This is a genomic window from Peribacillus frigoritolerans, from assembly GCF_001636405.1.
GTDB classification, from domain to species: domain Bacteria; phylum Bacillota; class Bacilli; order Bacillales; family DSM-1321; genus Peribacillus; species Peribacillus frigoritolerans.
Genome location: NZ_KV440950.1, coordinates 2,966,781 through 3,080,767, shown reverse-complemented (window position 1 = coordinate 3,080,767; position 113,987 = coordinate 2,966,781). Strand labels below are relative to the sequence as shown.

Here is a 113,987-nt window from a genome sequence, read left to right as displayed (position 1 = left end):
CCCTTTCCGCCGACTGTCTGCCAAGCCGCATCAAAGTAAGCGTCTGTGGGGTCTCGGCAAGCCAGTTATTCGGCAGGATTTTTGCAAATTTCTTCCATCCAATAAGGATTACAGTAAAAAACATGAAGGTTACTCTTGTCTTGTTTTTAGACATATACGAAGAAAACGCGTTTGCCTGGAGTTTTTTCTTTCGAATAAGTTCCAGTTGATTTCAGAAATCCGCTCCCTTTCCGCCAACTGTCTGCCAAGCCGCATCAAAGTAAGCGTCTGTGGGGTCTCGGCAAGCCAGTTATTCGGCAGGAGTGTCGCAAATTTCTTCCATCCATTAAGGATTACAGTAAAAAAACATGAAGGATAAACTAGTCTTAAACATGGTTCGGCATAAGATCAGCCTGCATTTTTTTCATTTAAAACACGTTAGTTGATTGGAACGGAAGGTACGAGACTCCTGCGGGAAAAGCGAGTCCAGGGGAGACCCCACAGGCGCAAGGCGCCGAGGAGGCTCCCGGACCGCCCGCGGAAAGCGAGTGCCTGGAGTGGAAATCTAATTTTTACACCGACTTTAAAAAAACTGCAGACAAGACGAGTTCTATATTCAAAAACAAAGTTGATTGGGGCGGGTGTTAGAGAACCCTGCGGGAAAAGCGTGCCCAAGAATACAAAGATTGCCCAATTTTCCAATCATGTTAACCATCAAATTGTTATCTTTTTTTCCATTTCAAGGGTTTTTATCATTTGTCTTAACGGTGCAAGATGATACGCGAAGTGGGCCATGGTCGTTAGCATTTTCCTGAATTGAAATATTCGAAAAAAGCCCAATTTCTCAGTAATAAAATTGAGAAATTAGGCTTTTTTTCTACTCCTTAAAAGTACCATATTTTATTAGTGGCATGTTGAAAGCATTACTTAAGATAAGCACCCGTTAGCTCAAAAAAAGTGACCTTTAAGCAAAAAAACAAGGTACACTTTGTTGTGCAGTTTTTTTCTTTCCTTAGCTGCAACAAGTAGGCTTTTTCACGGCAGATCGCTTACACTCATGGATCACTTTTTTGTTTTTTATCCATTTTTTATTATTCGGTTGAGTGGTTACTTGCGTTCCAAAAAGGAGTTCGAATGAACGCAAAGTGGGGTGAAATCTAAACCATGATTAATATATTTTCTCATCAAATATATTAATCTTTTAAACCCTTCCCATCGAGAATTTTCTGCATGCATTTTTCGATTCTTGACTCTCGGGTTTTGGATTGTTTGGCTTGTGAAAAATAAAGGATGTATGCTCTTTGCCTTCCTGGTGTCAATGCTTCAAAAGCAGTTTTTAAGGCAGGGATGTCATCGAATTTATTGTGAAGTTCTTCAGGAATTATGAATTCTTCGTTTTTTTTAAATTCCACTTCCAACCCGGCTTTTTCAACTTCAATGGCTTCATGAATATAGGCTTTCAGAATGGATTCCGTTGCAACTATTTCTTGAACATTAGTGAACCGAATCTGGCGCGCTCCCTGTACATTCTCCGTTTGTTGAATTAGAAGCCCGTGGGCATCCTGTAACAAGGCACCTTTGTGAAACAAAAGCGCACAATATTCTTTAAATCCATGTATTAAAACGATGTTTTTATTCTCAAACGTGTAACAGGGATGCATCCATTTAAATTCTTCGGTCAGTTCACAGTCAAGAACGATATTTCTTAACGTCTCATATTCTTCTTTCCAATTTTTAGCTTTACCTAAAAATTCATCAACCTTAGGATTCGTTCTACTTTTTGTCATCACGGAACACTCCTCTTTCCGAGCAGTTTGCTTTTTTCTTATACGTTAGCTAAATACTAAAAAACAAGGCAGAGGTTTGGTCTTACAATACCTCTAACACGTTATTAAGTTCTTCGCCCATTTTCGCCCAACCATATTTCGCACCATTGAACGCTTGATCTTCTTTTTCGAATCCTGTTTGTTCGAGATGTAAGTGGGTTGTTCCATCCTCGTGGTTTAAGGTCCATGTGACTGTAGTGTTTATACCGCCACCTACCCAGGTGTAAGATAACTTATAAGGCTCCTCGACTTCAAGAACTTCGGAATCAATAATTAAATTCCACTGTTCATTTCGAAACTGGAATTTATGTCCGACGACAGGTTTAATATCATTAGCCATTACCCATTTCCCAAGAGTATTTGCATCCGTTAAGGCAAGCCATACCTTCTCGATCGGGCTCTTAAAATTAAAATCTTGTGTTACTGTTAAACTCATTTTTATTCCTCCTCTAATATTTGATTTAAAAGTGATATTCTTTCACTCCAGAATCTTCTGTAAAACGATACCCAATCCTCAATTTCTCTCAACGGACCAGCATTCAGTCGATAACGGGTTTCCCTGCCGACTTTTCTGCTGATTACTAGACCTGCCTCTTTAAGGATTGCCAAATGCTTTGAAACCGCAGTACGGCCCATTTCAAAATGTACGGTCAACTCATTTAGTGGCAATTCCTCCACGTCCGCCAACAAACGTAGCAATTTACGTCTTGTTGGGTCAGCAATGGCTACATAAATATCACGTTCTTGATTTTTCTCGTTCAAAATCACCCACCCTTTTAACTGGACACCAATTGGTGTCTTTTATTATATGACACTGATTGGTGTCCTGTCAATTTTATTATTGACACACTTTATTTGTTTTATTCTAATATCATCAAGTATATTATTAAATCCTTTTACAACTAAATTGGCCCCGTTAGTTAAAGTGATTCATATATGATCAATTGCTATTTTTGAATATTGGATATGCTCGTGTTTCAGCAAAGGAGTATTTTGGAATTATATCTTCATTGATGAGCAAAGTGGATAAGAGTTTTACTGGTTTCCATATCTGGGATGCACTTAATCATTCGTGAAGGCGTTTACTATTCCTTGATTCACTAGACGGATTGGGTAGGGATTATGATGATTCATTCGGAGAATGGAAGTATATTACTAGAGATCTTAACTCAGATATTATGTATGGTACTTAAAAAAGAGACACTTTTGATTGCGGAAATTCAGAGATATGGGTGTTTACTTGGGATTTTATAAGGAGGCCCAATTTTCAACTCTGCTTTCATATGGACTGAGCAAGAAAGTAAAAAAGCAAATGACAGGCAAATGGAATTGAAGGAGAGGAATTACGGCACGAGATTCGGACGAAGTAAGTATAAATCAATAATGACTCATTCAAAAATATGAAAAAGGAAATAAACTATCTGATATTATAAACCCTCAACTTAGGGATGAGATCATTTGAACCCCTCTTATCGACTAAGACTAAAAGTATCTATCTGGGTTTTTCAAACAAAGTTGATTGGAACGCGTGTACCTGACTCCCGCGGAAAAAGCGTGTCGAAAGGAGAATCCAGGCGCAAGAGTGCCGAGGGCGGACTTCCTTCGGAAAGCGAGTGCCATACGTTCCAATCAGTTTAAAAACTCTCAATATATTATATTATTTTTCTATTTCAAGGCTTTTTATCATTTGCCGTAACGCTCCAAGATGATAAGCTGAGTGGGCAATGGTCGCATTTACATTTGTCAGCCATTTTCCTAAATCGATTGTTTCGATTTCTGCGAAAAGAGATACATATTCTTTATGTAATTCCTCTCTGATTTCAGCCCATTTCACCTCATCAACAGTAGCAATGGTCCAGCTTTCTTCCCAATCTTTTTCAAAGTCTGTGCCATTGATCATCGATCGGATCACCCATAAATAATACCGGGTGTGGTCTGAGTGTGCCGCAATTGTCGATCCGTTTATGGAACGTGAAGCATCTTCTGCGGTTAAGCCATCAAGTGTACCAAAAACCCCGGTATTCGGTTTTGAATCAGTATAATAGCTCCCTTCATTTCCCGGTCCTTCAAACGTTTCCTTCAAAAGCGTTTTTAGTGAACTTGCCAACGTCTCGCTCATCTCAATTCCCCCCAAATGTTTAGTCGACTTCATTACTCTATAATATACTAAGACAAACCAATAAACATTTATATTTTTGTTAAATTAATCCAAAAATAGCGCGAGTTTAAAGAGTTACTCGCTTTTTAGCTTGCATAAGATAAGGCTATCAATTACTTTCGAGTACAGTTAACATGTGGTATTGACGACTCTCTTAACGTGATGAAATAAAAAGGCCATTCCACAGGAACGGCCTTTTTATTTTTGAAAATTATGATTCAGTTTTAATAGCTTTTCAAACGCTCTTCCAGGGACACAATTCTAAACTTTAACTCTTGATTCGAGTCCAAGCCCCCTATTACAATTTGATTATCTTCCGTAATGGTGACATATCTGAAAATTTCTTCTCCATGAATCTTGATTTTAGTCTCCAATGTCGTTTCCATTTTTGCAAAAACTTGATCTGTGTATGTAAGCGGGAGAAGATCATCTAAACCTTCTTCGGGGCTGCCGAGCCACTTAAACATGAAATCTTTCAATGAATATTGCTCAATCATCGATAAATGATTTTTAAAAATTAATTTGTCAATTGTTATCTCTTTCAACTTAACCACTCCTCAATAGTATCTAAAGTTTATATGGATAAACTCCTAACATCAAGGGCATTCCAATGACAAACCATTACATTTTGATTACTTGCTTACTGAATTATCCCTTTCCTTCCGTAAAATGGAGTTCGCTAACCTTGAAAACCAATTTTAGATTGATATTTTCGAAAGAATACCCTTGGATTAACATGAGAGGGATTATTTTCCGTGGTTTGCACGTTTTGGTGAAATGAGGATGTTCATTTCAGTCAAAACAGCCCCATTTTCAAAAATGGGGCTGTTTTTATTATACGGATGTAAAACAACTTCCTGTTAAACAATAGTCCTTTAAATTACATATTATATGTCTTGTTTTCCTTTAACACCATTTATTGAATAGCTGATTTTAATGTTGGCATTTAATGAGTGATACACAGAACAGTACGTATTTTTGGATAATTGAATTGCACGGACGACTTTATCTTCAGGTAGATCTCCCTCTAATAAATAATGGATATGAAAATCGGTAAAACGTTTAGGATGATTTTCTGACCGTGCCCCCTCTATTTCTATTTGAAAGGCCTTTGTTTCAAATCGCATTTTCTTTAAAATCATTACAATATCAATTCCTGTACAGCCGGCAAGAGAGTGTAAAAGTAATTCTGTGGGTCTTGCTCCACTATTTTTACCTCCTGCTTCTTCGGCGGCATCCATCTTTATTTCATGTCCCGACGGAGTTGTGCCAGAAAAGGCCAGTTCCCCTGTCCATGTAATCATTGTCTTCATATATTTCGATTCCTCCCTTTCTTGTTGTTTTGTTCTAAAAATGGACCACATTTCAATTAATGTAAATTTATATCATTTAAGTATTAAAAAATATTGCCGTAATGGGGTCAGTATGCAAATATACATCACTTGGATTCTGAATTTTTTATACCCTAACTTGTGATGATTTTCCATACCTTATATTCTTCCCACAAGTCCTGCTTAGTTAGTCATACTGTAAAATTTGAACGTTGATTACCTCTTCAGGCTTTAAAACCTAAAAAAATATTCCAGATGATTTCAGAAATCCGCTCCCTTTCCGCCAACTGTCTGCCAAGCCGCATCAAAGCAAAGCGGCTTGGCAAACAGTTATTCGGCAGGATTGTCGCAAATTTCTTTAATCTATTCAGGGATTGATGTATACAAAGCAGTAAAAAAACAGAAGGGTATTAAGTTTACCAATCATGGTTGTGAGAGCGTTCCGAACCACCTTTTGTCGTCTGAATAGCCCTATTAACCCATCTACCATGAAGTTTTATAGTTTCCTTTTCCATTCAAAGGAGTTTTATACCTATTATTTTCGCCATCTTGCCAAGTAATAGTGCCATTTTCATCTTTTAAGACGAACTTGAATTCATAGAATCGATCTGCAGCTAAGCGAAATGTTCCACTCCAGCTACCTTTTGTGTTTTGAGTGAGTTTATATTCGTAATCTTCAGGATTCCATCGGCCGATTTCCCCTCTGTCCCCAATTAAGTAAACTCCCTGTGTGGCAGGTACATTTTCAACTGTGAATGTAACGGGAATCGACTTGCTTTCCAATTTATCAGCCATCATCCTGAACTCATTAGTTGGATTTCCTTCATCGTCGAATAAATAAGACATCCTAAGCAATGTAAATCCCTCAAAACCATGGTTAAAAAGCATTTCTGCCACATTGTCAAAGCCCCATTCATTATCGATGAGAGGGAGTGCGTTTTCCCCGTTTAAAGAAATTCCTTTTTCATTAGCTAAAGAGGCAATATGGGTCACCAAAGTCTTAGGGGCGCTATAGGACGGTGCAGTATGTGCGTCTTGATCTCCCATTTCCAGACAGGTGAATGTGAGGGCCATATTCGATTTCTTAAATTGATTCAATAATTTGGAGTAGTTATGGTACCCGGCACTATACTCTGCAGAATGCGGCATTACTGGATCATTCATTTTCCAATGGACTCCTGAGATTTTAGCTCCAATTGGCACGCCAAAGACTTCATCAAAATGTTTATGGGCAAACTTCGAAATTTTTGCAAGATGCTTTTCGAGTGCCCCTTGATACCACTGCATAAAATCGTATCCAAATCTAGTGTCAATTGCTCCGCCCCTGGTGAAAAATTCATCCCCATTTCCTGGCGGCTGAATCTCATTCCAGTTTTTATACGTTTTGCTCCAAGCAGCATTTAATTTTTTTATCGTGGAATATTTTTCTCTCATGGCAAGCCTGAAATCCCGTTTTGCTCCTTCTGTATAAACTTGTAGCTGTCCCCTCTCAGGATAATCCCAGCCATCTGCATTCTGGTAGGAGGGGTATCTTAATTCCCCTGCCGGTCCTGCACTTAGATATATTTTTGCTATTAAATCCTTCTTATCAGCAAAGTTCTCTGAAAAGGATTTGTACAATTCATTATACTGACCGGCTGTACCTTCCCACCAAGGAGCAAGTACTTCCTTATTCCAGAAACCACTTTCACTTTTGAAAGCCATGTTTTCGGCAGTGTCTTTATTCCAGAGCCAACTCGGGATGGGATAGTTGCAATCATCCCCCACATTACCGCCGCATTGGTGCGTAGATAAAATGGGCACCCATTTTAAACCGGAAGCTTTCACGGTTTCCGCATATTTTTTATAATAGGACCAATCAAACTGATTATCTTTTTTACTCTCGACCAATCCCCACCAGATATCTGTCGTAATTGCATATACTCCATTTTCCTTCAACTGGGTCAGCTCTGCTTTAAATGCCTCCCAATCTGTTATTTCACCCAATGGGGCCATCACATAAAGCTTGTAATCTGGTTGTACTTCTGCTAATCCAGGTGTATTTGATAAAGGAACAAAATACAGCATAAAGGTAAAAACGCCAACAGATAATTTGTTCATGAAACGCCAACCTTTCCCCTATAACTTTATTTGTTTAAATTTCGGTTCATCACCGAAAACGCTTACATCTTTTTGTTTTTTATTCATTCCTTTACTAGAATTATATTTGTTATGGAAATATTTATCAATTATTTCATCGGAGGAATTTAGTTTAAAAATCGACAAAGAAAAAATGGATAGTCTAAGAGACTATCCAGAGCAGCTGGTTATAAAACTATATAAACATTACCATCTTCTATTTCAACATGGAATGTCTTTACACAACCATTATCAGGTTTTTGGACTTCTCCATTTTTGACACTGATTTTCCAGTCATGCATCGGGCAAAATACGTAATCACCACTCACAATGCCTTCCACCAGAACACCACCTTTGTGTGGGCAACGATTTTCAATAGCCCGGAATTCACCATTTGCTAAATGAAAAAGAGCAATTTCATGAGATCCTATCGTTACTGTTTTCCCCAGGTTTTTTGGCATTTCATTTACGGTTGAGATCTTTATCTTTTGAAGTGTTTTCCCCATTTAGGCTGCCCCCATATTCATTTATTTGATATAGCCGGAATTTTCACTTTTTGAAATAAACCGGTTTGGATCGCATTGCTCTCAATGATTTCTTTCCACGGTTCTTGCAATACGGATAAGGCCTCATCCAAACGTTGGTTAAGCTCCATCCTTTTTTGCTTATCACCAATAATCGCCTTAATGGTATCGAACCCGACACGCTCAACCCAGACCGACGTTCTTTCTAAATAATTGGCAGTCTCTCGATAATGTTGGATGTACGCACCCGTAATTTCAATTACCTCATCACTTGTTTTCACTTTACATAATAATTCAGCAGCTCGTAAATGAGTACCGCCATTGCCGCCAATATAAATTTCCCATGCACCGTCAACACCGACAACACCAAGATCTTTGATACCGGATTCAGCACAATTACGAGGACATGCCGACACAGCCATCTTAACCTTATGCGGTGTGCCAACACGTTCGAATTTCTTCTCCATGGCAATACCCAGACCGATTGAATCTTGGGTGCCAAAACGGCAAAAGTTTTCACCGACACATGTTTTCACAGTTCGAAGCGTTTTTCCATACGCATATCCAGAAGGCATATCCAGGTCGGCCCATACGCTTGGAAGGTCCTCTTTTTCAACGCCGAACAAATCTATTCTTTGACCGCCTGTTACCTTAAGTAACTTAACATTATACTTATCGGCAACATTTGCTATTTTCCGTAATTGATCGGGATTTGTGACGCCGCCATACATTCTTGGCACAACGGAAAATGTACCATCCTTTTGAATATTTGCATGAAGCCTTTCATTGACATAGCGGGATTCTTTTTCATCTTCATAGTCAACAGGATGGATCATGCCTAAGTAATAGTTCAGTGCCGGTTTACATTTAGAGCACCCATCACTTGTATTCCAGCCGAGAACATTCATGACTTCACGAGTATGTGTCAGATTTTTTTCGCGTATTTCGGCAACAACCTCATCTCTTGATAAAGTGGTGCACGTACATATGGATTCCTTCTGGTTTGACTTACTGAAATCAGCGCCTAATGTCAGCTCGAGAATATCACCGACTAACGGCTTACAACCGCCGCATGATCTCGAAGCACTTGTGCAGCCTTTTACTTCCTCAATGCTTGTTAAACCGTTAGATTCGATAGCCGTCACAATATCACCCTTCGTTACACCATTACAACCACAGATGATTTCTTCATTTGACATCGAAGTGACAAGGCTGACACTGGGTTCACTTGTTCCAGCATTCAAGTATTCCGAAACGTCGGCATTTTTATTGATCATGCTCAATAGGATATTGCTTTCCTTTGTATCCCCGAATAATACCGCACCAGAAATTTTCCCATTTCGAATCATTACTTTTTTGTAAGTACCATTCCATTCATTAAATTCCTTGATTGATTTGGCTTGTTCATCTTCGAAAATTTCTCCAGCCGAAAATACATCAACACCAGATATTTTTAACTTTGTAGAAAGCACGGACCCCTCGTAAGCTTTGCTTTCCAGTCCGCAAATCCTTTTGGCTAATACTTTGCCCTGTTCATATAGGGGAGCGACCAAACCATACACCATTTCACGGTGTTCCGCACATTCACCAACCGCAAAAATATTCGGGATCTTTGTCTCCATATAATCATTCACGATAATTCCTCGATTGACAGGGATGCCGGAATTTTGGGCCATTGCAACATTTGGCTTAATCCCAACTGCCATGACCACTAAGTCGGCGCTGATTTCCTCGCCATCACTAAAGCGTAATCCCTTGACATCAATTTCACCTAAAACCTCCTGAGTCTGTTTCCCAAGATAAAAATTCATTCCCTGTCTTTCAAGTTCCCTTTGCAGCATTTTTCCTGCTGCTGGATCTAACTGCCTATCCATCAAATATTCCGAAAGGTGAATTACATCTACCTGCATTCCTAGATTCAAAAGCCCCCTTGCTGCTTCAAGACCCAGCAATCCTCCACCAATGACAGCTGCCTTTTTATTTTTTTTGGAATATTCAATCATATCTTCGCAGTCTTCAATATTTCTAAAGGCTGTCACTCCTTTTTTATCAGCCCCCTTTATCGGCAGAATGAATGGGATTGATCCGGTAGCTAAAATCAATCGATCATATGCGACTTCGCGATTAGCATCTGAATATATGATTTGCTTAGTGGTGTCGATGTTCGTGACTGTTTCACCTGAAAAAAGTGTAATATTGTTCTCTTTATACCAGTTCCAATCATTTATTGTAATATCATTTATCGTCGTAGCCCCTTGCAATACATTCGATAGTTGGATTCGATCATAATTCGGATGCGGCTCACTTCCAAAGACAGTCACCTCAAACATTTCCGATTGAATTTTCAAAATTTCCTCTATACATCTTACTCCAGCCATACCATTCCCAATTAGTGCCAATTTCTGCTTAGACATGTTTTGTCCTCCAATAAGATTTTTTTGAAAGGATGATATGATTGATTATAGGTGACGTCACTTTTCATTGCCACTAGTGTGTTATAAAATCTTACATAGTTTTTAAAAATTGATATTTAATGTTAGTTTTTATTACAAATATTCAGAAAATTAGGATATAATATCCTTATTGATTCAGCATAAATCCAAAATGAGGTGATTTTCATCGTCCAGCAAAAAGAATCTTATATAGATAGAAAGGTTATTTCCATAGGAGTCGTCAGAGAATTAACCGGACTATCCGATAGGCAAATCCGGTATTATGAAGAAAGAAAACTCGTTTTCCCCGAAAGGTCTAAGGGTGGTAACCGTAAATACTCTTTTTCCGACGTCAAGGCTTTAGTGGAAATCGCCGATAAAATAGAGGATGGAGTGCAAACCCATGAAATTAGACAGGAAAAATTAAAAGAGAAAAGAAAAATTGAACAGGAAAAAATGCGAAAAAAAATGCTGCAGGGCCAATTGAATGCACACTTTGGCCTGCGTAATTGATTTTCTAAGCAACCGTTATAATTAACCGATTCAATAAGTACTTTAACTGTCCATAAACCCTTGTCTTTTTTAAAATAGTAGTTAACATTGTTAAACTGGACATGATGACTTTCATGTCCAGTTAGTTTGCAGACAAAAGGGGTTCGGAATTAAAAAATCCCGAACCCCTTTTAAAATTCCCTTAGAATTTTGACCAAAGGTTAAGAGATTTGGTCTCATCGAGCCACTATGTTAAGCCATTTTTGTTTCAACTTCATAATTGTTTTACGCATTGATCGAATTCCGAAGGTATATTGAATGAAGTCAGTTTAACTACTATAACCGGGTCGATACTTGAGCATCCTACCTCTGAATACATATCTTTCACCAAATCATAAATGAAAGAAAAGTCAATGGCAGCCTCCATTTTACGAACCAAATGGTTCGCTGGCACCAGTTGATCTCATTAAATAGAATCATGTTAAGAAAGCATCCTGATCACTTCAAGTTTTATTAATGCTATTTTAAAACAATGAAGACTTTAGGCAAAAGGATACTATCTAAAAGTTAAAACAAGTTGAATGGAGCGGGTGTTCGAGACTCCTGCGGGAAAAGCGAGTCCAGGGGAGACCCCGCAGGCGCAAAGGCGCCGAGGAGGCTCCCGGACCGCCCGCGGAAAGCGAGTGCCTACGTTCCAATCAACGTCCAAATTTGTACAAGCAAAAAAACTGAAGACATGATGACTTTCCAGTTTTCCATTTTAATTACAGTAAAAGTTTTCTAGGTAATCATTCCTTTTCTAAGCGAACTCCTTATCTTTTGTCTTCTCGGAAAACCATGATAATTTCTCGGATAATTTCACCACTTCTCCTATTACGATCATGGCGGGATTGGCTACCTGCTCTCTTGTAACGATCGCCACTATTGAATCGATTGTTCCTGTAATAGTTCGTTGAAAACCTGTCGTTCCTTGTTCGATGACTGCAATGGCAGTTTCAGGCTTCATTCCGCAGGTGCGTAATTGTCTACAGATATATGGAAGGTTTTTTATACCCATATAAATAACAATGGTGTCAACACCATGTGTTAAATGATGCCAGTTGATGTTATCAGGTTTGCCGGTCACGCAATGTCCTGTGACAATTGCGAAGGAACTCCCCCATTCCCTGTGAGTCAGGGGAATTCCAGCATAAGCTGGCACAGCGATTCCAGATGTGATTCCAGGGACTATTTCAAATTGAATTCCGTGCTTTGCTAGCACTTCTGCTTCCTCACCGCCACGACCAAAAATGAAAGGATCTCCCCCTTTTAGACGAACAATCGTTTTTCCCTCCATTGATTTACTTATTAACAATTGATGAATGTCCTCTTGAGGGACACAATGTATACCAGGCGCTTTACCGCAATAAATGTATTCAGCTCCAGGTTTGCCGTATGAAAGCAATTCACGATTTACCAATCGATCATACAAGATGACATCCGCTTCCGCGATGCATTTGATTGCCTTGACAGTAATTAAGTCCGGATCACCAGGTCCGGCACCAACAATATAGACCTTACCTTTTACCATCCTTTATCCCCTTTTGTTGTTTAGTCATTGTGATTAGGCTCCATTTTTCGATTATGATTGAATCAAAAAAATATGGTGAAGGGGAAGATACCTTCCCCTTAATGAGACGTTAACTCTAATATAGGATGTACTTTTACAGCGCTGACTTTAAACCCAGGCATTTTGCATGTCGGGTCTAAATCCTGTGAAACGAGGCGATTGACATTTTGGGAGTCTGCCCAATGAAAAGGAACGAATATAGTATCATGGCGAATCGTTGCGGACCATTTGCTTCTTACAACAATACTTCCGCGCCTTGATTCAATTTTCACCAAAGTATTGTCTAAAATATGATATTTCTTGGCTGTTTCCGGATGGATTTGCATATATGATTCAAAATTTCTTGCGGCTAATGATGAGCTTTTTCTCGTTTGTACTCCTGTTAAATAGTGTGACATGATTCTTCCTGTTGTTAAATAAAGCGGAAATTCCGTACATGGCTTTTCTTTTGGAACATGAGGCACGTTATTAACCACAACCATGGCCGCCTTTCCGTCCGGGTGGGCAAAAGACGATTCGAATAACCTTTTTGTTCCTTTATGGTCAATGGATGGACATGGCCACAAAATACCTCCTTCTTTTCTTAAGCGATCATACGTTATACCATAATAATCGGCGGTTCCCCCGCGGCTTGCCATTCTTAGTTCTTCAAATATCTCATTTGCAGATTGAAAGGGAAAATGCTCCCCTTTCCCAAGTGCTTTAGCTATATCACAAATGATTTGCCAATCATGCTTCACTTCCCCTGGTGATGAAAAACTCGCTTCCCGCAACGTTACCCGTCCTTCTAAATTTGTCATCGTTCCTTCATCCTCTAAATAAGACGAAGCAGGTAAAATCAAATCAGCCAATCTAGCAGTTTCAGAAACGAACATGTCTACCGCGACAAGAAACTTTAATTTTTTCAATGCCTTTTTGACAAAGTTAGCATTTGGATTAGAAACAATCGGATTGGAACACATTAAAAACATGCCGGTAATTTCACCTTCATTTATCTTCTCTATCATCTCGTATGCCGAGACACCTTTACGTGGCAATTCAGCCTCATCAATTCCCCATATACTTGCAATATGTAATCTATGTTCCTCATTTTCAATCATGCGATACCCTGGCAGCTGGTCTGCCTTTTGGCCATGCTCCCTTGCTCCCTGCCCATTTCCCTGTCCGGTAATGGCCCCATAGCCCGAATTCACTTTTCCAATTTTCCCTGTAACAATAAGAATATTAAGAAAATTACGGACAGCGGCCGAACCATCTGTTTGCTGCTCAACTCCCCTTGCTGTAAAAATCATTCCTGATTTTTCTTTCCCGAACATGGCAGCCGCTTTTTGGATTTGGTCACTTGGAACCCCTGTCATTTCTGCAATTTCCTCCAACTCTAAAGATGTAACATACTCTTTAACTTCTTTATAGCCATTTGCACGTTCCCGGATAAACGCTTCATCAATAAGATCCTCTTCAATGATCACTTTCAATAATCCGTTTGCCAAGGCGGCATCCATCCCAGGTATCACCTTTAGATGTAAATCGGCCATTTTCGTTGTTGCTGTTTCCCGGGGATCTACAGCAATGATATATGCCCCATTTTGTTTCGCTTGCTCAAAGTACGGCATGATTGTCGGCTGGCATTCCGCGATATTCGTACCCGCCAAGATTATGCACTTTGTGAACGGAACCTCTGATAAGCTGTTGGTCAGGCCCCTATCCATACCAAATGTTTGGCTGGCTGCCGAAGCAGCTGCAGACATGCACAAACGGCCATTATAATCTATATACTTTGTTTTTAAAGCCACCCTTGCAAATTTCCCAAGCAAATAGGCTTCTTCATTTGAAATGGATGCACTCCCATAAACAGATAATGCATTTACACCATCTTCTGCTTGTATTTTAGTGAAATTCTCCTTAATGCGGCTTAATGCTTCCTCCCATGATATTCGAACAAATTCCCCATTTTTTTTCAATAATGGGTATTTAATTCGATCTTTATGCAAAGCATGTTGATGTGCATTCATTCCTTTAATGCATAAGCGCCCCTCTGAGGTTGGATTATCTTTTCCAATCGTCATATACTTTTTTCTTGTTACTATTGTTTGTTCCAGCAGCTGCATCTTACATTGCATGCTGCAAAATGGACATTGTGTATCATATCGTTTTTCTGATTGGACCTCTTGTTGCTTCGTGCGGAAATACTTTAATAATAATTCGGTCAAGGCTCCTCACCCTTTACTCATGGATTTCTATGATTTTTCATGGTACAAACATTTAACCGCTTACTAAGTCTTGCATCTAGTTGTCCCCTTTGTTCATTCCCTGATCTAGGCCAGTTCCAATCGTTGAGATAGTTGCTGATTAAGTTCATTATCAAACAATATTTCTCTAACATGAATTAATCCCAATCGTTCAATCCATTGCCAAGTCCGTTCTAAGTAGTTGGCTGTTTCCCGATAATATTGAATAAAGCCGATGATGATTTCAATGGCTTCTTCATTTGTGCCGGCTACACATAGCAGTTCACCTGCACGTGCATCACGCCCGCTGCTTCCGCCCACATATATTTCCCAGCCCCTGTCAATGCCCATAACACCTATATCTTTCGTTGTTGATCCTGCACCGTTATGCATACAAGCGGATATGCCCATCTTTATACGGTATGGTGTAGATACTTGCTCCAATCTTTTTTCTAAATCTACAGCAAGTAATAGGGATTGCTGTTTATTACAAGAGCAAACATGTTCACCGATACATGTTTTGACGTTTTGAACGGTGTTACCATATTTCGAACTTAACGGCATATCTAAATCAGCCCACACACCTGGGAGATCTTCTTTTTTCACCCCCATTAAATGAATCCTTTGTTCACTTGTTATCGCAACCTGGGATATTTTATATTTATCGGCAATATTAGCAATTTTTCGCAAGTCTTTTGCATTCGTCATCCCGCCGTACATTTGCGGGATAACTGAGTATCGGTTATCACTTTGAACTGTTGCATTCTTTTTTTCGTTTATGAAAAGAGTTTGCTGTCTGATCTCGTACTCTGGATGAATCATCCCTAAATAATAGCTCAATGCAGGCCTGCAAGTTGAACAACCTTTTGTATTTTCCCATTCAAGAGCATCCATCGCTTCTTGGACAGTCGATACGTCTTGGAGTTGCATTTTATACACAACTTCATCTTCCGTTAATTTCGTACATGAGCAAAACGCAGTTTGTTTCTCTTCCTGAGTAGTAAGATTACTTTGAATATAGGTCAAAAGCTCGGTCACTGCCGGCTTACATCCGCCGCAAGAACCGGAAGCCTTTGTGCATTGTTTAACTTGTTCCACTGTCGTTAATCCCTTATTTTGAACCACTTCAATGATTCCTCCCTTTGAAACAGCATTACAATGGCAAATGATTTCATGATTTGCCATCGAAGCGATTAATCCCTCAGCCGTTTTTGGTGACTGGAACATTGAACGCCTTTCCTCTGATGATACTTCTTGCCGCTTTACAATCATATCGAGTAATCGTGAGCTGTTGTTTGTATCTCCATAAAGCACAGCACCTATGATTTTTCTTCCTTGAAAAACCAACTTTTTATAAACACTATCCAATTCATCAAAAGTTGTGATGGATTTCGTTGTTTCGTCACCAAGGAAATCACCAACAGAAAATAGCTCAACTCCTGATATTTTCAACTGGGTCGAAAGGACCGAGCCTTGGTATCCGCTGCATTTCATCTCACAAATATGCTTTGCCAGCACTTCACCTTGTTCGTATAGAGGTTTAACAAGCCCATAAACCATGCCTTGATGTTCAGCACATTCGCCAACCGCATAAATATCCGGGGCGCTGGTTTCTAAATAGTCATTTACAATAATCGCACGATTTGTATCAATTCCGCTTTCTTTGGCCAACTGAATATTCGGTCTGACTCCCGCAGCCATAACGACCAAATCTGCATCCAGCTCCGTTCCATCTTTAAAACGGACGCGCTCTACACGCTCGTTACCGATTAACTCCTGTGTTTCCTTTTTTAAAAGAAAGTTCATTCCCTGGTTTTCCAACTCTTTTTGCAGTAAAAGTGATGCCGTTGAATCGAGCTGCCTTTCCATTAAATAGTCTGCGATATGAACGACATGCACTTCCATACCAAGGTTTAACAGCCCTCTCGCTGCTTCCAAACCTAACAAACCGCCTCCGATGACGACTGCTTTTTTATGTTTGCGTGAAGTTTCAATCATCTTTTGGCAATCTTCAATCGTCCGAAATGCAATGACGCCTTCTTTATCCACACCTGTGACAGGAAGAATGAACGGGACAGAACCTGTGGCAATTATCAGCTTATCGTAGTGAACTTCCCGTTCTTTGTCTGTTTTTATTTTCCTAGTCTCTTTATCGATTTTTACTACCGTTTCACCTGTGAACAATTGGATATTATTTTCCGTATACCAGTCTCGATCATTTATCGTAATATCTTCAAAAGAGGTGTTGCCTTGAAGCACAGTCGACAATAAGATTCGGTTATAGTTAACATGCGGTTCACTTCCGAAAATAGTAATCTCAAAGGCAGTCGGATCCTTACTAATGATGGATTCGACACAACGTAATCCTGCCATTCCGTTCCCTACTAAGATCAGTTTTTGTTTATACATTTTATCCCCCCCAAAAACAAGTACTGTAAAAAGCCAAACTAAGTAAACAAAGTTCTAGATCTTAACTGAATTCTTTCCGAGTACCCACGTTTTTCTCCATGAAAGCTGAGCTAGGCCCAGGATAAGCAAAGCCACGATTCCAACTGCGGAAAATACTAAAAATCCTGTAGCATATGTGCCAGTAATCTGTTTCAACGTACCTAGTATGTTTGGAACCAAGAATCCGCCAACACCTCCAGCAGCTCCCACAATCCCTGTGATAAAACCTATTTCTTTAGAAAATCGCTGTGGAACTAACTGAAAGACAGCTCCGTTGCCCATACCGAGAAATAGCATTCCGATGAACAGAAGGATCGTAACGGCAGTAAGAGAATAAAGAAAACTAATCCCAAACATACATATAGTGAGTCCAATAAATAGAAACATAAGCAGTTTAACTCCACCTATTTTATCGGCAATAAATCCTCCGACGGGACGAAAGAAACTTCCGGCGATGACACATAATGTAACAAATTCCCCCGCCCTTATTCGTGTTAAGCCATACTCATCAACAAAAAAGATGCTTAAAAAGCTAGTGAACCCGACAAAGCCCCCAAAAGTCACACTGTAAAGAATACAGAAATACCAAGTGTCCGTTATTTTAAATACGTTGAAATATTCCTTTAGTGGTTTTGCCGGCGGTTGAGATGGCGCGTCTTTTGCGATTAAAATATAAATGATAAACACGATGGTTAAAGGAATCAAAGCTAATCCCATAACATTATGCCAGCCAAGAGATTCTGCAAGACGAGGTCCGAACAATGTCGCAAAAAGAGTTCCGCTGTTACCGGCACCTGCAATGCCCATCGCAAGACCCTGCAAATGCGGGGGATACCAACGACTGGCCATAGGAAGTGCTGCAGCAAAACTTGCTCCTGCCACGCCCAGCAAAATCCCTATTAAATAAAGCTCCGCTAAACTTTCACCGAATAACCATCCCCAAAAAAGTGGAATCATCGTTACAAGCATCCCGCCGATTGCGGTTTTCCGCGGGCCGATGCGGTCAGTCAAAAAACCAAGGACGATTCGAAAAAACGAGCCTCCCAAAATCGGAATAGCCACAATCAAGCCTTTTTCAGCTGGGGAAAGTCCGAAATCCTTTGTAATATAGACACCGAGTGCCCCTAATAATACCCAAATCATAAAACTGATATCAAAATAAAGGAATGAAGCTAATAATGACGGAGCATGACCGCTTTTTTTCAATTCAGATATTTTCATTTTTCATCTCTCCAATACTTTATTAATTGAATATTCGTTTATTTTACTCCTATAAAAGTAAGATTTCTTTGTTTATGTAAGAAAACATCACACACTTTTTTTGTGAGTTATTAAATTGTTTAAAGTAGGTATTGGTCAAAATTTAATAAATTCATTTCCTTTTTCTTATAAAAATCGCATGATATTGTGGTTTACTTAGGTGATGTAAAGTTACAGGCTTGTTTAACTTTTCAGTTATGGCCGGCATAAACTCCATTAACATCTTGAAATATTCTCCATACAAAAAAAGAGAAGCCTAATGCTTAAGCTTCTCTTCCAGCCTGTAGATAAACCCGACTATAATGGAGTTTGTTTCCAGTTTTATATTTGTCCGTTAATTCATTCCAGCCACCCGCTCCCAAACAACTTTGTTTAACATAAGATAGAACTCCTTTTGCCTACAGTCTTTTTTGTTTAGGCTGTTTTCGCATACTTTGTTGCTATTTACTAAGTAGTGTGGTGTGGTTGATTTCCCCTCCAGATGCTCGCTTTCCGCAGGGCGGGCGGTGAGCCTCCTCGGCGTAAACGCCTGTGGGGTCTCACCTGTCCCGCTGCTCCCGCAGGAGTCTCGCACTTCCGCTTCAATCACCCTTAAATAGTTTCGTTTTAAAAACAACAATCTTTACGAAAAGAGCCTTTGTTTAAAATAGAAGAAATAAAACTTGAGTTGATATCCATTCAGCGAGATCAACTTGAAATGATGACTCTTCTTTAGAGGCGGGTTCTTCCCACGGCACGAAACAAGGACCTCCTTCATATGATGTGTTATGAACGGCATGAGATATTTAATAATCTGATTCTATCCAGGGAAAGGTTAGGTGCAATAATATGAAGCAATATCCATTTCAGAACATCCCATTTCAAAATCTTCAGAAAAAGGATATGTCATTTGAAGAGGTATTCGTTCATATTGTTGAGTTTATGGAATTAAATCCTTCCGGTAACTATCAATTAATGGTCGGGACAGATTCGCAAGTACATAAAAAACATACGGTTTTCATTACAGGCATCGTAATACGGCAGGTCGGAAATGGTGTATGGGGTTGTATAAGAAAAGTGATGATCCCTAGAAGGATGCTGCATTTACATGAACGTATTTCTCAAGAGTTGTCGTTAACAGAGGAAATCGTATCACTGTTTACGGAAGAAAGAAAAAATCAGTTAATCGATATTGTCCTGCCTGCTGTATATCAAGGTGCGACGTTCACAATGGAAGGTCACATTGATATCGGGGTTGGAAAGCGAAACAAAACCAGTGAGTTTGTAAAAGAAATGGTAGCCAGGATGGAATCCATGGGGGTGGAACCAAAAATCAAACCGGATGCTTTCGTAGCTTCAAGTTATGCCAACCGTTATACAAAACAAGAGTGAATGTTTACAAAAATATGTAATTGCACAATATGGTTTGGGAATTTTCAGACGGCAAAACGGTACATACTTTTTTTTCGGTACGCAATTTTAAATAAAACAAAAAACCGGCCTCAGAACGAGACCGGCTTCAACATTTTAAGATATAAGCCGCCAATGCCGTATTCAGTAAGAAAGTTTTAAACCACCACTCCTCAAAGTGGGTGTTTGCAGAAAAAATCCTGTTGTCCAAGTCAGTGACGAGGCATAACATTCCTGTTTCAATATAAAACTCCCTATTACAGCTTAAAGGTTAAAACTTTATTATCATTACGAACAGTGCAGCTTGTATTGTTATAATACCTGAATTACTCACATGTTACAATGTTAATAATCACCATTTTAAAATCGCTTATGGCTGTGGAATCGATGTAAGTTGGATTAGTTCTTCGTTATAATCAACTATTGATCAAAATAACCGATAAAATCCCCTTGGTCCTTATTTTGCAGATATAATACCGTTTCTTTGTCAGAAATGGTTGGTAGTCCGAATTTCTGATCATATCTCTCAATCCCTTTACCTGTAATGATAATCCAATCGCCTTCCTTTCCTGCTTGTAACGCCTCCTGGATAGCATAGGTACGATCAGGAATAACCTTCCCATTTCCAGCTGAGTAATCGTTAAGCAGTTTATTTAGTGTGGATTCCATCCCCTCAATTCCGTCCGAATTCTGATCATCCATTGTCAAAATCAAAACATCACTATGCTCCGATGATACTTTAATCATTTCAGCCCTTTTGGTTGTGTCCCGTCCACCTCGGAAACCAAAGATATGAAAAATCTTTTTGGCCCCACACTCTTTGGCCGTTTGAAGCATGTGATGAATGGCATCTGCAGTATGTGCATAATCGATGACTATAGTCGGCCCAGAAGCTTTCTTATATATTTCAAACCTTCCTGGTACACCGGAAAATCGTTTCAGTGAAGTGAGAATTTCCTGTTTTGAAATTGGAAACATCTTCGCTACGGAATAGGCAGCTGTTGCGTTATATAAATTATGAAGTCCAGGTAAAGGTAACTCAATTTTCACAAAGTCATGATTCTCATTCAATAAAATAAAGGGGTTCCTTGCGGTATTATAATTGGTGATGGCTAAATCGCAGCGATTGGATTTTCCAAAAACAAAGGCACTCACATTCTTCTCCCATAAGTATTCTTGCAGTTTTCCCCCCCAGAAATCATCTCCATTAATAATCGCAAGACCACTAGGTTTCAATTTTTCAAAAAGCAGTAATTTTGCCAGGAAATAATCCTCCATCGTACCATGGAAGTCGAGATGGTCATGATACAAATTCGTGAAGACACAGAAATCAAATTCAATTCCTTCTAAACGGTATTGAGCTAATCCATGTGAAGACACTTCCATTATGACAACCATGTCCCTACTTTCAGCCAGCAAGGAATTCAATTCCATGGTACCTGGAGTCGTATTATGGGAATCGACTTTGTTTCCATTGATAATATGCTGTATCGTACCAATGACTGAACAGGTTACTCCATTTTCTTCTAATATTTGCTGAATCATATAGCTAGTTGTAGTTTTTCCATTTGTACCCGTAATTCCTATCATTATTTTTTGATTGCTGGGATCACCATAAAACCTTTTGGCGATTTGCCCTAATGCTTTACGGCTGTTCTCCACTCTTAAATAAGGAACTTCCAAATCCTTAATATCGCGATTGCCAATCACAGCCGATGCCCCTAAGCGAATTGCATCATTGATGTAATTATGGCCATCGGACTTATATCCGGTTACGGCAACAAAAAGGAATCCTTTTTTTATTTCTTTAGAGTTATCGGTTACACCTGTTATTGATATATGTTCAACGTCCTTCGGCAAATCCCCGTTTATCGCTTCTTTCAATATGTCTTTAAGGATCATTAACTTTTCTCCTTTGTAAGCTTTTCTCTAATTTTTGCATAAGTACCAATAAGCCCATTTTTAGTATGAACCAGTACTCCCAAAATAATTGTCAATCCAGAATTTGTTAGTTCTAATGACAGTAAAAAGAAAAGCAGCCAAAATTGGCTGCTTTTCTTTTGGTTGTAGCTGTATTTAGGTGTTGGAACACCGCAAAATGCTTATGATTGAACTTCCAGAGGTTTCGTTTCGGCCTTCTGATTGTACAATGGCAATATGAAAAACATTCCTAGAATAAAAAAGAAAGCGGCGGTTTCAAATATGGCGACGAGTGAAAATTGCTCTTTCAGCACGCCTGCCGCACTCATGGTCAATACCATCGATCCAGTGAATAATGGGCTTAAGATTCCATTGACCCTTCCGATGAACTCGCCCTCGGTCCTCTGCAATATCAATGTATTGATTCCGATTTGGATACAAGGAAGCATTAGCCCATTAAAGAACTCGGCAGTAAGTGTAATCCAAAGATTTGTTGAAAGCCCCATTACCGCCAATCCTATGGCATTCACAAGCATTCCGAAAGCTAATAATCTTTGAGGTGCCACCTTTTTGGCAAAAATCATTACACCGGCTCCGCCTAAAATCATACCAAACCCATTCACCATAAATAACCATTGGAGATTTTCCTTAGGCAGTTCCAGTTGTTCTGTAACAAGGAATATCGAGAGCGGCTGAATGAAACCCAGTCCGAGCCCAGCAGCCAGAAAACATAAACCAAGCAAACTCAGTTCTTTTTTTCGTAATACGTAGCTCACACCGCTTTTCATTTCCTGCCATAATGTTGTTTTTGCTGTCCCCTCATTCAGTTTGCGATCTTTTGGAAGAAAGGCGAGTGCGCCAGCTGAAAGTAGAAACGCCAGGCCAGTAATCGCAATCGAGGTGTTTATCCCGAAAGATTGGAAGGCAAATGTACCGAGAATCGGACCTAAAACCATAAATACTGCGAAGACGGTCTGATAAACTGACATCCCTGTCTGGATTTGGCTTTCTGGCAAATGCATCTTAAATAGCTTCATGCCCGATGGCTGAGAAAATTGAGAAAGTATCGCCGAAATTAAAGTTGCGAAGAAAACCATTTTCCAACTGCCGAAGATTAGTGAGATAAGCACAGCAAATACGGATATTGCACTTAAAATATCACACCAAACCATCGTTTTTTTCGGACTCCAGCGGTCAGCAAACGTCCCTCCAATAAATGAAAAAATAAAAATGGGTGCGAATTCTGCTACTGATATCATGGAAATGGCAAAGGCATCTCCATTTGTCTTCTCCATGACGAATAACAAAACGGCAAAATTCCGTACCCATATCCCTATTTGTAAAAACAGCCCTGAGAAGATAATGGCCTGGAACACTCGATTTTTAAAAATGTTAGGTTCCTTATTATTTAATGTTTCAGATGTGTTATTCGCCAATATAAAAACCCCCTGTGAAATATCTGGACAGGAGGCAGTACAATACAAATTTAACAAGGCAAAATATCCCTATTCGAAGGACACAATGATCTTTGTTTGTATTTTAATGTACAGACTAATCCTATCCAGAAAAAAAATTCGTTTTAAGCACGCATTTTTTCTTAAAAAATAGGATTAAATGATCATTGTTTAAAGGTCACCCTTCCATTTTATGTTATTTTCATAATAATTTATTTAATCTGATAAATCAAGGGGAAAATTAATAAAATAAAACTATTTTTTGGGATGGGTTTATTTATTTTTCTAATATAAAAAATGGACTTCCTTTAAAAGAAAGCCCCTTACTATCCTTAAGCTTCAAAGGGCTGGCACCGAATATGGCTTTTGCCCTTCGTTACCTTATCCATCATTTTTTTCATGACCTTTTCCCGGATTATCTCAAGCAAATGTGTTTCTTCTTTTCAGTTCTCCAATAAACGTTCTTGATTTGGATTGCCCTGTACAAGCAAATGGGAAGATGGCATTAGAATTTGATGCTCATGTAAAGCAGTCATCATTTCAAACCTCACGCTTCTCGATGTTTCAAAGTAATCATCAGGTTTCACAAGTCCCACTATGCATAGTTCATATCCAACATATTTTAGATTCGGATTTAAATCCGTAATGCCTATGTATCTAAAATCCTCTTCGGGTGTACCATCTTCTAGCCTTAGAAGGCTTTCACCATACTTATCATTACAGATAATACATATATCCTCCAACAGCCGTTTTACCTTTTCAGGATTCTCCTGGTAACTTACTGTAATGCGTTCAATGATTCGCATTCTCCCTTTATTAAAATTTTGAATCGTCCTGATTTCACTATGTGGGATGGTCAGCAATTTTCCTGACCATTCCCTGATCTGCATGAACCGGATGCCGATTTCCTCAATCGTCCCGGAACTTGTCCCGTTGAATGTCACGAAATTCCCGACTCGGAATTCATTATCCGAAAGCCTTACAAATCCCAATAAGATATCCTTAAGCATTTGCTGAGCGGCAAATCCGATCACGACCCCTAAAATACCAGCTCCGGCTAAAATTCCTTTTAGGTCTATAAACTGTCCAATCAAATATATAAGGAAAAGCCCGGATATACCGTACCTAAGAGAAGAACGGGTAACCCCCTGTATCGTTTTTTCGACTTCTTCGTCGAAAAAATTGGATCTTATAAAGAACCATTCAACCAGTTTATTCAAAATATAATAAACAGCCAATAACAGTATAGCCAATATGAAAAGCCTCAATAATAAAAATTCTTCCCAGTAATCCACAGCAAGCTCAGAAAATTTCAAGATATTCATGTTTTCACCTCCATTTTCACGTTTATTCAGATTCGATTAAAATCCAGTCATCATCCTTTCCGATTATCCCTTTATCAAGGACAAGTCTCGTTTTAAGGCGATAGGATACCCCTCGCTTATAAGGCTCCTTCAAAATAGGCAGACAAAAGTTGAAAGGAATTTCGTTGCTTTCCCCTGAATTTATCTCCCTTGTAGACAAAATGGTGCTCGTTTTAAGGATCTCTTCCATTCCCGTAGAATGAGTATCCATGATCAAATCACATTCAATCCTTCTTATTCTTTGCGCAAGGGTACCACCCTTAATCAAAAAATATCCATTTATGCATTCACCGGATTTATACGTATTTTTCGGAAGGATTAAATCTATTTGTGCAGAACCTATTCCTAAAAGTAGCAAAGATTTTCTAAGTATCAAAGAATACACTCCATTTATATTTATTTGTTTTTCTACTAAAACCTACATGTTTATACATTTCCTTAAGGGGACTACAAAAAAACCTTTACCACTTTGGTAAAGGTTTACTAAAACAAAATAGACCTTTACCAATAGGTAAGGTCTGGCTAACAACAATATGCTGCCAACAACACCGAGAGCAAAGAGCTCCGTAATGACGACATTGTTGTAAAAGCTACTCCCCTTTGGAGAATGTATTCAAGTATATAATTTATAATACGGTAGAATTAGAAAGTTTGTCAAACCTTTATATTTTATTTTTTCCGGATCTGCCTGGGTAATTCGAGTTCTTTGAACATATCTTGATATTAATGAAAATATAATGAATGAACTTGTCCAGTGAAAGAATGAACTGCCAGGTTTTAAATAGGCCAGTTCGTGGAATAGGAAGTATGTAACCTCATTCTATTGCAAATCTGTGAACGCCCTTTCAAAAAGAATATAGTGAACAAACTATGAATATTTGATAAAACCTAAAATTATATTTAAAAATTAACAAAATTTCTCTTTTACTTATGCCAAACATGTTGTAATATAAATGTAACAATTGTAATATTTATTAAACTTTCGTTACATAAGTATCCTATTAGGGATTGGGGAGATATGATATGAAAAAACTTTTAGGTATGTTATTATCCATTATCATTTTACTTTTCACATTAAGTGGTCCGGTTACCGCAAAAACGACATCATTGTCTGACGCAAATGCATTAAAGATAGCCGATAATGCCAGCAAACATTTTTGGAATGCTTTACATGGATACAAAACCCGTTCATGTTCACAAAAAACTTTCAATTATAAAGGGACAGAGTATTCATACCTTTGCCAAGAGTTTAATACAAAAGATAAATTGACTACCTACTTAGCAGAGACATTTACTAATAATGCAATTGAAAAAGGACTGACTAAATATAATTACATTACCCATAAAGGGAAATTAGCACGTCCTGTCGGAGATGGCTTTAGCATGTTAGAGTGGAAAAAAGCCAAAATTAAATTGGCCTATCAAAAACAAAACGTTAGGTCATACAATTTAACTGTACCTACAGTCGACGGTGAGTCAGTAAAAAGAACGGTTACCTTCTATAAGTCCGGTTCCGCTTGGAAAGTCAATCAGTTCGATGCAGTTCAATAAAACATCGGTTTAAATATAACGCCCCATATGCTGTATAGTTAGTTATAAACTATATGACATATGAGGTGTTTTTTTGTTGTCCCTTGTATCTTGAGAAATAATCTTTCAGGCTTGTATCAGCTCACCTTTCACTTCACAAAATATTTAAACAAAAAAAACACAGCTAAGATGCTGTGCCTTAACGGATTTTTGCCTTTCGGAAGCCTTGATAGGTATCGTAGGCGGCAAAAATGATGGAGATGAGTATGAGACCCCAGTATATCGAGCTTTTCCATTCATCGATTGAGAATAGTGTTCTTTGGTATGCAAGGAATTCCGGGTTCAATAAATCAGGATTACTGATGATGATGATGAAAGCCAGAGTGTACAACAGCTGGTATATGGCATGAAAAAAAGCTAATTTCAGGGTCCATCGACCTAAAAATAATTTATATATCGCTAAGAGCACCCCAATGATAATGACGCAAGATACCAGCAGCCAATAGGAATTCAATACATCTTGATTAAAAGAAGGTGTCACGAAAATGAGACTGCCATTTCTTTTTTCATAGACGCCTAACAGGTTTGCTGCATTGAAATAAAGGGCTGCGAATACAGAAAGGCCTAACAAACTTGCAAAAACCTCGATCATAGGGACCGCTTTTTTCTTTGAAATGTTCGGAATATCTTTTAAGTTTTCCGGTGTCCATGGTTTCAAGTCTTTTGTTACGGGCGACTGGTCTTTTGAAGTGTCCAAGCGTTCTAAAATGGCAAATGAAAGCGTTAACCAGAAAAACACTTGGATACCTGTACTGATGATACCTGAAATTCCTTTCCCGATTATTTTTAAAATTGCTTCCATAACCGTATTCCCCGTATCCCGAAACGGATTATCCCCTACTAATGCGATCAGTGAAATGACTGCAGCGATTGGTAAAATCATTTTCAACAGACTGATATAAACATCATAATAACGAGGCCCGATCAGATGCATTGGCCGATCGCGATAACCACTTGCCAGTGTAACCGGATCTCCTAATTTTAAAAGTACCGTTTTCACGTCTTGCTCCGTATAATCCTCCGGAAGCATATCTTCGATTGTGGATTGAAGCTCAAGCGCAATATCCGCCCGGTTTTTTTCTGGCAGCCTGCGGGTCACTTCCTGAATATAAAGTTCAATCAGCTCCATCTTCTCCCTCTCCTTTTAATAATATATAAAGCTCTTGAGAAGTTTTTTCCCATTCTTCCTTTAACTGCGTGAAGATTTCTCCCCCATAATCACTTAAAGAATAGTACTTACGCGGTCTACTTTCAGAGGTATCCCAGCTGCTGGTCACCAATTCTTGTTTTTCCAGGCGGCGAAGCAAAGGATATAAAGTACTTTGATCAATGGTAATTCCAGACTTCTCTAAACGCTGGACAAGCGAGTACCCATACTGCGGAGTTTTGAGCTGACTTAAGACAGCTAACGTCAAAGTGCCTCTGCGCAGCTCAGTGGTTAATGAATTCAGTAAAGTGCTCATCCAATCACCCCTTCTCTATACTATGTGACGTACACCATACCTTATACTATGCATCATACACTATTTTAGTTCTTACAACACCATAAAAATGAAAATATATTTTATTTAAAGCATAAAAAAGAGAAGCGGTTCACGCCTCTCCGTTTTTCCAATATTAATATTACACAAGAATGACCCACAATATCATCGTCGTGATAATCGTGACCACTCCTTGTATTAAGGTAGCCATCGTTTGAGCTTTATAGGCATCCGTCACTTTCATCCCGCTAAATTGGGTGACCACCCAGAAAAAGCTATCATTTACATGGCTTACTGTCATCGCACCTGCTCCAACAGCCATGACTACCAATGCAAGAGGAATAGCCCCTTCAATCCCCAACGTTGGAAGCATGGGGGCAATCAAAGATGAAGTGATGACCAGTGATGCTGTCGAAGAACCCTGGGCCGTTTTCACCCCAGCAGCAATTAGGAACGGGACCAACAGGAACAAGGAACCGCTAAAGATGCTGCCCATATCCCAACTTTGGATGATGTCTGCAATCCCCGTGTTTTTAATGACGGTACCAAATGCTCCGCCCGCCCCGGTGATCAATAAAATTGGCGCAGCATCCAATAAGGCGGCTCCTATCCAGTTTGTTAATGTTTCTTCATCATACTTAGGCAGCAATGTCAGAGCGGAAATCACTCCGACGAGCAATGCGATGACCGGCTGGCCCAAGAATACGAAAAATGCGGCGATCCCCCCCTCTGTCCCAAAGAGCGTTAATACAGAACTGGCTCCAATCAGGACAATCGGTAAAACGATCGGTAAAAATGATTGTAAGGCAGAAGGCATCTTGCCGAATGAACGGACAATTTCATCATAATCGTAATCCAGGTCACTTCGGTCATCTTCAACTTCTATCTTGGTCGCTACTTTCATTGACCATATATAACCAGCAAGTGCAGCTGGAATGGCCGTAATTAGACCTATCAAAATGACGGTCCCCAAGTATCCGTCCGCTCCGATATTCCCGGCTGCCGCAATTGGCCCCGGGGTTGGGGGTACAAGTGTATGTGTCGCATACAAACCAGTTGCAAGTGCAACTGACATGGAAGCAACCGCTACTTTTGCGCGTCTTGCCAACGCTTTTCTTAAGCTCGATAAAATAACGAAACCTGAATCGCAAAAAACGGGTATGGATACGATAAAGCCAATCATACTCATCGCAAGCTGCGGTCTTTTAGGGCCGACAATCCTCAATACAACTTCGGCCATTCTTAATGCGGCACCGGCCTTTTCCAAAATGGTCCCGATTATTGTACCGAAAACGATTACAAGTCCAATGCTTGTCATCAATCCGCCAAAACCGCCGTTGATATTCTCAACAATCTGATCCAGAGGCATTCCAGAAGCAAAACCCACAAATAAAGTGCCTAATAGAAGCGATAAGAACGGATGCAGCTTGAATTTAGTTGTCGCAAAAACAATTAAAAACACGCCGATGGCCAAAACAATAAATAACATAAGATTACCCCCTATTTTTGATCGCTGCCAAAAAAGCCCGCATTACTTGCTCGGCTGAAACTTCCAACAATTCAGCTCCTCTTTCCATTGCTTCCTTTAAAGGCATGGGAGCGTTCACCAAACTATGAACACTCGTTATTCCGTGGTCATATAAAACTTCAATACCTGTTCCGATCGATCCAGCCAAAACAAATACCGGAATACCATGCTTTTTGGCTTCTTGTGCAACTCCCATGGGTGTTTTGCCTGAAGCAGTCTGGTAATCGATTTGGCCCTCACCGGTAAAGACACAATCGGCACCGGACATTTTTTCACCCAGTTTCGTATACTCCATGACAATATCGATGCCCCTTTTTGTTTCTGCACGGAAAAAGGCTTGAAATGCACCTCCAATTCCTCCTGCAGCACCAGCACCTGCTTTATCATGCAAGTGTATGCCTGTTTTGATTTCCACCAAATCAGCCCATGATGATAAAGCCTTATCAAGCATTTCAACCATGTCAGGAGTCGCCCCTTTTTGAGGTCCGAATACCCTTGATGCCCCATCAGGACCGACTAACGGATTTTGGACATCCGAGGCAATCAAAAATTCAGAATCCGCTATTCTGGAATCAAAATCCTCCGTATTAATGTTTGATATCCGTGATAATTCGGCACCTCCGTATCCAAGAGTTTTACCTTCTTCATCAAACACCTTCATTCCCAAAGCCTGGAGCATACCGACTCCGCCATCGTTGGTAGCGCTTCCGCCAATCGCTAAAATGAACTTTCGACAGCCATCATTCAATGCCTTTTGAATAAGCTCCCCTGTCCCGTATGAAGTAGTGATCAATGGGTTCAACTCAGCTGAATCGACAAGGCAAAGACCAGATGCACTAGCCATTTCAATTACACAAGTTTTTTGATCGCCCAAGATTGCATATGCTGCCTGAACATCTTCAAGTAAAGGTCCTTTAACGGTCACTTCAACTTTTCGACCATTTGTAGCTGCTACAAGACTATCCATCGTGCCTTCCCCGCCATCCGCCGCAGGAACCAATATTGTGTACGCATCCGGCAGTGCCTTCCTGATTCCTCGCTCAATAGCTTTTGAAGCTTCTGTTGCTGATAAACTTCCTTTATAGGAATCTGGTGCAATAACAATTTTCATGCTCAGTTCCCCTTTGAATATATTTTTATATCAATTAATTATAATCTTCGGAAATATTTTAATCATCGTTCATTCTAAACGAAAATAAGTATGACATATTGGATTTTTTTGGTTATACTATACAGAAAAAATAATTTGTCTTTTCTGTTATTTTCCTATTTTCCTAAAGTATAAGATAGCTAAAGGCTTAAACTTTCGACGATCCCTCTTTACATGAAAAATCATAGCTTGTTTGCTTAAAATATGATCACCATTCTGTTAGCAAATAAAAAAACTCTAAAAGGATGACTTGAATGCTGACCCAAGAAATTGCAATGGAAATTGTCAAACAAACCACCAATAGACTTAACAGAAACATTAATATTATGGATGATAAAGGAATCATCATCGCTTCCGGAAATCATGAACGCATCGACCAATTGCATTTAGGAGCAATGGAAGTACTGAAAACGGGAAAGCCGTTAATCATTCCCGAAAATGATCGTCATCAATGGGTAGGTGTCCTTCCTGGAATTAATTTGCCGATTAATTTTCAAAATGTAATTATAGGCGTCATCGGGATCACCGGAGATCCGACTGAACTTTTGGAATTCGGCGAATTGGTGAAAATGATAACGGAAATGATGCTTCATCAAGCTTTTATAGCGGAACAACTCGAATGGAAACAACACTTGAAAGAATTGGTATTTGAAGACTTATTAAAGGAAGATATCAATCAGCATTCGATTGATCAGAGACTTGAACTGATTGGAATGAAATTAGAACCTCCCTATCAAGTGGGGGTAATGGAAATGAAATTAAATCCGTTAAATAAGAATGAGCTGATTCAGATGACTGAAACTGTTTTTGGTTCCCAGTATGCCCTTGTTGGGTTCTTGAGTGTGAATCGGGTTTTCATTCTCACTATGGCGCTAAGCGGAAATAACATTGACAAAAGACTGGATTCAGCCATCAAACAATTAAAAGCAAAAGACTTCGTTATACGAATCGGTTTGGGCTCTATCGTGGATAAGGAATCATCCATCGTCCACTCTTTCCGCGAAGCTGAAACAGCACTTTTACTGGGTGAAGCCAAACAAGCTTTATCTAGATATACTGATGTGGAAACAAAAGCCCTGTTGGAAAGGATAGATGAGCGGACGAAACAGCAATTTCAGGAAAGAATTTTAGGCAGCTTATCCGAAAAGTTGATTGAGACTCTGCAACAATTTTTCCAAAGTAACCTAAATATCGGGGAATGTGCCAAAAGAATGTTTATCCATCGTAATTCCCTTATATACCGATTGAAAAAAATCAAGGACATTACCGGATATAATCCACAGGTGCTGCAGGATGCCATAACTTTACAGTTAGCCATTTGGGTAAGCCAATCGAAAAGGAGAAGTTGAAAGAAATTGAGAACAATATTGCCTATTTAAATTATTTTCGTTCCATCCCTATTAAAGCCTTGCATTGGAATTCTGTATAATTGATCGAATTACCGAGTAGATTAAAAATACATGATTTTTTTGCATATCAGGAGGGATTGAATGAGTGGCATCGCAAATCTTTTAATTATCCTTGGATTTACCGTTGTTTTCATCATTATCATCGTTTTGGTCTTACTAATACTTTATATGATTTTCTTTGATCGCATGCAGAAGCATCATGCAATTTTAAGAAATTACCCCGTGCTCGGGAGAATACGATACTTTCTGGAAAAAATCGGACCTGAGATGCGGCAATATTGGTTTAACAGTGATAACGAAGGAAAACCCTTTTCCCGTGATGACTATGAACATATGGTGAAAAGTTCAAAATATTTACGGGATGTCATAGGTTTTGGCTCAAAACGGGATTTTGATGAGGAAGGCTTCTTTGTTAAAAATAGCATGTTCCCAAAATTGGCCGAAGAAGAAAAATATGATCGTGAAACTAAAGTGACGACGAAAAGGTACATTCTATTGAAAGACCCGCTTTTCTCACAACGAGAAGAAAAATGGGAAGATGAAGTATCCTCTGCATTCTTATTGGATGATGAAGATGCCGTAATCATTGGCCCAAACACTAAGAATCCTTTTCGGCTAAAAGGCCTTATCGGCATGTCAGCCATGAGTTATGGCTCTTTGGGAAAGAACGCAATCACTGCGCTTTCTGAGGGATTGGCTGCAGCAAAAGGTACCTGGATGAATACAGGTGAAGGCGGACTATCTCCTTATCATTTAATTGGCGGTGTCGATATAATCATGCAAATCGGTCCAGCCATGTTTGGGGTTCGGGATAGTACCGGCGAAATGGATTGGGATGAGTTAAAAAGAAAAAGTGAAATACCTGAAATCAAAGCATTTGAAATCAAATTGGCTCAAGGGGCCAAAACTCGCGGAGGACATATCGATGCTGAAAAAGTGAATCCGGAAATCGCTGAAATCCGTAAGGTCGTTCCGTACAAAGCGATTGATAGTCCGAATCGGTTTCATCAATACAATGACGTAAAATCCATGTGCGATTTTATCGAAAAAATAAGGGAACATACTGGAATCCCGGTCGGCATCAAAATGGTCATCGGCGGCACTGACAGTGTTGAAGAGCTTGCTAGCTACATGAAAGAAACCGGGAAAGGTCCGGATTTCATTTCATTGGATGGCGGTGAAGGCGGCACGGGTGCTTCTTATCAGGAATTGATCGATAGCGTAGGATTGCCGATAAAATCCGCTTTACCGATTTTAGTATCGACACTGGAAAAATACGGTGTCCGCAATCGGGTTAAAATCATCGCCTCCGGAAAATTGTTCACGCCTGATAGAATTGCGATAGCCCTGGCCATGGGAGCAGACCTTGTTAACATAGCCCGGGGTTTCATGATTGCGATAGGATGTATACAGACGATGAAATGCCATTCCAATGCTTGTCCTGTCGGGGTAGCCACCACTGATCCGGAATTGCAAAAAGCACTTGTCATCGATGAAAAGAAATACCGTGTGGTTAACTTTCTTGTAACCCTTAGAAAAGGATTATTTCGGATCTCAGCCGCAGCTGGTTTAGAATCGCCTCTCCATTTTCAGCCTAAGCACATTAGCTATAAGGACGATAAAGGAATTGTCACATCTCTTGAAGATATTATGAAAGAAGTTAATGGACAAATAGGGTCCAGGCAATGAAAAGACCACCGCCCAAGTATGATGGGCGATGGTCTTTTCTTTTTCGATCAATGAATCCGTTATAGGCTGCCAATTGTATCAGGCATGTATTCGAGTATCCCTTTCTCCATTTCCCTTACCCGCCAGCTTTCCATAGCGATAATAAACATAAGATGGAGTAATTAGCGGCTTTAGATGAATTTACTATAGTTTGGTAAAAATTTCAGATGGATTGATAATACCATTTGCCATCACGTTTAAACTTTCTGCATTGGTCATTCAAAAGAAGGTATTCTAGGTGTGCCAATGTTTCACCTACAGCAAATCTTGTTTCGTGAATGGACAGATTTCCAAATAAGATCTGGCAAGCACTTTTTACAGAAATCGCCTCTTTCATGTTTTCATGAATTACATGCAGCCGGTCCTGGTGGTGATCCAACAATTCAACAATTCTTTTATTGGCATTTTGAAACGGTTTCCCATGAGAAGGGATGACATATTCAACGTCAAGCTTTTGTATTTTTTTCAAAGAATTAAAAAACTCTTCCAATGGGTTGCTGAAACCTTTAAACCAATAAGATATATTTGGAGATATCTTGGGCAATATATGATCTGTCGAGAACAGGACGCTATTTTCCTTATTATATAAGGAAATCAGGCCGTCAGAATGTCCCGGAGTGAAAAGCACTTCATACTCATATTTGCCAAAATGCAGCTTCATTCCTTCTTCAAGATGATGATTTACGGTAGGATAGGGTTTTACTTGGGGCATGAATCCGCTTTCGTCACTGGATAAGGCCACGGCGACATCTTCTTCCATACCACACGCATTGTAATTTTCTTTAAGCAGATTTAGCGAATCGGCTTCCCAATACGTAGTTCCCGCTTGCTCATCCACTTCTGTCATCCATACATTCGCACAGGTCAATTGTTGTAAGGTCCCTGCATACCCGAAATGATCTGGGTGATAATGTGTGATGATAATATCGGCAATATCGTGTTTTTCGATAATTGGGTTCCATAAATCCCTGGTCGTTTTGTTATTTAATCCCGCATCAATTATAGTCCATCCTTTTTCACCTTCCGCTAGGAAACAATGGACATGGTCCAATCTAAAAGGCAATGGAATGGTAATTTGAGTAACTTTCAATTCATTCAGCAAGTATAACTTCCCCTTCCGATTTAACTGCATTTACATGAAAAACATCGAAATTGCTAAAACAAAACATTTAAGTTTATTAAATAATGTATATCATTTAATCAATTCGACGATTTTTCTCAGTTTCCTTTAATCATATCCAAAGCCAATCGATTAAAATCCAGAAGCCATAGCCTAGGGGCAATGGTTAATCCATGAAAATTTAAAAAACCGCCATTAAAATTAATGGCGGCAGACTGTAGACAAACTCGATGAAAAATCGAGTTTATCTATTTTTATGGCTTGTACAATTTAGAGGTTGATTGGAACGTAGGGCACTCGCTTTCCGCGGGCGGTCGGCCCTCGGCTATCGCCTGCGGGTTCTTCCCAAGACGCGCTTTTCTAAGCAGGGGTCTCGTACACCCGCTCCAATCAACTTTGTCTTACCTTTTACGGCACCTCGTTTTACATATCATCCTCGATCGTTTGAACAAGGTTGAAAATAAAATGATAAATTAAATGAAAAGCTTCTTCCAATGACATGCCTTCTTGGAACCCTTTAATGTTATCCAAGGCAAAATTCACATCCCATAGCCCTTCGCCCTGGTTAAACATTAAACTGAACGACCCAATTCCTTCTTGGAGTTCCTTGGTTAAATACGTTTTTAAAACATCTCCCATTTTTTTCTGGAATTTCAATCCGAACATCGCGTTATATGTACCGAAAACATCATCGACTTCTAACGAAAGTGCCTCAACACCGATTAATTCGAACCATCGTGATTCAAAGTAAAGGAATTCATCTTTGTTTTTTTTCAAATACTCAATCGGTTGTGATAAAAATGCAGAGTTCTCTTCAGAGATTAATTCTTCGCTCTCTTTATTACTGCGCTCCATATAAGCATCCGTAAAACGCGATGCATTTTCTTTTTCCGCTATAATGATATCCTCGGCGAGTAATTTATGCTTTTCTACATAGTCCTTTTCTTCTTTAAATAACTCAATCTTGTTTTCGATTACGGATTTTGATATGTATGATTCCATTTGTTTTTTTAGCATGATATGTCCTCCTAGTGTCTTTTCAAGCTTTCACAATTTCAATCATAGCATATTCAGTATAGATAAAATAACTTTGTGAAAGAAATTACAATATCAGATGTGGCAATCATTTCTGGTCTTCGATATAGTAGTGGTAAGCGTTTATACATATGAAAGAAATGAGATGTTGAATCATGCAAAAAATCATTGTAGTTGGTGCAGGAATTTTGGGAGCTTCCACTGCCTATCAATTGGCTAAAAATGGGGTTGAAGTGATCATTATTGACCGCCAAGATGTCGGTCAGGCAACATCTGCAGCTGCAGGAATCGTTTGCCCGTGGATATCGCAAAGGCGCAACCAAGCTTGGTATCTTCTTGCCAAAAATGGTGCGGCCTTTTACCCGGGTTTAATTGAAGAACTTGAACGGGACGGTGAAACCGAGACTGGGTATGCCCAGGTCGGTGCCATAAGTCTGCATACAGATGAAGCTAAACTGAATGCCATGAAGAACCGGGCGGCAAAACGGCAAGAAGATGCACCGGAGATGGGGGCGATCACCTTACTTTCCGCAGAGGAAACACGTGCCTTATTCCCGCCTCTTTCCAGCGAATATGCAGCCGTTCATGTGAGTGGTGCAGCGCGGGTCGATGGACGCGCACTACGTGATTCCTTATTGAGGGCTTCACAAAAATATGGTGCAAAACTTATGTATGGCGAAGCTAAACTTACATATAACGGTACTCAAGTGTCAGGTGTAACACTTAGAGATGAATTCATTCCTGCTGATAAAGTGATTGTTTGTGCTGGCGCTTGGGCACCGGAATTACTGAAACCACTGGGCGTGAATTTTCATGTCACTTTCCAAAAGGCTCAAATCATTCATCTGGAAATGGCAAATGAAAATACAAATAACTGGCCTGTAGTCATGCCTCCGAGTGATCAATATCTTTTGGCTTTTGATCATAATAAAATCGTCGCGGGGGCGACTCATGAAAATACGGAAGTTTTCGATAACCGAATGACCGCAGGTGGGCTGCAGGAAGTTTTCAACAAAGCCTTGCAAACCGCCCCCGGTTTGACAGACAGTACGTTTGTTGAAGCAAGGGTCGGATTCCGTCCATTCACGCCGGGATTCCTTCCCGTCATGGGACCTTTACCTGGCTGGGGAGGCATAATCGTAGCCAATGGTCTTGGAGCTTCAGGTTTAACAATGGGCCCATATATAGGCTCACTATTGGCAAACCTCGCACTTGACAGAGAAATTGAAATCGAAATTGAAAATTATGATGTAAGAGGTGCGCTATAAATTTAGCTTCCCTTAAATTAACTTGCTGTATGAACTCAACTGATCAGAAAATGATCAGTTCCGTTTTTTTCAAATGGTCCTTTTCATAAAAAGGATCAAGGACCTTTAATGGGTCCTTGATTCAGACTGTAGACAAACTCGATGAAAATCGAGTTTGTCTATTTTTTATGGCTTTTACAATTTGGACGTTGCTTTAACTTTTAGATAGAACACTTTTGCCTAGAGTCATTTTTGTTTTAATATAGAAGTATTAAAACTTGAGGTGATGAAGATGCCTTCTAAACATGATTCTATTCAGCGCAATCAACTTGAAATGATTACTTTAGATTTAGTTCAACTGGTGCCACCGAACCATTTGGTTCGTAAATGGAGGCTTCCATTGACTTCACTTGCATTTATGACTTGGTGAAATATATGTATTCAGAGGTAGGACGCCTAAGTATTGATTCAGTTATTTTAGTTAAACTGACATTCATTTCAATATACCTTTGGTATTCGTTCCATGCGAAAAACGATTGAAGAAGCGGAAACAAATAAGGATTACCGTTGGTTCTTAGGCTATGGTTTTCATGATGAAGCACCTCCTACTCCACGTTCGGGAAAAATCATGCTGTTCTTTGAAATGTAAAAATAAGAATCTTCCATTTCAACAATTTATTTCATCTATTTATTAATATCAGGTTCACTTACTTCTTCATAAATAACTTTTAACTCTTCAATAGTGAGTGTTTTTAAAAATTCCTCTAATTCATCCATGTTAATGCCTCCTATAATTAAGAACATTCGTTCTTATTATAATCACCATAATATCAGTAGTAAATAGTTAATTTTACTTTTAACACAAATAGATGAATTATAGAATTCAATAATCAACTGTTTCCCATCCTTTTATACCTACAAAAGATTCAATGAGCATACAGCACTCCTTTTTAACCCACGGTCATTTCCTTTGAAAAATAGTGCTGTAACATCATTTTCATTTGCTCTTTATTTGCTGCAAATTGCTTATGACGATGACCATTTCCTCCAGATGGATGGGGAAATCCTAGAAGTATGTTATTGGCATCCAAATAATCTTGACCCGCTAAATAGTTTAAGACCTTGGTAACATTAACGCCTAAAGGAATAATAAGCGGATGTTCAATGTTACCTATTTCGGTAGCAAAGCCTTCCATTATATTTTTTTCAAGCAACTCGGTCTTTAAAATGTTTGGAGTTGTTCCACTATAGTTTTTTCCGTTATAAAAAACTGGGTAGGTTAAAACTGAGGTAGTATGAACGAGGTGACTCGCTTCGTCAAAAAGATCCAGTGTGGACGAAATGTTTAAGTATGTGTGTAATCCAAGCTCATCCAACATTTTAACTAAATTTTTTCTCATCGTTCCTTCAAAACTGGAATTTTTTTTTACTTCGTGCAGGATCTCTTCGTCACCATGCAGGTGCCCTCTTGCATTAATTACGGTAGAATAAGATTTTTTCATTTGATGTAAACCAGGAGTGATTCCGACAATCACCACTTTGGCCCGTTCATTTATATATTCGAAAGGAGCATAATATATTTCGAGTTTTTTCTTTTCTTCTCTTTCAAGCAAAAATTGCTCACTCTTTATCATTTCATCTGTATAGACAGCAGGTAAAGCTTTAATTAATTCCTTAAATTGCGTAAACTTAGAAAAATTAGCGATCCCCATAAATTACTACCCCTTCTTCCCTTTATTTATTTTGGCCAATTCAGTATATCAGAAATTCAGATTTGCCACCGACATAGGGGCATTATGAATCTTGTTGGAAAACTCTCAAAAAAAAGATAAATTGCTTTCCAACCCTTGGATTGAAAAGAATTTATCTTTAAAATGGTATTTGGGGATGAAAAAAATGTTTGGGTTTACAAATTGAAACTATTGATTGAATCTTCCGCGTTGGCGAAGTAATTCACGATTCAGGTTCGGATCCTTTTCAAATGCAGCGCGGCCGTGAAGCCAGAATATGTTGTTGACAACAACTAAATCTCCAACAGGCAGTTCAAGTTCAAGTACACTTTCATCACTTTCCAATGAATTGGATAAATCGCGCAAGTATTTGGCTTGTTCGATTGATTCAGGATAAACAAATTGATCGATAAAACATACACCAGGTTGGTTATTATGATTGAAGAAGGTCAATCTTTCAATTTCCTGGTTAACGTTCTTACTTTTTGGAGCTTTATACGTGAATTTGTGGCTGGATAATGGATGATTCACATACAGATCAAGCTCTTTCCAATCGTCTAAATGCAATAAACGAGATTCGCCACCGCGTGCATTTTGTTCGATCATCTTCATCATTAGTAACCAGTCCGTTGGTTCATCTACAAAGGTGCCATCCGTATGAAGTGTAAATAAACGATAAGCCTGACGTAAATATGAATCACTGCTATCCGTGTCTTGAACACTGAAGCGGGCATAATATTTCCCTGACATGGAATCATGGTTTGGAGTTCCCAGCAAGTATGAAATCGCCGTTGCAAAAATGACATATTCATCTGTATTCTCCGTGACACCCTCCAAGCCAAGGGTGAAGCCGCCGGATTCCCGATCATGAACGATGTTACGAAGCAATTCACCAAAGTCTTCCCCTACTTGATCCAAAAGATATGAAGCAATGATGAGTCGTGCATATGGCGTATATTCCAGATGTTGAACAGACTGATTATCCTTGGATACCGTTTCTAAAAAAGCAGCAATCGCCTCTTTTGAAATTTCAATATGATATAAACGGCTGGATTGAGGGTGAACTTTCACCTCGTATTTTTCTGTTTTCCTTTCAAACTTCGCTCTCTTTTTTTCTGCAATGTTCATGAATGATTCCTCCTGTTATTTGTAATATAGGTGACAAGGTTAACAGGAAATATAAAAAGCCAGTCGCACATGACCCCAAATAAAATGGGAATCCAACTGTACAACTGGCTTATATTCACTTCACTGCTCTATGCAAATAGAGTCACAGCGAATATGCAGTTTATGTATGGTTTATTTTTCCTGTTTCCAATCATTAAGATCTTTACACGATTCTGAAAAGGTATTTTCCAAAAGGTGTTAATGTCATAATATTGGCTTAATTACATTAAAACGTTTTTCCGTAAAAATGTCAACATATTTTACAAATTATTCTGATAAATCATTTTACTAACTTGGTAGTTTCGTTTTTTCTGCCGCTTTAATTTGCTGAAAATGGAGATCCAGGTCCTTCAAGGCAGCAATCAATGCATTAGCCGCTTTCCCCCGATAATAAGATGTAATCGATTCTATCGCTTCATCAACACCATCATTTAAACTGATCCCTTTTAATAAACGCCCTATAAATTCCCGTCCATGCTCTGTTGCCAGTGTACAAGAAGCCTCCAGGATAACACCATATTTAGCATCGACTTCTGCAGTGATGGTCAATGTTTCAAAGACACTTTTCGCCGCCATCCCTTGGGGTAAACGTGCGTGACCTGCAATAAAAATTGTTTTACCATTGAACATGAGGTCTCTTCCTCTCTTTAACGAATATTATTTTGTCAATACAGCTTCCAATAAGTGTGTTTGTTCCGGAATGCGGGTAACAACCTCTTTTCCAATTTCAATGGAGGCTGTTGCTGCAGGTGACGGTGCATTACAAACATGAATGGTCCGTTTCCCCATTATAATATGAAAATCATCCACCATATTACCATCATCCTGTAACGCCTGTGCCCGGACTCCGGCAGGTGCAGGGATTAAATCATCTTCTTGAATTTCCGGAATCAATTCCTGCAGACTTTTCGTAAATTGCTTTTTACTAAAAGAACGGACATATTCATCCATCCCTTCCTTCATGAATTTACTGGCCAGTTTCCAAAAACCTTTATAGCTTAAAACTTCAGTTAAATCCTTCGCATTGAAGTCAGTTTTTTTATAACCTTCACGTTTGAAACTAAGTACAGCATTTGGGCCAGCATCTACTTCGCCGCTAATCATCCGTGTGAAATGAACTCCTAGAAATGGAAACTTAGGGTTAGGTACCGGATAAATTAAATGATTGACAAGAAAGCGCTTTTCGGGCTTCAATTTAAAATATTCACCGCGAAACGGGACAATTTTCATATCAGTTTTATACCCTGCGGCTGATGCGATACGGTCACTGTGCAATCCAGCGCAATTAATGACTATCCTTGCTTTTATTGTCCCGTTGTTCGTAGCGATGATGACTTCATCAGAATCCTCGTCAATCTTCTCCACCTTTGTATTCAGCTTGATTTCACCGCCGTTGCCTCGGATGATATCCGCCATCTTTTCACTTACCTGACGATAATTGACGATGCCAGCTTGCGGGACGCGAATCGCTCCAAGTCCATTGACATGCGGTTCAATTTCCTTTAACTCTTCCACACCGATTCTTTGGATAGCTAGCTCATTTTGTAAACCGCGTGAAAATAAATCATCTAGAAGGGGCAACTCTTCTGGTTTTGTTGCAACAATGACCTTGCCGCAAATATCATGATCAATTCCATGCATCCTACAGAATTCCGTCATTGATTTGCTTCCTTGACGGGCAAACCGTGCCTTGAAACTGCCTGGTTTATAATAAATTCCTGAATGGATGACGCCGCTGTTATGCCCCGTTTGATGATCTGCAACAACAGCCTCCTTTTCAATGACTACCACTTTAGCATTAGGAAACCGCTGATAAAGGGCCATTCCCGTTGATAAACCTACAATTCCCCCGCCAACAATTGCGAAATCATACACAATTAACACTCCTTTTATTGATGATTTTTAGTATTCAGCAACTCCATATACGTAATTAAATTGTTCTTAGTCCGTAAGATGTGAAATTCTACTGCTGCCCTTAGTTCTGCAGGATCCCCTCTTAGTGCCGCTTCAAATATCATCCGGTGTTCCCGTTGCGTTTCTGGGTAATAATCAATCAGCAAATTCGGCGCAATGGGTGAGATACCCAACGTTTCTACCATTTTTTGAACTCTTGGCCATGGGCACCCTTTTCGGAGGGTTTCATGAAAAGCCGCATTCAAAAGGATATAATGTTCATTGGTTTCATCAGATAACTGAATCCCTTCCATTTCAATCAAAATTCCCTTTAATTTTTCTTTATCCTCCTTTGTTAAATAAGGAAGCGACTTTTCTACAGCAAGGCCTTCAAGCAGAGACCTGGTATGATAAATTTCTTCAATATCATCCCGGGTAATCGGTGTGACGATTGCTCCTTTATGAGGAACCATTTCCACCAACCCCTCCATTTGAAGTTGTGTAAGGGCTTCACGAATGGGCATTCTGCTTACTTCCAGGCGATCTGCCCACTCCTCTTGGATGAGTCGCTCCCCCTTTTTCAACGTCCCATTCAAAATCGCCTTCCTAAGACTTTTCGTAACATTTTTTACGATTGTAGATTTATCTCTTTTAGAATTAGCATTATCCAATCCAGCGTCCACCTTTCGATATTGGATACAATTTAAACTATATCAACTTAATGAAGCGATTACAATACAGAAAATTAAATAAATTGTATCCAATTTAAAAAACACTGGATACAATACTAGGTAAACATCTACTTCTCTCATATAAAGATAATTTATGGCCTTCATTTATATGTAGCTATACACTAGGTATTTAAAATAATCATCTTATATTGCTCAGTTCAGTAAAGAGAAGTTTTTTTGGGACGAAATTCCACTCAAATCAAGTCTTTTTGTATCAAGATACATTAATATCTTATCTGCAGGCTCCAAGCGTGTTAAAATCAAACAAATATAGTTATGAAGTACAAAATTTGAAATTGGTAAAAGTCATTAGAATAAAGGGGTAAATTGCATGGCAGAATTAATCGATTGGAAAAATAGTGCTCACGGGCATAAATTCATAGCATCTTTTAGCGGAGGAAAGGATAGTGTCTTAGCCTTATATAAGGCATTGAAGGTTGGAGAATCTGTAGGACTGATTGTCATGCTGGAGGAGGAAGGAAAACGTTCCAGATCCCATGGAATGCCTCCGGAACTCTTAAAAGCCCAAGCTGAATCAATAGGTTTGCCTGTATATACTGCGGCTGCCAGTTGGACTGAATATGAAAAGGTATTTATGCGCCTTTTAGCAGATGCAAAGAATCAAGGAGCAGAAGTGTTGGTAACTGGAGACCTGGATATGCCTGCCCATGGCTGTTGGCATGAAAAGGTTACGAAGAATGCCGGATTGAAGCTTGGAATGCCTTTATGGGAAATGAACCATCGTGAAGCTGTCGAAGAGTTCATGAATCTAGGATTCGTTACGATCATTGTAACCGTTAATTTATCATTGGGAATGCGAGAGGATGATTTAGGACGAACATTAACCCATGAATACGTGAAGGAACTTGAAGCTCGCGGCATTGACCCCTGCGGAGAAGGTGGGGAGTTTCATACAACAGTAATAAATGGGCCCATTTTTAAACAGCCAATTTCAGTTCGTAAATGTGAGATTATTAAAGACGGGGAGTATGCTTTTTTACCTTTGGAGCTAGATAAGATGACGAATGAGAGTACCTTATAACCGAACTTATTATCAATATTCCTGGCAACAGCTATATACTGCACCCCAATTATGTGATTTTCTTTAGATTGAGGTGCAGTTCATCTGAGGAGTCCTTTAACAATAGGATAGAATTATTTTAGTTAACATAATAAAATTATAGTAACTTAACTTGCGGCAATCATTCATTACTGATAACTTTCTGATTCATTATTTGTTAAATAGGAGAACAACAGACTTTTATATAAGAAATTAAGCGATAAAAATCAGTACTGGTGACATCGAAAAAAAGACTAAATATTCTAGTCTATTTTGAAAAGTCATTCGGTTGATTTAAAACTGTTGCCCTAACAAAACTCTTATATTTTTCAAAAATCCTCAGTGAAGGCCATTTTCTTAGTATAAGGAGGTTATCCCCCTCCGAAACCCCTTTCACCTCTCCGCACCAATGATGCCGGTTTTATCTCCCCTTTCAGATATAACGAAATAATGTTTCTCTATAATAATGCTCTATTTAAGGACTGTGTTATCCATATAAAAAGAATGAAAAATACAGGAGTTGTCTTCGTCCGTTCAATTAATAATAGAAATCCATTAATGTTTCGTCCATTAAGTCCTGTGTAAGTCCTATGTAAATCATCGTATCTTTGGGATTGGAATGATTAAGGATTTGCTGCAGTAAAGCGATATCCTTGAATTTTTGGTAATGCAAATAGCCGAAGGTTTTTCGGAGGGTATGTGTACCGACATCCGGAATGTCTGCCATTTCAGCCGCTTTGTTCAGAACTCGATAGGCCTGCACCCTGGTGATTGGACCATTACCTTTTCGACTTGGAAATAAATACTGTTCATTTTTCAGGTTCGATTTGCGGACATACTTCCTAACTTCTTTACGAAGCTGAGGATTGACAAGGAACCGCTTAATTTTATCTGTTTTTTGCTCCACAATGACTATATGCGTACCCTCAAGGATGTCTTTCACTCGCAATTGTAAAAGATCACCTATACGTAATCCGATGTTTATCCCGATTGAAAACATCATATAATCCCTGTAGCTGCAATATTTTAATAGTGATTTTTTCATCTTTTCTATGTGATCCAACCTGCGTATCGGCTGAACATTTTTAATTCTTTGAGAGGTTGCTTGCATGAACGGCTCATTCCCCTTTCTCCTTCTTTCATTGTACGTGAACAGCTTAAAAAAAGGCAAGTTTTATAAATTTTGATACGCTTATAAACCTTGATTTAACGGGATTTCGAATGTATCAATAGAGGTCCTTTGTTACATTCGGAATATTCTTGCAAAATCAACCAAAAAAGAGCTTGTAATCTACTACCCTCCTTTAACCGGCTTATAGCTTCATAGAGCGCCTTTAATCGGTTCTTGACTTATGACTCCAATGAATTAAAACAATAGCTTTAAAAGCCAAATATGGAGCTCGTTTTTTTGGCTTTTTTAATATTTTTTTAAAATAATGTATACCTTACCTATAACCCAATCAATTTTCCATTTATTTAGCAATTCATTCAATTTACTATAATATGATTATGTAAACTTTTGTTTTAAACATTTCTTCATTTTAAATTTAACAAAGAGAATTCAATTTACTTCCCTTTGTCAAATATCCCCCAATCCATTAATGAATATAAAAACTGGCATCATCAATGATTTCTATGTCTTTGTGACTTTTCAGCTCCTCCATCAACTGGAAAAGCGCTCCATCCTTTTGTTTTGCTTCAATCATGCAATCGAGATGTGGTAAGCTTCCCTTTATTTGTTGCAAAAATTCCATGAACATCCCAGTATCCACAAAGTCAGCATGTGCTCGAAATTCTTTATCGGACCTTGGACTTGAAATATGCATTTTAGGGTGTAGTTTGGAATTACTCCAGGTAGTCAATATTCGGTCCCAATGATCTTTCCAATCTTCATTTGGTAAATGATGTGCGAGGTGATGGTGATAATCAAAAACCATTGGTATTCCCAATTTTTCACATAAATAAAGGGTTTCCGACAAAGTAAAGGTAGTATCATCATTCTCAAGAATGACCATTCTTTGAATCGATTCCGGAATTAAACCCCAATTATGGATAAACTGCTCTAATGCCTGTACATGCTCACCGTACCCCCCGCCAACATGTAAAACACAGCGATGTTCGGGATCCATTCCCATTTTTTTTAATAATGTATAATGCATCCTTAATGTTTTTAAGGATGTCTTCAGAATATCGATATTTGAACTATTCAAGATGACAAAATGATCTGGATGAAAATCTACCCTTATTTTGGGGTGATTCTTTATGAATGTTTTTAATTTAGCCAGTTCTTCTGAAATAGCTTCTATGTAATCCCATTCTGGAATTTCCGGATGATTGGCTAAAGGGATAAGTTTTGAAGAAAGCCTAAAGAACTGAATATTATTGGCTTCGTTATGAATCAGTAAACGCCAGCAATTATGAAGATTGGATATTGAAAGGCGTTCGAGCTTCCTTATTGCTGCGTCTCTGTCCTTAATCTTCGAAAACTGAGTATAAGTCATTGTTTGGGATGGCGAACAGTTTGGCACATGATTACTCATGGCTACATAACCAAGGCGAATTAATGTCAAGGTGATGGCTCCTTTACGGTTGAATGTTTAATGGAAGTATTCCCCTTTTTGACAAATAATATATTTGTGAAAAATCCACCGCTCCAAGAAATTAAAAAAATGGCCTTTTTCCGAAAGAATATCGGGCCAAAGCCATTTTTCCAAGTTATCATTTCAGTCTAGAATTTCATACTTCACTTACACTTCAGGGGTAGGAGTTGGTTTGGCATACCCACTTTTATATTTTTCATCGACTTTATTCCGGATTTCTTTGACGCTCATGCCATCATTCAAGTCCAATATGGATTGCGCAGCAATTTCCAAGCAAACTCCGCATCTTGTCCCGTGGTCATCCCAAACCACTTCCCCATTTTTTTTATTCTCATGGATAAAGCAATCATAATTATTTTTATGGTTAGCTGACTCTCCGCAACCGCAATAACAAGGTATTTTTTCTAGTAGATCTTTATTTTGTGCAACAGCTAAATAGATTGTCTTCATATCCTCCGGTTTTTCAGCTAAGAAATCCGGTGCTATTTCCTTACTGCTGGTCTCCTCCTGAAGATCTCCGGATACCGTATGCTCTGAATGTCCTTCATGGCCGCTTTCTTTTTGTACAACACTTTCCTCTTCACTTGAACAACCTGAAAGTATTATCGAAAAACAGATTCCCATAGTGACCGTCATTAATTTCAGATTCATTTTTACACTCCTTGCTCCTTTTAATACTCCCATTTTATGGCACGTAAGCTGTTTCTACAAGCATAAGTTTCCTTAATTATTAGGATTTATAATGTCAAGCATACTATAATGGCTTTCCGGTACGACTTAATGCATATTTATAGAGTATAAACCACACTTTAAGAAGAAAGAGCGAGGTGATCTTGTCGTGAGAATGCTGCCATCATTCTTAATTTTGTTAGGCACATATTTACTTATTATACTCCTTGATAAATTACAGGGCTTGAGTATATTCCACTCTTTCTATAGTATCAAACAATATTTGATAGTAGCTCGTGGAGAAGATTACTTTCTACTCATTACATTCACTATAATCTTTCTTATTTTGAACGTATTCTCAGTAAAAAAAAACCGGCAGCCTCCATCTTCATGATACTGCCGCCGGTTTTAATTTTTGTTTTATATATACGGTAAGCAATAAAAGAATGGGGATTCCTATGAGGAAAGGTAGATGCAAAAGGTAAGGGACGACTTTTAACCCTTCATTTATATGTGCCTGATAACTAGGGGCAATCATAATCGAAGATATGAAAATAACACCGCCAACAAGATAAATGAACATAGGAGAAGGTTTCATTTGAAATAAGTCTGCTGCGCCAATAATGGCACAAAAGAAGAAAATCGAAATTTTAATGAAGCCTAAAATGATCATTAAAACAAGAATAAAGGTATCCAGTCTTTCAAAAAAATCAGCGATATTAATATAACTCACGGCTGTAAGAGCTGGGAAATTAGACCTTAATACCGCCTCGGGACCTAATACAGACAAGAGAAGGATCGAATTAAGAGTTAATGAAACCCCACCTATAATTATCGCAAAAAGGCCCACTTTAACAGCAGAACTCTTTTTATTCAAATACGGAAGGATCATCGTAAACGTAATCAATTCTCCGAAAGGTACAGTGATACCTGTAGGAATCAACTCTTTCCATACCAATCCCCATCCGTTGCCTAATACAGGCTGAAGATTCTCCAATCTTGTATATCCTCCCAATACAAACATAATGTTCAAAATCAAAAGGCTTATGATAATAATGGCAAAGCATAAGCATGCAACACGTGCAAATGCTTCCACCCCTAGGTGAACTCCATATATTAAAACAAGTATCATGCATATCCCCAGCGTTATTAAGGAAGTACGCCTATAAGTAGAGCTAATTAATAATTCTTCAAAATCTCGTAACACTCTTGAAGCCAGATAAATAAAATAGATGATATAACAAAAACTGAATGCACCACCGATATATTTACCCCAAATTTTTCGGAGATAGCCGGTCATCGGTAAGTCAGGGTATTTTTTAAATAATGAAGTATACATGAAATACAGTAAACACCCAATAAGGGTTGATAAGAGATTCACAATCCAGACGTCCTGCTTGGCGCTTTTTCCTATATCAAGCAGTAAATTACTACCAAACATAAAAATGACCATCATGCAAAATAACTGAAATCCATCAATTTTTATTTTAGGCAATGCCTCCTTCATCTCCTCATTCTTTTATTTCGACTCATAAGGTTCCATTCGCAATCCGGAATTGATAATGTCTACATGAACTTTCAATGATACCTGCGCATCTGAATATAGGTTATCCCAATTTTTTTTGTTTTGGCGCCAATAAACGGGATTTGTTCGAGACAGGGCATCACCAAAACCAAAAATATCTGACTTTTCTTTTTGAGTGATGCTAATCGTCCTTTTAATTTGCTTTTTTAATACATTTTCCATTTTTTTTTCGAATTTTTTCAACACTCTGGGATCGCTTAAATTAATCTCACATGATGTTTCCAACAGTTCTCCCATCACGTTGATATCAGTATGTATGACAGGTTCTTCATGATGGATTGCGGTTAACATTTTACTTTTTACACCGATTGTGTTGATTGTCACATTGCCCCTTTCACAAGGTAACACAACGGGGGTATTTTTCACTTTCGAAGTAACGAATTGAGCGGCTCGGGCCGTTTCTCCATCCAACCATCTCACCAATTTTCCTTTTCTGAAAATGGCTAATCCCTTAACCTTAATAGTAGTCGGGTTCGTCGTCTCTAAATTTTCTGTTTGCTTCCCCTTCTGGGAATCATTGCTTATACTGATTCCCGGAAGTGATGCCTCTTTACCTTCACTCAAAAGTGAAGAAATGATTTCATAAGCTAACACCTCACTAGATGATCCATACAACTTTTGATTATTTTGTGTTGTACTGATAATATTTTTACCTAGAGTAGTCTCAAGTGGTTCAATTACCCCAAGTACATCCTTAGCAGTCTTCCCTCGCGCAATAAAGATCGGGATACTTCCTCGTGAATATTTACCTCTATCGAGACCATCAAAGACTAAATCAAGATTATTTCGAGCTAACTTCTCACCAATAATAATGAGCGAGAGATGTGTTGTGTTATTTTCCCTCGGAATAACCGAAGCTGATTTTCCAAGAGTTTCCAAAATTGTTTTTCCTGTTATCGTATAGTTGATGACAGCGAGGCTTTGGCCTCCTGATGTGCTGGTTTGGGATAGGCCGCTAGGATTTATGACTTGGTATGTTACTTGGTAAGGTTGTTTTGGATCGTCATTTTGGTCAACTCCCATCGCTATTATGACACCTAGCTCGTTTAATTCCCTGTAATTAGAACAACCTGAAATCAGTAAGCAAATGGCTGCCATCCATACTAGTGAAATATTCATTTTCATTTTTCGTCCCCCGTAATTAGCCATTTTTATTTTCTTGATGATTTTTTCAATAGTGATGGTAGCGGGAAACGAAAAAAAACACCTCTTTGCTCCTTTAAACGAAATGGGGCAAATGGGGTAAAATAGGGTACACCAATAGACCTCAGGCTGCTCATATGAAGCCAGATACATAGAGTGAAAAGCAATATGCCATATAAGCCAATGAATGCTGAAATAAAAATCAACATAAATCGAATTCCGCGAGTCACATTGACTAGACTGGTATTTGGCAGTGTAAAACTGCTGATTGCAGATATGGCTACAATGATGACCACTGCGGCTCCCACAAATCCCGCTTCAACAGCTGCCTGACCTAAAATGAGTGCTCCTACTATGGATACAGCCGGCCCGATCGCTCTTGGCATCCGAATTCCTGCCTCACGCAAAATCTCAAAGGCCATTTCCATTACCAGTATTTCGACAACCGCTGGAAAAGGGACATTTTCCCTTTGGCCCATTAGACTGACGAGTAAAGTTGTTGGGATAAGCCCTTGGTGATGAGTAACCAGTGCCAAATAGACAGCGGATGCATACATCGAAAGAAAAAAGGCCCCGAATCTTAACATCCTTAAAAAAGAACTGATATATTGATTTTGATAATAGTCCTCCGGAGATTGAAAAAATTGTGAAAAAATAGCCGGGACGATTAAAACAAATGGAGTTCCTTGGATAATGATGGCGACTCGGCCTTCCAACAAATTCCCAACTACCGCATCAGGACGTTCCGTATTCAAAAGAAGGGGGAAAATCGTCGCTGAATCATCCCGGATCAATTCCTCAATGTAATTCGATTCAAGAACTCCATCAATATCAATGCCCTTTACTCGTTCTTTGACTTCCTCCACAATACTCTCATCCGCAATCCCCTGAATGTACATGATTCCAATATCCGTTTGTGTGACACTTCCGACTTTCAAGCTTTCTAAGCGTACATCAGGATTTTGAATTCTAGCACGAATTAAAGACGTATTGGTTCTTAAATTTTCAGTAAAACTATCTTTTGGTCCTCTAATGACCGTTTGACTTGTCGGCTCGGTTATGGCACGGGATGGCTGACTTTTCGTACTGGCGATGAATGCTTTTGTACTGCCATTCAATAATACAACCGTATCTCCTGTCAAAACCGCTGATAGAAATTCCTGCCAACTTTCTTTAACGGTTACTTGAGATACCGTTAAAATATGGCTTGCCCGTTCCTCCATCTCTGTCAATGTTTGATTATTTTCTTTAAACCATTGTATTAATGGATTCACGATGTTTTCGTTTATAATGTTACCATCAGCCAATCCGTCAAGGTGGATTACAGCTGCCTTTACCGATTTTTGGTGTGGAGATTCAATCATTCGAACGGACAAATCTGAACTATGCCCGAGCTCTTTCATCAATCTCTTTACATTTTCACTCACCTCACATAATAAGGTGCCATCGGTTGTAGGTTTTTCTTTAGCTCTTTTTAGAGAACGTCCTATTCTCACTTTTCCGCCCCTTACTAATTAAGTGTGTATTCGTTTCACTAATGATTGCTTTTATTATTTGTATCTAAGATAAATATATGTAATAAAAGGATGTCGAGAAAAATTTTGATAGCACGTTCAATGAAAAAAGCCGATGCCCTTATGGGGATCATCGGCTTAAATATTTAACTGGGGATTATTCACCATTACTCACAACAAAATCAATTTCGCAGACGATTCTACATCCGTTTCAATAGGATAAACGAGCAATGCACTTTATTTCTTACTTTTAGCCAAGGTTAGTGGAATCGTTACGAGTGAAACTCCAGCTGCAATCCAAAACCAACCGGTGTTTCGTTTTTTATCGCTTCCGCTTTTACTGGGAATACTTGATCCGTATGATTTTCTTGAGGCGGGCCGTTTTATTTCCGCTGTATCATTCGTTTTATGCAAATGCTGATTCTCCGGTAATTGGGTGGTTCTTTCCAAATCGCTTGTATCTTCTCCCATTCCTTTAATAAAAGTCATAAGGAAGGTCATGGCTTGTTTGACTTCTTGGTCATTCAAGGAACGCAGTAACGCTAAATAACTTGGCTTTTCTGGCGTTTTATCAGCTTCGGCCACACGGGCAATCCCTGAGTTGACTTTGAGGATTAGCGGTTCAAGCTGCTGAACATTAAGTGTCCCTAATGTGCCAAGTATGAGAAGCAGATTTTTCAGCGTATTTGCCGTTTCTGGGGTGTCCGCTGTCTTGACAAGAATGTTCAGCACTTTATCCCCTTCCTTCAACAAGCTGTTAACCATCGATAATATCCCACGATCCTGCATGCCCTTCATGACTTCAAACGTTTCTTTAATCACTTCTTTATTTGCCAATAGGGTTCGCTCGATATCCTCGAGTTCAATCCTTCTTCTTTCTTCATCACTAATGCTGATTCGATTGATCACTTTTGTCGCTTTAGCCACGGTTCCTCTCCTCCTTTTTGATCTTCAAGAGGTCACCAGGGAATATATAATCTTCGCGGGCCCATTTTTTTTGTACTTGTACACCCTTTTGCGGTTGCGGATTCCCATGACGATGGTTGATGCTAGGCAATGGATTGTCTCCTTTGACCCTAAGAACTTCCATTTTTGCTTGAACTTCCTTATAGGCGGGAGTATCAGTATCTTTATCAGAATGGCTGCTTGTCAATTGGTTGATGGCCCCGTCACCTGAATCGTTCATCGGTAGATAAACTTCTTTACCTTTTACACGATCCGTAATCACACATTCCACTTTTGCATGTCCATACGGTGAAGTGAGCCGAACAAGGCTGCCATCCTCAAGCCCTCTATCTTTTGCCAATTCCCGGGATACCTCAAGGAAGACTTTTGGCGTTTTGGAACTGATGCCTTTTGATTTATATGTCATGTTTCCTTCATGGAAATGTTCCAATAAGCGGCCATTATTTACATGGATATCAAACTCATCCCCAAAGTCAATCGGTTTGGTCCATTCGACTGGAAATAACCTCGCTTTTCCATCGGGAAACGGAAAAGCTTCCGTGAATAACAATGGAGTATCTTTACCATCTGAAGCAACTGGCCATTGAAGACTTTTATAACCTTCCAATCGTTCGTAACTTACTCCAGCATATAAAGGCGATAATCTAGCTGCTTCTTCCATGATGTCACTTGGATGCCGATAATCCCACTCCGCTCCAAACGAATTCGCCACATTCATAATGATTTGCCAATCAGGCTTTGAGTCGCCAAGCGGTTCAAAGACTTGATACAGGCGTTGTATACGGCGTTCGGTATTCGTGAAGGTACCTTCTTTTTCAAAGCTTGGGCTTGCTGGAAGGACGACATCCGCGAATTCAGCCGTTCTTGATAGGAAGATATCTTGTACCACAAAGAAGTCCAGTTTTTCAAAAGCTTCATGGACATGATTGATATTTGAATCGACCAGCCCCATATCTTCGCCTTTTAAGTACATGGCTTTAATGGTACCTGAATGAATCCCTTCGACCATTTCATGATTATTAAGGCCAGGGTTTTCAGGAATTTTTGTAGCCCAGATGTTTTCATATTTCGCGCGTACCTTTTCATCCGTTACTTTTTCATAACCTGGCAAGCGATCCGGCATACTGCCAAAATCACTGGCTCCTTGTACATTATTATGTCCGCGTAAAGGGTAAGTGCCTGTTCCAGGTTTACCGTAGTTGCCCGTTATGAGCAATAAATTGGAAATTGCAGTACTCGTATCACTTCCTCCGCCATGCTGGGTAACGCCCATTGCCCAAAGCGCTGCAACGCTTCCCGCTTCATGAATGGCTTTTGCCAACGTAATTAAATCTTCCTTAGCTACGCCTGTTACTTTTTCCGCATAATCCATTGTGTAGGGTTCTAAAGTCTTGATATATTCCCCCATCCCATTTACACGATTTTTAATGAAGTCTTTATCTGTCCAACCTTTATCGACGATATATTTAGTGACGGCCGATAGCCATATCATATCCGATCCTGGAGCAGGCTGGATGAAGAGGTCGGAACGGTCAGCCATTTCATGCTTTCTGATGTCTGCGACTATCAGCTTCTGTTTCCCCAGTTTATGGGAACGCTTGATTCTTGTAGCCAACACGGGATGTGATTCGGATGTATTGGAGCCTATGATCAATACAAGTTCGGAATTTTCGATATCCTTTATGCCCCCTGTATCTCCACCATATCCAACCGTTCTGAATAGTCCCAAAGTAGCCGGTGTCTGACAATACCGGGAACAGTTATCAACATTATTCGTGCCGATGATGCCCCTAGCCAGCTTTTGCATTAAATAGGACTCTTCATTGGTGCATTTGGAAGACGTTATGAAAGCCATCGAATCCGGACCGTGAGAATCCTTGATGTCGGTGAATTTACGGGAAATCAATTCAAGGGCTTCTTCCCATTCACCCTCTCTGAACGCATCCCCTTCTCTAATTAAAGGTTTTGTTAGTCTTTCTTCACTATTCACGAAATCCCATCCGAATTTCCCTTTAACGCAAGTCGAAATTCCATTTGCAGGTGCCTCCACTTGCGGTTCGATCTTAAGGATTTTACGGTCTTTGGTCCAAACGTCAAAGCTGCATCCTACACCACAATATGTACAAACCGTTTTTGTCTTCTTGATCCTTGCATCCCTCATGGCGGATTCCATATCTGAAATCGCTAAAATCGAGCCATAACCCGTTTCAACATTTTTCGTAATTTCTATCATAGGTCGAAGAGTTTGTTTAGCGATGCCAGTTAAAAATCCGGCTTCACCCTCCATCCCTTTTTCCATCATTGCATTACACGGGCAAACTGTGGAACAGTGCCCACATGACACACATGAAGATTCATTGATCGGAACATTATCATCCCAAATGACACGCGGACGTTTTGCTCCCCAATCAATAGTCAATGTTTCAGTGACCTGTACATCTTGACAAGCTTCAACACAACGGCCGCAAAGGATGCATTGATCTGGGTCATATCGATAGAATGGATTCGTCCGATCCACTTCATAGGGTTTTTGATCAAAAGGAACACTTTGATGATTTACCCTCATTTCCTTTACGGTATTGTGTATTTCACAAGTGCCATTATTATAATCGCAAACCGTACAATAAAGCTCATGGTTATATAATATCTTGTCCATCGCCATGACCTGTGCTTCTTTTACCTCTGCTCCGGCTGTATCGATTACATCCCCATCTTTGATCTTGGTAGAACAAGATCTAACTAGTTCCCCATTAACGCTCACTAAACATGTATCACATGTTTCGATAGGACCTAGGCTAGGGTGGTAACAAACATTCGGGACTTCAATGGAGCTATCCGTCAGCATTTGTAATATTGTTTGATTACCTTCCAGACTGGTCTCAGCACCATTGATTTTTATATGCACTTTCTCTGGCAAAATAATCGCTCCCCTCTTAAAAAACGATAAAATTCATCATTTGGTATTTTCTACCCTCGCACAAATTTTCTCAAACTTGTGAAAGTGATAATGGAAGTCTTCATTTGACCAATTTCATATTAAAAATGAACTAAAGCCGAAGTGAGACATAGTATTCACTCACTTCGACTTTAGTATCATTGATTAGAGTTTGCTTTCAATACAAACGAACTTAAAGGGGCAACGGTTATCTGACTCCCTTTAATCCTATCAATTTCTTCCAGGCCCGCACGCTGACCATCCACTAAAACGGCCCAATTACCTTCGTGAGGAAGAGTAATGGTTATCGCGTCCCAATTTGCATTATGAATCACTGCCATTTTATAATCTTGATGTTGTAAGGTGAATGCAACCGCATTTGGCGGAGCATCAATGAATTGTAATTGCTCCTCAATTTCTTCGGGTGTGCTTAACCTAAAAACAGAATGATTTTTCCTGAGAGAAATCAGCCCTTTCATATACTCCACTTCCCGATCTAACTCCGCTCTCCTTTTCCAATCCAACCTGTTAATCCAATCAGAAGATTGATAGCTGTTTTCATCTCCATCCTTCGTGCGCATAAACTCTTGTCCAGCATGTATCATGGGAATTCCCTGTGACAGTAAGACAATTGCCGAAGCTAATTTATGCATCTGTTTCCGTTTTTCTTCCGTAGCATCAGGATTAGTGATGAGCAGCTTATCCCATAACGTATAATTATCATGTGCTTCAACATAATTGATCACCTGATCTGGTCTTTGATATGTGGCGATATCTTCATCATATTTCAAACCACCAGCGATGCCCTTTTTTATAATATCTTCCATTCCTGGTTTGCCATTGACGAATCCCTTATCATGTTCATTCATGACAAACCCTTTTAAACCATCACGGATCGCATCATTAAAGTGAGCGATTCCAGGCATTTTAAAAGCATTCTTTTGATTTGCTTTCAGCTCTTGGGCCAAGGGGGTATCCATATCCCAGCCTTCGCCCAAAACAATGAGGGTCGGATCAATTTCTGCCAGTGCCTTTTTCACTACATTCATCGTTTCCACATCGTGAATACCCATTAAATCGAAACGGAAACCATCAAGGTTAAATTCCTTCGCCCAATAGGTTACGGATTCAACGATGAATTTTCGCATCATTTTACGTTCGGAAGCAGTATCATTTCCTACACCAGTTCCATTAGATAAAGTGCCATCGGCGTTATAGCGAAAAAAGTATTTGGGAACGAGTTTATGGAAGTTTGAGTCTTCCACAGAATAAACGTGATTATATACAACATCCATGATTACTCGTAACCCGTGGTCATGTAAACCTTGTATCATTTCCTTTAACTCCCGGATCCTTACTTTTGGCTGATACGGATCAGTCGAATAAGAGCCTTCGGGAGCGTTATAATTCTGTGGATCATATCCCCAGTTATATTGTGGTTCATTCAACTTTTTTTCATTAACTGTAGCAAAATCAAATATCGGGATAAACTGAACATGGGTAACACCTAGATCTTTAATATGATCAAGACCCGTTTTCGCTCCTTCTGGACCTTTGGTTCCGGCTTCAACTACTCCTAAGAATTTACCTTTATGATGGATTCCGCTTTCAGGATGAATCGATAAATCCCGTGTATGCAATTCATAAATGACTATGTCCTCAGCTTTTTCAAGAGGTGGTTTATCCCGTGTCCACCTTTTTGGGTTCGTATCTGTTAAATCTATCACGACCCCTTTTTCACCATTAACAGTAACTGCGCGAACATAGGGATCGACGGCTTCACTCCAGGTTTCTCCCACTTTCACTTTATATGTATAAATCAATCCATCCTGATTTCCGTTCAGCTCAATGGTCCAGGTCCCCTTTTCCGAACGAACCATTTGAATCTCCATTCCATCTGTATCATCCCAATGTTTATAAGTAACTAGCTTGGCTTCAGATGCAAGTGGTGCCCATAACCGGAATGCCGTTTTATCTTTAAGATAGGAATTTCCTAAATCTTTGCCTTCATAGAAATATAAATCATCCAATTCTAACGGGTTTACCGGATTAATATTAGCAATCGGCAGGGATTCCAACTGATTTTCCGTTTCATTATCCATAGGTTTTTGATTATTTTTATTTTCCTCTTCAAAATAAGAAAGTGAATCTTTAATAGGTCATTCCTCCATTGAAATTCCCATTTTAGAACAGGAATTATTCATTTTTATAATCATGAGCGAATCTTCCATCATGTTATGATTCCACAGGCATTACCCATCAAAACATCCAATCTGCAAATTATGTCGAAAATTCAGAAATCTATATTTAATAATCGAAATCAGCAGGTCATTTTGCTGGACCTTACTAATCGTTTAATGAAAAGTGAATCCAAAAAAAAGAAAAAAATGCCTCCATAACAGTTTTACGGTCTTGGAGGCATTTCTAGTACTCTTTATGGTGTTTTAATAATTTTCACTGAGTTATCTTCAACAATTGCAGTGAAGTTCTTAACTTCAGGCTGCTCAAAGATAAAGTCAGTAATGCCATCTTCGAGCTGTTCTTGAAGAACACGGCGGAGCGGTCTCGCCCCGAAAGTTGGGTGATATCCGAGTTCAATTAGCCTTTGTTTCGCTTCATTGGTCACCTCTAAAGATAAACCATTTGCAGCAAGTGTTTCGTCTAGCTCGTGAATCATGATATCAACAATTTGCAGAAGATCTTCTTTCTTCAATGCAGAGAATTCAATGATGCTATCGAAACGGTTCAAGAATTCCGGTTTGAAGAAGCTCCCTAAAGATTGCAGGATTGAAGCCTCCTCCACAGCTGAACTTGTACCGAATCCCATTACTTTTTGTTTCTCACCGACTCCTGCATTACTCGTCATGATGATCACGGTATCTTTAAAAGTAACGGTCCGGCCTTGACTGTCGGTTAAGCGGCCATCTTCCATGATTTGCAGGAACATATGCATGACATCCGGATGTGCCTTTTCGATTTCATCCAATAAGATGATACTGTAAGGCTTGCGGCGAACTTTTTCCGTCAATTGTCCAGCTTCCTCATGTCCTACATATCCAGGAGGAGAACCAATTAATTTGGAAACACTGTGTTTCTCCATGAACTCACTCATGTCAAGACGAATCATAGCGTCTTTGTCCCCGAATAATTCCTCGGCAAGAGTTTTCGCCAATTCGGTTTTACCGACTCCTGTCGGACCGACGAAAAGGAAAGAACCGGTAGGACGATTTTTGGATTTTAACCCGGCTCGACTTCTTCGAACGGCCTTGGATACCTTTTTGACAGCCTCTTCCTGCCCGATTACTTTTTTCATCAGCTCCGCTTTGAGATGAACCATTCTTTCTTGCTCATCTTCTTGGAGCTTACCTACAGGAATGCCGGTTTTTTGTTCGATGATATTTTGAATGTCTTCAACGGTTACGGTTGGCTTAATTGCATCTTCCCCTGCTTGCAATGACTTTTCCAGTTTTTCTTCTTCATCACGAAGAACGGCAGCTTTTTCATATGCTTCTTCTTTTAAGGCCATTTCTTTTTCTTTATAAATTTGCGCCAGTCGTTCTTTCATGTTTTCTACCTTGCCGTCTTCGATGGTCAAGTTCAATTTGGAACCAGCTTCATCCATTAAGTCTATTGCCTTGTCAGGGAGGAATCGGTCTTGAATGTAGCGGTTCGAAAGTTCAACAGCCGCTTTTAGGGCTTCCTCACTATATGTTACACCATGATAAGATTCATAACTTTCTTTTAAACCGCGTAAGATGACCAATGCCTCAGCCGTTGTAGGTTCGTTAACCTGTACAGGCTGGAAACGTCTTTCAAGGGCACCGTCTTTTTCAATTTTCCTATATTCGGATAAAGTGGTTGCTCCGACAAGCTGAAGTTCTCCGCGTGCAAGTGCAGGCTTCAAGATATTTCCTGCATCCATTGATCCTTCGGCCGAACCTGCTCCCACAAGTTGATGAATTTCATCGATGAATAAAATGACATTTTTCCTTTCCTGTAATTCGCTGATCAATTGCTTCATTCTTTCTTCGAATTGCCCTCTAATTCCAGTATTGGAAACAAGGGATGCTACATCAAGCATATATACTAGCTTATTACGTAATTTAACTGGCACCGAACCTTCAACAATCGCTAAAGCAAGACCTTCAGCAATGGCTGTTTTACCGACACCAGGTTCACCGATTAAAACTGGATTATTTTTATTTCGTCTGTTTAAAACTTCAATGACACGTTTGATTTCTTCATTTCGTCCGATTACCGGATCAATAAGTCCTGCTTTAGCAGCATCGGTCAAATTGCGGCCATACTCCTCAAGCAATCCTCCGTCCTCGCCATTTTCAGCTGAACCCGGTTTTGGTACACCATTATAATTAAATGGATTGAATGAATTTGGAGATCCGTTAAATTGGAATTTCCCCATATCCATTCCGCCCATAGCTGCTCCAAGTTTGTTTCGTTCTTCTTTATAACAAGTGGAGCACAGTTTCACATCATGCTCCTGACCATTCATATTTAAGTGAACTTGAATATTAGCTTGGTTTACATGGCATTTTTCACAAAGCATGTAGTACTCCTCCTTTAAAAAATTAAATTGAGAATAAATCTTTGACCTTCTTTGACTTTCTGACTTTATTATACATTGACCTTCTTTGACTTTCAATAATTTTGTCTGGGAATTTTTTTGAAAGAAAGGAATTCCTTCGATTTGGTTTGCTTAGCATATTAAACTATCCATTTCCAGTCAACTAAAAAGCTTTCATGAATGCTTCATAGTGCCGATTACCCAGTTCAGGACTCACCATAACCTTAAACTATTAACAAAACGCCAATTCTCTTGTCCATGTGCCTCATTCACTCTTATTTTAAAAAACAAAAAAAGACTTTATTAAGTCTCTTTAATGTTAGTACAATTACGTTGGATTTCCACTCCATGTACTCGCTTTCCGCGGGCGGTCGGGGAGCCTCCTCGGCGTCTTCGCACCTGTGGGGCCTCCCCTTGACGCGCTTTTCGCGCAGGAGTCTCGCACATTCCGTTCCAATCATCTTGCCTACAGTCTTTTTCGTTTTTAAGTAGTATTAATACTTGAGGTGATATCGATACTTTCTTAAAAGTCCCCTCGTTGTTCAACCCATGCCATGCTTTCCTTTCCGCTATAGCTGCTTCAATTCCAAAAAAATAAAAAAGGTTTCGGAATGAAACCTTCCGAAACCTTTTTGTCTACAAATTGAAAAGAGACTTCATTAAGTCTCTTAGCTTTTTTATATTAAGATTGATTTTCTTCTATTAAATACGTTTCGCATCAATATACATTGGCTTCCAATAACTATTATTGGTTTTAGCGTATGACACTCCTTTTGATGATGAAGAGTGAATGAATTCTTTGTTTCCTATGTATATAGCCACATGTGTAGGTTTTTTAGCTTTATTTGGTGCAAAAAACATTAAGTCACCTTTTTGCAGGCTTTTAACTTTCTTTCCTTTTATATATGTCAGCAGCAGTTCTTGGTAAATTCTTACCAGCCTTTTGATATGAATACTTCACTAAACCGGAACAATCAAAACCTGAAGAGGAAATGCCACCCATTTTATATTTAGTACCCAATTCACTTTTAGCCACTTTAATCGCTTTTGTATGATATGAAGCAGCTTCCACTTGGTTTCCAGCAAAGGATGCGGTTACAAGCATGATAGCCAATGACAATCCGGCTACAATTTTCTTAAACAAATTATTTTCCCCCTGATGTGATTTCCAAACCTAATATACTAGAAAAGCTATATCACTCGCATCATAGGGTCTTTGCAAATATGTTACATTTAGTAGATTTAGGAAGAATCACCATATAAAACATAGAAATAAGTCGAATTAAGTGTCCGTTCAATATATTGAAAAGCACCTTTAATAAACTCATAAAAAAACAGCGGTAAAAAACCACTGTCAAAATTCTTTTGAGAAAAATGGAAGAAATAATTTCACTCCACGTTTATTAAAAGGTAAACATTTCAAATCTGCAATTAAATGACTTATGTATCCTAATGAACAAGTGGCGAAAATTCCGTCAATCCCCATAAAGGCTTCGAATTGAAAGGCAATGATGCCAAAGAAAGCGATACCGGCAATCGAATGGGTATAACTTCTATGTGGTGTAAAGGATGCCAGGATTATATAGACTCCCAACAGCCACAACCAGCTTTCCTGCAAAGATAAACCGCCTCCTAATACCGCTAATCCAGTCAAGGTCAGCATATGCCTTTGCCTAATGAAAGATGAAATAATGATGATTCCGATTCCTGCCCCTGCACCGATCCACTTTTCCGTTTCAGAGCCTTCCAAAAGACTATAAATGATCATTAAAATTCCAAATGTTTGTGCTATCGTTCGGATAAACTTATGTGAAAAGGTAATCCTATTACTTAACTTCCCATCAATATCCATATCGGGCATCAGCCCTGAAACTCCCCCGATGCCCACCAAGAATAAAGTGGTGTTTGGATCTGTTTGAAGTGTGTTTGCCGTCAAGAATCCAACTGTTGCCCCTATAGCCATGTGTGCTGTCCCGTTCACTGTCTCTCTCCTGTCCCTCTAAGAAGTAATCTGCTCAAGAAAACGAATGTTTGTTCGAATCTCTGCATACCTAACTATACAACATTTTGGGGAAAATTTCTCTAGTTCTTATAAATAAAGCCATAAAAATCAGTGATTAGAGCAAATAAAATACCGTTTCGTATATTTAAAACACTTTTTCTAAATGTCTATAATTGCTTTGTTTAGGTAATTTTCATTACTCTAAATCACGCAAAATATTTTTCAGTAAATTGAGGTTTTTCATGAAATTTTATTCAAAATATGAATATACTAATCTATAAGGGGAGTGATTCAGATAGCCTTTTTAAATGCCTTCAATAATTTTAAACAAGGGAAAAAGTCCAAGAAAATAAAGAACATGGATTTTCGGGAACAGCATGTAAATAAATCGTCGGAGCTCATTGGTAATAATGTAATTGTCCAAAATATAATTAACAATCACCTTTCCAAAAAAAATAACCACTTGTAGGGTGGTTTTTTTAATTATTAGGGGAAATGGTTTCATTCTTTTCCACCTTCTCACTTGCTTCGTAAATATAGTTATATTGTAAATAGTAATCGTATATGACGTTTTGCAGGATTTTAAGCAGTGATTTATCGAATGTATCGAATTCAGTTTGATAACTATTTAAGACAGTGACGAATTTTCCGTCCATGTTTTCGAAATAATGGATAAGAAAATTCTTGTAATATTCACTATCGCTATTGCTTTTATTTGTAATGCACGGATCACCGGTTTGAATGGACTTCTCAAGCATCGCTTTGATTGATTTAGGCAGCTTTGCTTTTTTGAACTGGTTCAGGGTATAGATATCATAGGTAAAGGAAAGACCTAATTGATCGGAATAAAAATCCACGGCACAGTCCAATGTATAGATTAAGGGTGTTTTAAAGTCTTTACTGTTGGCAATTTCCTCTGATATCTCCAATTGAAATTCCTCTGATGTTAAATAGGCTGCAAATTTCATTTTTGAACTGCTCATGCTGAATACTTCATAAACGGCTGCATCTTGTTTTTCAATTTCAATTTCGATATTAAAGAATTTAAAGTGTTTTAAACGGTAAAAAGCAATCGGGGCTAATAGGAATAGCAATATCCAAACTAGGTAAAGGAATAATGTGTTAAAGATGATTTGATAAAATTCAGACGTTACGATCGGTTCGATGATTAACGATATCAATGTATGTTCAAATCCCTGAGAAACAGGGGGGGCAGGTACAATGGTTTCCTCTGGCTTTTTTAAAGTTTGGATTCCTAAATGAGCCATCGCAACTAACGTGTAAACAAAAATTAAAATTGTCCCAATCACATAAAATTTTGGCATGAATCCTATAATCCTGTCGAAAACAGAAATCCGTTTATCTTTCTGCTCCTCTATAGCCAATGTGGTTGCTCCTTTTAAGATTATTAATATCAGGAAAAGTCTACAGGGACTTAGAATTTCCTGAAGACTACCTATTTAATTTATATGTTTGCAATTATGGTAAAATACGTAAAATTCGTTTAATCATTGTCATATTCCAAATTACTTTCGACGTTTTCATTAAAATTAATAATAATTCGTCGTTAAAAATGCCCAACCTCTTCATTGAAAATGAAAGGATGAGCAAATGTTCAGGGTTTTATTTAGGACGGCCCTTTATCGCAAATTCTTCGACCTTCCTTAGAAACAGCTCCATGGCTTTTGATGCTTCAAAGTCCAACTTTTTCACGATCGAAAAAGGTCTTAATAGGGGCTCATTTTTCAAATGGAAAGTTTTCAATTCATTGGACTTCAATTCTTTTCGTACTGTCAATTGGGATAATAAGGCAATGCCGAGTCCAGCCATCACCGCTTCTTTCACTCCTTGGATACTGGTGAAAATAAAGGTTTTCTTTATGTTTAACTCCAGACTGCTCAGAAGTTTATCGGAATATGTACGGGTCCCCGATCCTTGCTCCCTAAGTACCCATATTTGGTTTTGGAGCATATTGCCCTCGATGAGATCCATCTGTGAAAGTGGATGATCCGGGGGAACGACCACAATCATCTCGTCATTCATGAAGGGCATGACATCTATATCTTTATAATCCGTTTCCCCTTCAATCAAGCCTATATCAAGCTTATTCGAACGGATTCCTTGAATGACATCATTTGAATTAGAGATGATGATTTGTATATCCACCATCGGATATTTAGCAGCAAATTCTGCCAATACTTTTGGAAGGTAATATTCCCCTATCGTGAAGCTTGCACCTATTTTCATCGTTCCGCTAACCACGTTATTAAATTCATTTATTTCTCTTTTTGCGGTCTCATAATGATTAAGCATTTGCTTGGCATGTCTATACAAAATTTTTCCCGGCTCTGTTATTTGAACTTGTTTGGGGGAACGATAAATTAATTTCGTTCCTAACTCATTTTCCAGATTCCTTATGTGAAGACTGACTCCTGGCTGCGACAGGTTCAGGATATCCCCTGCTCTTGAAAAGTTTTTCTGTTCGATTACAGTTACGAATACTTTTAAAGGATCCATTGTTACCTCCCTATTTTTCCTATGCGTTTCATTTTATCATAAGTAGAAGTAATCATTGAAATAGCAAAAATATATTTCACTTATTTTTAATTTAGTTTTAAAGTTAAAAGCATCAACATAGATGGAGTGATCACACTGGAACAAATAAAAATTGAAGCTAAAAAACTCGGATTTACAAAAGGAATAGCATTGACTTTGCTAATTGCCATTGCAGCAAAATACTTAGCAGGGCTTCCATTCCTTCATATAATGGGACAGTTAGTCATTGCAATTCTGATTGGTGTTGTTTGGAAATCGCTAATCGGCGTCCCGGCTTACGCCGTTGCTGGGACAAATTATTCAAGTAAAGTCCTTCTGAGAGTAGGCATTATCTTATTGGGTATGCGTTTGAATCTAAAGGATATTATTAATGCCGGTCCGAAAACATTTGCAGTTGGTGCCATTAGTCTTGCATTTGGTATATTAGTAGTTTATGGATTGACCCGCCTATTTAAAGTTGAGAAAAAGCTTGGCATATTGACAGCTTGCGGAACGGGAATTTGCGGAGCTGCTGCCATACTGGCAATTTCCTCCCAAATAAAAGCAAAAGAAAAAGATACAGCAATAGCCGTAGCTACGGTTGCTGTATTAGGCACAATCTTCACCTTCGGATATACGATCCTATATCCATTATTGGAGTTATCCGATCAAGGATATGGTGTTTTTTCGGGTGGTACACTCCATGAAATTGCTCACGTCATCGCTGCTGCGGCACCAGGGGGAAATGAGGCTGTCGACTTGGCAGTGGTGGTCAAATTGACTAGGGTGGCCCTACTCATTCCCGTTGCCATTTTAATTGGATTCATCATGAATTGGAAAGAACGATCAACGGTTACCGGAAAGGAATTTTCCTGGAAATCCATTCAGATACCGTGGTTCATTTTTGGATTTTTATTGATGAGTGCCATTTATTCTTCAGGTGCAGTTCCTGAACCTTTAGCCGAAAAGCTTGTTACGCTTTCCTATATCCTCATGGCAATGGCGATGGCGGGACTAGGATTGAATATTGACCTTGTAACTTTTAGGAAATATGGCGGTAAACCTTTTATTGCTGGACTTGTCGGCTCTATATTTTTGAGTTGCCTCGGCTATGTATTGGTTCAGGCTTTCCATTTAAATTAATTTTTAATTTAAACAAGCATCCCTTAATCGGCATGCTTGTTTTTTTCTATTGGATGCGGAACATTGGCACCATAAAAAATTTCATCCATTTCCGTTTGAAGCCTTTCTATAATTTCCTGCCTTTCCTCTTTATTCAGCTTTTCCTCTGTATAACCGAATAAATAATTATTAATGTCGAACCTTCTCAGCTTACATTTCGTATGGAATATATTTTCCTGGTATACATTTACATCAATCATGTCATATAAACCTTTTACTTCATCAGGAATATAGTTTTGAATGGAATTAATATCATGGTCAATGAACAATTTCCGCCCATCTTTATCTCTCGTAAATCCTCTTACTCGGTAATCGATCGTGATAATGTCGGTATCGAAGGAATGAATGAGATAATTAAGGGCTTTAAGGGGTGATATTTCTCCACATGTAGAGACATCGATATCGGCCCTGAATGTGCTAATGCCTTCATTTGGATGGTATTCAGGGTAAGTATGTACGGTAATATGGCTTTTATCCAGTTGCATGACCACATTATCAGGTAATGGACCTGGTGATTCCTCATAAGTCCCCATAGGCACTTCGACGACAGGTCCTTCTGAAACAAGAATGGTTACACTGGCGCCTTGAGGGACATAATCCTGTTTGGCCGTATTTAAAACATGCGCCCCTATTAAATCAGCAACATTGTGCAGGATCTTCGATAGCCGCTCTGCATTATATTGTTCATCGATATAATCCAGGTAGGACTCCCTCTCTTCCCTGGTTTTTGTGTAACAAATATCATACATATTAAAGCTTAAAGATTTAGTAAGATTATTAAAGCCATGAAGTTCAATACGCTGCTCAGGTGTAAGTTTCATGAATGATTCCCCTTATACTTTTTTTAGGACTACCCTTATAGTTACCCTTTTCCTGAAATAAAAAACTAAATCTGCCAGTCTAAGCTTCTGACTTCTAATGGTAAGCTAAGAAAAAGCCATTGCATTAACATGCAACGGCTTTTTTATTTTCCTATTTGTTCTAGGCAGTATGAACTTTTTTCTTCTTTATCGGTGAAAGAATCCGTTCCAGCCATCCGAGTAAAAGATCCGAGAGAATGGCCATCAATGCCGTCGGAATTGCTCCTGCAAGTATGATTGCCGTTCCATTTGACGCATTCGTTCCCCTGACAATGATATCCCCCAGTCCGCCTGCCCCTACGAATGTACCGACAGCAGTTACCCCAATTGCAATGACAAGAGCAGTACGTAAGCCAGCCATGATGACAGATAGAGATAATGGCAGTTCGACCATTCTTAGTAACTGGAGCTTTGTCATTCCCATTGCCTTGCCAGATTCTAAATAAGCATGATCTATACTTGTAATCCCGACATATGTGTTTCTCAGGATTGGCAGCAATGAATACAAAAACAATGATAAGATTACCGTATTTGTCCCTAGCCCCATCACTAGCATCAGGAGTGCAAGCATAGCCAATGCTGGTGTGGTTTGTATGACATTCGTTATCGAAAATACCCAATTACTCAATTTCTTATGTTTCGCGATGAAAATGCCTATCGGGATGGCTACAATTGCTGCAAATAACACTCCATAAGCAGACATTAAAAAATGGCGATAAAATTCAGTAAGAACATACATCCAATTTTGGGAATAATAAGTTCCCAGCTGTTGCAAGGTTTCCATTAGTTTGCACCTCCCAATTATTCAAAATATTTATGTGCTTTAAGGAATTCCGATGCCACGACCGATGGCTCCTTCAAGTTCCCATCCACTTCATAATTCAGTTCCTGCATGGTTTCAGTAGTGATCTCGCCAATTAACTTGTTAAGTTCCTCTTCAATTTCAGGATACCGTTCCAACAATACTTCAGTAACGACCGGTGAACAGTCATATGGAGGGAAATATTGTTTATCATCTTCTAAGAGCTTCAAATCATTAACCTTAATCCGCCCATCCGAGGAATATGCAAGGACAATATCCATCTGACCATTTTTGACTGCATCGTATACCAAGCCAATCTGCATCGGATAAGTTTCGCCAAACTCCAATCCATATGTATCGACGAATCCTTTATAACCATCCCCTTTTCTTTTCAGCCAAGCACTATCCACACCTAACCTTAAATTATCTGCATCCTTTTCCAGGTCCGATATTCTCTGATACCCTTTTTCCTCAGCCAATTCATTTGAAATCGTAAAGGCATATGTGTTATCAAATCCATAAGAATCAAAAAATTTGAACCCATATTGTTCCTTGAATTCCCTTTGAACAATTTCCATCGCCTTTACTGGGTCCTTTTCGATTTCCTGTCCCAGGACACTCGTTAAATCAGTCCCTGTATATCGAGTGGCGGCTATATCTATATCACCGGTCTCCATCGCTTTTTGCTGAACGAAATTCGAACCTAGATTTTTGATGATTTTCGTATCAAGTTCCGTATTCCTTTCAAGGAGTTGAGCGATCATGTTCGCCAGGATTTCGGATTCGGTCATGCTTTGGGCACCGATCTTTACAGTAGTCTCAGAAGATGACCCTAGACCAGGCAAAGAACAGCCGGTGATCATTAATGCACAAACGATAAGAGCTATTAAAATTGTATTTCTTATTTTTTTATTCATTGTGATCCTCCTCAAGCAACTTCCTTCATGCCTTTCAAGCCTTTTGGTACGACTTTTCGCTCTATGATCGAGAATACATAATCAACCAGGATAGCCATGATGATTACCGGAACTGCACCAGCGATGATATATTCTGTTTGGTATAAATTCAGGCCGATAAAAATGTAATCTCCCAAGCCCCCGCCTCCAATAAAGGAAGCTAAGGTGGCCCATCCAATTAAATAGACGGAAGCCGTACGGATACCAGCCATAATGACGGAAAGTGCAAGCGGGAATTCTACCAGACGAATCCTCTCCCAGCTTGACATCCCGATGCCCCGTCCGGATTCCAGCAGATTTTCATTTACTCCTTTAATGCCTGTGTATGTATTCCTGAGTATGGGTAAAACGGAATAGAAAAATAACGCAATGATTGCGGGTGTTTTCCCAACGCCAAGGAAAGGAATGAAAAAGGCGAGAACCGCTAAGCTTGGCAATGTCTGCATAATATTCGCAATTCCGATTATAATCGATGCGCTCCTTTTCATTCGCGTCAACATTATCCCTAGTGGTACAGCTACTATTATTCCAAGGAAAACAGCGATCATGGAAATATATAAGTGCTCCCATGCTTTAAAGATCAATTCTTGCCAGTTCGTTTGTAAAAAATCGAGCATTGTTTCCATCTCTTACACCTCCTAAAACATTTCTACTACTTCTGCGACTTGATTTTCTTCCTCTCCCCAAATGCTGTCATATACGATGTCGACCAATGTAGCCCTGGTGACAATTCCGACCAAATGATTATTTTGGTCAACTACAGGCACGTATTTGAAACCACGTTTTAAAATCTTTTGAACGGAATCACGGATTAAAGTATCCTGTTTCACTGAATAGACTTCAGTATTGATGACTTCGCTGATAAATTTAGCTTTTTTTCGATATTCACTGATCGTTTCAACATCTACGAACCCTTTCAAAACATTTTGCTCATCGACCACAAGTAAAGAATCGACCCTTTTCTCGCGCATTATCGTAATAGCATCGGTAAGGGATTTTTCCTCTGTAATGGAAATTGGGTTTCGACTCATGATTTGTTCAACCAACTCAACATTGGGTCTTGTTTGAAGCAAACGATCTTTGCCGATGAATTCTTCAACAAACTCATTGGCTGGGTTTCTGAGGATTTCATCCGGTGTTCCCACTTGGACGATTTCACCAGCCTTTAAGATGACGATCCTGTCGGCTAGCTTAATGGCTTCATCCATATCATGCGTAACAAAAACGATTGTTTTATCAAGTGTGCGCTGCAGATTTTTAAACTCCTCCTGAAGGGCATCGCGGGTGATTGGATCTAGTGCGCCAAAAGGTTCATCCATTAAAATGAGTGGAGGATTGGAAGCAAGTGCTCTGAGAACGCCTATCCTTTGTTGCTGCCCGCCGCTCAATTCGTAGGGATACCTTTCCAGGTACTCGGGTCCCATATCGACAAGCTGAAGCAATTCCAGTGCGCGTTCCTTCTTCTTCTGTTCATTCCATTTAAGAAGTTTTGGAACGAGGGTGATATTTTCAAGAATGGTCATGTGAGGGAAAAGGCCGATTTGCTGGATAACGTACCCGATCTGTCTTCTAAGCTCGACTGGGTCTTTATCCATGATATTTTCACCATTAATAAGTATCTTGCCTTCAGATGGTTCGATAAGACGGTTAATCATTTTCATTGTCGTTGTCTTTCCACATCCACTCGGACCAATGAAGCAAATGAACTCCCCTTTTTTAATATCCAATGATATATTTTTTACAGCTTTCTTTCCTCCCTTATAGGTTTTCGATACATTTTCGATTTTTAACATAAAAAGCACCTCCATCATTCGCATACAATTACAAATTTTACAAAAATATTAATTTTTCATATGCACAGTCTCTTGTACCCATAAGGTGAACTGCTTAAACCTTTTTTTATAAAAAACTAGTTCATTGTATTTATATTGAAAAAATGGTATAAAAAAAACTGCCCCATCTTAATTGAGGCAGTTGGATAGATTTATAGTATTAAAGATTAAAATCCTATATTTTTAGCAATGAGGGTTTTTATAGTTTCATCTGTCCCTGTAAAGAATGTTGGCAAAGAAATGTCCCGATGACGCCGGGCAATTTTATCGTCACCCATACTTCCGTAACGATCATGCAACTGCATGCACTTATCAGATATTCGCTTAGACATCTCCGTTATCCATTGTTTAGCCATCGATACTTCAGTTATGATATTCTCCCCAGTCATATGTTTACAGATCAACTCATCAATAAACGTTCTTCCCAGTTGAATATCTGTCGCTATTTCAGCGATGGTAAACTGTGCATTTTTAAATGCACTTCTTTTCTTATCAATCGCTTTTTGACTTTTTATAAAATTCATCGTCAAGTGAAGCATGTCTTTTGCTGCCATTATAGAACTGACCGCACAGATTAGTCTTTCCTGCTGCAGTTTTTGCATGATATATGAAAGGCCCTTCCCTTCCTCCCCAAGGAGGTTGTCAACTGGAACTGATGCATCATCGAAAAATAGTTCGGCTATGCCTGAGCTTCCCTGTTCTGTTTTACTAAGCTTTCTTCCCCGTGATAACCCTTGCGTATCTTTATCAATGAGCAGTAGACTGATTCCGTCCTTGGGAGGAACAGCATTTAGATCTGTTTTGCATGCTACTATCATGAAGTCAGCTTTAAAGCCATTTGTAACGAACGTTTTGGCTCCATTGAGAAGATAATACCCATCTTTCTTGATGGCTGTGGTTTGAATATCAGCTAATTCCGATCCCATTTCCGGCTCTGTCCATGCAAAGGCAGAAATCATTTCTCCTGTAATGAACTTTGGTAAATATCTTTGTTTTTGATCTATTGTTCCGAATGAAGCAATATAAGGGGCTACAACATCAGAATGAATGGATATTCCCCCCAAGGCTGAACCCACCCTCTCCAATTCCTCTGCCAGCACAACAGAATATCCAAAATCTGCTCCTATTCCACCGAATTCCACTTCAATCCATGGACATAAAAATCCATTATCTCCTACCTTTTCCCAAAATGAGTAAGGTATTTCCCCCTCTTTTTCCCATTGATCATAAAAGGGGACAGCCTCCTTGGCGAGAAATTCACGAATTGATTGTTTAAATAATAGGTGTTCTTCCGTTAGGAAGGAACGGGAATCATCCTTATTGATTGCCATCGTGCTAACCATGGGCTAACCTCCATTCTTTTTTGCTGATAATTACAACCATGAACAAATAAAATATGTTAAACGCCCCGATGTAAACGATTACAATTTTAAACAATTTAAATGTTCCTCAATATTCATGTTCAACAAAAGTATGGAATTTCCTTTTGAAAATCTATTTTTCCCCATTTTAAATGATTTGATTATGACTTAACCGCTTGAATTTGATTTTAACTTATATTCTGGCGAGGTTGTTCTTGGAATACAAAATGTAATAATTAGACAATTCTTCTTTTTACGCTCAAATCTCATCCTTTTTTCGCTTAATAAAATGGTTGCTTTAACAGCCCCCGTTAAAGAAAATAAACCAGCTAATAGCATGTCAAATCTTTCTCTAAAATTTTCATTCCACTATTTTGGGCCATGCCCAATAACCCTCCAAAATCTTCTTGGAAGGATTTTCTCTAATTCAGTTAATTAGGCAAAAGCTAGGAACGCTTCTTTTCTCTTTAATAAACTATAATTAGTAATAATACAGATTGAAATTACAGTTTTTTTAACACGATTTTTGATAGTAAATCTTTCTTAGTTTATATTAATCCTTCATAACATCTTTTTTGGTAAGAACAGCTTTTGCAAACTGCTAAGGAATCCGTCTTCAAATACTTTTTGGGTTCTTGTAAAATATTCTTGATCATGTTGAGGTATTCCAATCCACCAGAAACATCCTTCTTGGTTGGTATAAATGTTTCTTTTTTACCTTCCATAAGCGAGTATATCTCTATTCTTTCCGGTAATTGACCAAATGCCTTTTCACAAAATACCGAAATCATATTATTAAATAAAAGATTCATTTCTTCATCTGTATCAACTAAATACTTCTTTATGATGAATGAGTTGCCTGACCATTCTGCCACTTCAAAAGTTAAGGAAAGTTCGCTACCCAACTCATCCATATTCATGTTGAATTTTTCATATAAAAACAAAGGTGGATTTTCAATTCTTTCAGTAGTTAAACATTGGAGTAAATGGTCTGTAATATTAGCAAGAGCCTTATAATAATGAATCTTCGACTCGAACTGACGTACTTCAATGGCACTCCAAAGATCATCTATGAACTCCAAAACCTTCTTAGTCGTCTGACTTATTGGAGGAAGTTTATAATAACGACTTACAACTTGATTAACCACAGATTGAACCATCTTCCTCCAATCCGATTGAGTGGTGATGTTTCCTTCTATATGAAAATAGTAAAATTGATAAGGACATCTTATAAAATCCTGTAAATGATAATCAGTTAAAGTAGCGATGGAAATCCGATGTTCCCTACCGATCATTCCCTTCACCTCTCTCCTCATTAAATTTCTACTTCTATATTGAAGTGACAAAACTATTCTTTATAAATTCCCTCCCGAAATTTTGGCAGTTTTTAATATCATCATCATCTGGTGTTAATTCTACTTTTAACCCTTCCAGGACGATAACAGCACCCTGTTCCCTTAATTTTTCTGTCAAAATATCTACGGCTGCACCATATTGTGGGTAAGATGAATCGCAGGAACCAAACGCCGCAGCCTTCTTTCCAGTTAGATTAATTTGATCCATTTCCTCATAAAAGTCTAAAAAATCATCGGGTAACTCCCCGTCCCCCCACGTATATGCTCCTAATATGATCCCATCGTAATCTTCAAGCATGGAAGCTTCAGGACCATCCATAATATCTATCTTTTCGATACTCACATCACTGATTTCTGTGATTCCTTCTGCAATGGTATTCGCCATTTCTTCTGTATTTCCACTCATACTGGCAAAAATTATAATGATTTTAGACATGATAAGTTCCCCTTCCAACATCTCGAACGATTTATTGTTTTTATGTTATATGTACATGAAATTTGTTTTCTTAAAAAGCATGTACATCACCTGAGTTCATTTTATTCTTAATTTTTTGTACGCTGCTCAGTTCATCGGAAAATAAAAGAAATGACTCCCTATCATGTGCATCGAGTGCTTCGTTTACTTTAAAACTCAAATGGTTAATTTTAAGGTTCAAATCCAAAATGGAGCAAATGCTGCCTTTGGAATACAGTTCCTCGATATCTTCCACGTGCATAAAAAAATGAAACTCGTTGTTGACAACTATTAAAGAGTGCCATCCTAGGCAATCAATGTACTTCCGTTCATTTGTAATTGTCCAAACATCTCCTTGAAGAAACTCAATTATATGTTGGTGCCTTTCACCCGGACAGCAGCAGCTTACTTCATGCTGAAATAGTTCTAATATAATAAAATTTTTATCCATAGGTGCTCCTCCTTCACTCACATTCAGTTTTTTCGAATTCTTCTTCAACCTTGGCACTTGGTCAGTCCGTTTGACGGCTACCGCCTATTCAAAATTCATTTTATTAACATGCAGAGAACCAATCGAAATTGATAATCATTTTCAATTAGTATTTTATGTGATAATGATTATCATTGTCAATATGTTTTAGCTAAGTTTTCATATTTTTGTTTTGTTGCGTTGGAAAAATAGATGCCTAGCTACTGCTGCTGCCAAGTACAAAAAAATACTCTGGAGAATAACTCATCCCAGAGTATTTTTTTACGCTATACAACTATTTTATCGTCTTTATCCCTTACCCGGTTTAAAAGCAGGAAACTGTCCAGCCGCTATATTCCTTCGTATTCTAAAAAGTGCATTCTTTGTTCCTCTTTTTATCCTTGTATTTTCCCATTAATGACAACACACTTCCCATTTGTTTGCTTCTTTATCATCCTTCCATCCTTGATGTATACAGTGTAAGTATTATTGACTTTAGCATCTAATCTTGCTAGGTCTCCCGTTATTGCTATGATATTTTTGACAGCTTCCCTCTTCAGATTTTCGATAACTTTCTTTTTCCATTGTTCCCGTTTTATTTCATCAACCATCAGGATCCCATCCTTCTTGTTTGATTTATGTCTTCTCCCTGATATAGAGTATTACATTTTTATTATCTTGTTACCCTTATGCTTTTCCTTATTAATCCGTTTCGAATTCTTTTTTTGTTTAATATCATAACAGGTTACGGTAAAATGAGTGAATGATTCAGGTACAAGCTTTTTTAGCAGGAAATGATCTATGGTAACTATGCAAGGGTTTTCCTCATAAAAATGTTTTATGGTATGATAGTTAGATTGTTTTTCCACCCTGTGACCACTTTACATTCATCAAGGAAAGAGGTATTTATGCACACCACAGAATTAACCAAGCGGCATTGGCTGCTCATCTTAACACTTACTTTATTAACATTCGTTCTCGGGACAAGCGAATTTGTTATCGTCGGGATCTTAACCGATATTTCTTCGAGTCTCCATATTACCAATGCAAAAGCAGGCACACTCGTTTCTGCGTTTGCCATTACGTTTGCCATTGCCACACCGCTCGTGATGTCGGCAACCAGCCATTTTCCAAAACGGAAATGGATGTTGTTTTTGATAGGTTTGTTCATCATCCTGAATGCTTTGTGCGTGATTTCGACGACCTACGTTATGCTCCTTGCACTTCGGATGATGACTGCGATTGTAACAGGAGTTTTAATTTCTCTTGCCATGATCGTTGCCAGTGAAAACATGCCAATCGCAAAACGTGGACTTGCTATTTCATTCGTTTTCGGTGGTTTTACACTTGCAAACGTGATCGGAGTACCAATTGGAACTGTCATCGCTGAAAGGTACGACTGGAATGCAACCTTCCTGTTAACGACTTTACTCGGAGCTATTGCATTTTTGGCATCTTTCTTCATTTTGCCTACTATGCACAATCCATTCCGCAGCTCAATGCGTGATCAATTTTCTTTGTTGACACACCCGCGAATCTTAATGGCTTTTTTCATTCCATCACTTGGATTTGGAGCGACGTATGCCGTTTATACCTATCTTGTTCCGATCCTGAAAGGAATGGAAGCACCAAGTGGTTCAATCAGTTGGATCTTGTTTGGCTACGGATTCATTTCCATTTTCAGCAACATACTCGCTGGTAAAATTGCCAGCTACAATGCCATCGGACGCCTCAGGTTTGTTTTCCTCGTCCAAGCAGTTGTCCTGATAAGTTTATATTGGACGACAGATAATTTTATCTTTGGCTTGGTTAACATTAGCTTGATGTCATTAATGGCCATCCTTTTAACAACATCTACCCAGCTATATTTGATAGACCTAGCCGGTATTTATCAACCTAAAGCTACAGGATTGGCTGCTTCACTAATGCCTGTGGCAAGCAATGTCGGTATCGCCTTTGGTTCCGCATTAGGCGGAATTGTTTACCATCAGGGAAATTTGATGAGTGTCACATGGGTAGGCGGGCTGATTGCTATCTTGGCAAGTCTTTTAACTTTCCTGAGTCATCGCTTGGACCAGAAACAAAAGCAGGCAGCATAAGATGTTAAAGGATTGAGGCGATTAGTTTATAAACATCAATGATCAAGGCTGTTTTCACATACTTTGTTGCTATTTACCAGGTAGTGAGTTGTGGTTGATTTCCCCTCCAGATGCTCGCTTTCCGCGGGGCGGGCAGGAGTCTACACTTCCGCTCCAATCAACCTTAAATAGTTTCGTTTTAAAAACAACAATCTTTACGAAAAGAGCCATAATCAAAAAGAAAACCGGTCATTTGAGTCCGGTTTCTTTTTTTTAAGAAGGCTTTTTTTTGAATTCATCTACTTCTTTATAGTGAGATATTAAAATTGTAGTTCATCATATAGAAGATTTGTTTTATACGGAATAGAACTTTGGGTGAAATTTCTCCATTACTCAAAATTTATTAATCATGCTGTCAAACTTCTTTTGAATTCATAACTGCGGAATATGGCTTGGCATTAATTTAAAAACCTCATGACTTTTGGTGCGGTTCCACTCACTACTACAAGGCCTGGGTGTAGCCTTTGTTAGGAACGGAGAAAAGTTAATATATAAGTTGACCCTTCAAGAAACCTGCCTCTCTAGTTGCATAAGAATAGGAGCTGCTGAGCTTTCGGTAATGATGGGGAAACACCATGTTCTTAAGTAAAACTCTTCACAATCTTCCTAGCATAATCAATATAAATACCCATTTTTAAAAATTCACCTCCAAGAAATAGAGGTGGGGATAGGAATCAATTAAACTTTACATAGTCCCCTTCTTTGATTTGATTCTTTTCAAACCATCCAAGATTCACTTCAATTGCATAATAATAAAAAATTCCTGGATCATAGGTAGGGCAATAATCCTCTAAACAAGGCTCCATATCAAGTATTTTTAGAATTACCCCATATGAATCAAGAAAAGCGATGGATAAAGGGATAAATGTGTTCTTCATCCAAAATCCACCATATATTTCTTCTGAAAACACAAATAACATCCCCTCATTTTCGGGTAATTTCCCGACAAACATCAAGCCCTTTTCTCTTTTTCTTTGAGTATCTGCAACTTGAACAGTTAATCCAGTTACCTTGTTTCCACTGATTATTTTTATCACTTTTATTTTAATTCTATTTTTCATGTTCACTCACCTTCGGAGGAAATAGACCTTATTTCAAATAAAGAAAATGTCAATCTCATGAACTTCCTTTAAAAAAACAGCAACTTTCTTTCCCTGCTTCTAAAGAATAAAAGGGAAGAAAGATGATCATGAAGCGAATAAAGGAAAAAATAACTAAGCAGGCTCCATTTGACTTCTAATACTTTATTCCATGACTTTTAAATTTAATACCCTGTTTTCAAAAATGACAGCAACTGTATATCAACTTTTAGTTGTTTTCCCTGCTTCTTATGTTCAGTAATGAATATCAAAACCTGCTGTCCGTATGGCAACTCGAAGGATTGAGTGACGGTTATTCCAGTTCCTTTATGATTTCGCCAAGTCCACCGGAGAGTGATGGAGACACCGTAGGGAACCAGTTCGGGTTCCAGGCTATATAAATATATCTTTATAACATTACTATGCCATAGTTAAAATAGGCAGTTTATTGTTTGAATGTACGATTATGTATGATTTTCAATGTACTTGTTCTACTTTTTAAGACTTTATGGCCTCAACATGAGTGCCGATGAGGATCCTAAAAAAACCCTCCCTATTTAGCACCTTTCATAAGGCCCATCCTAGGGCCTGTACAACTGTACTACGTAACGTCATACGGTATCAGCAAGGCTACTATCATAGGGGGATTTGGTGGATTGGAATAGTATATTATATGCTCAATATTTCAGTTAGTGTCTAATGGTCATACATATCCGCATAAGCCCCCGATCCCCTGAACATGTTTGGATAAACCCTATTCAGCCACAAAAACTTAATTCGCCCCGCCGGAATTCTTGATTCTTTTTGAAGGGTTTTTATGATACCGAAAGGATGGGTGTTATCCATTAATGGACAAAAAAAGGTCAGCATTTCTTAAATGCTGACTCTAGGTTTTTATGAAAATCCACTGAATGGGGGTACTTCTTTAAAGCATTTTATTGATACTTTTCATAAAGTCTGTCGTAACGGCGGATAATTTTCCCTGAGCTTCCTTCATCGAGCTTCCTTGAACACCGAAATAAAATTTTATTTTAGGTTCTGTTCCGGAAGGGCGTAAACATACCCATGTCCCATCTTCAAGAAAGTATTTTAATACGTTCGACTTTGGGAGTTTGATTTCCTCTTCGCTATTTGTCCCATACATGTACTTTTTACTGCTGAGATAATCCTCTTGAATCACGACTTGATGACCAGAGATTTGATTTGGTGGATTACTCCGGAATTCATTGAGAATCGCTTGAATTTGCTTCGTACCTTCAATTCCTTTTAAAGTCAACGACCGTAAATCTTCCATATAGTATCCATATTTATCGAATACATCCAGTAAACCTTCGTACATCGTTTTACCTTGCTTTTTGTAATAGGCACAGACTTCCACTGCCAGAATAGTAGCCTGTATGGCATCCTTATCACGAGCAAAATCTTTGATTAAATATCCATAGCTTTCTTCATAGCCAAACAGGAAAGAATGTTCTCCACTTGTCTGGTATTCATTGATTTTTTCAGTAATGTATTTAAATCCAGTTAAAACATCTACAGTTTTCAAACCATTTTGCTCAGAAATCGCCCGTCCTATTTCTGAAGTCACGATGGTCTTTAATACGACTCCATTTTGAGGAAGGGTCCCTTTCTTTTGTTTTTGTGAAATTAAATAATCCAAAAAGAGAGCGCCAGTTTGGTTGCCTGTTAATACGACATAGTTTCCAGCATTGTTCTTCACGCTAATTCCAAGCCTATCCGCATCCGGATCGGTGGCAATCAATAAATCAGCATTAACACGGTTCCCCAGCGCAATGGCCAATTCAAAAGCATCATGTTCCTCTGGATTCGGCACTTTAACAGTAGGAAAATGAGCATCAGGCAATTCCTGTTCCTTAACAAAATGGACATTTCGATATCCTAGATCATGCAAAGCACGTTTTACTGATTTATTGGCTGTACCATGAAGCGGTGTAAACACGAGCTTTACATCGATTTCATCTGCTAACTTTGAATCTTCCGGAATAGTGAGCAAATGCTCATTATAAGCAGTATCCAGCTCCTCGCCAATGATTTGAATGAGCCCTCTGTCCTTTAGGGCTTCTTCTTCCTCCACTACAATGGAAAGCTCACTTTCAATCGCGTTCACGTAATTAATGACTTGATCCGCCGCCTCAGGAAGTAGTTGTGCCCCATCTGGACCATACACTTTATACCCATTATATTCAGGCGGATTATGACTTGCTGTAATGACGATCCCTGCAAATGCACTCAGCTTACGTACAGAAAAAGAGAGCTGTGGGGTAGGGCGTAATTCATCAAATACATAAGCTTTAATTCCCTTTGTGGCCAAAGTCTTGGCTGCTTCCAATGCAAATTCGGGAGATTTATGTCTTGAATCGTAAGCAATTACGACTCCTCTGGATTTTGCCTCATTCCCAAACGATTGAATATATTCAGCAAGTCCTAAAGTCGCTTTACGCACAGTATAAATGTTCATCCTATTCGTACCTGGACCCATTTCCCCTCTCATACCACCTGTCCCGAATTCCAAATTTTTATAAAAGGCGTCTTCAAGTGATGTTTCATCATCCTTCATTTCTTCAAGTATTAAACGCATCTCATTATTTAAATTAGGATAACTAGTCCAAATAGTATATAAAGACTTCCAGTCCATGAAAATACAGCTCCTTCCTGCCTGTATGTTTTTGCTTTGTTTGGAACTTCTTTTTGATCGTAGTACACATTGCAAGCGATCAATTGAATATGAAGTCTAACCATCGTTCCTAGAGCTCCCTTTTCTCGTCCTTCATCCCGTAACGGATGTGGTAGCATCGCCAAGTGCGCTTCCTCCAAAGTTGTTGGTTACACTCTAAACATTTTACCTACCAATACTTTGGAAGAGTGTCATATATTCTTCTTTTCCTTCACGCACTGCTGTTTCCTAACTTGATTTATTTTTTCTTTTTACTCTTTTCCGTTTTCGTTTTCGTTTTTGTTTTCGATTTCTTTTTCATTTCCTTTTTCTTTTCCGATTCCGCTTTGGTTTTCTTTTTCTTTTCCGTTTCCGTTTGCGTATACGTTTTCTTTTCCGTTTCCGCTTTGGTTTTCTTTTTCGTTGCATTTTCAGTTTTCACTGTATTTACAAGAGAATATAGTCTTTGTTGCTCAATAATTTGTTTATTGACATCAAATTTTTCTTCAATGACTTTCCGTGCTCTTTCCGTATAGTCGGTCCAAACATCTGGATTTTCTATAAAGAATTGTATGCCTTTCGCTAACTCCATATCATTTTTTTCTGGCGCTAGGTATCCTGTTCTCTGATGTTCAATTAATTCAGGGATTCCTGCGTGTCGAGTGGAAACGACAGGTAAACCGCTAGCCATTGCTTCTTTTAAGGCATTAGGAATACCTTCGATATCACCATTTTTAGCTGTCTGACTTGCTAGACAGAAGATATGGGCTTTTTTCAATTCGTCCGAAACCTGTTTTGAATCCATAGCTCCTCTAAGAATCACAACATCTTTAAGGTTATATTCTGCAATGGTGGATTTGATTTTTTTCTCATCTTCACCTGCTCCAATAATATGCAGTCTAGCATTTGGATATTGTGTATAAATGCGTTTAAATGCTTTTATAAGAGTAACAAATCCTTTTTTGTCTACAAGTCTACCTACCGATAGAACTCTTATTTCGCCTAATGTAGGAAGAGTGCGGTTAGCATAGGGGAAAAGATCTAATTCGATACCACCATATAATACATGCATATTCTTAGCCGGAATTCCTAACCTTCTTAATCCTTCTGCAAGATATTGGCATACAGGGTAATAGTGTGCACCATGTTTATTTAAAGCTGAATATCGCTTAGCATTTTTTTCGAAAATTTCCGGTCTGTCCGAACCATCTCGTCCTCTAATGCTAACAATCAAAGGAATATTATATTTTTCACATAATGGCAAAATCTCTTGTCCGTGTGATCCGTGATGAGCATGAATGGCTATGATATCTTGTTCTTCGAAGAACTTTTTTAGATCTTTAATTTTGTTTATATTATAGTAGTTTTCAAAGGGGAATTCTGTACGGTCGGCATTGTCGAATGGGCCGATTACGATTGTGCGATAGTTAGTTATTTTTACGATTTGATTATATATAAAACGTTGGTGTGTTTTAATGTTTTCACTTACAAAATAAGCAATGGTTCTCATCTCACCTCAGTCCCTTTAATAGAAATTTTCTCTTTTCCCGTTCTGCAATTTGTTTCACTTGCTTGTGATATTCAGAAGGGGAAATAGAATCGGCTTTATAAATGTCTTTATATGGCAGGTCTTCAGAACAAACTTTAAAGTAGTTTTCAAACAGAGGATTTAATTTGAATAGAGGATCTTTTGTAGAATTTCGTTTAAGGGTTGTCATGAGAAAATCTGACAAATTATACTCATTAAGAACTTCCAATTGAGTTTTCATATTTACAGGATTCAAATTACTTTCTCCTTTTAATGACTTACAAAATTTTTAATTTATCTTTTTCACTAGCATTATTCGTCCTTATACCCATTCTTGGGTTTTGGGTTTTTACATATTAAACTTTAAATTTATTGATCAGTGCTGCCCTAATATGCACATTGAAGTTTGACAACACCTATTTTTCACATACACCATGACTAGTAATATTTCCTCAAGGCTGGACTTCAAAAGAGATTCCTATTTTTATTTTTTATCGATTAATATCCCATTTGGTAAAACTCACTGTTTTTTTTCCTTATTTATTGTACTTTTTGTACCAATTTACAAAATGAGCTAAACCTTCTTCTATTGTTGTTGAAGGATGGAACCCCACATCAGCATGTAAATCGGCAATATCTGCATATGTCTCCTTAACATCTCCCGGTTGCATTGGTAAGAATTCTACTTTTGCCTTTTTGCCAATTAGTTTTTCTAAAGTGTTAATGAAATCCATTAATTTTATAGGTTTATTGTTACCGATATTATAAATTTTGTATGGAGCATAGCTTGAACTTGAATCAGGGTTAGCTCTGTCCCATCCAATAGTATGAACCGGTGGTTTATCAAGTAACCGGACCATTCCTTCAACAATATCATCAATATAAGTGAAGTCTCTTCTCATATCTCCATTATTAAAAACCTTTATTGTATTCTCTTCGATTATATTTTTAGTAAAAGAGTAATAAGCCATATCAGGTCTCCCCCATGGACCATACACCGTAAAGAAACGGAGTCCTGTGGTTGGAATATTATATAAATGACTATACGTATGAGCCATTAATTCATTAGACTTTTTAGTGGCAGCGTATAAACTTACTGGATGATCCACTGGGTCTTTGGTTGAGAAGGGGATATTTGTATTTGCTCCATATACAGAACTAGAGGATGCATAAATTAAGTGCTTTACGTTATTGTGTCGACAAACCTCCAAGATATTGACAAACCCAACAAGGTTGGAATTAACATAAGAATCCGGATTTTCTATGCTATAACGTACTCCAGCCTGGGCTGCTAAGTTAATGACTATATCAATGGTTCTGTCTTTGAATAATTGATTTAGTTTCTCTTTATTTGACAAATCCATTTTGTGGAATTCAAAATCAGGATTTTCTTCTAATATCTTCAGTCGATTGTTTTTTAAAATAACATCATAATAATCATTAATATTGTCTACTCCAATAACCTTGTTATCTAGGGCTAACAAACGTTTTGTTAAATGGAAACCAATGAATCCTGCTGCCCCTGTTACTAAAATGTTCATAGCATTCATTTCAATCCTTTCTATTACATTAGGATTCTGACACTTTTTCGGAACACTGATTATCATTATTTATACATTGATACTTTCGATTCTTTACACCAACAGAACACCAATTTATGACGGATAAAAAGAGGAAATAAACTCAAAATTCTCATTGGAGAGAGACTTACGTTTTATTCGTAAACCACCAATGTCATGCTATTTTTTTCACTCTAAGCCTCATGAGTTATTCTCTCTTATACCCGCTGTGAATTAGCACTTACGTAAGTGAGTTAATGCTAAAACCATCTTGGAAACCGGTGAATGCGAAATCATCATCGGTTTTTTATATGCTCGGTTACGGTTAGATAACTAAGACTATACAAGGGTATTTTCATTTTCATCTAATGGGATTGGTGTTTTTGTCCATTCAGCATACGTATCGGGATCTATCGCCTTTACTTGTTCTAAAAAGGCATCTAAAAAATTTCTTTCCCGCAGGTCTTTAAATAACTCGAGAGGTCTTTTTTGTTCACGTGAAAAAGAGTACACATGGTCGACTAATTTAAAACCATTCTTGGTTATAATGATATGTCGTAATGGAGCATCAATTTGTTTGAAACCTGATTTTTCCATTGTTTTCAATATATAGAGTAACCGTTTTGTGATGTCCTCAGAAAGTACAGATTGTTTTTTAAGAAACGTATTTAAATCTGGTCCTAATAGATATTCCATTAAAATATAATTGGGTCCTGTTTCAAAGACTTTCGGTATAAAGGGCAAGTCTTGACTTGATAAAAGGACCATTTTTTCCTGATTTGCATGTTCAGTTTTTCCATAAAGTTTGACGCATGTCTCTTCAGACACTCGATAAACAGCACCTTGATGCCCTTTTCCAATGAGGGTTTGTGTTATGGCGCTATCCACTTTCACTCCGTTACCTGAACCTCCTGAGTGGACTGGAATATTTCTAAAGTCCAAACTATTTTGATTGAAATAACCCTCCCACTCATTGAAGGTGTCCGGTTCAAGCTTTTTCACTTGATCTAGGAACGAGTCCTTTAAAAGGATTATTTTCAAATCTCTTAATAATTTTAATGGTACAGGGTGTATCCTTTTAAAGGAATTCACATGGTCAATCACCTTAAGTTCCTCATTACCGACGACAAAAATATGGCGTAGAGGGGCATCTATCATGGTGAACTTTGCTTGTTTTAATTCCTTTAATATATAGAGAAGTTTCTCTACTATAGAATCAGGGATATACGTACAATTTCTCAGATATTCTTTTAAGGTCGGGGCATTAAAATATTCCATGACTATATAGTTTGGTCCTGTATCATATACCAAAGGCATAAAGGGTAGATGTTTTCCTGCTGCAAGAGCTTCTTCCTCCATTTTCGCTTGTACTGGGTCTGAATAGATTTTTACACATTTATCTTCTGAAAGTTGAAAAACTGCACCTTGAGCTCCCATTCCAATCAGCGGATAGCTTGTCGGATTGTGAATTTCCAAAGATTTTTCACCCTTGGTAACAGTAATGGTTTTAAAGTCCTCCATGATCTCCTCCTAACTGCTCATCTATGGCCTGCTGTTGAAATTTTTGAATTTTATAAAGGGCTTTTTTTACTTTTTCGGCTTTCTGAGCCTTTTTTTCTTTTTTACGAAAAGCTATTTTTTCATCTTGATCCTTAGCTCCCTGTTGAACTTTAGCTTCTTTTTCTTTTTTAATAGATGTTACAAGTTCATCTTTGACTTTATCATTAGTCTGCTGTTGTAACTGCTGAAGCTGCGGAAACTGTTTAAGTTGTTGTAACTGTGGAAGCCCTTGAAGCTGTTGTAGCTGTTGCATATAAATAAGGGCTTTTTTGGCTAATTCGGCTTTTTTTCTAGGCGCTATCCTTTCGCCATCATACTTACCTTGCTGTTGAGGCTGTGGCGTCTCATTAAGGACTTTTTTATCTTTTTGGCGCGGTGTTACTAAATATCGTTTACCTAATTTATAAGGGGCTACAAGTTCATCATAAAATTCTGCTTGTTGTTGAAGTTGTTGGGCGAGGTTAAATTTTTGTTCTACTTTTTGACGAGCCGCTACTGTATATGTTTCCCATTTCTCTCTGTTAGATAGCATAAATTCAAGAGCATCTGCCAGTTCATCCACATTGTTTTCTTGTACTAAAACCCCTTCTTTGTTATTTGTTATTAATTCAGGGATGCCCGCATGATTGGTCGAAATCACTGGTACTCCAATCGCCATAGCTTCTTTTAATGTATTAGGTATACCTTCTACATCTCCATCGGCAGCTTCTAAGCTCGCGGCACAAAATATATCTGCATTGGTCATTTGTTCTCGAACTTGATCTTTAGGGAGATGGTTTAATAGGCGAAAAGAGTCTCCTAAATTAAGTTGATTTGCCAATGAAATGAGATATTCTTCAAGCCCCCCTCTACCGATAATCGTCAAGGTTGCATTTGGAAATTTACCTCTGATTTTTTGGAAAGCTTGCATTAAGATGTGATGTCCTTTTTTTTCCACCAACCTACCGATGGAAAGAATGTTTTGAGAATCCCCTTTATGTGGTGCCCGGTATTTGAATTCGTTAAGGTCAACGCCCCCATATAGCACTCTAATTTTTTCTGAAGGACAACCCCAAGCAATTAACCTATCTGCTAAATACTGACAAACTGGAAAAAAACGCTCCCCTCGATCAAATAGCATTTTCATGTTATCTAGATACCCAATGGGCTGATTAGCCAGGGTTGCATCCCTGCCTCTAATACTTGTTACCAACGGAAGGTTTGTTTCCTCTTTAAAAGGAAGTAATAACATCCCTAATTGGCCATGATGAGCATGTAATAGGGAGATATTATTTCTTTTGACATATTCTTTTGGTGAAAAAACTTCATTGAGATAATGAACCTTCTCATTTAAAAGGGAAAGATCTATCATATACTTAGGTTGTCGTACCATATGAATATAATCATAATCAGGAACTTCTCGAATCTGTGAGATATATTGGGTCGGATCAACTCTTAAATTCAAATGCATAACTGTGTGCAAATAAATGATCTCCTTTCATGCATAGTAAGCAAATTTCCTGGACCTTTTCAAGTATATTATGCAGGACTCCCTAGGTACGCATGGACTAATAACATACAGTAAAGCTAAATGGCAGAGAGTATGCGTTTGTCTAATACAAAGGGGGATTTAAGTAGGTGCCATGACACAAGTTTCAAACAATGATTATAAAAACAACATGTTATAGTTGATGTTAATCTAAGGTTTTAATCGTCGATAAAGATTTTTCTTCTATTTAAGAAATATAAAAAAGCACCCAAGATAAGATCAAAGGTGCTGCATTTCCAGTTTGAACCTAATATACGTTTTCAACATGTCTGAGTTAAGGAAGTGTTAGAAATTTTTTTCGCTTTATGTCATTCCAATAACAATTGCTGGTCTTCCTATTGGGTAATATTCAATTTTCTTGCACGCTCTGATTCGATCTTCTTCAAGACAATTTCTACCATCAAAAATGATTGGCCGTCTCATTGTTGTCATCAATGTTTTCAAATCTAAAAGTCTAAACTCTTTCCATTCGGTAACAATGAATACAGCATCCGCATTCACTGCCGCTTCGCGGACTGTGCTTGCAAACCTGATTGTATCCCCTAATATGTTCTTCGCATTATCCACTGCAACCGGATCATAAGCTACCACTTCTGCTCCAAGTTTGGTTAATGAACGCGCAATTTTGATTGATGGAGCTTCCCTCATGTCGTCTGTCTCTGGCTTGAAAGCGAGACCAAGCATTGCAACTTTTTTCCCTTTTAAATCTCCTAAGCGATTTATCGCTTTGGTTACAAGGAGCTCCTGCTGAAAATCATTGATCGCTACTGTTTCTTTTAACAGGGAAAAATGTACTCCATTTAAATTGGCAGTATGAAGCAACGCTTTAACATCCTTTGGAAAACAAGATCCTCCATAACCAATGCCGGGCTGTAAAAAAGCTTCTCCGATCCTTTTATCTTTTCCCATTCCCTTTGCTACATCTTTAACATCTGCACCCACTACTCCGCACAAATTGGCAACTTCATTGATAAAGCTAATCTTGGTCGCCAAAAAGGCATTAGATGCGTACTTAATCATTTCCGCACTTCGTATGCTTGTTAATATAAATGGTACATTTAATGGACGATACATTTCTTGTACTTTCTTAGCAGCCTCATCATTTTCAGAACCGATTATGATTCGATCTGCTTGCATCGTATCCATGACGGCAGACCCTTGTCTTAAAAATTCAGGATTTGATACCATATTAAAGGTGACACTTTCGTTACAATGTTCTTCAATGATGCTTTTAATAAAATCATTCGTACCAACAGGCACAGTACTCTTTATAACGACTACTGAACTCTGTACCAGGTTCGCAGCAATATCCTTCGCGGCCTGCACAATATAAGATAAATCTGCTCCCCCATCCTCCATTTGCGGTGTTCCTACGGCAATTATGATAATCTCGGCACCATTTAGCGCTTCTCGATGAGATGTAGTAAATAGCAGTCTACCCGCTGCAGCATTTTGAATAAGCAAATTCTCCAGACCAGGTTCATATATTGGAGAAATCCCTTGACGTAGGCTTTTAATTTTCTGTTCATCTGTATCGATACAAATGACATTATGACCTATTTCTGACAAACAAACACCAGTGGACAGCCCGACATAACCTGTACCCAAAACTGCTATTTTCATATTATTCAAGCTCTCTCTTTATAATTTGGAGGTTTTCTTTCTTATTTACATCCCTTAAATAGGAAAGTACCTCGTCTCTTATATCATCCCTGCGCAGAGCAAAGTCTATTGTTGCCTTAATGAATCCAACTTTATCACCAATATCATATCGGTTTCCCTCAAAGTTATATGCTAATACAGCCTGCTGTTTATTTAGCTCATTAATGGCATCAGTAAGTTGTAATTCATTACCATGTCCAACCGGAAGCTTGGAAAGCGTTTCAAAAATCTCGGGTCTAAAAACATAACGCCCCATTATCGCATATCTGGAAGGCGCCTCTTCCCTTTTCGGTTTTTCCACCAAAGAATCTATATGAAAAAGGTTTGGCTCTATCATTGTCCCTTTTGGCTTAATAATTCCATATTTACTGACATCCTTTTCCGGAACATTCTGAACAGCTACGACGGAACTGTTGCAATACTCAAAAACACTGATGATTTGTTTCAGACAGGGTGTTTTAGACATAACGATGTCATCCCCTAACAAAACGGCAAAAGGTTCATTTCCAATGAAGCTTTTAGCACAGAGAATTGCATGTCCTAGACCCATCGGTTCCTTTTGGCGGACATAATAGATATTTGCCAAGCTGGATATTTTCTGAACTTCCTCTAAAATATCAAGCTGGTTTTTTCTTAAAAGTGCATCTTCCAACTCATAGGATTTATCAAAATGATCCTCTATTGATCTTTTTCCTCTACCGATTATGATAATTATTTCCTCTATGCCCGAAGCTACTGCTTCTTCAACAATATATTGAATCGTTGGTTTATCAACAATCGGCAGCATTTCCTTAGCCTGAGCTTTTGTAGCAGGCAAAAATCGGGTCCCTAGACCTGCGGCCGGAATAATGGCCTTTCGGATTTTCATAAGCTGCCTCCCTTTTGCATTCATTAATCCTTTATATGCAATAGGACAACTTACGGTCTAGTTAGTAGCCCAATTCGTCCATTTTTATTTAACGGGGCCAGTAGGCTATATATGGAAGAATTCCAATCTGGCTGTGGCCGGGCCCCGCAGCCTGTCGGTTAGTGCCCTTTAAAACCTCCATTACACTTTTTATGTAATGGAGATTGAAATGGTCGATATACGGTTTGTATAAACCGCTGTGGAGCTTTTTGCGGTACAGTAGCCTAAACGATTTCCCTTTCCCTTTCTTTGAAAAACTCCATCGCAGGCAGTTTTTTGTTTAATTTTAAAGGCTCTTTTCGTAAAGGTTGTTGTTTTTAAAACGAAACAATCTAAGGTTGATTGGAGCGGAAGTGCGAGACTCCTGCGGGAGCGGCGGGACAGGTGTGACCCCACAGGCGTTTACGCCGAGGGGGCTCACCGCCCGCCCCGCGGAAAGCGAGCATCTGGAGGGGAAATCAACCACACCTCACTACTTGGTAAATAGGAACAAAGTATGTGAAAACAGCCATTTTAAAATATATGATGGACTGTATTCATGATTTTGAGGTGGGAATTTTCAAATGAAAGGGGAGGTTTTTTTAACCCCATCCATTTTTAATAAGAATTCGATCTATGTTGAATGGATATAGTTAAGGAATTTTACTTCTAAAGCAACAACACTTATCATCCTTTTAGAGGGTAATGCAACACTTTTACTTTCTCGGTACATGAAGAGCAAAACTTAGCATATTGGATACAATTCTAATGAATCATTTCGCTCCATTTACAAACTTCGTCTAGTTTCGACATATGGGAACTACTGTGCACCGGAATCCGATGGAAATGAACTTGTTTCCAAATAAAGAAGAAGAGGCTTTAACAGCCTCTTCTTCTTTATTTAGTTTCATCTTCATTTTTACTGCTATTTGCTATAAACATCGCAATTTGCGCCTTTTTTTCTACATCTAAATCAAGTGTATCGATTATGCTAAAAGGTGATTTTAATAAGAGGGGTTGTGGTTGTGGTTGTGCAATCTTCGTTATTTCTTGCAAGATTTTATCTGAAGTTTGATCTTGTTGTTTAATTAACTGATTCTGAAGTTGAATCTGAAGCTGCTTCTGTTGTTCTTCTTGGAGTTCGAGTTGGACTTGAATTTTTTCTAGTGGTTGTGAACGCTTCGATATTTCATGTAAGACTTTATCTAAATGCTCATCTTGTTGTTTAGATAATTTATTCTGAAGTTGAACCTGAAGTTCCTTCTGTTGTTTTTCTTGGTGTTGGAGTTGGTCTTGAACTTTTTCCAGTGGTTGTGCAATCTTCGTTATTTCTTGTAAGATTTTATTTAAAGTCTCATTTTGTTGTTTAATTAACTGATTCTGAAGTTCCACCTGAAGTTCCTTCTGTTGTTTTTCTTGGAGTTGGAGTTGGAGTTGAATGTTCTCTAATATATGGTTATATTTCTTCCTATTGTCTTCCTTGTGATTATCTGTTTGATCATTTTTACCCATTAGGTTCCCACCCTTTTCACTATTTATTGGTTATGGAGGCACATTTGAATTACATATTGCGTCGTTAGAAAATCGTCTTCTCAATTGACCTTGGATTCACCTTTTATGTTTCTAGTAAATCGCTTTTGTTGCAGAATCAGTTTAAGAACATTCGGAGATAGGCTATTTAACCATTTCTTAGTATTGTCGACATGATTGTGTTGCCGTTGCCGATCATAATGATAGCAATGTACTTGTAATTTATTGTGTCGGGAAAACAACTGATCCATCGTAATCATTCCGGTCTATACTTCAAGAGTAATGGAAGCCCAAAAAATGGTACAGTTTAAGCAGTCTTAATCTAAATGTTTGGCATCAAATTTAGGGATGTTTGAAAATGATTCACCTCATTTTAGTTTAGGAAACCATACATGTGGTTTCCGATTTTCTTATTTGCATAGACAGATCTTTCATAGATAAACAACCATCACTTTCTTTCTATAGTTATTCAACAAGCCTTTGAATGACTGAGCGTTTGTCATGTGTAAATGTTAAACATATACAATCTTCCAAAAAAAATTTAAAAAAACCACTTTAATAAGGAAAAACGTTATCTGGTTGCAAAAATGATTTTACGAATATTGTAATTTGTCCTAATAAATGCCGAACGTGCACTTTTAGAAACGGGAGAAATAATGCATTTCCGCCCATATTGCGAATTTTAGAGTCTGGAGAATTCCAAACTAAAAAGTCGAACTCCTTTATGTTTAGGGTTCGACTTTCCTTTTTTAATTTTCCCTGCTTGTACGACATAATTGGATTTGTAAGAAATCATCATGCACTGTTAGCGATACTGGCCAGGCCCAAATTTCGCATAATCTCATTTATATCGGTTAGTTTCCTATATCGCATTGAAGTCGATATTTTTTTGCCATTCTTCATACGATTCAGGATCGATTTTCTTTGCTTGTTTCAGGAAAGTATCCAATAACCCCAATTTCTTTAAATCACGAAACATCTTTGGATTATATGGATCATTCATTGTGAGGCCATCTGAATGATCGATTGCTTTCAGCACATTTCCCTTTGTTACAACAAAATGTCCGATTGAGGTCTTGATTCTAATAAATCCAACTCTCTTCAGTTCCTTTCGAATCATTATGATTTGTTCTGTAATCGATTCGGGAATATCTTGCTTCCCTTTCAAAAAATCTTTTAGATTAGGACCTTTTAAATATTCCATAATTACATAGTTTGGTCCGACTTCATATAACCTCGGAACAATATGAGTATCCTTCGCTGCTTCAAGTGCTTTTCCCTCTTTAGTTGCTGCATTTGGATTGACATAAATTTTTACGCAAATATCTTCATCAAGCTGAAAAACTGCACCTTGACTTCCTGCCCCAATTAGTTTTAATGTGGTTGGATTATGAATAAGAAGGTCCTTTTTACCGTTCTTTTCAATTCTTTCAACCCTTATTAATTTAAAATCATTCATCTAATCTACCACCTCTTTGCTGCTTATTAATAACCATAATATCTATACTATGAAATCATCGAATAGTTGCTTTAGGATAATAACACTTATTCATAAAATTAAGTCATACCTTCTTTTATTGAGTTCTTAAGGAAAGCCTTTCCTAGCATTTCTTCAGATTCTTATGCTCATACACATAAAAATAAGAACTTTACAAAAAACAAACAAATATATGTACTTGTCCGTTTCGAATCTTTTCCATTTTGCATTTACTATAAAAGTGGATTAACCAGAAAGATCAGAAAGGAGACTTGAGATGGGATATATTGAAGATTTACGTGCTCTCGTAGGAACTAGAGCTTTGATACTTACTGGGGTCACCGTTTTGGTTATCGATCAGAACAGCCGTTTTCTAATGGTACAATCCGAAAAAATGTGGAAATTGCCGGGCGGCTTCATCGAATTAGGAGAATCTGCGGAAGAGGCATGCAGACGTGAAATTTTGGAGGAAACAGGAATTAACATCGGAAACCTTCAATTAATTGGCGTTTTTTCAGGGAAGGACTATTTTACGAAGCTGCCTAATGGTGATCAATACTTTTCAGTCAACATTGCTTACGTTACCGAAGAAATACTCAGCGGAGATTTAAAACCTGATGATATAGAAATACAAAAAGTACAATTTTTTAAATGGTCCGCTTTTCCGAAAGATCTTTCTGAACGAGATCAACAAATATTTCAAAGTTTTATCGAAAATTTGATTTTAGAGAGAAGAAAGGGATTGAAATAGTGAAGACAATCGCTTTTTACATTAGAGAACCAATAAAAATCAATCAAGGGTTTATGTACAATCAGATCATTATGCTGGATCAATATCGTCCTATTGTTATAGGACCTTACCCAAATTGCGACAATGTTCAATATCAGTTTGAACACTATTATAATTTGAACGAAATTCAAGACCTTGGAGCTTTCTTTAAGGAGCAAAATGTCGTCGCGATTCACGCTCATCAGGGGAAACATTCCATCGATATATTACCAGCAGCAATAGAGTATGATATACCTTTGGTTGTACATTTTCGAGGACGTGATTCTTCCACTCAAACATTTAAGAGATTTCGCAAAAATGTCCTCCGATATCAAAATTTAGTAAAACATGGAGCTGCTTGTTTTTCAGTTTGCCATTTTCTTGCAGATGAATTGAAAAAATTAGGATTTAAAGAAGATAAAATACATGTACTATATGGGGGGCTGGATTTAGATTTATACCCATTTGTCCAACGTTCCCTACCTAATGAAGGAGAAATCCGAATCTTGTCCGTAGCCAGACTTGTCGAGAAAAAGGGGTTCCTTACACTTTTGAAGGCTTTTCAACGGATTCATCAGGAATACCCTAGAACGACACTGCACATCATTGGGACTGGAGAAGATGAAGAGAAGTTAAGAATTTTCATTGATGAAAATCAATTAAACGAACGCGTTTTTCTTAGAGGACCAATGGATTCAAACCAAATCTCTAACGAATTAAGAGATTCCCACCTCTTTTGCCTTGCCAGTGAAACAGGCGAAGATGGTGATGTTGAAGGGATTCCAAATGCATTAAAAGAAGCTATGGCAAGTGGTTTACCAGTCATCTCCACCTTTCACGGTGGGATTCCGGAATTGATTGAGCATAAAAAAACAGGTTACCTTGTTCCTGAGAAAGATGATTTAAAGTTGGCTCAAGGTCTAAAATATTTCCTGAGTCATCCAAGAGTATGGAAGAGATATACCAGAAGTGCAAGACAGGTAATTGATGAAAATTTCGATTTGAATAAACAAATCATCGAACAACAAAGGCTATACAGCATAATAGAAAAAAACAACGAAATTAATTAACCATGGGTCAGTCCAAAATAACCTGTTGAGGTCGTAAAATCATTAATTTGTGGAAAGGTACATGTCATTCTTTTTAGCGATGGTAAAAAGTTTGTAATTAAATGAATGGCACTGAAAATAAAAGAACCAATAATAGTAGTAATTGAGTATGTGTGCAATAAATTAGCAATGTTCCTTCCTTTTGTCCCCGTCGGACTAATTTATACCCAAACGAAATCATAAAAACACTCCCAAATTACATTCCAAAAATACAATTTTGTTCAGATTCAATATTCGTGTTTATTTATCGAAAAGTTTTACTAGAACTTAGGGAAGGCGTCAATTTTGTCCATATGATTGATCCCAGAATTCGGGTGATATCGTAGTATGCAAAAATGAGTTGTCAGGTACAGTATCAGTTACCAAGAAACTTATCCATTTGCCTTCTCTATGCTAAATGAAGGGATTTAACATCATTTGTATTCCTACCCAAAGAAGAAAAGTGAAGCGCTGTACAAATTTCTTTTTAGAAAAGAAAAGTCATTTACCGAAACTTATAACGAATTTCATCAATCAATACAGAAGCAATAATGTTAATAAAAAAGATATGGTGAAAGTGAAAAAGAGCTAGACAAATATTTTTAAAGGAGACAAAGTGATATGACAAAATATCCAGTTAAATATGTACAAACATTAAGGGGCGGAACCGCACATGTCATTCTTTTCAGCGATGGTAAAGAATATGTCGTGAAGTGGTTCGATACTAAGAAAGGCAGAGAAAAGGAAGTGGTCAATGAATACCTGATCGGAAAGTTGGCAGAGCTTCTTTCACTTCCCGTTATCCCATTTGATCTTGTATATATACCGGAAGATTTCATCAAGAAGACGCCTGAATTACAATCCACTAAACACAACTATAGTTCTGGATACCAATATGGCTGTGTATTTATTAAAAACAGTACCGTTTTCGAGAATGTTAGAGAAAATCCTCCCACAAAGATGGATGTTAAAAACCGGGATATGCTTGCCGGTATAACGGTATTCGACCAATGGGTGAATAACTCTGATCGAGGTACGATGAATGTCATTTTGGAAAATCTCAGCGATGGCGGCTATTATGTCCATATGATTGATCATGGCAGAGTTTTTCCAGGACGCTACCAATGGTCTGCTCAAACGCTAAGTGAAACACCAGTATATAATTACCATTGGCCTTTTTATAAGTGGGCCTTCTCTCTTCTCGATGATCACAAAGAGCTTACATCATTTATAGAAAAAATTGTAAAATTGCCGAACGAATCGATCTATCAAGTAATCGAATCCATCCCTAAAGAGTGGAATGTGAAAACGAAGGATAGGGATGCTCTCTACAAGTTTCTTTTAGAACAGAAAAATAAATTGCCTGAAATCGTTGAACGTATCATCCAGCATCATAGCAATCCCAAATAACGCTGGATTTTTCCATAGAAAAAAGTAACTCTTATTTGCTTTAAAGGAGTTACTTTTTTTATTTATAAATTTTTCCATTCTATATAGGATTCGGGATCCATTTCTTTTAATTCTTCCAAGAACATTGGTAATAAACCTAACTTTTTTAGGCCTTTGAATATCAATTCTGGCTTGTTTCGAATCCGTGTAAAGGAGCTATAATGATCTATTACTTTTAATTCATCTTCCTTAGTTACAATAATGTGGCGCAAATCGGCATCCAATCTGGTAAACTTTAATCGCTTCATTTCTTTTAAAACAAAAAGAATTTGCCTCATCAATTTTTCGGATAGGATCCCCCCAGATTCTAAATATTGAAATAAAGTTGGCCCTTCAAGATATTCCATAATAATATAGTTATGCCCCACCTCATAAAGCCGTGGAATAGCGGGAGACTCCTGTGCAATTTTTAATACATTTCCCTCTTTAGCCGCAAATTCTGGTTTTGCACAAATTTTCACACATTTATCTGAGGAAATTTTAAAAACGGCCCCTTGCGCCCCCTTTCCGATCAGTGGAAACGACGTCGGATTTTTTATCACATCCACTTTTTTAATTCCTTCAGTAACACAGATAGATTTAAAGTCCTCCACTTTCAATCACTCCTTAACATTCCCTATCGCACTATTACTTTTTATCCTTTGTCTCTTTTTCTCTAAGATTCTTGGTGATGAATCCTTCGTCCCCTTGTCATTGTGCACATTCTGAAAGAAAACGGCTTTGATTATAGGGTTAAGAGAATAGCTTATATAAACCCTTTTATAATAAAAGAGGAATGATATACCTTTCACAAAAGTGTGAACAAGCAAGCATCATTTTTACTCTTATTTGAACAGAAGGAAAAATTCACGTAAGGATTTTAGTGAAAATACACACATGAAAATCTATGCAAAGAGACTTTTTCATATTGTGAGCTTCCTATATTTTATGTAAAAGATTAAAGTTTGCTATAGTCAAGCGCCAGTTCATCCAGTAATTTTTACTGGTCGACGGAAATAAGTAACAGATACATAACAATGTTCATGGTATAATTAACATGGGAAAACGCTTACAGAATAATCCAAACTTTTTGTTCTGAAAATTCATTCTTTTGGGAGTCGATGAAAGTTGACAGTGGATAAAAAAACAAGTAAAGAACAAACGATTTTTAATCATATTGGAAATAAAATCAAAACGGAAGACAGAGAAATCAATGTAGTTGCTAGATTAGAAGAACCACTAATTGTAGTTTTAGAAAATGTTTTGAGTGACGAAGAATGTGACGGACTTATTGAATTGTCAAAAGACAAAATGAATCGTTCCAAAATTGGAGTTACGCACGAAGTAAATGAGATAAGAACAAGCAGCAGTATGTTTTTTCAAGAAAATGAATATGACATCCTTACCAAAATTGAAAAAAGGATATCAACAATCATGAATATACCCGTTGAACATGGAGAGGGTATTCAAATTCTTAAATACACTCCTGGACAAGAGTATAAAGCTCATTTTGATTTTTTTACATCTTCAAGTATTGCAGCAAAAAATAATAGAATTAGCACAATCATCTTGTACTTAAATGATGTGGAGCATGGAGGGGAAACCTTTTTTCCTAAATTGAATTTTTCAGTATCCCCGCGAAAGGGAAGGGCTGTGTATTTCGAATATTTTTACAACGATAAAAACCTAAACGAACTAACTTTACACGGTGGGGCGCCCGTTATCACTGGGGAAAAATGGGTTGCAACACAATGGATGAGGAGACAGAGTAGCCGCTCATGATGTATAAACGATAGACTTTAAAAGCCTCAATTTTAGGTGCCTAATGAACAAAGGCACCTATTCGTTCATTTAAAAATCTCCTATTTAAAGTCGCCAAACAAAAAATAATGATCAATAGTCTGAATTGGCACTGTTTTGTCCCATCAAACTATTTGCGACGTTTCAAATTACGCTTTTACCCTAGGTTTTTCTTTAGGTTTGATGTCAAAATACCTTTGCATGCATTCACTATTCATTTACCTTTGTTGCTCTTTCTAAAATTATCGTAATCAGTCTTAATGTAATGAAATACCTTCGCGTTGCCATTATGGTCAGGATGAGTTATTTTTAGTAACCCTTTATATTCTGCTAATACTTCTTTATCGCTCGCCATTTTAGAAAGCCCTAATTTTTCACTATAATCATTGGATTGAATAGTGGAGTCAATCATGTAATTGTTTCTGATTTTTTCTTTTAATTTTATCAATTCATTACGTAATTCAATATTTTCTTTTAATAAATCCTTTGATTCATTTTGTAATTCACTTTTCTCATTCTTTAGAATGGCAACTTCCTTTTTGAACATATCCCTTTGCTGAATCAATATTCTTTTTGCTGTCTCATGAAGCTCTTCGATACCTTCTATATGCTTTTCTTGAGCTTGTATTTTTAATTTTAATCGGTGTATGATTTCGTCCTTATTTTGAATTATACTATCATTTATAGCCAGCTTTGAAGCTGTGTCATCGCTTATGTATCCGGTGTTCCTCTTTCCGTTCCCCGCGTATTTAATCTTACCTTCGCCAAGCCAGCGCCTGACAGTCTGTACACTAATACTTTCTGTTACTCCTGCATCTTTTAACATTTCAAATGCTTGATCTGTGTCATCCATTATGTATCCGGTTTTCCTATTCCCGTTGCCTCCCTCATATTTAATCTTACCTTCACGAAGCCAGCGTCTAACAGTTTGTATACTACTGCTTTCTGTTACTCCTGCATCCTTTAGCAGGTCGAAAGCTTGATCTGTATTCACATTGTTCCCCCTTTCCCCTTATTACGCAATGAATTGTTACTTCGAATGATATGATAGTACCTTATTAAAAGGAAAAATTTTTACAAAGAAGGAGCCTAATTTGTATGTCAATGTTTTAAATAATAGCATAGGCATATTCTAAACAAAGAACAAATAGATGAAGAATATATGACGAATATCACAGGGAGATAACGATAATGTATCAGAGTAAAATTGTGGAGCCAGAAAAAAATATCGGTAACTACGTATTCATGATATCATTGGTGGAGTTACGGGCAGTATATATACATTCAGATTGAATCTAGAATCCAGTGACAGTGAGAATGGACGCCTACTTAATCTATAAACGTGATGTTATCTTATATGCTTCCGTGGGGGATCTTTTGATGCCCTATTAAAAGAGATAAGAGTCATACTTAAAAATCCCGATCTCTCAGTGATATTAATGAGAAATCGGGATTTATTTATTCACACATTGCAGCTGCAACTATTCACAAAAACAGCTGTTATTATTTAACAAATTATTTTTCACCCTCTGTATAAATTTGAAAGGTTACACCGAATTTGTCTGTTACAATCCCATAAGCAGGGCTGAAAAAAGCTTCCTGCAGAGGCATTTTCACTTCTCCACCTTGCGACAAAGTTTCAAAGATTCGTTTTGATTTTTCAATTTCGTTAATTGAAATGCAGATCGTGACTTGATCTCCAGATTGACTGGTTTGACCTGGAAACGTATCCGAAAACATGAAGTCCGTTTCCCCTACCTTTAACATTGCGTGTGCCACAAGATCCTTTGCTTCTTCTGGAAGAGGAAATTCAGGATTTTCTGGCATTTCTCCAAAAGTTTGTTTAAAGAGGACTTTTGCATCCAATGCCTTTTCGTAAAATTGAATCGCTTCCTTCGCATTTCCGTTCATCATTAAATATGGAGATAATCGCATGGTCATAATTAGATAACTCCTTTTGCTTTGAATTTTTTTACTAAGCTGGGAAATTTCCAGGCTTGCTTTTGAACTGTCAATGGCAATAATCACTATACCATTATTGCCCATGATTGAATTTTACAACTCAGAACATGCGTTCGTCAACGAAATTTTACTGAAAACTATCAAATTTTCTAAATGTTGAATTGAAAATTCCAAGATTCTTGATGTATAGACAAAGTATGTCACGTTATGGCAGTTATGGGAAACTTCTTTTATTCATGGTTTTTCAAATCATGTAGCATTTCAAATAAGAATAGATGAAATGAAAAAGGCATAACCCTAGTAGATCACCGGTATCATGCCTCAAGAATGCTTAAAAAGTGTTGGAATTTTTGTAATGTCGCTTAATCTTATTAACCTGCTATCCTTTCCGAATCCTGTGTTTTTTTTAGTTTTGGTAACTTAGAGTCTATAGATAGGAAGCGGCTTCCATTCAATACTAGGTGAAGGGCAATAATCATAAGAACGAGATCCAGTTCATACCCTGAGCCTTCTCCATTCCCCATAAAACCTGCTGGGAATTTCACATAAACAATTGCACCAGCCATGATGAATACAAGGAGGGCAGAAATTATTCTTGTTCCAAGACCTATTATTAAAGCAATTCCTCCAACCAATTCAATAATACCGACTACATAGGCCATGAATCCCGGAATGCCTATACTTTGAAACCACCCTGAAGTGTTTTCCAATCCACCTTTAAATTTTGACAAACCATGCAAGAAAAAAGAAATTCCCAACATAACTCTTAATAAAAAGGTACCGATTTCTTGTTTATTCATGACACATCTCCTTTTTTTATTTAACACTACAAAGTGTAGTGTAGAGTGGTAAAAAAATCAAGTGAAAGTCATCAGACAATCACTATAGTCATTCCTATAAGGATAACCAAAACATAAATGGAAACAAAAATCGTGGTAGTTTCAGCCCTTAAAGGAATTGTTTTATGGGGATCAATCAATTGCTGAAGTCTATAGTTAACTGATTCATTCGAGAAATGAACAAGGACAGGAGAGGATTTATCAGTGCACCCATGTTTAATTAACTTCAATAAAGCGGCACTTATTCCTAATTCAGTCCCCATTTTATGAATCGCATTCTCGTCGGCTGATAATTCACTTATTATTTTGTAATTTTTATGACACCATTTTGTCAGTGGGACAAACCATAACGCATTTGAAATCAACTGTAAAATAAAGATGACGAGTGGATCATATTTCTTTTGGTGAAAAGCTTCATGCTCCACTACCGCTTCTAGTTCATCAAAGTCCAGTAATCGAATTAAACCAGTACTGAACACAATGAAAGGCCGCCTGAAACCAAGCGTAAACGCAAGAGGCAGTTCAGCGTTCACAACTAAGATATCATTGTTGTCCCGATTGAATGTTTCATTTACATTCCTTGTCATATCAACGTTTTTTGAAAGAAAAAGCTTTTGTTTAAACCTTCTGGATAAGAAATATTGCTCTGCAATTTTGAATAAGGTACTTAATATACTATAGGATATTATTATACTGAGCAGTGTGACGACCACAAAGTAGTATACTGAATCTTCCTTGAATAAACTAAAACAAAATTTAAAGAAATTAGCTTTAATATTCACGCCAAAAAAGATGTGTACTAAAAAAGCTCCCATTTGGCACCATACTACACAGGCAATTAAAAGACTCAGGCTTATCACAAAATAAGACTTTCTCTTCCACATTATAATTTATCCTTTTTTAACGATTGAATTTTTTGTTCCAATTTTTCAATTAAACCTTGGTCAGCGTCTTTCATGGCATCCAGCATATGGCTTATGACCGCTCCACCAAATTCATCCAGCAAGTTCTCAGTCAGTTTCTTTGACTGCTCTTCAAAAAACTCCTCTTTGGACTGCACCGGGCGAAATAATGAAAGCCTTCCTTCAGACCTCTTTTCAAGAATGCCTTTTTCAACTAAACGATTCATGACGGTCATTACTGTGTTGAAATTGATAGGTTTGTCAAGTTCCAATGATTGTTGAACCGCTTTAATGCTTTGTTCATCTTTATCCCATAAATATTCCATGATATTTGCTTCCAATGGACCAAAGAAACGATTCAGTCCAACTTCATCATATTTAAAATTTTTAATTTTCATCCTTTTCCACCTCCCACTACAAATTGTAGTGGAAATCACTGTTACAATCAAGTTTCATCCGGAAGATATGAACGTTGATTTCCACTCCAGGTACTTGCTTTCATCTCAGGAGTCTCCTACCTTCCGTTCCAATCAACTGAAACGTTTATAAATAAAAAATGTAGATAAACTGGCTTTTATTCGAGTTTGACTACAGTCTAATTCGAGCCTTTTACAGGCACGTTTCAATAATTAATAGTAATCCTTTGTCCTCCATTACCTCAAAGGGGGATCAAAATTTGTCCAGGAATTTAAAAACGAGCCTTATTGGGGCTCGTTTTCAGTATATCGTCGGCATGGTCTTCCCAAACCTTCATTTTTACAGGAAACTTGAATCTATTTTTTTACTATTTTATCCGGATGATCACTATTAATCGTAACTCTTTGTGCAAGTTCCTCTATTTCAGCAGAATCATAAAAATGATATCCTTTTGCCGTCGTTTGGGCCGCAACGTACATTGCAGCAGCTACTTTGTTTGCTTCTATTGCACGATATGGACGTAAAGGGCCTACAAAGACAAATTTTGCAAAAGTACTTAGCAGCCCAGAAATCTTTTCACCTGCCCTGAATTCCTTTCGTTCTCCAAGAAGTAAGGAAGGACGGAAAATATGTACAGTATTCAATGCCAGATGTTGTAGTGTACCTTCCACATCACCTTTAACACGGCTGTAGAAGAACTTTGATTTGGAATTGGCACCCATGGCCGTAATGACGAGTATTTTTTCAACATTGGATGTCTTTGCCAATCTAGCTGCTTCAATTACATAGTCATAATCCACTTTACGAAATGCTTCCTTCGATTTAGCCTTTTTAATAGTTGTACCCAAACAAATGAACACATCGGTGACTTTGAACAAATCGGCATACTTGGATAAATTATCGAAATCCACAACATGTCCTATGCATTTTGGATCGGCGAGTTTCAGTGCCCTTCTTGTCAGCAAATGGATTTCACTATAGATTTTGCTTTTGCCTAGCTCTTTAACCAACTGGGTGCCTACCATACCTGTAGCGCCTAAAATCAATGCCTTCTTAATAGTCATGATTTCCTTCTTTCTATACTTTGCTTTTCAATCAACCATTTCCTTTTTAACTAACCTAGCTTAATAGGACTAAGATAAATGATTCACTTGATTGAAATCATCAATTATCCAGGAATCAACTTCAAATCTGATCGTACTCAAACATGCATTGAACAAGCGCATTTCGTTTGATACGATCGACTCATTTGACATCAAGCGTAAAATAAAATGAATGACGGCTCCATGGGCAACAAGTATAACTTTCTTCTCAGGATACTCCTTCTGAATTTCCTGGAGCCCATTCATCAGCCTGTTTCGTAGAGATTCCTGATTTTCCTGACCAGGATAATCTTTATCCCTGAATGCAGACTTCCTTTCCGCTGCAGTCATTCCTTCAGCGGCGCCAAAATTCTTTTCAATGAATTCCATTTTTTCAATAACCGGTACTTCAATATAGTGCGAAATGATATCCGCCGTCTCCCTTGCCCTCTTCAGGGGGCTTGTAATAATTACATCCCAATCATCTTTTGATAAAAATTCACCACATTGCCGTGCCTGTATCTTTCCAAGTTCATTTAAAGGAATATCAGTCTGCCCTTGCAGCTTTCCTAGTGCATTCCAATCTGTTTGACCATGCCGCACTAAACAAATAGTAGTAATTGTCCTCAAACCCCTCTAAGTAGATTGTTATTTTCTCACTTCTTCAATGATGGAATGTCCTTCAGTCCGTTCGAGATCTGACCATTTCCACTTTTCATGCAAGCGCAGCCTTCCATCAGGAAGCATTTCAGGGGTGGAAAGGCAGCTGCCTCCTCTAATTTCACCTTTTTCATTGATATGATTATACCTGAATTCCAGAGTTCCATCCAGATTGACCAGCCCTATTAAAGTCCCTTTAACAATCTCTCCCCCCTGATAACTTGCTGAAAGAATTGAGCCGTCTTGTGAATAGTGGAAGGTAGTATTTCCTGACACTTCTCCATTTTCAGAATTGATTTTAGCTTTGAATATCCGACCATCATAATTAAACATCATCATTCCCCCATATGAATTAATAAGGATAATGATACCAAATTAATTAAAAAAAGAATATTGAAAAATCTTATGGGATTTATAAATCTGTGTCCATGGAAATGACACAAAAAATACATAATATTCCCCATTGAATTCCCCTATTATGATGTGGTTATATTAGGGAAGATGTTACTTATGGAATGAATAATCCCCAATTTGAAACGTCTAATTAAACTGGAAGATTTTGGTGAGGTGCTCAAGTGAAAGAAATACTTCTGATTCTACTATTACAACTTATTTATGTTCCGATTTACACATTGCGAACCATTTTCTTAGTAAAAAATATTACCATACTAGCCTCGATACTGGGTATTGCAGAAATGTTAATATACGTTTTTGGATTATCCCTCGTATTTGGCGGTGACCAAAGCATACTCGCCATGGTTGTATATGCAGTCGGTTTTGGAATCGGAATAATTTTTGGTACGAAAATTGAGCAAAAACTTGCCATCGGTTTTATTAATGTAACCGTTAATACTCAAACCAAAAATGAACATTTGGTAGATACATTGAGGAACAACGGATTTGGTGTAACTCTTTATACGGGCGAGGGCAGGGATAGCAACCGTTATCGTATGGAAATCTTGACCAAACGCAATCGGGAACAAGAATTGATAGCAACCGTTGAAAAGTTTGAACCTAAGGCTTTCATCATTTCATATGAACCACGTTATTTTAAAGGTGGATTTTTATTGGATCGGTTGAAAAATAAAGCAAGCTGAAAATGAAAAGCAAAAGCCCATCTTATTAAGATGGGCTTTTGCTTTATATCGTTTTTGATTTTCTTATTCTCACTGCCCTCGTTACCGGTTGTTTTTTAATCCACTTTAAATATTTTTTTAATGCTTCATCATCTTTTAACAAAAGCACGGTATTTAGTCGGATGGCCAGTTCTCGGTTTATATACAGTGCGTGAATCTGTTTGTGGCAAGATTTACAGAGATAGGCTATTGATAAATGGCTTCCGCCAAATTCTCTGGGTGTTAAATGATGGATGGTCAGTTCTATCTCATCCCTATCACAAAGCTCACAAGTACCTATCATTACATTACTCGGCCAATTATGGCTTTACGGATTTTCCTTCTTCAACAATATGAAACATCAAATGGGCAAGATGATGGATTGGTCCGTACTCTTCATTGTCATCATCTTCTTCATCCTCCACTTCCACTTCATCCATCCCTTGTAAATAAAGTGCCATGAACTCATAAAAATCATTTTTAGTAAAGGAGTAACAATCACTTGGATCCTGATTATCTTCTTCATACTGTAAAACTAGATGGGATAAATCACCCTCATCATCTTCAGCATCAAAAAATACGAAATAACCGATATTTGTATCCAGTTCAAATAATCTGCGAAATCCGCGTGATGTTGCTTTTTCAAACTCAGGCGACGTCAATTTTTGCACTTGCATGCTGTCTACATTATCTTCTTGATGAAAGCCCACGATAAATGTGTTCATAATCAAACCTCCTGTTGAATATGGATAACCATTAGTATCCCCATTTAACCGAATTTATTCCATTTAGAGGTTTGTTTCCAAAACGACCGGGCAATGATCGCTGCCCATGACATCGCAGTGAATGTTTGCCTCCATTAAAGAATCCGCCAGACGTTTTGAAACAATGAAATAATCGATTCTCCACCCAATATTCCGCTCCCTGACTTTTGCCATATATGACCACCAAGTATAAGAGCCTTCCTGGTCTGGATAAAAATGGCGAAATGTATCGATAAACCCTGAATCAAGTAATTCAGTCATCTTTCCACGTTCTTCATTTGTAAAACCGGAATTCCCTATATTGGGTTTTGGGTTTTTCAAGTCGATTTCCTGGTGTGCGACATTGAGGTCACCACAAAAGATAACCGGCTTCACCAGGTCCAGTTCCTTAAGATATTTTATCATCTCATCTTCCCATTCGAGACGGTAATTCAGTCTCGATAAATCCCTTTTTGCATTGGGGGTATAAACATTCACCATATAAAAACTCTCGAATTCAAGTGTTATGATCCTGCCTTCCGGCTCCTCATCCAGCTCTCCTACACCATATTTCACTGAAAGCGGTTTTTCCTTCGTGAAAATGGCTGTACCTGAATATCCTTTTTTCAGTGCATAATTCCAATATTGATGGTACCCTTCCAACTCAAGTGAAATCTGCCCTTCTTGAAGCTTAGTTTCTTGAAGGCAGAAAATATCTGCATCCACGTCTTTAAAGTAATCTAAAAATCCTTTTTTAACACAAGCCCTAATTCCATTTACATTCCAGGAAACCAATTTCATATTCTCTTAAATTCTCCTTATGGCCAATTTAATTTCTTTACATTTCAACTATACTATTTATCTGCTTTTTTTCCCATTAGAGTACATTCGAAAACAATCTGGCAAATGATTCTTTTGAACGTTCCAGTAAACCACGATTGTTATACCCGATAGGATCTAGTTTGTCACTATCCATCATATCCTCTTTGTAATGAGTGATGAGATCTTCAATGGTACGGCTGCCCATAAGAAAGACATTCACTTCAAAATTCAGGTGGAAACTCCTCATATCCATATTTGCCGTTCCTATGGAAGCCATATCACCATCTACGATAATAAGTTTCTGATGTAGAAAACCTTTGTTGTACGAGTATACCTCTACGCCGAATTGAAGCAGCTCACCGAAATAGGAGCGACTGCCGTATTGGGTTAAAAACCCATCATTTATTGCCGGAACCATAACCCTGACTTGTATCCCCTTAATTGCGGCATGTTTAATTGCTGCTTTAATCGCTTGATTTGGTACGAAGTATGGACTTGCAATCCAGATTGATTTTGTGGCGTTCGTGATAAGTGAATAGTAAAAATCACTCATGATCCCCTGTTGTGTATCAGGTCCGCTCGCTACCACCTGGACAGCTCCATCCCCTTGTACCACTTTATTCTTGAATTCTGGACGTCCTTGCAATACATCTTCGCCGCTGACATATTCCCAATCCAAAAGGAAAACGGTATGAAGCATATATACCGCTTCACCTTTAAGGATCATATGTGTATCTCTCCAAAAACCAATGCTTTTATTTCGGCCTAAATATTCCTCTCCTACGTTTAAACCTCCTACAAAGCCAACTTCCCCATCTATGATGATGATTTTACGGTGATTCCTAAAATTAAATTTTTGATTGAAAAAACCGTGTTTCAATGGCGAAAAGGGATAGGCTTTAACCCCTGCATTTTTCATCCGTTTAACCTCATTATTTGAGAGGCTTAAACTTCCTGCCGCATCAAAAATGAATAAAACCTCCACACCATTTTTTGCTTTTTCAATAAGGATATCTATAATTTCAGTACCAAGCCTGTCGGAACGAAAAATATAGTATTCAATATGGATGAATTTCTCAGCTTTTCTTAATTGTTTTATGATTTCTGTAAACGTTTCGTTGCCATTTTTCAATACTTCCGTTTTCGATGATGTACTAATTGTGGTCTCAGATGCATTTTTGGCAAAAGCTGCGAATGATTTCTGATGATCATTCAAGAACGATAAATCTGGAGAGGATACCCGTGTAACAAGACTCTTCCATTCTTCTCGATCTTTTTTCCTTTTACTTCGGAATAAATACCCCTTTAAATAGAGCTGACCTGAGAATAGATAAAACACATATCCAAATACCGGGAAAAATAAAAGCACATACATCCATAAAAGTGTCTCGTGGGCAAATCTATTTTCGAGCATTAGTGAAAATAGGGTGATAAACATGACCAAAATATATAATCCAATAAAAAATAGCTTCACGTCGAAGCTAACTTGAGTGAACAGGATCATATAAACTGAAGCAATTAATATAAATAAAAATACAATTTCCATCCTTCTTCTTTTCATTTTTTCATTCTCCTACACAGCAATATTTTATATATAAATATCATATACCCATATTTGATGGTAAAAGAAACAAAACACTTACGAAAACAATGTTCGCAAGTGCTTTGTGTATTACCTATCCAGTTATCACTTCATGACAGGAATCAAACTTTCATACAGCTCCATATACTTTAATGACGATGATGTCCAACTAAAGTCTAACTTCATTGCATTTTCGGCCATTTTCCTCCATCTTTTCGGCTGGAATTTGTACAGACCAACAGATTGCTCAATTGTATGGAGCATATCGTGTGCATTATAATTCGTAAAACTGAAGCCATTGCCTTCACCAGTAAATTGGTTATACGGTATGACCGTATCACGAAGTCCGCCAGTTTCCCTCACTAAAGGCAGTGTACCATAACGCAGTGCCAAGAGTTGGCCGATACCACATGGTTCGAATTGTGATGGCATCAGGAATAAATCAGAACCTGCATATATCCTTCTTGCTAACCCCTCATCAAAATATGTATGTACTGAAACCTGATTTGGATATTGGTCAGCTAAATGACGAAATGCCGATTCATATTGCTCTTCACCCGTACCTAAAAGAATGAATTGAATTCCTTGGTTCATCATTTCATGAAAAACATGTAGAACAAGATCTATTCCTTTTTGATCAACAAGCCTCGTTACCATTGATAAAACCGGGACGTCATCATTGACAGGAAGACCCAGCGATTCCTGTAGCTGACGTTTATTCTCCATCTTACCCTCATAAGAATCGAATGGAACAGCAAGATGTTCATCTGCTGCAGGATTATATTCCTCATAATCGATTCCATTGATAATCCCTTTAAGCTCACCTTTTCTCTTACGTAAAAACCCATCCAGATTTTCCCCGAAATAAGGTATCTGAATTTCTTCCGCATAACTTGGGCTTACCGTTGTTACGATGTTAGAAAAAGCCAGGCCGGCTTTCAAATAACTTACATTCCCATGAAATTCAAGACCATCGATATTAAAATATAACTCACTCAAATCGAGTAATTCAGCTAATACAACTTTAGGATAAACTCCTTGATAGCGTAAATTATGTATCGTAAATATCGTTTTAATATCCTGATAGAATGGATGGTTATGATAATGGGCTTTCTTCAAAACGCTGACAAGGCCCGTTTGCCAATCATGACAGTGTATAACATCCGGTTTTTCTTCCAAATAGGGTAATGCCTCTAAAATTGCACGGGAAAAGAAGGCGAACCTTTCGCCATCATCGAAGAAACCATAACTACCATGCCTTTTGAAATAATATTCATTATCCAGAAAATAATATGTAATTCCGTTAGCAACAAGTTTTTCGATGCCACAAAATTGCTGGCGCCAGCCAACAGGTACTTCAATACTCGTCATATGTTCCAATTCCTGTTTGAATTGGTTAGGAAGATCCCCGTATTTAGGTAGGATGACACTTACATGGACTCCCTGTTTTTTCAGCGCTTTCGGGAGCGCGCCTATAACGTCTCCGAGCCCTCCCGTTTTTATAAAAGGGGCGCATTCTGAAGCAGCAAATACAACGTTCATTGCCGCACCTCCTCTATCCTCTATTAAATTATTTCCGCTTTTTTTATTACAGTAGGCTGTTTTAAACCAATTACTGATTTTTCACTAGTAACTCTCACTTCTTTATCAGTTATGATATTTTCAACGATGGCTCCTTCTTCAATCACGCCTTTTTGCATGATGATGCTATTTCTTACTATCGCACCCTTTTTCACCTTTACCCCACGGAAGAGTATACTGTTTTCGACAATCCCTTCAATATCACAACCATTGGCTATCAATGAATTGGTAACCTTCGAAGAACTTGAATATTTGGTCGGTGCCTCATGTTTGATTTTCGTATAAACATCCCAAGTATCCCCGAAGAAAGAACGGATTACCGAAGGGTTCAGGAAATTCATATTACTGGCATGAAAGCTTTCAATGGAATGGATGAATGGCATATCACCTGTAAAGTTATAGCCTTTTACGGTAAAACGATGAAGATTTGCTTTCACAGCATCTTTCAAAAAGTCATATTCCCCACTGGCAACACAGCTTTTGATCAAATTCACCAATAGCGATTTACTTATGATGAAAGTTTCTAGACAAACATGGTCACCAGGTCTAGGGATGGTATAAAAGCTAATGTCAGTTATGTCTTCATCCGAATCTACCGAGCAGGTGTGATAGATTGGTTTTTCAATCAATTCCCCTACATAATCCTTATATACCACAGTGATATCCGCTTTATGTTTTTTGTGATAATCAAGCACTTCATTAAAATCCAATTTGCATACATGGCTTCCTGGGGAAATGATGACAGTATCTGCCTCTGCACGTTCGAAAAAGCTGAGATGATCATAAAATTGCTTCATATCGCCTGTTACCGTTTCATCCGGATGGATAGGGGGCAAGATGTATAAGCCTCCTGAACGCCGATCCAAGTTCCATTCTTTACCTGAGCCAAGATGATCCATAACTGAAAGATACTTTTCTTTTGGGAAAACGGCTACTTTTGATACATCTGCATTAATGAGATTCGACATAGTAAAGTCAATCAAACGGTAGCGTCCACCAAATGGCACAGATGCTACATTACGGTGAGCAGTCAGATCTTTTAAATGTTGTCTTTCATTGATTAAGTTTATAATACCCAACACATTTTCCATAGCATCTTCCCCTTTTTCTAGTTAAGAGTAATCTTTTTTTTGTTTGGATTGATAATGGTTTGATTTTCACCAATTAAGGTAATATCGGATGTCACAGCTGAATTGCCAACTACGGCACCATCTTCTATAACACAATTACTGGCTATGATGCTTCTTTCTATATGAACGTTTTCACCAATCGTGACATTAGGCATGATGACTGAATCTATTATGGTTGAACCATAGCCCACCTGTACATTATAGGATAAAACCGAATGTTCAATTTTCCCATGAATCATGCATCCTTCATTGATAAGCGACTGACTGACCTCGGCATCCGGTGATATATATTGCGGCGGATGATTTGCATTGCGGGCAAAAATTTTCCATTGCTGATCATTCAATTGGAAATTTGGCGTATCCTCCAATAAGTCCATATGTGCCTGCCAAAGGCTTTCGACCGTTCCAACATCTTTCCAATAATCATTAAAACGGTAGGCATATAGCTTTTTTCGATCTTCAAGCATTTTGGGAATGATGTTGCTGCCAAAATCATTGGAAGAATTTTCGTCTTTTTCATCATTGATTAAATACCGTCTTAGGGTTTTCCAATTGAAAAGGTAAACTCCCATGGAAGCAAGATTACTTTTTGGGAATTTTGGTTTTTCGTCAAATTGTGTGACTTTATCATCATCATTGGTATTCATGATTCCGAAACGACTTGCTTCCTGCCACGGCACTTGAATGACCGCTATTGTTGCCTCTGCATTTTTTTCGATGTGATAATCCAGCATCTTACTGTAGTCCATCTTATAAATATGGTCACCAGAGAGGATCAGTACATGTTCCGGATCATAGTTATCAATGTATTGGATATTTTGATAAACAGCATTTGCCGTCCCTTTATACCATTCACCGCCTTCTTTCCCTTGATAAGGAGGAAGTACGGAAACTCCGCCAACATCCAAATCAAGGTCCCAAGCTTTGCCATTACCAACATAATCATTTAGAATCAATGGCTGGTATTGGGTCAGTACCCCAACCGTATCTATACCAGAATGAGTGCAGTTACTTAATGGAAAATCGATGATTCTATATTTACCGCCAAAGGGAACAGCTGGTTTTGCCAAACCAATCGTCAATTCACCTAACCTTGACCCCTGGCCTCCTGCCAATAACATTGCTATCCATTTTTTCGCTCCCATTATTCGGTCACTCTCCCCCGTCTTTTTTTTGTTTGCTTCATAAAAATAGAAATGCCTAATGGAGGTACAGTTATTTCCATGCTGTATGGTTGATTATGGTATGGTATCTTTTTGACATTAATGGGTTCTTCATTGATCTGACCCGATCCTCCGAAAGCTGCTGAATCACTGCTGAAAACTTCTATATATTTGCCTTGGGATGGTACACCTATTTGATAGTGAGCATGAGCCTGTGCAGAAAAATTACAGACAACAATGCAATAATCGCCTTTGCGTTTACCTTTTCTCATAAAGGTGATGATACTTTGTTCACTATTGTTCGGATCGATCCATTCAAAACCTTCCTGGACATGATCCAGTCTCCAAAGGGAGGAAGTTTGGCTGTAAAAGTCCTGAAGGGTACGGAAGTAATATGCCATCTTTTCGTGGGATTCATATTCCAAAAGCAGCCAATCCAATTGTTCTTCATCTTTCCATTCTATGAATTGGCCAAATTCTCCTCCCATAAATAGAAGCTTCTTTCCAGGATGCGTCATGAAATACCCAAAAAGCAACCGTAAATTTGCAAACTTCTGCCAATAGTCACCTGGCATTTTATTCAATAATGACTTCTTGCCATGAACCACTTCATCATGTGAAAAGGGCAAGACGAAATTTTCTGAAAAAGCATAGAAAAATGAAAATGTTAAGAGGTTATGATGATATGGCCTTTCATTTGTTTCAAGTTTCATATAACGAAGGATATCGTTAGTCCATCCCATATTCCATTTGTAATTAAAGCCCAGGCCGCCTATATCGGTAGGAGAAGTTATAAGTGGCCGGTCTGTCGCTTCTTCAGCCATCATTAATGCATTGGGATATTTCTTAAAAACCACTTCGTTAAGTTTTTGTAAAAATTGTATGGCTTCCAGGTTTTCCTCACCGCCAAACTGGTTTTTCAGCTTGACCGGCAATGGATTATCATGATTCAAGTAAACCATTGACGATACCGCATCGACACGGACCCCATCAATATGGTATACATCCATCCAAAACATTACATTTGATATAAGGAAACTTATTACTTCTGGTTTAGTAAAATCAAAGTTGTATGTCCCCCATAACGGGCGATCTGCTCTCGTGTAATCAATTGGTTCATAGAGAGGCGTGCCATCAAAACGGGAAAGTCCATGCGCGTCTTTGCAAAAATGGGCGGGAACCCAGTCAAGGATTACACCTATGCCCTTTTGGTGGCAAAGGTTAATTAAATATTTAAAATCTTCCGGTGAACCGTACCGACTGTTTACGGAATAATAACCCGTGACCTGGTATCCCCACGATTTATCAAAAGGGTGTTCCATTATGGCCATGATTTCAATATGTGTAAAACTATTATCAATCACATATTCAACTAATCTATCAGCCAATTCACGGTACGAATAAAATTCACCATCTTCTTTCTGTTTCCATGTTCCTGGGTGCACTTCATAAATGGACATGGGTTTTTGATAAATATTTTCCTTTTTCCTATCGGCTATCCACTTCGAATCTTGCCATTCAAAATTATCCAGCCTTTTAATGACCGAAGCAGTATTTGGTCTGACCTCCGAATAAAAGGCATATGGATCGGCTTTTAGGATACGTTTATTTCCGGGTGTATGTATTTCATATTTATAGAGTTCCCCTTCTTGTAATCCTGGTACGAACAACACCCAGATACCTGAACGCTCGATCCGTTTCATCGCATGATCTTTTCCGTCCCAATTATTAAAATTACCGACTACTGAAACTTGCTTGGCATGGGGGGCCCAAACGGTGAAGCGTACTCCTTCATTACCTAATGTTGTCACAATGTGTGCACCAAGCATTTTATAGCTTTCATAAAGGGTGCCTTCATGAAACAAATACAAATCGAAATCGCTTGGATAAATCTCTTGTAGCTGGTCAATAATTGTACTCAATAAAACCCCTCCATCAGTATTAACTCGATAGTATTTTACCCATCCTTCCCCAGTTATTATATATATTCGATGAAAATGATATTAATCCTTCAAATGGAGGTGAAGTTATTGTTATAAATAGCCGTTTTTTTGTAAATTTAAACACTTTTTCAAAGAAAAAAGACATTTATTGTAAAAATATTATTATACCAAGAAAAACTCTCCCCTTTTTTTGGGAAGAGCTTTAAGGTATCCAGTATGAATGCTTCATGTTATTTGTTCATTTCGAATCATGGAAGTTTTCGTCAAGAATAAATAGGATAATGAGACTGACCATGCCAAAGGAGTATTCCCGTTTGGTAAATTACTGCCTCCAATATATAACTCAGGAACTTCCCAATTTTCCGGAATGATCATTTTTGTTTTATCTATATATTCATTAACTTTGTTCATCATGCCGAGTTCAAGGTAGCATAAGCCCAACCATGGAAGCCCGAAACACCATTCCGCTTCTTGACCGTCATTATAATAAAGGTCCTTCTCATATCTAATGCAACCATTTGTTCTTTCTAGTCTTTCTGTGACATTCTTCAATATTTCAAGTGCTATTTCACGGTCTACCAGCCGATACGGATAAATCAACGATAAAAGGGCCAAATCCGTCTCTTTTGAATAACTTTCCCTTGGAAGTAGGAAACGAAGTGTTTCTTCTCCCTTTTTAATCAGTTCTTCCTTGACGTTTACCAGCATTTTGACTGAATTCAATCCAGCAACACATGCACCTATGCTTGAAGCGTGGATTTCTATATTTTCTTCCCACATCCCGTTATCTTCCGACTGCCAATATTGCAGGCATTCCAAGTAATTGACCAGCTTTTGGACAATTTCTAAATCACGTTGGTTTCTTATCACCTTTTTACCATGCCTATATCCTTCACCGACACCCCATAAAAAGGCACCTACCGCATCATTTTGGGCATGCCCCCACTCATCGGGCAGTTCTTTTAGCTCAGTGGAATACCTTGCATGGATATGTTCAAATAGAAACTGGGGTTTCTGCACCGTATGAATATCTATCTTCCACTCATAGGTTTGAAATAAGTCGAATAAAGCATGATATGCTTTTTCGTAACGATTGGACGGATCATTTATAAAAGGTATTACTGTATAAACGACATCCCTTATCCAGACATAATTATAATCATCGGAAACGCTTGCAGTATATGCACCATTAGGAAGCCGCATGCGATCAAGAACCTCTAGGGCACCATTAACATTCATCAATTGAACACCTCCATAGTTATTTGCTTATTCCCATTGTAGACAGACTCCCGTTTTCTAAACGTTGGTTGTTTCATTTTCAATTAGAAGCGCTTTCATTTCTGCTAACCAAACCGATCATTCAGAAGTACATTCACCCTAGTTTATGTAATCACTGGCCATTTTGATAATCAAGCTTCCAATGTTCATTAAAAAGCGTCATTTGCCTAACCGTAATGAACGAACTCAAAAAGGTGCGGTTTATGAAATATGTTCTTGGGAAATAAAAAACCAGTAATGGCAATCCATTACTGGTTATATCGGCCTATCATTAAAATGTTTAGTAATGATCAAAAGAAATTTCGTAATTTCATCAAGGAAAGCAATCCAATCATAACCGTAGCCAATCGATGCCCCATTCAGGAATCTGCATATTACTAAGCAGCGCCAAAGGATCGATTCTAGGTATGAAAGTCCCTATCGAAGACCCTGTTTAGCAAAACCGATACTTAGGTATCCCATAAAATAAATTTACAACCCTTTACTCCTTGGCAAAAGCCTTCGACCTCGGAAAAGCCACCGCTTTTCCATTTTAGAATTATCCTGACTCGTATAATTTCACCGTTGTTTTAATAAGTTTCTTCAATTGCTTTTCAGCTGGCCAAGCAGAATGGGCAACTCACTATATATTTCGATGATCTCATTTATCGGCATTCTAACTAAACCGCTGGAAGATGGGGCAACGAATTCCATGGTCTCATTGAATGTAGTTTCTTCTTGCAGCCCCCATGAGATTTTTCGTAATTGACGATATTCCTGATAGACACCCTTTCCTACAAAACAGACAAGTTTAGGTTTATACTTTTTTATTTTCCTTTTTAATTGTTTCCTTCCTTTTATGTACTCTTCTTTAGTGATA

The 113,987-nt window shown here is 38.2% G+C and carries 97 protein-coding genes, 1 other RNA gene and 4 pseudogenes (1 of these 102 only partly in view); 16 read left to right on the top strand and 86 right to left on the bottom strand.

The window, feature by feature from the left end; genetic code table 11:
- Nucleotides 1-1,172: 1,172 nt before the first annotated feature.
- From A6755_RS14775 to nirB (A6755_RS14735), 9 genes are all read right to left on the bottom strand, one after another.
- On the bottom strand, nucleotides 1,173-1,766 hold the full coding sequence (locus tag A6755_RS14775; RefSeq protein ID WP_063591120.1) for a YdeI/OmpD-associated family protein: 594 nt from the start codon (nucleotides 1,764-1,766) through the stop codon (nucleotides 1,173-1,175).
- 82 nt (nucleotides 1,767-1,848) lie between these two features.
- The gene (locus A6755_RS14770) at nucleotides 1,849-2,241 is read right to left on the bottom strand and encodes an SRPBCC family protein (protein ID WP_063591119.1); all 393 of its coding nucleotides are present in this window, start codon (nucleotides 2,239-2,241) and stop codon (nucleotides 1,849-1,851) included.
- Between the two features lie 2 nt (nucleotides 2,242-2,243).
- Complete coding sequence (locus tag A6755_RS14765) at nucleotides 2,244-2,567, bottom strand: ArsR/SmtB family transcription factor (RefSeq protein ID WP_034306755.1); 324 nt, start codon at nucleotides 2,565-2,567, stop codon at nucleotides 2,244-2,246.
- Nucleotides 2,568-3,462: 895 nt separating this feature from the next.
- Nucleotides 3,463-3,924, bottom strand: coding sequence for a hypothetical protein (locus tag A6755_RS14760; protein ID WP_034306758.1), 462 nt, complete (start codon nucleotides 3,922-3,924; stop codon nucleotides 3,463-3,465).
- A gap of 263 nt (nucleotides 3,925-4,187) precedes the next feature.
- Nucleotides 4,188-4,508 carry a hypothetical protein gene (locus tag A6755_RS14755; protein ID WP_034306760.1) on the bottom strand — a complete coding sequence of 107 codons (321 nt, stop codon included), beginning with the start codon at nucleotides 4,506-4,508 and terminating at the stop codon, nucleotides 4,188-4,190.
- 342 nt (nucleotides 4,509-4,850) lie between these two features.
- The gene (locus A6755_RS14750; protein ID WP_034306763.1) at nucleotides 4,851-5,276 is read right to left on the bottom strand and encodes an OsmC family protein; all 426 of its coding nucleotides are present in this window, start codon (nucleotides 5,274-5,276) and stop codon (nucleotides 4,851-4,853) included.
- A gap of 501 nt (nucleotides 5,277-5,777) precedes the next feature.
- Complete coding sequence (locus A6755_RS14745) at nucleotides 5,778-7,394, bottom strand: family 14 glycosylhydrolase (RefSeq protein ID WP_063591118.1); 1,617 nt, start codon at nucleotides 7,392-7,394, stop codon at nucleotides 5,778-5,780.
- A gap of 206 nt (nucleotides 7,395-7,600) precedes the next feature.
- A complete protein-coding gene (gene nirD / locus A6755_RS14740; protein WP_063591117.1) occupies nucleotides 7,601-7,918 on the bottom strand; it encodes a nitrite reductase small subunit NirD in 318 nt (105 codons plus the stop codon).
- Between the two features lie 17 nt (nucleotides 7,919-7,935).
- Nucleotides 7,936-10,350 carry a nitrite reductase large subunit NirB gene (gene nirB, locus A6755_RS14735; protein WP_063591116.1) on the bottom strand — a complete coding sequence of 805 codons (2,415 nt, stop codon included), beginning with the start codon at nucleotides 10,348-10,350 and terminating at the stop codon, nucleotides 7,936-7,938.
- Nucleotides 10,351-10,554: 204 nt separating this feature from the next.
- Between nirB (A6755_RS14735) and A6755_RS14730 the strand changes: the two genes are divergently transcribed.
- Complete coding sequence (locus tag A6755_RS14730) at nucleotides 10,555-10,881, top strand: MerR family transcriptional regulator (RefSeq protein ID WP_034311054.1); 327 nt, start codon at nucleotides 10,555-10,557, stop codon at nucleotides 10,879-10,881.
- A 245-nt stretch (nucleotides 10,882-11,126) separates the two neighbouring features.
- Here A6755_RS14730 and A6755_RS14725 read toward each other — a convergent pair.
- The 5 genes and pseudogenes from A6755_RS14725 to A6755_RS14705 all read right to left on the bottom strand — a co-directional run.
- A pseudogene (locus A6755_RS14725) lies at nucleotides 11,127-11,317 on the bottom strand (transposase); the annotation flags it as partial.
- Nucleotides 11,318-11,659: 342 nt separating this feature from the next.
- Complete coding sequence (gene cobA, locus A6755_RS14720) at nucleotides 11,660-12,430, bottom strand: uroporphyrinogen-III C-methyltransferase (protein WP_063591115.1); 771 nt, start codon at nucleotides 12,428-12,430, stop codon at nucleotides 11,660-11,662.
- 98 nt (nucleotides 12,431-12,528) lie between these two features.
- Nucleotides 12,529-14,679 carry an assimilatory nitrate reductase catalytic subunit NasC gene (gene nasC / locus A6755_RS14715; protein ID WP_063591114.1) on the bottom strand — a complete coding sequence of 717 codons (2,151 nt, stop codon included), beginning with the start codon at nucleotides 14,677-14,679 and terminating at the stop codon, nucleotides 12,529-12,531.
- 105 nt (nucleotides 14,680-14,784) lie between these two features.
- Nucleotides 14,785-17,106: a nitrite reductase large subunit NirB gene (nirB, locus tag A6755_RS14710; protein ID WP_063591113.1), complete on the bottom strand. Its 2,322-nt coding sequence runs from the start codon at nucleotides 17,104-17,106 to the stop codon at nucleotides 14,785-14,787.
- A gap of 54 nt (nucleotides 17,107-17,160) precedes the next feature.
- Nucleotides 17,161-18,366, bottom strand: coding sequence for a nitrate/nitrite transporter (locus A6755_RS14705; RefSeq protein WP_034306778.1), 1,206 nt, complete (start codon nucleotides 18,364-18,366; stop codon nucleotides 17,161-17,163).
- A gap of 867 nt (nucleotides 18,367-19,233) precedes the next feature.
- On the opposite strand from A6755_RS14705, the gene A6755_RS14700 reads away from it, so the two are divergent.
- Nucleotides 19,234-19,776 (top strand): ribonuclease H-like YkuK family protein, encoded by a 543-nt coding sequence (locus A6755_RS14700; protein WP_034306780.1) that lies wholly within the window; start codon nucleotides 19,234-19,236, stop codon nucleotides 19,774-19,776.
- Between the two features lie 140 nt (nucleotides 19,777-19,916).
- Here the strand turns inward: A6755_RS14700 and ssrS are convergent.
- The 5 genes from ssrS to A6755_RS14675 all read right to left on the bottom strand — a co-directional run bounded on the left by ssrS (nucleotide 19,917) and on the right by A6755_RS14675 (nucleotide 24,908).
- Nucleotides 19,917-20,103, bottom strand: a non-coding RNA gene (ssrS, locus tag A6755_RS14695) — 6S RNA.
- A gap of 111 nt (nucleotides 20,104-20,214) precedes the next feature.
- Entirely contained in the window at nucleotides 20,215-21,696 is a 1,482-nt protein-coding gene (locus A6755_RS14690; protein WP_063591112.1) for a UDP-N-acetylmuramoyl-L-alanyl-D-glutamate--2,6-diaminopimelate ligase, read from the bottom strand.
- A 200-nt stretch (nucleotides 21,697-21,896) separates the two neighbouring features.
- Nucleotides 21,897-23,150, bottom strand: a complete 1,254-nt coding sequence (locus A6755_RS14685; RefSeq protein ID WP_063591111.1) for an MFS transporter — start codon at nucleotides 23,148-23,150, stop codon at nucleotides 21,897-21,899.
- A gap of 461 nt (nucleotides 23,151-23,611) precedes the next feature.
- Entirely contained in the window at nucleotides 23,612-24,493 is an 882-nt protein-coding gene (locus A6755_RS14680; protein WP_063591110.1) for a mechanosensitive ion channel family protein, read from the bottom strand.
- Between the two features lie 22 nt (nucleotides 24,494-24,515).
- Nucleotides 24,516-24,908, bottom strand: a complete 393-nt coding sequence (locus tag A6755_RS14675; RefSeq protein ID WP_063591109.1) for a sporulation protein — start codon at nucleotides 24,906-24,908, stop codon at nucleotides 24,516-24,518.
- 647 nt (nucleotides 24,909-25,555) lie between these two features.
- On the opposite strand from A6755_RS14675, the gene A6755_RS14670 reads away from it, so the two are divergent.
- On the top strand, nucleotides 25,556-26,083 hold the full coding sequence (locus A6755_RS14670; RefSeq protein WP_063591108.1) for a DL-endopeptidase inhibitor IseA: 528 nt from the start codon (nucleotides 25,556-25,558) through the stop codon (nucleotides 26,081-26,083).
- Nucleotides 26,084-26,261: 178 nt separating this feature from the next.
- On the opposite strand, the gene A6755_RS14665 is transcribed toward A6755_RS14670, so the two are convergent.
- The 4 genes from A6755_RS14665 to A6755_RS14650 form a co-directional block, all read right to left on the bottom strand.
- On the bottom strand, nucleotides 26,262-27,251 hold the full coding sequence (locus tag A6755_RS14665) for an HAAS signaling domain-containing protein (protein WP_034306793.1): 990 nt from the start codon (nucleotides 27,249-27,251) through the stop codon (nucleotides 26,262-26,264).
- Nucleotides 27,238-27,585, bottom strand: a complete 348-nt coding sequence (locus A6755_RS14660) for a PadR family transcriptional regulator (RefSeq protein ID WP_034306796.1) — start codon at nucleotides 27,583-27,585, stop codon at nucleotides 27,238-27,240. Before A6755_RS14660 ends, A6755_RS14665 begins: the two co-directional genes overlap by 14 nt.
- A 160-nt stretch (nucleotides 27,586-27,745) precedes the next feature.
- Nucleotides 27,746-29,092 (bottom strand): GntP family permease, encoded by a 1,347-nt coding sequence (locus A6755_RS14655; RefSeq protein ID WP_063591107.1) that lies wholly within the window; start codon nucleotides 29,090-29,092, stop codon nucleotides 27,746-27,748.
- Nucleotides 29,093-29,096: 4 nt separating this feature from the next.
- Complete coding sequence (locus A6755_RS14650) at nucleotides 29,097-30,242, bottom strand: glycerate kinase (RefSeq protein ID WP_063591106.1); 1,146 nt, start codon at nucleotides 30,240-30,242, stop codon at nucleotides 29,097-29,099.
- Between the two features lie 293 nt (nucleotides 30,243-30,535).
- Here A6755_RS14650 and A6755_RS14645 point away from each other — a divergent pair, with 293 nt between their 5' ends.
- Together A6755_RS14645 and A6755_RS14640 are read left to right on the top strand one after the other, a co-directional pair.
- Complete coding sequence (locus A6755_RS14645) at nucleotides 30,536-31,630, top strand: CdaR family transcriptional regulator (RefSeq protein WP_063591105.1); 1,095 nt, start codon at nucleotides 30,536-30,538, stop codon at nucleotides 31,628-31,630.
- 141 nt (nucleotides 31,631-31,771) lie between these two features.
- Complete coding sequence (locus tag A6755_RS14640; protein WP_063591104.1) at nucleotides 31,772-33,379, top strand: FMN-binding glutamate synthase family protein; 1,608 nt, start codon at nucleotides 31,772-31,774, stop codon at nucleotides 33,377-33,379.
- Between the two features lie 202 nt (nucleotides 33,380-33,581).
- On the opposite strand, the gene A6755_RS14635 is transcribed toward A6755_RS14640, so the two are convergent.
- A complete protein-coding gene (locus tag A6755_RS14635; RefSeq protein ID WP_034306804.1) occupies nucleotides 33,582-34,520 on the bottom strand; it encodes an MBL fold metallo-hydrolase in 939 nt (312 codons plus the stop codon).
- Between the two features lie 441 nt (nucleotides 34,521-34,961).
- Entirely contained in the window at nucleotides 34,962-35,555 is a 594-nt protein-coding gene (locus tag A6755_RS14630; RefSeq protein WP_063591103.1) for a hypothetical protein, read from the bottom strand.
- Nucleotides 35,556-35,728: 173 nt separating this feature from the next.
- On the opposite strand from A6755_RS14630, the gene A6755_RS14625 reads away from it, so the two are divergent.
- The gene (locus A6755_RS14625) at nucleotides 35,729-36,841 is read left to right on the top strand and encodes an NAD(P)/FAD-dependent oxidoreductase (protein ID WP_063591102.1); all 1,113 of its coding nucleotides are present in this window, start codon (nucleotides 35,729-35,731) and stop codon (nucleotides 36,839-36,841) included.
- 271 nt (nucleotides 36,842-37,112) lie between these two features.
- A pseudogene (locus A6755_RS26705) lies at nucleotides 37,113-37,450 on the top strand (transposase); the annotation flags it as partial.
- 320 nt (nucleotides 37,451-37,770) lie between these two features.
- On the opposite strand, the gene A6755_RS14620 reads toward A6755_RS26705, so the two are convergent.
- From A6755_RS14620 to A6755_RS14600, 5 genes are all read right to left on the bottom strand, one after another.
- On the bottom strand, nucleotides 37,771-38,532 hold the full coding sequence (locus tag A6755_RS14620; protein ID WP_063591101.1) for a uracil-DNA glycosylase family protein: 762 nt from the start codon (nucleotides 38,530-38,532) through the stop codon (nucleotides 37,771-37,773).
- Nucleotides 38,533-38,739: 207 nt separating this feature from the next.
- Nucleotides 38,740-39,678, bottom strand: coding sequence for a glutarate dioxygenase GlaH (glaH, locus tag A6755_RS14615; RefSeq protein ID WP_063591100.1), 939 nt, complete (start codon nucleotides 39,676-39,678; stop codon nucleotides 38,740-38,742).
- 327 nt (nucleotides 39,679-40,005) lie between these two features.
- Nucleotides 40,006-40,347: a DUF3870 domain-containing protein gene (locus A6755_RS14610; protein ID WP_034306813.1), complete on the bottom strand. Its 342-nt coding sequence runs from the start codon at nucleotides 40,345-40,347 to the stop codon at nucleotides 40,006-40,008.
- Nucleotides 40,348-40,374: 27 nt separating this feature from the next.
- Nucleotides 40,375-41,592 carry an L-2-hydroxyglutarate oxidase gene (lhgO, locus tag A6755_RS14605; RefSeq protein ID WP_063591099.1) on the bottom strand — a complete coding sequence of 406 codons (1,218 nt, stop codon included), beginning with the start codon at nucleotides 41,590-41,592 and terminating at the stop codon, nucleotides 40,375-40,377.
- A gap of 14 nt (nucleotides 41,593-41,606) precedes the next feature.
- Nucleotides 41,607-42,281, bottom strand: a complete 675-nt coding sequence (locus tag A6755_RS14600) for a GntR family transcriptional regulator (protein WP_063591098.1) — start codon at nucleotides 42,279-42,281, stop codon at nucleotides 41,607-41,609.
- Between the two features lie 391 nt (nucleotides 42,282-42,672).
- Between A6755_RS14600 and A6755_RS14595 the strand changes: the two genes are divergently transcribed.
- On the top strand, nucleotides 42,673-43,383 hold the full coding sequence (locus A6755_RS14595) for a Dph6-related ATP pyrophosphatase (protein ID WP_063591097.1): 711 nt from the start codon (nucleotides 42,673-42,675) through the stop codon (nucleotides 43,381-43,383).
- Nucleotides 43,384-43,939: 556 nt separating this feature from the next.
- Here A6755_RS14595 and A6755_RS14590 read toward each other — a convergent pair.
- From A6755_RS14590 to A6755_RS14580, 3 genes are all read right to left on the bottom strand, one after another.
- Nucleotides 43,940-44,512 carry a site-specific integrase gene (locus A6755_RS14590; protein WP_194719377.1) on the bottom strand — a complete coding sequence of 191 codons (573 nt, stop codon included), beginning with the start codon at nucleotides 44,510-44,512 and terminating at the stop codon, nucleotides 43,940-43,942.
- Nucleotides 44,513-44,999: 487 nt separating this feature from the next.
- Nucleotides 45,000-45,971, bottom strand: a complete 972-nt coding sequence (gene uvsE, locus A6755_RS14585; RefSeq protein ID WP_063591096.1) for a UV DNA damage repair endonuclease UvsE — start codon at nucleotides 45,969-45,971, stop codon at nucleotides 45,000-45,002.
- A gap of 177 nt (nucleotides 45,972-46,148) precedes the next feature.
- Nucleotides 46,149-46,652 (bottom strand): PCYCGC motif-containing (lipo)protein, encoded by a 504-nt coding sequence (locus tag A6755_RS14580; RefSeq protein WP_170956451.1) that lies wholly within the window; start codon nucleotides 46,650-46,652, stop codon nucleotides 46,149-46,151.
- 193 nt (nucleotides 46,653-46,845) lie between these two features.
- Between A6755_RS14580 and A6755_RS28435 the strand changes: the two genes are divergently transcribed.
- Nucleotides 46,846-47,064 carry a YczF family membrane protein gene (locus A6755_RS28435; protein ID WP_465264151.1) on the top strand — a complete coding sequence of 73 codons (219 nt, stop codon included), beginning with the start codon at nucleotides 46,846-46,848 and terminating at the stop codon, nucleotides 47,062-47,064.
- Here A6755_RS28435 and A6755_RS14575 read toward each other — a convergent pair.
- From A6755_RS14575 to A6755_RS14520, 12 genes and pseudogenes are all read right to left on the bottom strand, one after another.
- Nucleotides 47,059-48,165, bottom strand: a complete 1,107-nt coding sequence (locus tag A6755_RS14575; protein ID WP_084737763.1) for a GerAB/ArcD/ProY family transporter — start codon at nucleotides 48,163-48,165, stop codon at nucleotides 47,059-47,061. The two genes, A6755_RS28435 and A6755_RS14575, sit on opposite strands and share 6 nt — an antisense overlap.
- Nucleotides 48,166-48,189: 24 nt before the next feature.
- The gene (locus tag A6755_RS14570; RefSeq protein ID WP_063591094.1) at nucleotides 48,190-49,380 is read right to left on the bottom strand and encodes a Ger(x)C family spore germination protein; all 1,191 of its coding nucleotides are present in this window, start codon (nucleotides 49,378-49,380) and stop codon (nucleotides 48,190-48,192) included.
- A gap of 26 nt (nucleotides 49,381-49,406) precedes the next feature.
- Entirely contained in the window at nucleotides 49,407-50,894 is a 1,488-nt protein-coding gene (locus A6755_RS14565; RefSeq protein WP_063591093.1) for a spore germination protein, read from the bottom strand.
- 423 nt (nucleotides 50,895-51,317) lie between these two features.
- Nucleotides 51,318-51,839: pseudogene (locus A6755_RS14560) on the bottom strand (helical membrane plugin domain-containing protein); the annotation flags it as partial.
- Nucleotides 51,832-54,795, bottom strand: a complete 2,964-nt coding sequence (gene fdhF, locus A6755_RS14555; RefSeq protein ID WP_063591091.1) for a formate dehydrogenase subunit alpha — start codon at nucleotides 54,793-54,795, stop codon at nucleotides 51,832-51,834. The gene fdhF and the pseudogene A6755_RS14560, both read right to left, overlap by 8 nt.
- Nucleotides 54,796-54,971: 176 nt before the next feature.
- Nucleotides 54,972-56,846, bottom strand: a pseudogene (pulA, locus tag A6755_RS14550) (type I pullulanase); the annotation flags it as partial.
- A 401-nt stretch (nucleotides 56,847-57,247) separates the two neighbouring features.
- Nucleotides 57,248-59,377: an ATP-dependent Clp protease ATP-binding subunit gene (locus A6755_RS14545; RefSeq protein WP_063591089.1), complete on the bottom strand. Its 2,130-nt coding sequence runs from the start codon at nucleotides 59,375-59,377 to the stop codon at nucleotides 57,248-57,250.
- Nucleotides 59,378-60,097: 720 nt separating this feature from the next.
- Nucleotides 60,098-60,256: an NlpC/P60 family protein gene (locus tag A6755_RS27965; protein WP_284108661.1), complete on the bottom strand. Its 159-nt coding sequence runs from the start codon at nucleotides 60,254-60,256 to the stop codon at nucleotides 60,098-60,100.
- A gap of 22 nt (nucleotides 60,257-60,278) precedes the next feature.
- The gene (locus A6755_RS27960; protein WP_284108660.1) at nucleotides 60,279-60,539 is read right to left on the bottom strand and encodes a C40 family peptidase; all 261 of its coding nucleotides are present in this window, start codon (nucleotides 60,537-60,539) and stop codon (nucleotides 60,279-60,281) included.
- Nucleotides 60,540-60,749: 210 nt separating this feature from the next.
- Nucleotides 60,750-61,376, bottom strand: a complete 627-nt coding sequence (locus tag A6755_RS14535) for a metal-dependent hydrolase (protein ID WP_063591088.1) — start codon at nucleotides 61,374-61,376, stop codon at nucleotides 60,750-60,752.
- A 500-nt stretch (nucleotides 61,377-61,876) separates the two neighbouring features.
- Nucleotides 61,877-62,782, bottom strand: coding sequence for a hypothetical protein (locus A6755_RS14525; protein ID WP_063591086.1), 906 nt, complete (start codon nucleotides 62,780-62,782; stop codon nucleotides 61,877-61,879).
- A 238-nt stretch (nucleotides 62,783-63,020) separates the two neighbouring features.
- Nucleotides 63,021-63,914, bottom strand: coding sequence for a selenium metabolism-associated LysR family transcriptional regulator (locus A6755_RS14520; protein ID WP_063591085.1), 894 nt, complete (start codon nucleotides 63,912-63,914; stop codon nucleotides 63,021-63,023).
- A gap of 135 nt (nucleotides 63,915-64,049) precedes the next feature.
- Here A6755_RS14520 and A6755_RS14515 point away from each other — a divergent pair, with 135 nt between their 5' ends.
- Nucleotides 64,050-65,075: a YeiH family protein gene (locus tag A6755_RS14515; protein ID WP_063592565.1), complete on the top strand. Its 1,026-nt coding sequence runs from the start codon at nucleotides 64,050-64,052 to the stop codon at nucleotides 65,073-65,075.
- Between the two features lie 23 nt (nucleotides 65,076-65,098).
- Here the strand turns inward: A6755_RS14515 and speD are convergent, their stop codons facing one another.
- The 10 genes from speD to A6755_RS14465 all read right to left on the bottom strand — a co-directional run bounded on the left by speD (nucleotide 65,099) and on the right by A6755_RS14465 (nucleotide 73,814).
- A complete protein-coding gene (gene speD, locus A6755_RS14510; protein ID WP_034306854.1) occupies nucleotides 65,099-65,935 on the bottom strand; it encodes an adenosylmethionine decarboxylase in 837 nt (278 codons plus the stop codon).
- Between the two features lie 160 nt (nucleotides 65,936-66,095).
- Nucleotides 66,096-66,758: an ABC transporter permease gene (locus A6755_RS14505; RefSeq protein ID WP_063591084.1), complete on the bottom strand. Its 663-nt coding sequence runs from the start codon at nucleotides 66,756-66,758 to the stop codon at nucleotides 66,096-66,098.
- A gap of 17 nt (nucleotides 66,759-66,775) precedes the next feature.
- On the bottom strand, nucleotides 66,776-67,693 hold the full coding sequence (locus A6755_RS14500) for an osmoprotectant ABC transporter substrate-binding protein (protein ID WP_063591083.1): 918 nt from the start codon (nucleotides 67,691-67,693) through the stop codon (nucleotides 66,776-66,778).
- 11 nt (nucleotides 67,694-67,704) lie between these two features.
- Nucleotides 67,705-68,358, bottom strand: coding sequence for an ABC transporter permease (locus A6755_RS14495; RefSeq protein WP_063576176.1), 654 nt, complete (start codon nucleotides 68,356-68,358; stop codon nucleotides 67,705-67,707).
- Between the two features lie 12 nt (nucleotides 68,359-68,370).
- Entirely contained in the window at nucleotides 68,371-69,525 is a 1,155-nt protein-coding gene (locus A6755_RS14490) for a betaine/proline/choline family ABC transporter ATP-binding protein (RefSeq protein WP_063591082.1), read from the bottom strand.
- Between the two features lie 206 nt (nucleotides 69,526-69,731).
- Complete coding sequence (locus tag A6755_RS14485) at nucleotides 69,732-70,907, bottom strand: acyl-CoA dehydrogenase family protein (protein ID WP_063591081.1); 1,176 nt, start codon at nucleotides 70,905-70,907, stop codon at nucleotides 69,732-69,734.
- A gap of 566 nt (nucleotides 70,908-71,473) precedes the next feature.
- Nucleotides 71,474-72,220, bottom strand: coding sequence for a hypothetical protein (locus A6755_RS14480; protein WP_063591080.1), 747 nt, complete (start codon nucleotides 72,218-72,220; stop codon nucleotides 71,474-71,476).
- A gap of 34 nt (nucleotides 72,221-72,254) precedes the next feature.
- Nucleotides 72,255-72,716 carry a flavodoxin gene (locus tag A6755_RS14475; protein WP_063591079.1) on the bottom strand — a complete coding sequence of 154 codons (462 nt, stop codon included), beginning with the start codon at nucleotides 72,714-72,716 and terminating at the stop codon, nucleotides 72,255-72,257.
- A gap of 70 nt (nucleotides 72,717-72,786) precedes the next feature.
- The gene (locus tag A6755_RS14470) at nucleotides 72,787-73,185 is read right to left on the bottom strand and encodes a hypothetical protein (RefSeq protein WP_063591078.1); all 399 of its coding nucleotides are present in this window, start codon (nucleotides 73,183-73,185) and stop codon (nucleotides 72,787-72,789) included.
- Between the two features lie 413 nt (nucleotides 73,186-73,598).
- Nucleotides 73,599-73,814, bottom strand: a complete 216-nt coding sequence (locus A6755_RS14465; protein WP_034306869.1) for a hypothetical protein — start codon at nucleotides 73,812-73,814, stop codon at nucleotides 73,599-73,601.
- A gap of 297 nt (nucleotides 73,815-74,111) precedes the next feature.
- Here A6755_RS14465 and A6755_RS14455 point away from each other — a divergent pair, with 297 nt between their 5' ends.
- Nucleotides 74,112-75,302 carry an MFS transporter gene (locus A6755_RS14455; RefSeq protein WP_063591076.1) on the top strand — a complete coding sequence of 397 codons (1,191 nt, stop codon included), beginning with the start codon at nucleotides 74,112-74,114 and terminating at the stop codon, nucleotides 75,300-75,302.
- Nucleotides 75,303-76,015: 713 nt separating this feature from the next.
- On the opposite strand, the gene A6755_RS14450 is transcribed toward A6755_RS14455, so the two are convergent.
- The 12 genes from A6755_RS14450 to A6755_RS14400 all read right to left on the bottom strand — a co-directional run bounded on the left by A6755_RS14450 (nucleotide 76,016) and on the right by A6755_RS14400 (nucleotide 90,806).
- Nucleotides 76,016-76,402, bottom strand: coding sequence for a DUF192 domain-containing protein (locus tag A6755_RS14450; RefSeq protein WP_063591075.1), 387 nt, complete (start codon nucleotides 76,400-76,402; stop codon nucleotides 76,016-76,018).
- A gap of 943 nt (nucleotides 76,403-77,345) precedes the next feature.
- Entirely contained in the window at nucleotides 77,346-79,076 is a 1,731-nt protein-coding gene (locus A6755_RS14445) for a phospho-sugar mutase (RefSeq protein ID WP_063591074.1), read from the bottom strand.
- Nucleotides 79,028-79,240, bottom strand: a complete 213-nt coding sequence (locus tag A6755_RS26700; protein WP_134402145.1) for a hypothetical protein — start codon at nucleotides 79,238-79,240, stop codon at nucleotides 79,028-79,030. The genes A6755_RS14445 and A6755_RS26700 overlap by 49 nt, the downstream gene beginning before the upstream one ends.
- Before the next feature lie 113 nt (nucleotides 79,241-79,353).
- Nucleotides 79,354-80,604 (bottom strand): glycosyltransferase, encoded by a 1,251-nt coding sequence (locus tag A6755_RS14440; protein ID WP_063591073.1) that lies wholly within the window; start codon nucleotides 80,602-80,604, stop codon nucleotides 79,354-79,356.
- A gap of 1 nt (nucleotide 80,605) precedes the next feature.
- Complete coding sequence (locus A6755_RS14435; RefSeq protein WP_063591072.1) at nucleotides 80,606-80,878, bottom strand: hypothetical protein; 273 nt, start codon at nucleotides 80,876-80,878, stop codon at nucleotides 80,606-80,608.
- 280 nt (nucleotides 80,879-81,158) lie between these two features.
- Complete coding sequence (locus tag A6755_RS14430; protein ID WP_174878786.1) at nucleotides 81,159-82,163, bottom strand: NAD-dependent epimerase; 1,005 nt, start codon at nucleotides 82,161-82,163, stop codon at nucleotides 81,159-81,161.
- A 357-nt stretch (nucleotides 82,164-82,520) separates the two neighbouring features.
- Nucleotides 82,521-83,702: a hypothetical protein gene (locus tag A6755_RS14425; RefSeq protein ID WP_063591071.1), complete on the bottom strand. Its 1,182-nt coding sequence runs from the start codon at nucleotides 83,700-83,702 to the stop codon at nucleotides 82,521-82,523.
- On the bottom strand, nucleotides 83,689-85,203 hold the full coding sequence (locus tag A6755_RS14420) for a glycosyltransferase (protein WP_063591070.1): 1,515 nt from the start codon (nucleotides 85,201-85,203) through the stop codon (nucleotides 83,689-83,691). Before A6755_RS14420 ends, A6755_RS14425 begins: the two co-directional genes overlap by 14 nt.
- Nucleotides 85,204-85,572: 369 nt before the next feature.
- Nucleotides 85,573-86,892, bottom strand: coding sequence for a UDP-glucose dehydrogenase family protein (locus A6755_RS14415; RefSeq protein ID WP_063592563.1), 1,320 nt, complete (start codon nucleotides 86,890-86,892; stop codon nucleotides 85,573-85,575).
- Between the two features lies 1 nt (nucleotide 86,893).
- Nucleotides 86,894-87,799: a UTP--glucose-1-phosphate uridylyltransferase GalU gene (galU, locus tag A6755_RS14410; RefSeq protein WP_034306886.1), complete on the bottom strand. Its 906-nt coding sequence runs from the start codon at nucleotides 87,797-87,799 to the stop codon at nucleotides 86,894-86,896.
- A 915-nt stretch (nucleotides 87,800-88,714) separates the two neighbouring features.
- Complete coding sequence (locus A6755_RS14405; protein ID WP_063591069.1) at nucleotides 88,715-89,329, bottom strand: hypothetical protein; 615 nt, start codon at nucleotides 89,327-89,329, stop codon at nucleotides 88,715-88,717.
- An 880-nt stretch (nucleotides 89,330-90,209) separates the two neighbouring features.
- A complete protein-coding gene (locus A6755_RS14400) occupies nucleotides 90,210-90,806 on the bottom strand; it encodes a hypothetical protein (protein ID WP_063591068.1) in 597 nt (198 codons plus the stop codon).
- 295 nt (nucleotides 90,807-91,101) lie between these two features.
- On the opposite strand from A6755_RS14400, the gene A6755_RS14395 reads away from it, so the two are divergent.
- The 3 genes from A6755_RS14395 to A6755_RS14385 all read left to right on the top strand — a co-directional run bounded on the left by A6755_RS14395 (nucleotide 91,102) and on the right by A6755_RS14385 (nucleotide 94,091).
- Nucleotides 91,102-91,575 (top strand): NUDIX hydrolase, encoded by a 474-nt coding sequence (locus A6755_RS14395; RefSeq protein ID WP_063591067.1) that lies wholly within the window; start codon nucleotides 91,102-91,104, stop codon nucleotides 91,573-91,575.
- Nucleotides 91,575-92,663 (top strand): glycosyltransferase, encoded by a 1,089-nt coding sequence (locus A6755_RS14390; RefSeq protein WP_244889670.1) that lies wholly within the window; start codon nucleotides 91,575-91,577, stop codon nucleotides 92,661-92,663. Before A6755_RS14395 ends, A6755_RS14390 begins: the two co-directional genes overlap by 1 nt.
- 639 nt (nucleotides 92,664-93,302) lie before the next feature.
- Entirely contained in the window at nucleotides 93,303-94,091 is a 789-nt protein-coding gene (locus A6755_RS14385; RefSeq protein ID WP_063591065.1) for a HipA family kinase, read from the top strand.
- Between the two features lie 62 nt (nucleotides 94,092-94,153).
- On the opposite strand, the gene A6755_RS14380 is transcribed toward A6755_RS14385, so the two are convergent.
- The gene (locus A6755_RS14380) at nucleotides 94,154-94,723 is read right to left on the bottom strand and encodes a hypothetical protein (RefSeq protein ID WP_063591064.1); all 570 of its coding nucleotides are present in this window, start codon (nucleotides 94,721-94,723) and stop codon (nucleotides 94,154-94,156) included.
- 514 nt (nucleotides 94,724-95,237) lie between these two features.
- Here A6755_RS14380 and A6755_RS14375 point away from each other — a divergent pair.
- The gene (locus A6755_RS14375) at nucleotides 95,238-95,891 is read left to right on the top strand and encodes a 2OG-Fe(II) oxygenase (RefSeq protein ID WP_063591063.1); all 654 of its coding nucleotides are present in this window, start codon (nucleotides 95,238-95,240) and stop codon (nucleotides 95,889-95,891) included.
- A gap of 232 nt (nucleotides 95,892-96,123) precedes the next feature.
- On the opposite strand, the gene A6755_RS14370 is transcribed toward A6755_RS14375, so the two are convergent.
- The 8 genes from A6755_RS14370 to A6755_RS14335 all read right to left on the bottom strand — a co-directional run bounded on the left by A6755_RS14370 (nucleotide 96,124) and on the right by A6755_RS14335 (nucleotide 102,104).
- A complete protein-coding gene (locus A6755_RS14370; protein ID WP_063591062.1) occupies nucleotides 96,124-96,903 on the bottom strand; it encodes a hypothetical protein in 780 nt (259 codons plus the stop codon).
- 521 nt (nucleotides 96,904-97,424) lie between these two features.
- On the bottom strand, nucleotides 97,425-97,850 hold the full coding sequence (locus tag A6755_RS14365) for a VOC family protein (RefSeq protein ID WP_034306908.1): 426 nt from the start codon (nucleotides 97,848-97,850) through the stop codon (nucleotides 97,425-97,427).
- A 392-nt stretch (nucleotides 97,851-98,242) separates the two neighbouring features.
- Complete coding sequence (locus tag A6755_RS14360; protein ID WP_063591061.1) at nucleotides 98,243-98,671, bottom strand: DoxX family protein; 429 nt, start codon at nucleotides 98,669-98,671, stop codon at nucleotides 98,243-98,245.
- Nucleotides 98,672-98,742: 71 nt separating this feature from the next.
- Complete coding sequence (locus A6755_RS14355; RefSeq protein WP_063591060.1) at nucleotides 98,743-99,594, bottom strand: M56 family metallopeptidase; 852 nt, start codon at nucleotides 99,592-99,594, stop codon at nucleotides 98,743-98,745.
- Entirely contained in the window at nucleotides 99,594-100,010 is a 417-nt protein-coding gene (locus A6755_RS14350) for a BlaI/MecI/CopY family transcriptional regulator (RefSeq protein ID WP_034306913.1), read from the bottom strand. The genes A6755_RS14355 and A6755_RS14350 overlap by 1 nt, the downstream gene beginning before the upstream one ends.
- Before the next feature lie 375 nt (nucleotides 100,011-100,385).
- On the bottom strand, nucleotides 100,386-101,093 hold the full coding sequence (locus A6755_RS14345; protein ID WP_052137251.1) for an NAD(P)H-binding protein: 708 nt from the start codon (nucleotides 101,091-101,093) through the stop codon (nucleotides 100,386-100,388).
- A 69-nt stretch (nucleotides 101,094-101,162) separates the two neighbouring features.
- Complete coding sequence (locus A6755_RS14340; RefSeq protein WP_063592562.1) at nucleotides 101,163-101,732, bottom strand: histidine phosphatase family protein; 570 nt, start codon at nucleotides 101,730-101,732, stop codon at nucleotides 101,163-101,165.
- A gap of 27 nt (nucleotides 101,733-101,759) precedes the next feature.
- Nucleotides 101,760-102,104: an avidin-fold protein gene (locus tag A6755_RS14335; RefSeq protein ID WP_048680864.1), complete on the bottom strand. Its 345-nt coding sequence runs from the start codon at nucleotides 102,102-102,104 to the stop codon at nucleotides 101,760-101,762.
- Between the two features lie 242 nt (nucleotides 102,105-102,346).
- On the opposite strand from A6755_RS14335, the gene A6755_RS14330 reads away from it, so the two are divergent.
- On the top strand, nucleotides 102,347-102,868 hold the full coding sequence (locus A6755_RS14330) for a DUF2179 domain-containing protein (protein WP_034306915.1): 522 nt from the start codon (nucleotides 102,347-102,349) through the stop codon (nucleotides 102,866-102,868).
- A gap of 43 nt (nucleotides 102,869-102,911) precedes the next feature.
- Here A6755_RS14330 and A6755_RS27620 read toward each other — a convergent pair whose 3' ends face one another.
- From A6755_RS27620 to A6755_RS14285, 10 genes are all read right to left on the bottom strand, one after another.
- The gene (locus A6755_RS27620) at nucleotides 102,912-103,190 is read right to left on the bottom strand and encodes an HNH nuclease-like protein HlpB (protein WP_084737753.1); all 279 of its coding nucleotides are present in this window, start codon (nucleotides 103,188-103,190) and stop codon (nucleotides 102,912-102,914) included.
- Between the two features lie 16 nt (nucleotides 103,191-103,206).
- Entirely contained in the window at nucleotides 103,207-103,611 is a 405-nt protein-coding gene (locus tag A6755_RS14325) for a hypothetical protein (protein ID WP_063591059.1), read from the bottom strand.
- 63 nt (nucleotides 103,612-103,674) lie between these two features.
- Nucleotides 103,675-104,430 carry an exodeoxyribonuclease III gene (locus A6755_RS14320; protein ID WP_063591058.1) on the bottom strand — a complete coding sequence of 252 codons (756 nt, stop codon included), beginning with the start codon at nucleotides 104,428-104,430 and terminating at the stop codon, nucleotides 103,675-103,677.
- A 76-nt stretch (nucleotides 104,431-104,506) separates the two neighbouring features.
- The gene (cls, locus tag A6755_RS14315; protein WP_063591057.1) at nucleotides 104,507-106,012 is read right to left on the bottom strand and encodes a cardiolipin synthase; all 1,506 of its coding nucleotides are present in this window, start codon (nucleotides 106,010-106,012) and stop codon (nucleotides 104,507-104,509) included.
- Nucleotides 106,013-106,138: 126 nt separating this feature from the next.
- Nucleotides 106,139-107,575 carry a glycogen synthase GlgA gene (glgA, locus tag A6755_RS14310; RefSeq protein WP_063591056.1) on the bottom strand — a complete coding sequence of 479 codons (1,437 nt, stop codon included), beginning with the start codon at nucleotides 107,573-107,575 and terminating at the stop codon, nucleotides 106,139-106,141.
- A 23-nt stretch (nucleotides 107,576-107,598) separates the two neighbouring features.
- Nucleotides 107,599-108,705 carry a glucose-1-phosphate adenylyltransferase subunit GlgD gene (gene glgD / locus A6755_RS14305; RefSeq protein WP_063591055.1) on the bottom strand — a complete coding sequence of 369 codons (1,107 nt, stop codon included), beginning with the start codon at nucleotides 108,703-108,705 and terminating at the stop codon, nucleotides 107,599-107,601.
- A gap of 17 nt (nucleotides 108,706-108,722) precedes the next feature.
- Entirely contained in the window at nucleotides 108,723-109,889 is a 1,167-nt protein-coding gene (locus A6755_RS14300) for a glucose-1-phosphate adenylyltransferase (protein WP_063591054.1), read from the bottom strand.
- On the bottom strand, nucleotides 109,889-111,829 hold the full coding sequence (glgB, locus tag A6755_RS14295; RefSeq protein ID WP_063591053.1) for a 1,4-alpha-glucan branching protein GlgB: 1,941 nt from the start codon (nucleotides 111,827-111,829) through the stop codon (nucleotides 109,889-109,891). The genes A6755_RS14300 and glgB overlap by 1 nt, the downstream gene beginning before the upstream one ends.
- 246 nt (nucleotides 111,830-112,075) lie before the next feature.
- On the bottom strand, nucleotides 112,076-113,089 hold the full coding sequence (locus tag A6755_RS14290; RefSeq protein WP_063591052.1) for a glycoside hydrolase family 15 protein: 1,014 nt from the start codon (nucleotides 113,087-113,089) through the stop codon (nucleotides 112,076-112,078).
- Between the two features lie 621 nt (nucleotides 113,090-113,710).
- Nucleotides 113,711-113,987, bottom strand: the 3' portion of a protein-coding gene (locus A6755_RS14285; protein WP_034306929.1) for a mismatch-specific DNA-glycosylase. It continues 242 nt past the right edge of the window; only the last 277 of its 519 coding nucleotides appear in the window; the start codon falls outside the window, past its right edge — the gene reads right to left on this strand; it ends in the stop codon at nucleotides 113,711-113,713.

What these genes read in the sequence shown, in the direction of transcription:
- A6755_RS14440 (WP_063591073.1), bottom strand. Translation starts at nt 80,604, where the DNA reads ATGAGAACCATTGCTTATTTTGTAAGTGAAAACATTAAAACACACCAA.
- A6755_RS14325 (WP_063591059.1), bottom strand. Translation starts at nt 103,611, where the DNA reads ATGAACACATTTATCGTGGGCTTTCATCAAGAAGATAATGTAGACAGC.
- A6755_RS14645 (WP_063591105.1), top strand. Translation starts at nt 30,536, where the DNA reads ATGCTGACCCAAGAAATTGCAATGGAAATTGTCAAACAAACCACCAAT.
- A6755_RS14400 (WP_063591068.1), bottom strand. Translation starts at nt 90,806, where the DNA reads ATGAATGATTTTAAATTAATAAGGGTTGAAAGAATTGAAAAGAACGGT.
- A6755_RS14485 (WP_063591081.1), bottom strand. Translation starts at nt 70,907, where the DNA reads ATGGTTAGCACGATGGCAATCAATAAGGATGATTCCCGTTCCTTCCTA.
- A6755_RS14455 (WP_063591076.1), top strand. Translation starts at nt 74,112, where the DNA reads ATGCACACCACAGAATTAACCAAGCGGCATTGGCTGCTCATCTTAACA.
- glgA (WP_063591056.1), bottom strand. Translation starts at nt 107,575, where the DNA reads ATGAACGTTGTATTTGCTGCTTCAGAATGCGCCCCTTTTATAAAAACG.
- A6755_RS14345 (WP_052137251.1), bottom strand. Translation starts at nt 101,093, where the DNA reads ATGACTATTAAGAAGGCATTGATTTTAGGCGCTACAGGTATGGTAGGC.
- A6755_RS14650 (WP_063591106.1), bottom strand. Translation starts at nt 30,242, where the DNA reads ATGAAAATTGTTATTGCACCAGATTCCTATAAAGGAAGTTTATCAGCA.
- cls (WP_063591057.1), bottom strand. Translation starts at nt 106,012, where the DNA reads ATGAAAAGAAGAAGGATGGAAATTGTATTTTTATTTATATTAATTGCT.
- A6755_RS14625 (WP_063591102.1), top strand. Translation starts at nt 35,729, where the DNA reads ATGCAAAAAATCATTGTAGTTGGTGCAGGAATTTTGGGAGCTTCCACT.
- A6755_RS14395 (WP_063591067.1), top strand. Translation starts at nt 91,102, where the DNA reads ATGGGATATATTGAAGATTTACGTGCTCTCGTAGGAACTAGAGCTTTG.
- A6755_RS14640 (WP_063591104.1), top strand. Translation starts at nt 31,772, where the DNA reads ATGAGTGGCATCGCAAATCTTTTAATTATCCTTGGATTTACCGTTGTT.
- A6755_RS14350 (WP_034306913.1), bottom strand. Translation starts at nt 100,010, where the DNA reads ATGAAAATTAAAAATTTTAAATATGATGAAGTTGGACTGAATCGTTTC.
- A6755_RS27620 (WP_084737753.1), bottom strand. Translation starts at nt 103,190, where the DNA reads ATGATAGGTACTTGTGAGCTTTGTGATAGGGATGAGATAGAACTGACC.
- A6755_RS14360 (WP_063591061.1), bottom strand. Translation starts at nt 98,671, where the DNA reads ATGAATAAACAAGAAATCGGTACCTTTTTATTAAGAGTTATGTTGGGA.
- A6755_RS14750 (WP_034306763.1), bottom strand. Translation starts at nt 5,276, where the DNA reads ATGAAGACAATGATTACATGGACAGGGGAACTGGCCTTTTCTGGCACA.
- A6755_RS14480 (WP_063591080.1), bottom strand. Translation starts at nt 72,220, where the DNA reads ATGATCGGTAGGGAACATCGGATTTCCATCGCTACTTTAACTGATTAT.
- A6755_RS14760 (WP_034306758.1), bottom strand. Translation starts at nt 3,924, where the DNA reads ATGAGCGAGACGTTGGCAAGTTCACTAAAAACGCTTTTGAAGGAAACG.
- A6755_RS14445 (WP_063591074.1), bottom strand. Translation starts at nt 79,076, where the DNA reads ATGGACTGGAAGTCTTTATATACTATTTGGACTAGTTATCCTAATTTA.
- A6755_RS14590 (WP_194719377.1), bottom strand. Translation starts at nt 44,512, where the DNA reads ATGCAAGCAACCTCTCAAAGAATTAAAAATGTTCAGCCGATACGCAGG.
- A6755_RS14505 (WP_063591084.1), bottom strand. Translation starts at nt 66,758, where the DNA reads ATGGAAACCTTGCAACAGCTGGGAACTTATTATTCCCAAAATTGGATG.
- A6755_RS14450 (WP_063591075.1), bottom strand. Translation starts at nt 76,402, where the DNA reads ATGAAAAATAGAATTAAAATAAAAGTGATAAAAATAATCAGTGGAAAC.
- A6755_RS14670 (WP_063591108.1), top strand. Translation starts at nt 25,556, where the DNA reads ATGAAAAAACTTTTAGGTATGTTATTATCCATTATCATTTTACTTTTC.
- A6755_RS14610 (WP_034306813.1), bottom strand. Translation starts at nt 40,347, where the DNA reads ATGTTCAATGGTAAAACAATTTTTATTGCAGGTCACGCACGTTTACCC.
- A6755_RS27965 (WP_284108661.1), bottom strand. Translation starts at nt 60,256, where the DNA reads ATGTTTTTTGCACCAAATAAAGCTAAAAAACCTACACATGTGGCTATA.
- A6755_RS14630 (WP_063591103.1), bottom strand. Translation starts at nt 35,555, where the DNA reads ATGCTAAAAAAACAAATGGAATCATACATATCAAAATCCGTAATCGAA.
- A6755_RS14595 (WP_063591097.1), top strand. Translation starts at nt 42,673, where the DNA reads ATGGCAGAATTAATCGATTGGAAAAATAGTGCTCACGGGCATAAATTC.
- A6755_RS14620 (WP_063591101.1), bottom strand. Translation starts at nt 38,532, where the DNA reads ATGGGGATCGCTAATTTTTCTAAGTTTACGCAATTTAAGGAATTAATT.
- nirB (WP_063591116.1), bottom strand. Translation starts at nt 10,350, where the DNA reads ATGTCTAAGCAGAAATTGGCACTAATTGGGAATGGTATGGCTGGAGTA.
- A6755_RS14355 (WP_063591060.1), bottom strand. Translation starts at nt 99,594, where the DNA reads ATGTGGAAGAGAAAGTCTTATTTTGTGATAAGCCTGAGTCTTTTAATT.
- A6755_RS14570 (WP_063591094.1), bottom strand. Translation starts at nt 49,380, where the DNA reads ATGAAAATGAATATTTCACTAGTATGGATGGCAGCCATTTGCTTACTG.
- A6755_RS14385 (WP_063591065.1), top strand. Translation starts at nt 93,303, where the DNA reads ATGACAAAATATCCAGTTAAATATGTACAAACATTAAGGGGCGGAACC.
- A6755_RS14425 (WP_063591071.1), bottom strand. Translation starts at nt 83,702, where the DNA reads ATGGAGGACTTTAAAACCATTACTGTTACCAAGGGTGAAAAATCTTTG.
- A6755_RS14770 (WP_063591119.1), bottom strand. Translation starts at nt 2,241, where the DNA reads ATGAGTTTAACAGTAACACAAGATTTTAATTTTAAGAGCCCGATCGAG.
- glgD (WP_063591055.1), bottom strand. Translation starts at nt 108,705, where the DNA reads ATGGAAAATGTGTTGGGTATTATAAACTTAATCAATGAAAGACAACAT.
- A6755_RS14405 (WP_063591069.1), bottom strand. Translation starts at nt 89,329, where the DNA reads ATGGGTAAAAATGATCAAACAGATAATCACAAGGAAGACAATAGGAAG.
- nirD (WP_063591117.1), bottom strand. Translation starts at nt 7,918, where the DNA reads ATGGGGAAAACACTTCAAAAGATAAAGATCTCAACCGTAAATGAAATG.
- A6755_RS14470 (WP_063591078.1), bottom strand. Translation starts at nt 73,185, where the DNA reads ATGGATAAAAATTTTATTATATTAGAACTATTTCAGCATGAAGTAAGC.
- A6755_RS14475 (WP_063591079.1), bottom strand. Translation starts at nt 72,716, where the DNA reads ATGTCTAAAATCATTATAATTTTTGCCAGTATGAGTGGAAATACAGAA.
- A6755_RS14500 (WP_063591083.1), bottom strand. Translation starts at nt 67,693, where the DNA reads ATGAATAAAAAAATAAGAAATACAATTTTAATAGCTCTTATCGTTTGT.
- A6755_RS14335 (WP_048680864.1), bottom strand. Translation starts at nt 102,104, where the DNA reads ATGTTTAATTATGATGGTCGGATATTCAAAGCTAAAATCAATTCTGAA.
- A6755_RS14520 (WP_063591085.1), bottom strand. Translation starts at nt 63,914, where the DNA reads ATGGATCCTTTAAAAGTATTCGTAACTGTAATCGAACAGAAAAACTTT.
- A6755_RS14465 (WP_034306869.1), bottom strand. Translation starts at nt 73,814, where the DNA reads ATGGTTGATGAAATAAAACGGGAACAATGGAAAAAGAAAGTTATCGAA.
- A6755_RS14290 (WP_063591052.1), bottom strand. Translation starts at nt 113,089, where the DNA reads ATGAATGTTAATGGTGCCCTAGAGGTTCTTGATCGCATGCGGCTTCCT.
- nirB (WP_063591113.1), bottom strand. Translation starts at nt 17,106, where the DNA reads ATGTATAAACAAAAACTGATCTTAGTAGGGAACGGAATGGCAGGATTA.
- glaH (WP_063591100.1), bottom strand. Translation starts at nt 39,678, where the DNA reads ATGAACATTGCAGAAAAAAAGAGAGCGAAGTTTGAAAGGAAAACAGAA.
- A6755_RS14665 (WP_034306793.1), bottom strand. Translation starts at nt 27,251, where the DNA reads ATGGAGCTGATTGAACTTTATATTCAGGAAGTGACCCGCAGGCTGCCA.
- A6755_RS14490 (WP_063591082.1), bottom strand. Translation starts at nt 69,525, where the DNA reads ATGTTAAAAATCGAAAATGTATCGAAAACCTATAAGGGAGGAAAGAAA.
- A6755_RS14660 (WP_034306796.1), bottom strand. Translation starts at nt 27,585, where the DNA reads ATGAGCACTTTACTGAATTCATTAACCACTGAGCTGCGCAGAGGCACT.
- A6755_RS14320 (WP_063591058.1), bottom strand. Translation starts at nt 104,430, where the DNA reads ATGAAATTGGTTTCCTGGAATGTAAATGGAATTAGGGCTTGTGTTAAA.
- A6755_RS14495 (WP_063576176.1), bottom strand. Translation starts at nt 68,358, where the DNA reads ATGGAAACAATGCTCGATTTTTTACAAACGAACTGGCAAGAATTGATC.
- A6755_RS14300 (WP_063591054.1), bottom strand. Translation starts at nt 109,889, where the DNA reads ATGGGAGCGAAAAAATGGATAGCAATGTTATTGGCAGGAGGCCAGGGG.
- A6755_RS14775 (WP_063591120.1), bottom strand. Translation starts at nt 1,766, where the DNA reads ATGACAAAAAGTAGAACGAATCCTAAGGTTGATGAATTTTTAGGTAAA.
- A6755_RS14690 (WP_063591112.1), bottom strand. Translation starts at nt 21,696, where the DNA reads ATGATCCTTAAAGACATATTGAAAGAAGCGATAAACGGGGATTTGCCG.
- galU (WP_034306886.1), bottom strand. Translation starts at nt 87,799, where the DNA reads ATGAAAATCCGAAAGGCCATTATTCCGGCCGCAGGTCTAGGGACCCGA.
- A6755_RS14745 (WP_063591118.1), bottom strand. Translation starts at nt 7,394, where the DNA reads ATGAACAAATTATCTGTTGGCGTTTTTACCTTTATGCTGTATTTTGTT.
- A6755_RS14705 (WP_034306778.1), bottom strand. Translation starts at nt 18,366, where the DNA reads ATGAAAATATCTGAATTGAAAAAAAGCGGTCATGCTCCGTCATTATTA.
- A6755_RS14655 (WP_063591107.1), bottom strand. Translation starts at nt 29,092, where the DNA reads ATGTTATTTATTGTTTTGGCCATCGGCGTGTTTTTAATTGTTTTTGCG.
- A6755_RS14580 (WP_170956451.1), bottom strand. Translation starts at nt 46,652, where the DNA reads ATGAATCTGAAATTAATGACGGTCACTATGGGAATCTGTTTTTCGATA.
- A6755_RS14545 (WP_063591089.1), bottom strand. Translation starts at nt 59,377, where the DNA reads ATGCTTTGTGAAAAATGCCATGTAAACCAAGCTAATATTCAAGTTCAC.
- A6755_RS14365 (WP_034306908.1), bottom strand. Translation starts at nt 97,850, where the DNA reads ATGACCATGCGATTATCTCCATATTTAATGATGAACGGAAATGCGAAG.
- cobA (WP_063591115.1), bottom strand. Translation starts at nt 12,430, where the DNA reads ATGGTAAAAGGTAAGGTCTATATTGTTGGTGCCGGACCTGGTGATCCG.
- A6755_RS14430 (WP_174878786.1), bottom strand. Translation starts at nt 82,163, where the DNA reads ATGAACATTTTAGTAACAGGGGCAGCAGGATTCATTGGTTTCCATTTA.
- A6755_RS28435 (WP_465264151.1), top strand. Translation starts at nt 46,846, where the DNA reads ATGCTGCCATCATTCTTAATTTTGTTAGGCACATATTTACTTATTATA.
- A6755_RS14700 (WP_034306780.1), top strand. Translation starts at nt 19,234, where the DNA reads ATGAAGCAATATCCATTTCAGAACATCCCATTTCAAAATCTTCAGAAA.
- speD (WP_034306854.1), bottom strand. Translation starts at nt 65,935, where the DNA reads ATGAAACTTACACCTGAGCAGCGTATTGAACTTCATGGCTTTAATAAT.
- A6755_RS14680 (WP_063591110.1), bottom strand. Translation starts at nt 24,493, where the DNA reads ATGAATATCTTGAAATTTTCTGAGCTTGCTGTGGATTACTGGGAAGAA.
- A6755_RS14415 (WP_063592563.1), bottom strand. Translation starts at nt 86,892, where the DNA reads ATGAAAATAGCAGTTTTGGGTACAGGTTATGTCGGGCTGTCCACTGGT.